Annotated in this window: 95 protein-coding genes (2 of these 95 cut by a window edge); 74 read left to right on the top strand and 21 right to left on the bottom strand. The window is 38.7% G+C overall.

The genetic code is table 11. The features are described from left to right. Positions 1-751, top strand: partial view of an MBL fold metallo-hydrolase gene (locus IEX29_RS01000; RefSeq protein ID WP_188732672.1) — the 3' portion only. 188 nt of this gene lie to the left of the window's left edge; the window shows 751 of its 939 coding nt (coding positions 189-939); its start codon lies off the left edge, out of view; the stop codon is at positions 749-751. 117 nt (positions 752-868) lie between these two features. Next, the gene (locus IEX29_RS00995; RefSeq protein ID WP_188732671.1) at positions 869-1693 is read left to right on the top strand and encodes an aldo/keto reductase; all 825 of its coding nucleotides are present in this window, start codon (positions 869-871) and stop codon (positions 1691-1693) included. A 420-nt stretch (positions 1694-2113) separates the two neighbouring features. Here the strand turns inward: IEX29_RS00995 and IEX29_RS00990 are convergent, their stop codons facing one another. Beyond that, positions 2114-4165 carry a catalase gene (locus IEX29_RS00990; RefSeq protein ID WP_188732670.1) on the bottom strand — a complete coding sequence of 684 codons (2052 nt, stop codon included), beginning with the start codon at positions 4163-4165 and terminating at the stop codon, positions 2114-2116. A 326-nt stretch (positions 4166-4491) separates the two neighbouring features. Continuing rightward, a complete protein-coding gene (locus IEX29_RS00985) occupies positions 4492-5289 on the bottom strand; it encodes a Cof-type HAD-IIB family hydrolase (protein WP_188732669.1) in 798 nt (265 codons plus the stop codon). Positions 5290-5460: 171 nt separating this feature from the next. Here IEX29_RS00985 and IEX29_RS00980 point away from each other — a divergent pair, with 171 nt between their 5' ends. The 4 genes from IEX29_RS00980 (at position 5461) to IEX29_RS00965 (ending at position 11240) form a co-directional block, all read left to right on the top strand. After that, complete coding sequence (locus IEX29_RS00980; RefSeq protein ID WP_188732668.1) at positions 5461-5901, top strand: hypothetical protein; 441 nt, start codon at positions 5461-5463, stop codon at positions 5899-5901. Between the two features lie 132 nt (positions 5902-6033). Further along, complete coding sequence (locus tag IEX29_RS00975; protein ID WP_188732667.1) at positions 6034-7929, top strand: PrkA family serine protein kinase; 1896 nt, start codon at positions 6034-6036, stop codon at positions 7927-7929. 236 nt (positions 7930-8165) lie between these two features. After that, positions 8166-9338, top strand: coding sequence for a sporulation protein YhbH (gene yhbH / locus IEX29_RS00970; RefSeq protein ID WP_188732666.1), 1173 nt, complete (start codon positions 8166-8168; stop codon positions 9336-9338). A gap of 483 nt (positions 9339-9821) precedes the next feature. Further along, a complete protein-coding gene (locus IEX29_RS00965) occupies positions 9822-11240 on the top strand; it encodes a SpoVR family protein (RefSeq protein ID WP_188733030.1) in 1419 nt (472 codons plus the stop codon). Between the two features lie 44 nt (positions 11241-11284). Here IEX29_RS00965 and IEX29_RS00960 read toward each other — a convergent pair whose 3' ends face one another. Further along, entirely contained in the window at positions 11285-12055 is a 771-nt protein-coding gene (locus tag IEX29_RS00960) for a class I SAM-dependent methyltransferase (protein ID WP_188732664.1), read from the bottom strand. Positions 12056-12169: 114 nt separating this feature from the next. On the opposite strand from IEX29_RS00960, the gene IEX29_RS00955 reads away from it, so the two are divergent. Further along, complete coding sequence (locus tag IEX29_RS00955; RefSeq protein WP_188732662.1) at positions 12170-12727, top strand: GNAT family N-acetyltransferase; 558 nt, start codon at positions 12170-12172, stop codon at positions 12725-12727. A 44-nt stretch (positions 12728-12771) separates the two neighbouring features. Here the strand turns inward: IEX29_RS00955 and IEX29_RS00950 are convergent, their stop codons facing one another. After that, complete coding sequence (locus tag IEX29_RS00950; protein ID WP_188732661.1) at positions 12772-13782, bottom strand: YcjF family protein; 1011 nt, start codon at positions 13780-13782, stop codon at positions 12772-12774. A gap of 211 nt (positions 13783-13993) precedes the next feature. Between IEX29_RS00950 and mbcS the strand changes: the two genes are divergently transcribed. Both mbcS and IEX29_RS00940 read left to right on the top strand, forming a co-directional pair. Then, positions 13994-15565, top strand: coding sequence for an acyl-CoA synthetase MbcS (gene mbcS, locus IEX29_RS00945; RefSeq protein WP_188732659.1), 1572 nt, complete (start codon positions 13994-13996; stop codon positions 15563-15565). Positions 15566-15590: 25 nt separating this feature from the next. Continuing rightward, positions 15591-16529 (top strand): dipeptidase, encoded by a 939-nt coding sequence (locus IEX29_RS00940; RefSeq protein ID WP_188732656.1) that lies wholly within the window; start codon positions 15591-15593, stop codon positions 16527-16529. Positions 16530-16601: 72 nt separating this feature from the next. Here the strand turns inward: IEX29_RS00940 and IEX29_RS00935 are convergent, their stop codons facing one another. Both IEX29_RS00935 and IEX29_RS00930 read right to left on the bottom strand, forming a co-directional pair. Next, positions 16602-17468 (bottom strand): YitT family protein, encoded by an 867-nt coding sequence (locus IEX29_RS00935; RefSeq protein WP_188732654.1) that lies wholly within the window; start codon positions 17466-17468, stop codon positions 16602-16604. A gap of 81 nt (positions 17469-17549) precedes the next feature. Then, on the bottom strand, positions 17550-18011 hold the full coding sequence (locus IEX29_RS00930) for an SRPBCC family protein (RefSeq protein ID WP_188732652.1): 462 nt from the start codon (positions 18009-18011) through the stop codon (positions 17550-17552). A 323-nt stretch (positions 18012-18334) separates the two neighbouring features. Here IEX29_RS00930 and IEX29_RS26485 point away from each other — a divergent pair, with 323 nt between their 5' ends. Both IEX29_RS26485 and IEX29_RS00920 read left to right on the top strand, forming a co-directional pair. Beyond that, the gene (locus IEX29_RS26485; RefSeq protein ID WP_077601849.1) at positions 18335-18535 is read left to right on the top strand and encodes an alpha/beta-type small acid-soluble spore protein; all 201 of its coding nucleotides are present in this window, start codon (positions 18335-18337) and stop codon (positions 18533-18535) included. A 521-nt stretch (positions 18536-19056) separates the two neighbouring features. After that, positions 19057-19974 (top strand): aldo/keto reductase, encoded by a 918-nt coding sequence (locus IEX29_RS00920; RefSeq protein ID WP_188732649.1) that lies wholly within the window; start codon positions 19057-19059, stop codon positions 19972-19974. 137 nt (positions 19975-20111) lie between these two features. Here IEX29_RS00920 and IEX29_RS00915 read toward each other — a convergent pair whose 3' ends face one another. Further along, the gene (locus tag IEX29_RS00915) at positions 20112-21206 is read right to left on the bottom strand and encodes a branched-chain amino acid aminotransferase (RefSeq protein ID WP_188732647.1); all 1095 of its coding nucleotides are present in this window, start codon (positions 21204-21206) and stop codon (positions 20112-20114) included. 139 nt (positions 21207-21345) lie between these two features. Between IEX29_RS00915 and IEX29_RS00910 the strand changes: the two genes are divergently transcribed. Together IEX29_RS00910 and IEX29_RS00905 are read left to right on the top strand one after the other, a co-directional pair. Further along, the gene (locus tag IEX29_RS00910) at positions 21346-22134 is read left to right on the top strand and encodes an HAD family hydrolase (RefSeq protein WP_188732646.1); all 789 of its coding nucleotides are present in this window, start codon (positions 21346-21348) and stop codon (positions 22132-22134) included. Between the two features lie 610 nt (positions 22135-22744). After that, on the top strand, positions 22745-23653 hold the full coding sequence (locus tag IEX29_RS00905; RefSeq protein WP_188732645.1) for an Rpn family recombination-promoting nuclease/putative transposase: 909 nt from the start codon (positions 22745-22747) through the stop codon (positions 23651-23653). 86 nt (positions 23654-23739) lie between these two features. On the opposite strand, the gene serA is transcribed toward IEX29_RS00905, so the two are convergent. Both serA and IEX29_RS00895 read right to left on the bottom strand, forming a co-directional pair. Further along, positions 23740-25326, bottom strand: coding sequence for a phosphoglycerate dehydrogenase (serA, locus tag IEX29_RS00900; protein ID WP_188732644.1), 1587 nt, complete (start codon positions 25324-25326; stop codon positions 23740-23742). Between the two features lie 3 nt (positions 25327-25329). Beyond that, on the bottom strand, positions 25330-26487 hold the full coding sequence (locus tag IEX29_RS00895) for a pyridoxal-phosphate-dependent aminotransferase family protein (protein WP_188732643.1): 1158 nt from the start codon (positions 26485-26487) through the stop codon (positions 25330-25332). Between the two features lie 517 nt (positions 26488-27004). On the opposite strand from IEX29_RS00895, the gene ilvD reads away from it, so the two are divergent. From ilvD to IEX29_RS00765, 26 genes are all read left to right on the top strand, one after another. Further along, entirely contained in the window at positions 27005-28690 is a 1686-nt protein-coding gene (gene ilvD, locus IEX29_RS00890) for a dihydroxy-acid dehydratase (RefSeq protein ID WP_188732642.1), read from the top strand. Positions 28691-29732: 1042 nt separating this feature from the next. After that, the gene (ilvB, locus tag IEX29_RS00885; protein ID WP_188732641.1) at positions 29733-31454 is read left to right on the top strand and encodes a biosynthetic-type acetolactate synthase large subunit; all 1722 of its coding nucleotides are present in this window, start codon (positions 29733-29735) and stop codon (positions 31452-31454) included. Further along, complete coding sequence (gene ilvN / locus IEX29_RS00880; RefSeq protein WP_188732640.1) at positions 31451-31978, top strand: acetolactate synthase small subunit; 528 nt, start codon at positions 31451-31453, stop codon at positions 31976-31978. The genes ilvB and ilvN overlap by 4 nt, the downstream gene beginning before the upstream one ends. Positions 31979-32082: 104 nt before the next feature. Continuing rightward, positions 32083-33120 (top strand): ketol-acid reductoisomerase, encoded by a 1038-nt coding sequence (ilvC, locus tag IEX29_RS00875; protein ID WP_188732639.1) that lies wholly within the window; start codon positions 32083-32085, stop codon positions 33118-33120. Between the two features lie 108 nt (positions 33121-33228). Continuing rightward, the gene (gene leuB, locus IEX29_RS00870; RefSeq protein ID WP_188732638.1) at positions 33229-34335 is read left to right on the top strand and encodes a 3-isopropylmalate dehydrogenase; all 1107 of its coding nucleotides are present in this window, start codon (positions 33229-33231) and stop codon (positions 34333-34335) included. 346 nt (positions 34336-34681) lie between these two features. Further along, a complete protein-coding gene (gene leuC / locus IEX29_RS00865) occupies positions 34682-36088 on the top strand; it encodes a 3-isopropylmalate dehydratase large subunit (protein WP_188732637.1) in 1407 nt (468 codons plus the stop codon). Positions 36089-36101: 13 nt separating this feature from the next. Further along, positions 36102-36683: a 3-isopropylmalate dehydratase small subunit gene (gene leuD, locus IEX29_RS00860; RefSeq protein ID WP_188732636.1), complete on the top strand. Its 582-nt coding sequence runs from the start codon at positions 36102-36104 to the stop codon at positions 36681-36683. Between the two features lie 73 nt (positions 36684-36756). Continuing rightward, positions 36757-37773, top strand: coding sequence for a threonine ammonia-lyase (ilvA, locus tag IEX29_RS00855; protein WP_188732635.1), 1017 nt, complete (start codon positions 36757-36759; stop codon positions 37771-37773). A 1021-nt stretch (positions 37774-38794) separates the two neighbouring features. Next, complete coding sequence (locus IEX29_RS00850; RefSeq protein WP_188732634.1) at positions 38795-39811, top strand: ABC transporter ATP-binding protein; 1017 nt, start codon at positions 38795-38797, stop codon at positions 39809-39811. Then, positions 39798-40730, top strand: a complete 933-nt coding sequence (locus IEX29_RS00845; RefSeq protein WP_188732633.1) for an ABC transporter ATP-binding protein — start codon at positions 39798-39800, stop codon at positions 40728-40730. The genes IEX29_RS00850 and IEX29_RS00845 overlap by 14 nt, the downstream gene beginning before the upstream one ends. A 7-nt stretch (positions 40731-40737) precedes the next feature. Beyond that, positions 40738-41700 (top strand): oligopeptide ABC transporter permease, encoded by a 963-nt coding sequence (opp4B, locus tag IEX29_RS00840; RefSeq protein ID WP_188732632.1) that lies wholly within the window; start codon positions 40738-40740, stop codon positions 41698-41700. A 30-nt stretch (positions 41701-41730) separates the two neighbouring features. Continuing rightward, positions 41731-42624 (top strand): ABC transporter permease, encoded by an 894-nt coding sequence (locus tag IEX29_RS00835; protein ID WP_188732631.1) that lies wholly within the window; start codon positions 41731-41733, stop codon positions 42622-42624. 111 nt (positions 42625-42735) lie between these two features. Continuing rightward, the gene (opp4A, locus tag IEX29_RS00830) at positions 42736-44586 is read left to right on the top strand and encodes an oligopeptide ABC transporter substrate-binding protein (protein ID WP_188732630.1); all 1851 of its coding nucleotides are present in this window, start codon (positions 42736-42738) and stop codon (positions 44584-44586) included. A 224-nt stretch (positions 44587-44810) separates the two neighbouring features. After that, a complete protein-coding gene (locus IEX29_RS00825; RefSeq protein WP_188732629.1) occupies positions 44811-46064 on the top strand; it encodes an MFS transporter in 1254 nt (417 codons plus the stop codon). Between the two features lie 92 nt (positions 46065-46156). Continuing rightward, entirely contained in the window at positions 46157-46837 is a 681-nt protein-coding gene (rpiA, locus tag IEX29_RS00820) for a ribose-5-phosphate isomerase RpiA (protein WP_188732628.1), read from the top strand. A 141-nt stretch (positions 46838-46978) separates the two neighbouring features. Beyond that, positions 46979-48823 (top strand): asparagine synthase (glutamine-hydrolyzing), encoded by a 1845-nt coding sequence (asnB, locus tag IEX29_RS00815; RefSeq protein ID WP_188732627.1) that lies wholly within the window; start codon positions 46979-46981, stop codon positions 48821-48823. Between the two features lie 280 nt (positions 48824-49103). Further along, positions 49104-50363, top strand: a complete 1260-nt coding sequence (locus IEX29_RS00810; RefSeq protein WP_188732626.1) for a M20/M25/M40 family metallo-hydrolase — start codon at positions 49104-49106, stop codon at positions 50361-50363. A 35-nt stretch (positions 50364-50398) separates the two neighbouring features. Beyond that, positions 50399-51190 carry a DUF3100 domain-containing protein gene (locus IEX29_RS00805; protein ID WP_188732625.1) on the top strand — a complete coding sequence of 264 codons (792 nt, stop codon included), beginning with the start codon at positions 50399-50401 and terminating at the stop codon, positions 51188-51190. Continuing rightward, the gene (locus IEX29_RS00800; RefSeq protein ID WP_188732624.1) at positions 51187-51672 is read left to right on the top strand and encodes a DUF751 domain-containing protein; all 486 of its coding nucleotides are present in this window, start codon (positions 51187-51189) and stop codon (positions 51670-51672) included. The genes IEX29_RS00805 and IEX29_RS00800 overlap by 4 nt, the downstream gene beginning before the upstream one ends. 217 nt (positions 51673-51889) lie before the next feature. After that, the gene (locus tag IEX29_RS00795) at positions 51890-53500 is read left to right on the top strand and encodes a gamma-glutamyltransferase family protein (RefSeq protein WP_188732623.1); all 1611 of its coding nucleotides are present in this window, start codon (positions 51890-51892) and stop codon (positions 53498-53500) included. Positions 53501-53535: 35 nt separating this feature from the next. Next, the gene (locus IEX29_RS00790; protein ID WP_188732622.1) at positions 53536-54099 is read left to right on the top strand and encodes a chromate transporter; all 564 of its coding nucleotides are present in this window, start codon (positions 53536-53538) and stop codon (positions 54097-54099) included. Continuing rightward, complete coding sequence (locus IEX29_RS00785) at positions 54096-54623, top strand: chromate transporter (RefSeq protein WP_188732621.1); 528 nt, start codon at positions 54096-54098, stop codon at positions 54621-54623. Before IEX29_RS00790 ends, IEX29_RS00785 begins: the two co-directional genes overlap by 4 nt. 318 nt (positions 54624-54941) lie before the next feature. Next, on the top strand, positions 54942-56378 hold the full coding sequence (locus IEX29_RS00780) for a PTS mannitol transporter subunit IIBC (protein WP_188732620.1): 1437 nt from the start codon (positions 54942-54944) through the stop codon (positions 56376-56378). 89 nt (positions 56379-56467) lie between these two features. Beyond that, positions 56468-58567, top strand: coding sequence for a BglG family transcription antiterminator (locus tag IEX29_RS00775; RefSeq protein WP_188732619.1), 2100 nt, complete (start codon positions 56468-56470; stop codon positions 58565-58567). A gap of 172 nt (positions 58568-58739) precedes the next feature. Next, positions 58740-59180: a PTS mannitol transporter subunit IIA gene (locus tag IEX29_RS00770; protein WP_188732618.1), complete on the top strand. Its 441-nt coding sequence runs from the start codon at positions 58740-58742 to the stop codon at positions 59178-59180. Further along, a complete protein-coding gene (locus tag IEX29_RS00765; protein ID WP_188732617.1) occupies positions 59180-60328 on the top strand; it encodes a mannitol-1-phosphate 5-dehydrogenase in 1149 nt (382 codons plus the stop codon). Before IEX29_RS00770 ends, IEX29_RS00765 begins: the two co-directional genes overlap by 1 nt. Positions 60329-60502: 174 nt before the next feature. Here IEX29_RS00765 and IEX29_RS00760 read toward each other — a convergent pair whose 3' ends face one another. From IEX29_RS00760 to IEX29_RS00745, 4 genes are all read right to left on the bottom strand, one after another. Continuing rightward, positions 60503-60694, bottom strand: coding sequence for a hypothetical protein (locus IEX29_RS00760; RefSeq protein ID WP_188732616.1), 192 nt, complete (start codon positions 60692-60694; stop codon positions 60503-60505). Positions 60695-60798: 104 nt separating this feature from the next. Then, a complete protein-coding gene (locus tag IEX29_RS00755; protein ID WP_188732615.1) occupies positions 60799-61584 on the bottom strand; it encodes a Cof-type HAD-IIB family hydrolase in 786 nt (261 codons plus the stop codon). Between the two features lie 128 nt (positions 61585-61712). After that, positions 61713-63410, bottom strand: coding sequence for a M3 family oligoendopeptidase (locus IEX29_RS00750; protein ID WP_188732614.1), 1698 nt, complete (start codon positions 63408-63410; stop codon positions 61713-61715). A gap of 164 nt (positions 63411-63574) precedes the next feature. Further along, positions 63575-64201 carry a DUF5694 domain-containing protein gene (locus IEX29_RS00745; protein WP_229720034.1) on the bottom strand — a complete coding sequence of 209 codons (627 nt, stop codon included), beginning with the start codon at positions 64199-64201 and terminating at the stop codon, positions 63575-63577. Between the two features lie 645 nt (positions 64202-64846). Between IEX29_RS00745 and IEX29_RS00740 the strand changes: the two genes are divergently transcribed. Next, the gene (locus IEX29_RS00740) at positions 64847-66715 is read left to right on the top strand and encodes a GTP-binding protein (protein ID WP_188732612.1); all 1869 of its coding nucleotides are present in this window, start codon (positions 64847-64849) and stop codon (positions 66713-66715) included. Positions 66716-66906: 191 nt separating this feature from the next. Then, positions 66907-67191 (top strand): hypothetical protein, encoded by a 285-nt coding sequence (locus tag IEX29_RS00735; protein ID WP_188732611.1) that lies wholly within the window; start codon positions 66907-66909, stop codon positions 67189-67191. Between the two features lie 443 nt (positions 67192-67634). Here IEX29_RS00735 and IEX29_RS00730 read toward each other — a convergent pair whose 3' ends face one another. Continuing rightward, positions 67635-68507 (bottom strand): CvfB family protein, encoded by an 873-nt coding sequence (locus IEX29_RS00730; RefSeq protein WP_188732610.1) that lies wholly within the window; start codon positions 68505-68507, stop codon positions 67635-67637. A gap of 204 nt (positions 68508-68711) precedes the next feature. Then, the gene (locus tag IEX29_RS26480; protein WP_229720033.1) at positions 68712-68870 is read right to left on the bottom strand and encodes a hypothetical protein; all 159 of its coding nucleotides are present in this window, start codon (positions 68868-68870) and stop codon (positions 68712-68714) included. Between the two features lie 179 nt (positions 68871-69049). Here IEX29_RS26480 and IEX29_RS00725 point away from each other — a divergent pair, with 179 nt between their 5' ends. The 8 genes from IEX29_RS00725 to IEX29_RS00690 all read left to right on the top strand — a co-directional run bounded on the left by IEX29_RS00725 (position 69050) and on the right by IEX29_RS00690 (position 77156). Next, positions 69050-69946, top strand: coding sequence for an AEC family transporter (locus IEX29_RS00725; RefSeq protein WP_188732609.1), 897 nt, complete (start codon positions 69050-69052; stop codon positions 69944-69946). Between the two features lie 340 nt (positions 69947-70286). After that, positions 70287-71177 carry a MurR/RpiR family transcriptional regulator gene (locus IEX29_RS00720; protein WP_188732608.1) on the top strand — a complete coding sequence of 297 codons (891 nt, stop codon included), beginning with the start codon at positions 70287-70289 and terminating at the stop codon, positions 71175-71177. A gap of 32 nt (positions 71178-71209) precedes the next feature. After that, positions 71210-71761 (top strand): GNAT family N-acetyltransferase, encoded by a 552-nt coding sequence (locus IEX29_RS00715; protein ID WP_188732607.1) that lies wholly within the window; start codon positions 71210-71212, stop codon positions 71759-71761. A 63-nt stretch (positions 71762-71824) separates the two neighbouring features. After that, the gene (locus IEX29_RS00710; protein ID WP_188732606.1) at positions 71825-72481 is read left to right on the top strand and encodes an HAD family hydrolase; all 657 of its coding nucleotides are present in this window, start codon (positions 71825-71827) and stop codon (positions 72479-72481) included. A gap of 91 nt (positions 72482-72572) precedes the next feature. Beyond that, positions 72573-73241 (top strand): N-acetylmannosamine-6-phosphate 2-epimerase, encoded by a 669-nt coding sequence (locus tag IEX29_RS00705; protein ID WP_188732605.1) that lies wholly within the window; start codon positions 72573-72575, stop codon positions 73239-73241. Continuing rightward, the gene (locus IEX29_RS00700; RefSeq protein ID WP_188732604.1) at positions 73238-74122 is read left to right on the top strand and encodes an ROK family protein; all 885 of its coding nucleotides are present in this window, start codon (positions 73238-73240) and stop codon (positions 74120-74122) included. The genes IEX29_RS00705 and IEX29_RS00700 overlap by 4 nt, the downstream gene beginning before the upstream one ends. Positions 74123-74234: 112 nt before the next feature. After that, a complete protein-coding gene (locus IEX29_RS00695) occupies positions 74235-75239 on the top strand; it encodes a Gfo/Idh/MocA family protein (protein WP_188732603.1) in 1005 nt (334 codons plus the stop codon). Between the two features lie 36 nt (positions 75240-75275). After that, positions 75276-77156 (top strand): PTS mannitol transporter subunit IICBA, encoded by a 1881-nt coding sequence (locus IEX29_RS00690; RefSeq protein WP_188732602.1) that lies wholly within the window; start codon positions 75276-75278, stop codon positions 77154-77156. A 107-nt stretch (positions 77157-77263) separates the two neighbouring features. Here the strand turns inward: IEX29_RS00690 and ytaF are convergent, their stop codons facing one another. Further along, complete coding sequence (ytaF, locus tag IEX29_RS00685) at positions 77264-77896, bottom strand: sporulation membrane protein YtaF (RefSeq protein ID WP_188732601.1); 633 nt, start codon at positions 77894-77896, stop codon at positions 77264-77266. Positions 77897-78084: 188 nt separating this feature from the next. Here ytaF and IEX29_RS00680 point away from each other — a divergent pair, with 188 nt between their 5' ends. The 4 genes from IEX29_RS00680 (at position 78085) to IEX29_RS00665 (ending at position 85038) form a co-directional block, all read left to right on the top strand. Continuing rightward, complete coding sequence (locus tag IEX29_RS00680; protein ID WP_188732600.1) at positions 78085-80253, top strand: DNA topoisomerase III; 2169 nt, start codon at positions 78085-78087, stop codon at positions 80251-80253. Between the two features lie 232 nt (positions 80254-80485). After that, positions 80486-81346, top strand: coding sequence for a glucose PTS transporter transcription antiterminator GlcT (gene glcT, locus IEX29_RS00675; protein ID WP_188732599.1), 861 nt, complete (start codon positions 80486-80488; stop codon positions 81344-81346). Positions 81347-82565: 1219 nt separating this feature from the next. Next, positions 82566-84605, top strand: a complete 2040-nt coding sequence (ptsG, locus tag IEX29_RS00670) for a glucose-specific PTS transporter subunit IIBC (protein WP_188732598.1) — start codon at positions 82566-82568, stop codon at positions 84603-84605. Between the two features lie 193 nt (positions 84606-84798). After that, positions 84799-85038, top strand: a complete 240-nt coding sequence (locus tag IEX29_RS00665; protein ID WP_077601899.1) for a ferredoxin family protein — start codon at positions 84799-84801, stop codon at positions 85036-85038. A gap of 89 nt (positions 85039-85127) precedes the next feature. Here the strand turns inward: IEX29_RS00665 and IEX29_RS00660 are convergent, their stop codons facing one another. Continuing rightward, positions 85128-85274: a hypothetical protein gene (locus IEX29_RS00660; protein WP_188732597.1), complete on the bottom strand. Its 147-nt coding sequence runs from the start codon at positions 85272-85274 to the stop codon at positions 85128-85130. Positions 85275-85406: 132 nt separating this feature from the next. Next, the gene (locus tag IEX29_RS00655; RefSeq protein WP_188732596.1) at positions 85407-87176 is read right to left on the bottom strand and encodes a glycoside hydrolase family 13 protein; all 1770 of its coding nucleotides are present in this window, start codon (positions 87174-87176) and stop codon (positions 85407-85409) included. Between the two features lie 258 nt (positions 87177-87434). Between IEX29_RS00655 and IEX29_RS00650 the strand changes: the two genes are divergently transcribed. From IEX29_RS00650 to IEX29_RS00560, 19 genes are all read left to right on the top strand, one after another. Continuing rightward, the gene (locus IEX29_RS00650) at positions 87435-88703 is read left to right on the top strand and encodes a sugar ABC transporter substrate-binding protein (protein WP_188732595.1); all 1269 of its coding nucleotides are present in this window, start codon (positions 87435-87437) and stop codon (positions 88701-88703) included. Between the two features lie 119 nt (positions 88704-88822). Beyond that, positions 88823-90130 (top strand): sugar ABC transporter permease, encoded by a 1308-nt coding sequence (locus IEX29_RS00645; RefSeq protein WP_188732594.1) that lies wholly within the window; start codon positions 88823-88825, stop codon positions 90128-90130. After that, positions 90130-90969: a sugar ABC transporter permease gene (locus tag IEX29_RS00640; RefSeq protein WP_188732593.1), complete on the top strand. Its 840-nt coding sequence runs from the start codon at positions 90130-90132 to the stop codon at positions 90967-90969. The genes IEX29_RS00645 and IEX29_RS00640 overlap by 1 nt, the downstream gene beginning before the upstream one ends. A 265-nt stretch (positions 90970-91234) precedes the next feature. Continuing rightward, positions 91235-92254, top strand: a complete 1020-nt coding sequence (locus tag IEX29_RS00635) for a LacI family DNA-binding transcriptional regulator (protein ID WP_188733029.1) — start codon at positions 91235-91237, stop codon at positions 92252-92254. Positions 92255-92510: 256 nt separating this feature from the next. Continuing rightward, positions 92511-93572, top strand: coding sequence for a LacI family DNA-binding transcriptional regulator (locus IEX29_RS00630; RefSeq protein WP_188732592.1), 1062 nt, complete (start codon positions 92511-92513; stop codon positions 93570-93572). A 25-nt stretch (positions 93573-93597) separates the two neighbouring features. Beyond that, a complete protein-coding gene (locus IEX29_RS00625; protein ID WP_188732591.1) occupies positions 93598-94305 on the top strand; it encodes a ThuA domain-containing protein in 708 nt (235 codons plus the stop codon). A 25-nt stretch (positions 94306-94330) separates the two neighbouring features. Next, positions 94331-95359, top strand: a complete 1029-nt coding sequence (locus tag IEX29_RS00620) for a Gfo/Idh/MocA family protein (protein ID WP_188732590.1) — start codon at positions 94331-94333, stop codon at positions 95357-95359. Between the two features lie 6 nt (positions 95360-95365). Next, positions 95366-96400 carry a Gfo/Idh/MocA family protein gene (locus tag IEX29_RS00615; protein WP_188732589.1) on the top strand — a complete coding sequence of 345 codons (1035 nt, stop codon included), beginning with the start codon at positions 95366-95368 and terminating at the stop codon, positions 96398-96400. Between the two features lie 177 nt (positions 96401-96577). Then, the gene (locus IEX29_RS00610; RefSeq protein ID WP_188732588.1) at positions 96578-97546 is read left to right on the top strand and encodes a sugar phosphate isomerase/epimerase family protein; all 969 of its coding nucleotides are present in this window, start codon (positions 96578-96580) and stop codon (positions 97544-97546) included. Between the two features lie 78 nt (positions 97547-97624). Then, the gene (locus IEX29_RS00605) at positions 97625-99280 is read left to right on the top strand and encodes a glycoside hydrolase family 13 protein (RefSeq protein WP_188732587.1); all 1656 of its coding nucleotides are present in this window, start codon (positions 97625-97627) and stop codon (positions 99278-99280) included. A gap of 164 nt (positions 99281-99444) precedes the next feature. Next, complete coding sequence (motA, locus tag IEX29_RS00600; RefSeq protein WP_188732586.1) at positions 99445-100230, top strand: flagellar motor stator protein MotA; 786 nt, start codon at positions 99445-99447, stop codon at positions 100228-100230. Further along, positions 100223-101035 carry a flagellar motor protein MotB gene (gene motB / locus IEX29_RS00595; RefSeq protein WP_188732585.1) on the top strand — a complete coding sequence of 271 codons (813 nt, stop codon included), beginning with the start codon at positions 100223-100225 and terminating at the stop codon, positions 101033-101035. The genes motA and motB overlap by 8 nt, the downstream gene beginning before the upstream one ends. A 27-nt stretch (positions 101036-101062) precedes the next feature. Further along, on the top strand, positions 101063-103150 hold the full coding sequence (locus tag IEX29_RS00590) for a chemotaxis protein CheA (protein ID WP_188732584.1): 2088 nt from the start codon (positions 101063-101065) through the stop codon (positions 103148-103150). A gap of 30 nt (positions 103151-103180) precedes the next feature. Beyond that, a complete protein-coding gene (locus IEX29_RS00585; RefSeq protein WP_188732583.1) occupies positions 103181-103645 on the top strand; it encodes a chemotaxis protein CheW in 465 nt (154 codons plus the stop codon). Between the two features lie 291 nt (positions 103646-103936). Continuing rightward, positions 103937-104683, top strand: a complete 747-nt coding sequence (locus IEX29_RS00580) for a Cof-type HAD-IIB family hydrolase (protein ID WP_229720032.1) — start codon at positions 103937-103939, stop codon at positions 104681-104683. A 909-nt stretch (positions 104684-105592) separates the two neighbouring features. Further along, on the top strand, positions 105593-105775 hold the full coding sequence (locus tag IEX29_RS00575) for a cold-shock protein (protein WP_188732582.1): 183 nt from the start codon (positions 105593-105595) through the stop codon (positions 105773-105775). Between the two features lie 371 nt (positions 105776-106146). Continuing rightward, entirely contained in the window at positions 106147-107667 is a 1521-nt protein-coding gene (gene adh / locus IEX29_RS00570) for an aldehyde dehydrogenase (protein ID WP_188732581.1), read from the top strand. A 126-nt stretch (positions 107668-107793) separates the two neighbouring features. Beyond that, positions 107794-108162: a DUF779 domain-containing protein gene (locus tag IEX29_RS00565; protein ID WP_188732580.1), complete on the top strand. Its 369-nt coding sequence runs from the start codon at positions 107794-107796 to the stop codon at positions 108160-108162. A gap of 268 nt (positions 108163-108430) precedes the next feature. After that, positions 108431-108883 (top strand): IDEAL domain-containing protein, encoded by a 453-nt coding sequence (locus IEX29_RS00560; protein WP_188732579.1) that lies wholly within the window; start codon positions 108431-108433, stop codon positions 108881-108883. Between the two features lie 118 nt (positions 108884-109001). Here IEX29_RS00560 and IEX29_RS00555 read toward each other — a convergent pair whose 3' ends face one another. Continuing rightward, positions 109002-110996: a penicillin-binding transpeptidase domain-containing protein gene (locus IEX29_RS00555; protein WP_188732578.1), complete on the bottom strand. Its 1995-nt coding sequence runs from the start codon at positions 110994-110996 to the stop codon at positions 109002-109004. Positions 110997-111250: 254 nt separating this feature from the next. Next, on the bottom strand, positions 111251-112204 hold the full coding sequence (locus IEX29_RS00550; RefSeq protein WP_188732577.1) for an LCP family glycopolymer transferase: 954 nt from the start codon (positions 112202-112204) through the stop codon (positions 111251-111253). Positions 112205-112594: 390 nt separating this feature from the next. Between IEX29_RS00550 and IEX29_RS00545 the strand changes: the two genes are divergently transcribed. Then, the gene (locus IEX29_RS00545; protein WP_188732576.1) at positions 112595-112750 is read left to right on the top strand and encodes a hypothetical protein; all 156 of its coding nucleotides are present in this window, start codon (positions 112595-112597) and stop codon (positions 112748-112750) included. A 582-nt stretch (positions 112751-113332) separates the two neighbouring features. Here IEX29_RS00545 and IEX29_RS00540 read toward each other — a convergent pair. Beyond that, on the bottom strand, positions 113333-113983 hold the full coding sequence (locus tag IEX29_RS00540; protein ID WP_188732575.1) for a YigZ family protein: 651 nt from the start codon (positions 113981-113983) through the stop codon (positions 113333-113335). A gap of 414 nt (positions 113984-114397) precedes the next feature. On the opposite strand from IEX29_RS00540, the gene IEX29_RS00535 reads away from it, so the two are divergent. After that, a protein-coding gene (locus IEX29_RS00535) for a sensor histidine kinase (RefSeq protein WP_308423609.1) crosses the window boundary here: on the top strand, positions 114398-115343 show its 5' portion. 194 nt of this gene lie beyond the right edge of the window; only the first 946 of its 1140 coding nucleotides appear in the window; its start codon is at positions 114398-114400; its stop codon lies beyond the right edge, outside the window.

Genomic DNA, 115343 nt, shown 5'->3' with positions numbered 1-115343 from the left:
ACACTATCATCCGGACCATTTCGGCTATACGGGAAAGCTGCAGGAAAAAACAGGTGCGAAAGCCTGGATGCCGGAAATTGATTTACAGATAGCTCTTCAGGCCTGGGAAAAGCCCTTTTTGGAAAACCTGCAGGAAAACTACCAGCGGTCAGGTATTCCAGAGGATATAAGCAGAGCACTGGCAGAAAATACAGCCTCATTTGCGCCGCTGGTGAAACCCTATCCAAAGGTGCAAAATTTATTAAAGGAAGGGGAAACGATTCAATTTGGAAAATTTGCCTATGAAGTTATACATACACCAGGTCACTCGGATGGTTTAGTCACCTTTTATAATCGGGAGAACAGTGTACTTTTATCAACAGATCATATTCTGCCAAAAATTACTCCAAATATCTCGTACTGGTTTCATGGTGCCCCCAATCCTTTAGAGAATTATCTGAAATCCCTGGAAAAGATAAAGAAGCTGAATGCAGAATGGGTAATTCCCTCTCATGGCAGTCCATTCCAAAATGCTTCGAAACGGATTTCTGAAATTAAAGCGCATCATGAAGAGCGATTAGACAGCCTGCAGGAAATGTTGAAAAACAGATTGACTATCTATGAAACAATGGAAAAGCTTTTTCCAAAAAAGCTGGCTGTTCATGATACGCGGTTTGCAGTTGGAGAAACAGCAGCTCACCTGGAATATTTACGTTTGGCGGGTGAATGTGAACGGGAATTAGTTGACGGTGTCTATATCTATCATAATTAGATCGTATATTCATTGATTGGACTTTTTGAACATCCTCTTACAGATTCCTTTTCCTTTCCTTTCTGGTACCAGTTATTATATGATGAAAGAAAAGCCGGGAAGGGAAGGTTATAAAATATGAGTGGACACTTGCAGGATACAGTTACATTGAATAATGGTGTGGATATGCCTAAATTTGGACTTGGTGTGTACAAGGTTGAGGAAGGGCAAATTGCAGTAGATGCGGTGAAAATTGCATTGGAGCATGGCTATCGCAGTATTGATACAGCTTCGTTTTACCAGAATGAGGCCAGCGTCGGACAGGGAATAAAGGAGTCTGGCGTACCAAGGAAAGATATTTTCCTGACATCAAAAGTATGGAATGATGAACAAGGCTATGAATCTACCTTGGAGGCATTTGAACAAAGCCTTAAAAAATTAGATACCGATTATCTTGATTTATATTTGATTCATTGGCCGGTGAAAGAAACATTTGTAGAAACCTGGAAAGCGTTAGAGAAGCTCTATCACGATGGACGTGTACGTGCAATCGGAGTCAGTAATTTTCATATTCAGCATTTAGAACGGCTGTTGCCGCAAGCAGAGGTTATCCCCGCAGTTAATCAGGTTGAATTCCATCCGCATTTAACACAGGAAGGATTACGTGCATTTTGTGAACAACAGGGAATCCATCTGGAAGCATGGTCTCCGTTAAAGCGTGGTCAGCTGTTAGATCACCCAACCCTTGTCTCTATTGCAGAAAAGCACGGGAAGAATGCAGCACAGGTTATTCTGCGCTGGGATGTTCAGCATAATGTGATTACCATCCCGAAATCAATTACGCCTGAACGGATTATCCAGAATGCAGCTATATTTGATTTTGCATTAACAGATGAAGAAATGAAGCAGATTGATGCTCTAAATGAAAATAGCCGTTCCGGATCTAATCCAGACGACTATTAATAAATAACCCAACTTTCGCGCCTTAAAAAGTAACTTCCTATCCATAGGAACAGGGGTTGATCATTTCTTTCATATATCTGTTGACAAAGATAGAAGGGAGAGTGTAAAGCGACCGCTACGGCGGACCGTTTTGCTTTCCTAGGGGCACGCTCTTCAGCTAACTTTTGCCAAGAAGATCACTTGGCAAAAGTTAGCTGAAGCCGTCCCCATGGAAAGCGTAGTGGTTGGCCGGAGCGGAAGCTATACACAATAACCTGTTCAAAAAATAAAAAGATGAGTTAACTAAAAGCAAGCATGTTAATAGAGACCATGTACATCCTGGAACAGTAAGGTATAGATGTTTATTCTCAGATGCGAAAGTTGAGTAAATAAAAATGCTCAGCACAGGAAACTTCCCGGTGCTGAGCATTTTTTCATTACCTACCGATCCCAAAAACGCTGTTTGGCCATTGCGTTAACAAAAGCTTTATAGAAGCCTTCATTTGGAGATTTACTTGTTAAAACACCGGGACGATCTTGAAGGTGAATTTCTTTTATCCATTCAGCCCCTTCATCAATACCTCCAATCGGTTTATAATGATTAAACTGATCCACAATAAATTGATTCGCCATAAAATGAAAATCTCTTGTAGCATAAGGACCGCCGACAACGAATAAACCGTCGTACAGCAGAGGGGATCCTGTTAAAAATGTATCATCAACGGAAATCGTATCTCCGCCTGTTCCTTTTAGTGTCCCAAGTTTACTGCTCACAAATACAGGCTCCAGCCCGGCTTTTTTCCATGACGCCCTGGCAGCTTCCAGGGCATTGCTATCATATTGCTCATCAATAATAACACCGACCTTTAAGGTATCCGGAGAAAAAATCGTGTTTTTCATACTTAGAGCCGGTGAGGAGGCAGTGACATCGGATTCCTGGATATCCTCCGGCGGGGCCGGTACGCCAACTTGTTCAGCAACCGAAACAGCCAGCGGTCTGCTGATATGAGCAATATTACGTATCACACGTTCACGGACTTCCGGGGTCTTCACTTTTCCAAGCTCAAAGCTGAATGCCTGGAGAATATGGCTCTTTTCAACATCACTCATGCTGTTCCAGAAAAGCTTTGCTTGTGAAAAGTGATCTTCAAAGCTGGGAGCTGTTTTACGCACCTTTTTCCCTTCAACAAGAGATGGGTAGGTGACAAATCCACCTTTATCACCCGGAACAGTATAAGGGGTGTTGTCAGCCAGATAATTTTGATGATAAGCAACCTGCCCTTTATCGATAACATAACGCGCGGCCCCATCACGATGATTATTATGTGCTGTGTGAATCGGACAATTAATTGGGATTTGCTTGAAATTTGAGCCAACACGATAAAATTGTGTATCTGCATAGGAGAACAATCTGCCCTGCAGAAGCGGATCATTGGTAAAATCAATCCCACGGACAATATTTCCCGGATGAAGCGCAACCTGTTCTGTCTCTGCGAAAACATTCTCGACATTTTTATTTAAGGTCATTTTCCCAATTTTTTTAAGCGGAATAAGCTCCTCAGGCCACAGTTTGGTAGCATCTAAAATATCAAAATCAAAATCAAACTCCTGGTCCTCGCGGATAACTTGAATGCCCAGCTCGTATTCCGGGAAATTTCCTTTTTCAATATTCTCCCATAAATCCCGCCGATGGAAATCCGGGTCTGCACCGCCGATTTTTTGGGATTCATCCCAAATAAGTGAGTGCATTCCCAAAGTTGGCCGCCAATGAAATTTACAAAAATGCGATACACCTTCTTTATTGACGAGGCGGAATGTATGCACACCAAAGCCCTGAATCATCCGGAAGCTGCGCGGGATGGTACGGTCGGACATAATCCACATCATCATCGCCGCCGATTCTTCATTACTGCCGATGAAATCCCAGAAAGTATCGTGCGCTGTCTGCCCTTGGGGAATTTCATTATTTGGTTCCGGTTTTAATGCGTGAATTAAATCTGGGAATTTAATGCCGTCCTGAATAAAAAAGATAGGAATGTTATTGCCGACTAAATCAAAATTCCCTTCCTCTGTATAAAACTTAGTTGCGAAGCCACGCACATCACGTAATGTCTCGTTGGCTCCCCTGGAACCGGCAACCTGTGAAAAGCGGACAAATGTAGGTGTTTTTCTGCCGGCTTCCTGTAAGAAATGAGCATCTGTTAAATCTGCTTGTGATTCATAGCATTCAAATATTCCATGCGCTCCGTAGCCGCGCGCATGGACATTTCTCTCTGGAATACGTTCTCTATCAAAATGTGAGAGCTTTTCACGGTAAATAAAATCCTCCAAAAGCTGTGGTCCGCGATCTCCGGCACTTAATGTATTCTCATCATCTGAAATTTTAACCGATTCATCCGTGGTCATCGGTTTTCCTTCATTTTCTCTATAAAATTTTTCCAGCTGTCTGATTTTTTTATTTTCCTCCGGTTCCCGGTTATTACTGTCTGTCATTTAATGTCCTCCCTTTAAACGAATTTCTTCACAGTAATAGGATTATATTCGCTTGAAAATGGATATATGACTGGGAGCAGAGAGGATAAACATCAATTTAGATTTGCATTATATTTAAAATGATTAGATAGCTTTTTTGTGTTCATATAATAATATTAGGAGTAAACAGATATCGAACAGGGAAGCTAAATGATTAAATGAATAATTTATGCTTTTCGTTAAACTGCATGACAACCGAAAAAATAAAGAGCCTTTCCATTTTGGATGGCTCTTTAATTTATATTTTAGAAAGATATAAATCTTTCAGATGAAGAGATTATACATGCTCAGTCTTTTGGCAGTAAACCAACCATCTGCAAGCCATATAAAATGCCATCATCGCTTACATCCTTCGTGACATAAGCAGCTGCTTCCTTCACCTCAGGCAAACCATTTCCCATAGCGACTCCATTAGGAATCATTTTAAGCATGTCCAAATCATTTAAAGCGTCTCCGAATGCGTATTGTCTTTCCGCAGGGAAATCAAGGTATTCAAGTAATTTTTTAATACCTAAGGCTTTAGAAACGCCTTTTGGAAGAACGTCTACAGATTTCGGGTGCCAGCGGATAAAATCAAAATCAGGAAATGTATCCTGATAAAGCTTCTCTTCTCCTTCCGTATTGAAGAGGAGCCCCTGATAAATTTTATTATGCTTTACAAAATCCTGCTCCTGGGACGGATAAGCAGCTACCTTTAATGTTGAAATGCTTTCCACGATATACGGATGGTCATTAGGTACATTTGTTGTCATTTTTTTATCATTCATATAAACAACAGGATGATTTTTATTTAAAGCAAATGCTGTTAACTCATCCAAAGCTTTTGGATTTATAGTATTTGCATAGATAACTTCTCCGCCAAACACAACATATTGCCCGTTGTAGCATATGTAAGTGTCAATATCTAATTCATTTCGTAAATCCTCAAATAAAAATTTAGCCCGGCCTGTTGCAATGGCAACTTCATGACCAAGCTCCTTTAACTTGAAAATCGCCTTTTTTGTTGATTCCGGCAGCGTTCTTTCCTCTTCCGTCAATAGTGTTCCATCAATATCGAAAAAAATAATGCTTTTATCTGATACCATCTAATCCCTCATTTCACCTTCATCATTCGCCTCCTATTATGATGGAACTTCTGTCGAGATTCAACTGAAGACCTTTATAGGTATAAATTCACCCCCCCCTGCGATAATTCTTCACAAACATATTCAAATCGCTTACAATCAGAATAGATAAAGAAATGAGGAGTTAATTATATGAAACGCCTAGTACTGCTAATTGTAATTTGTATTCCTATTTTTCTGGCCGGCTGCTTAAGTCCAAACAGTGCCAAGGTAGTAAATGATATGTATCAAGCTGCGCTTATGGAGGAGGAAGAAAATGTAGCTTCTTACTTTTCAGAGGAATATTTAGAGGCCCATCCGATAGAGGAATTAACGAATGAATCAGCAGAGGATGTCCGGACAATGTATGGGGTAAACATGATGAATATTACACTTATCCGTGACCGGGAGCTGCAGGATAACTACATAGAATCGATCGGCTTATCGGATGATCAGGATTTATATGTTATTACAGCGCAAACAGATGAGACGGAAGTGATGGTCTGGGTTGTGGAACGGGGAAAATCCCAGTATACGATTATTCAGGGAGAGAGGTACGACTTCGATACATATAATGAGAAAGTGCTTGATTAAAAGCCTGATATCCGTCATGTTTTTTCGTGTGAAAACAAGATAGATTGTTTTTCTAAAATATTTCCATAGAGCATGTTTTAAACTTCCACTGCATAGGATATAGAAATCGTTGCAAGATGGAGGGAGCCTGCGATGGATATTTTAAACAAAGTAAAAAATGATAGAGAAACAGAAAAGCAACTGGGATGGGAAGGAACGTTTGCGGAATACTTAGATTTGGTAAAAGAAAACCCCACAATTGCACAGACTGCTCATTCCCGTGTCTATAATATGATAAAGAATGCGGGAGTCAAAGAGAAGGATAATCAAAAAATGTATCAGTTCTTTGGTTCAGCTATTTTTGGATTAGAATCAGCAATTGAGAGCTTAGTAGAAGAATATTTTCATCCGGCAGCAAGAAGATTAGACGTCAGAAAACGAATTTTATTATTAATGGGGCCGGTCAGCGGAGGGAAATCCACGATTGTCAGCTTACTGAAACGTGGCCTGGAGCAATATTCGCGTACAGACGAAGGAGCAGTTTATGCAATCAAAAACTGTCCAATGCACGAAGATCCCCTGCACCTTATTCCACAGCATCTGCGGGAGGATTTCTATGAAGAGTATGGCATCCGGATTGAGGGCAGTTTATCACCGCTGAATACGATGCGTTTAGAAAAGGAGTATGGCGGAAGGATTGAAGATGTCAAGGTGCAGCGGATCTTTTTCTCCGAGGATAAAAGGGTGGGTATTGGAACCTTCAGTCCATCAGATCCGAAATCTCAGGATATTGCTGATTTAACTGGAAGTATTGATTTTTCAACGATTGCGGAATTTGGCTCAGAATCTGATCCGCGGGCTTACCGGTTTGACGGAGAATTAAATAAAGCGAACCGCGGGATGATGGAGTTTCAGGAAATTTTAAAAAGTGATGAAAAATTCTTATGGCACTTACTTTCTCTTACACAGGAAGGGAATTTTAAAGCAGGAAGATTTGCGTTAATTTCCGCTGATGAGCTAATTATCGCTCATACAAACGAATCGGAATATAAATCATTTATTTCCAATAAAAAGAATGAAGCGCTTCATTCCAGAATGATTGTCATGCCAATCCCATATAATTTGAAGGTCAGTGAAGAGGAACGGATCTATCAAAAAATGATTCAGGAAAGTGATATTGCAGATGTACATGTGGCTCCACATGCCTTGCGGGCAGCAGCGATATTCTCCATTTTGACCCGATTAAAGGAATCGAAAAAACAGACTGTCGATGTTGTGAAAAAGATGCGTCTCTATGATGGAGAAAGTGTAGAAGGATATAATCAAATTGATGTAGAGGATCTATTAAATGAGTATTCGGATGAGGGGATGGCAGGAATTGATCCAAGGTATGTCATCAACCGTATTTCCTCGACGATTATCCGTAAAGAAGTCCCATCGATTAATGCTTTGGATGTATTACGTTCGTTAAAAGAAGGATTAAATCAGCATCCGTCTATTTCAAAGGATGACTTAGAGAAATATTTAAATTATATTTCCATTGCCCGGAAAGAATATGATGAAATTGCGAAAAAAGAAGTGCAAAAAGCCTTTGTTTACTCGTATGAGGAATCTGCGAAGACTTTAATGGATAACTACCTTGATAATGTAGAGGCCTATTGTAATCAGAATAAACTACGTGATCCACTTACCGGAGAGGAAATGAATCCGGATGAAAAATTAATGCGTTCGATTGAGGAACAAATTGGTATATCTGAGAATGCGAAAAAAGGTTTCCGTGAAGAAATTCTAATCCGTTTATCTGCCTATGCACGCAAAGGCAAGCGATTTGATTATCAATCACATGAACGCCTGCGTGAAGCAATTCAAAAGAAATTATTTGCTGATTTAAAAGATGTTGTGAAAATTACTACATCATCGAAAACACCAAATGAATCACAGCTGAAGAAAATCAACGAGGTAATTGCCCGTCTTATTGATGAGCATGGATATAATTCGGTATCTGCGAATGAGCTGCTGCGTTACGTGGGAAGTCTATTGAACCGATAAAGCAGCAACTGTGTTCTGTACTCTAGAAAAAATAAAAAGTGGTATCCAGATGAAGATGGATGCCACTTTTTAACTTATCAGACTAAGAAAATAGGTTCTCTAAAAACCTCAAATTCTTTTAATCCGTCTGCAATAACTTATCCTCTCTTGCATACAATAGATAAAGCATGTTTCTAAAACTGTTTGTACCATAAACTGATGATTGGAAACAATTAAAATATAAGGAGAGGATTCAAGTGTCCAATGAGCAAGAGCATAATTTCGTCGTCTCCCAAGAAAACTGGTCTCTCCACCGAAAAGGCTATCAGGATCAACAGCGCCATAACGAGAAAATTAAAGATGCAATTAAGAAGAACCTGCCTGACCTGGTCAGTGAAGAAAATATCATTATGTCCAATGGAAAGGACATGGTGAAAATACCGATTCGTTCACTTGATGAATATAAAATCCGGTATAACTATGAAAAATCAAAGCATGTCGGTCAGGGAAACGGAGATTCAGAAGTTGGAGATGTTGTTGCCCGTGCACCAGGCAACGGTGATGGTCAGCAGGCCGGAGCTGGAAATGGAAAGAAGGCTGGAGATAAGCCGGGTCAGGATTATTATGAATCAGAAGTATCGATTGCGGAGATAGAAGAAGCATTATTCCAAGAGTTAGAGCTTCCTAATCTGCAGGAAAAAGAAAAATCAGAGATTATTACGGAAAAGGTCGAATTTAATGATGTTCGAAAAAAAGGATTAATGGGAAATGTCGATAAGAAACGGACGATACTGACAGCATTAAAACGGAATGCCCGGGATGGAAAAGCACAAATTACACCGATTTATAATGATGATCTGCGCTTTAAAACCTGGAATGAAGTTATCCGTCACGATTCTAAAGCTGTTGTCCTGGCAATGATGGATACGAGTGCTTCAATGGGAGCTTTTGAAAAGTATATTGCCCGCAGTTTCTTCTTTTGGATGAACCGGTTTTTAAAAACCAAATATGAAAGTGTGGAATTTGAATTTATTGCCCATCATACCGAGGCTAAAGTAGTTACGGAAGAAGCGTTTTTTTCAAAAGGGGAAAGCGGGGGAACTATTTGTTCATCTGCTTACTATAAAGCTTTGGAAGTAATTGAGGAAAAATATAACCCGTCCCGCTATAATATTTATCCATTTCATTTTTCAGACGGAGAGAATATCAGCTCAGATAACAAGACATGCATTGAATTAGTCCATCAGCTGATGGAGAAATCAAATATGTTTGGTTATGGAGAAGTAAACGGCTATAATCGTTATTCAACTTTAATGAATGCCTATAAAACTATCGAAGACCCTAAATTTAAGCATTATGTATTAAAAGAAAAGGCAGATGTATATCATGCCATGAAGAGCTTTTTTAAAAAGACCGCAGAGCATGTATAAAAAATTCAGCTCAAAGATTAGCACTGTTATTTCTTTGAGCTGTTTTATTGCAGCTGGATCGTATTGGAGGAGCCTGGTTAAAAAGAATTTCTATCTACAGGAATAGGGGTTGATCATTTCTTCCATCTAACTCTTGACAAAGCATAAACTCTATCGAGAAAGAAGGTAAGATGTAAGGCTACCGCTGCGACGGACCGTTTTGCTTTCGACGTACAACTCTTTTCGATGGGGCGAGTAATCGCAGTCCCAGGACGTTGGAAAGCGGAGTGGTTGGCCGGAGCGGAAGCTATACACAATACCCTGTTCAAAAAATAAATAGATGAGTTAACTAAAAGAAAGCATAAACTTTCTTACTGCATAAGTGTAACTAAGGCTGTTACCTAAAATCTTGGTGACAACCAAGTTTTCTAATATGAAAGAAATATAGGAAGGGCAAGATTTCTTTCCCATAACATAGACTAGTAGTAGCTGATTGAAGGGGGAATTTACTTGAGCGAAACAAAGGAGTTAACGAAAGCTATTGAAGAGATTACCGAGGTAGCCAAAGGGTTTGGGCTGGATTTTTATCCGATGCGCTATGAGATTTGTCCAGCAGATATTATTTATACATTTGGAGCTTATGGCATGCCGACGCGTTTTACTCATTGGAGCTTCGGAAAGCAATTTCATAAGATGAAGCTGCAATATGATTTAGGTTTAAGTCAAATTTATGAGCTGGTGATTAATTCCGATCCTTGTTATGCCTTTTTATTAAATACAAATAGTCTGATTCAAAATAAATTGATTATAGCCCATGTACTGGCTCATTGTGATTTCTTTAAAAATAATATCCGCTTCTCCAATACCCGCAAAGATATGGTGGAAAGTATGACTGCAACAGCTGAGCGCATTGCTCATTATGAAATGGTGCATGGGAAGGAAGAGGTAGAGAGCTTTTTGGATGCCATTTTATCGATTCAGGAGCATATTGATCCATCGATTGTCCGATTTAAACTGCCGCCCAAAACAGAAGACGACATTGCAGATGATGATAGCTATAAAAAAAGAGGAGAGTACGATGATCTGTGGAGCTTAGACTCAAGCGAGAAACAGTCACAGAAGAGAAAAATAAAAAAACAAAAGAAAATTCCTCCCTCTCCTGAAAAGGATTTATTATTATTTATCGAAGAATACAGCAGAGAGCTGGAGGATTGGCAGCGTGATGTATTAACAATGATGCGTGAGGAGATGCTTTACTTTTGGCCGCAACTGGAAACGAAAGTAATGAATGAGGGCTGGGCCTCCTATTGGCATCAGCGGATTATGCGCGAATTAGATTTAACAACTGCAGAGACGCTTGAATATGCTAAATTGAATGCTGGTGTGGTCCAGCCGTCCCGGACATCGATCAATCCTTATTACTTAGGGATAAAAATCTTTGAAGATATTGAAGAACGCTATAACAATCCAACGGAAGAAATGATAAGAAACGGCTGTGAACCAAATAAAGGAAGAGATAAAATCTTTGAAGTAAGGGAAATGGAATCAGATATTTCTTTTATCCGTAACTATTTGACGAAGGAATTAGTTGCTAAAGAGGATATGTACCTTTTTGAGAAGAAAGGAAGAGATTATCGGATTACAGAAAAGGATTATATGCAAATTCGCGATCAGCTTGTCTCCCAGCGGGTAAATGGAGGCTTTCCATACATCACAGTAGAAAATGGCGACTATCTCCGGAATGGAGAACTTTATTTACGCCACGGATTTGAGGATATTGAACTGGATATTAAATATTTGGAGCATGTTTTACCGTATATTCATCAGTTATGGGGAAGGTCTGTCCATTTAGAAACAGTTGTTGAAGGAAAAGAGACACTGTACACTTATGATGGAAAAGAAATGTATAAGCAGCGAATTTGAATAATTACTTAATCAGCTGACCATAAGCATGGTCAGCTGATTGCTTATAATTTGACTGCCAGGCTCGCATAAAATTGCGGGAAGTATTTAGATAGAATATAATTGTCTTCTGTCACTGCAAAATCTTCATAAAAATCCTTCAGCAAAAAGCCGGCATTTAATTGACCGCGTATTTGGCTTTCCATTGTATGGCTGAACTGCACTCCGTCATTTTTGATTAATTCTGACCGTTCATTCTCTGTAAAATCTTTTAACGGATTATAGGGGAGCGGATGAACAATCCGAATATCCTCCAGTTTTTCCGCATCATTAAATAAATAAATTTCTGGATTGGTAAAGCCTGATAACAAGCTGCCGCCTTTCTTCAATACGCGATAGCATTCCTGCCAAACTGGTGCAATATCTTCTACATACGTGTTGGAAACTGGATGAAAGATAAGGTCAAAAGCTTCATCTGGAAAAGGAAAGCGCTCTATCATATCCGCTTTAACAACTTTCATATCGTATCCTTCACGCTCAGAAACCATACGTTCTGATTCTAATTGCGCATTAGATAAATCCATAATCGTAACCTCCGCCCCTAAGGCAGCAAAAATTGGACCTTGCTGCCCTCCGCCTGAGGCTAAACCGAGCACCTTCCTGCCTTTTAAATTACCGAACCATGTTTTGGGAACAGGAATACTGGGAGTTAATAATACCTCCCAAATACCTTCTTTGGCTTTTTGAAATACTTCTGTGGAAATCGGCTGGGTCCAGCGATAGCCTTCTCTACTCCATTTATTCCAAATTGCTTCATTGATTTTTGTATAGGACATAAGATAGACCTCTTTCGTAATAGTATTTTTAACTTAAAAATGGATAGTACTTGGAAAAATTGATGTTTTTGTGTATAATTATCTTAATTTTTACATAAAAAAGGAGGAGAAGCAATGCAGGAGAGTCCATTTATTCCGTTTCCTGTACTGGAAACCGAAAGACTGCTTTTAAGAGAGATGAAGAAAGAAGATCTGCAGGATGTATATGACTATGCTTCCGATCCGGAGCTGACACCTTTTTTAACTTGGGAATCACATGAAACACTGGCGGATTCAGAAGCGTTTATGGAGTTTTTATTCGCTCAATATGAAAAAGGGGTAAGGGGAGCGTGGGCAATCGTCTGGAAGGAGGAAGATCGTGTAATAGGCACTATAGATTTGGCTTGGAACCCAAAACATTATTCTGCAGAGCTTGCATATGTTCTTTCCAGAGAATGCTGGAGGAAGGGCATCGGAACAGAAGCGGCAAAAGCTGTTCTTCGTTTTGGATTTGAAGAATTAAAGCTCGAACGAATCTATGCAAGATGTCATCCAGATAATATAGCTTCCTATAAATTAATGGAGAAATCCGGTATGACCTATGAAGGAACTTTAAGAAAATCAATGCAAAGAAAAGGGAAACAAGAGGACTTAAAAGTGTATTCCATCTTAAAAGAAGAATTTAATAGTTAATGAAAAAGTACATGCAGTTTTAAATCGCATGTACTTTTTCAATATTACTTATCTTCCTTCTGTTCTTCTTTCCCTCTTTTATAAAAATAGCTGTACAGGGACTTCAATGTTTCTGCATTCAAGTCAATATTATTTTCATAAGCATATTTTACAGCATACCCCATCGCAAGTGTCATACCGCCCGCAACACTGCCGCCGATAACGGAGCCTGCACCCGGTACAAATTTAGACACTTGGCGAAAGATAGTTTTGCCAATATTTCCGGTAATTGTTGCAATCGTTAATTCCTTTGCTTTCTTTTTAGATAGAGGTTTTTCATATAAGGTTGCCAGTTTAATCATTAATCCGACCTGAATACCTGTTAATGGAATAAAATCAGATCCGGGAAGAGGAGCCGCCCCGACGGCTGTCGCTGATCCGGAGGCTGCTAAAATCCATTTGTTCGCCGTGGATGATTTTTCCTTAATAAGCCGGGCGAATTGAATTTCCTTTTCTTTTTTTTTAAGAATTTCTAAAATCTCATTTCGTAATTTATCAATATTTTCTCCCGTCCGGGAAGAAATCGGGATAACCGGATAACGATTCGATGTATGCTGCTTCACATATTGGACAAGCGCCGGAATATCATCAGCTGCATCAATTTTATTTAAAACAAAAATGATATGTTTATTTTCTTTTTTGATTGTTTCAAATGATTTTCTTTCCCCTTCTGAAAAGACAGTTCCAGCGGCATTCAAGAAAAATAAAATAACATCCGCCCTGCGGTAAAACCGGAATGTTTCCTCAGAATTTGCTTGATTAATATCATCAAGTCCGGGCGTGTCCGCAAAAATAATCTTGTCGCGGTATACATATTTATCAATACCCATCGTTTCCCCGGGACGTGCGCCGACTTTAGCAACATCGTCACCAATAAGCTGATTAATCGTTGAGGATTTTCCAGTGTTGATATCACCGATCATTGCAAAAATAATGTCTTTATCTAATTGTTTATTAATTTTTTTTGTTTCTTTATCATAAGCTTTGTCAAAATCTTTCTCATTAAATGCTGACATTATCAACACTCCTTCATGTGTTACTATTCCCCTTTGAATATAATCATACACCATTATTTAAGTGAACATAAAATTTTAGCTATTTAAAGGCAGGGGAACAGAGGCAGGATAATTTTTCCTATCAGAAAATTTTAATCCTTTTGAAACTATTCTAATTTATTGATATAATTACTAGAATATAGTATGAGGTACTAATCTGAGGAGGAATACGATGAAGAAATCAGATCTAATTGCACCAGAATGGTATAACATTACTTCCGAGTTTGAAAAATATGCAGCAGATGAAGGAAGAAAAGCGATAATTCTAGAAGAGCAAAACGGGGACACGAAAGAAATTACCTATACGAATTTAATCAAGAATGCAAATAAGGCAGGAAATATTCTGTTAAAACATGGATTAAAACGCGGGGATAAAATAATGATTATGCTGCCGCGCTGTATCGAAGCTTATGAATTATATATTGCAGCTTTAAAATCAGGAATTATTATTATTCCAAGCTCAGAAATGCTGCGGACAAAGGATTTGCAATTCCGTATTTCACATGGAGAAATCAATGCTGTTGTTGCAACAAAAGCTTGTGTAGAGGAGTTTGAGAGAGTTACTGAATATGAACAGTTAATTAAATTCAGCATTGGCGAAGAGATAGAAGGCTGGATATCCATTGACAAGGAAAAGAACCAGGTATCTGATCAGCTGGAAACGGTAGAAACCACCAGAGATGATGTTGCGTTTTTATCTTATACATCTGGAACGACAGGCAACCCTAAGGCTGTTATTCATTCTCATGGCTGGGGATTTGCGCATATGTCCAGTGCACCGCGCAACTGGCTCAGTATTCAGGATGGAGATACAGTGTGGGCAACTGCTGCACCAGGATGGCAGAAATGGGTATGGAGTCCGTTTTTATCCATTATGGGAACCGGAGCAACTGCATTTGTTTATGATGGCAGATTTGATGCGGCTAAATATTTAGAGCTTTTGGAAAAGTATCAGATTAATGTGCTGTGCTGTACACCGACGGAGTATCGTTTAATGGCTAAGCTTTCCAACCTGGATGATTACAAATTAGATGCATTGCATAGTGCTGTTTCTGCCGGTGAGCCCTTAAATCGTGAAGTCATCGATAAATTCAGACAGCATTTTGACGTGACAGTCAGAGATGGATACGGTCAGACAGAAAATACATTACTATTAGGATTTTTAAAAGGAACGGAAGTACGACCGGGAGCAATGGGGAAACCGACTCCGGGGCATGATGTGGTTGTTATTGACGAAGATGGCCAGTTGACAGAGCCTGGGGTGGTAGGTGATATTGCTATTCCACTTGATACGCCTTCCTTGTTTAAAGGCTATTATAAAGACGAAGAAAGAACAGAAAGATCACATCGCGGGAATTATTATGTGACCGGAGACCAGGCCAGCATGGATGAAGACGGCTATTTCTGGTTTGAAGGCAGAAGTGACGATATTATTATCAGCTCCGGCTATACAATCGGACCATTTGAAGTAGAGGACACTCTGGTAAAGCATCCTGATGTAAAAGAATGTGCTGTCGTTGCCAGTCCGGACCCGATAAGAGGAAATGTAGTTAAGGCATTTGTTATTTTACAGGACAATATTATCGGGAACGATGAAGTGGTTGAAACACTGCAAAGTTATGTAAAACACGAGATCGCGCCTTATAAATATCCGCGGAAAATCGAGTTTGTTTCTGAATTGCCAAAAACAACATCAGGTAAAATTCGCCGTATAGAGCTTAGACAGCAAGAGTACAGTAATTAATTCATCGGAAACGGGGTAATAGGAAATGAAGGTAATTGATACACATTGTGATGCACTATTAAAGCTTCAGACAGCACGTCTGGAGCAAAGAAAGCTGGATTTTAAGAATGCACCGGAGATAGAAACAAACCTGAAACGGCTGGAAGAAGGTAATGTCAGTATCCAGTTTTTTGCGATTTTTGTGAATCCGGAAACAGTTACTACAACAGATCAATGGAAGCATGCAGAAGAACAAGCAACCCTTTTTCATGAAGAAATTGTTGAAAAGAACGAGAATGTAAAGTTTATTCGTGACTGGGAGGATATTCGCACACTTGCTCCAGGTGAAATTGGTGCTGTATTAACCTTAGAAGGAGCAGAAGCCATCGGCAATGATATCGAAAAGCTCCAAAAGCTTTATCAAATGGGCGTAAAATCCTTTGGTCTGACATGGAATCCTGCAAATCTATGTGCAGATGGAGCAGGGGAGCCAAGAGGGGCAGGACTTACAACACTGGGAAAAGAAGTTGTTCAGTTAAATAATGAAAATAAGGTTTTAACAGATGTATCTCATCTTTCCGTTAAAGCATTTTGGGATGTAATGGAGCTTGCTGATTATCCAATTGCATCGCATTCCAATGTCCGGGCCATTTGTGACCACCCAAGAAACTTATATGATGATCAGTTAAAAGCATTGATTGCCAAAAATGCACCGATACATTTTGCGCTCTATCCTGTTTTTCTGAAAAAAGATGCAAGAACGGCAACAGTAGCTGATCTTTGTGAGCATATTGACCACGTTTGTGCTCTTGGCGGAGAAAAAAATATCGGCTTCGGCTCTGATTTTGACGGGATAAGCTGTTATATTGATAATATTACCAATTCATCCGGCTACAGTTATTTGCTGAATGAATTACAAAAACATTATTCAGAGGAGCAGGTTAGAGGATTTGCTTATCAAAACTTTATGAATAAGCTTTCTTAGCCTCTGTATGTAAACGAAAAAAGCTGGAATTTCAGGGGAGTCCCGATATTCCAGTTTTTTTATATTTGTAGGTTAAAACTTTTGTCCATAATATTTATCAAGTGAGAAGCCTCTCCCGAGAATTTCGGAGGCGCTGATAAAAATAGTAAATGCTTCCGGAGTTTCTTCCTGAAGTAATTTTTTCAGCTTCACTGCTTCCGTTTGTTCCGCCACACATAAGATCATCGTTTTATCCAGCTTTGTGTAACCGCCGACAGACCGTATTTTTGTGAGACCCCGGTCAATGCCGTTCTGGATAAGCTGCTGTACCTTTTCTTCTTCATCTGTAATAATCATCACCAGTTTTGTTGCGGAGGTCCGTAATTGGACAATGTCTATTGCTTTACTGCTGATATAAATTGCCATTAACGCAAACAATGTAAGCTCAAAGCTGAAAACGAAAATGGAAGTAATAACAACGAGTCCATCTACAATAAATTGTGAATAACCGCTGGAAATCCCAGTGAATTTCTTCACAATTTGAGCAATGGCTGCTGTACCGCCGGTTGATCCGTTTCCTTTGTAGACGATACCCAGGCCGGCTCCCAGAATAAGTCCGCCATAAAGGGCACTTAAGAATGGATTGGTAACCGTAATTGGAATATCAGCTGACAAAAAGATAGCGAGCGGCACCCAAAAGGTTCCTACCAGCGTTTTGATACTGAAATCTTTCCCTAAAGCAATCCATCCGATAATGAAAACAGGGATATTAATCACGAGTTGACTGAGCGCAGGATTAATGGCGTACAGCTCGTAAAGAATGGTACTGATTCCTGATAGGCCGCCGGCAGCTAATCGTGCCGGCAGGAAGAAGATATTATATGCTAATCCGACAATGGTTGCTCCAATAATAATATAGGCATATTCTTTAAATACATTAGATTGTTTTGCTTGATCCATGTGCATATTTCCTTTCCCGACAATGATAATTAAACCTATATTAATGTATCATTGTTGGGAGAAAGAGTAAACTGCATGCTTTTAAAGCGATAAAGCAACAGAATCTGTCTCTTTTAAAGGCTTTATAATCCGAAGAACAAATTTTTCCAGTACCGTTGGAAGAAGAGAGCCGATAAATGGGGCACTGATTTTTCCAGTCAATCCTTTTAATTCAAGTTCCAATAAACAGGTCAGTTCGGAGGAACGGGAAGAGAGCCCGGAAAGCTTGAAGCAGCCATTTCCTAAACACCGGTTTTCAGAATCACGAACCCGAAATTGCACGATTGATGGAGACGCCATCTCCAGGATTCTGACATACAGCTTGAGGTCTTTAGTAATCGTGCCTACTTTCCCATGCAGCTCCCAAACAGAATCCGCTGCGGATACTTTCTTATGTGTTTGATAACCAGGTACCTGCTTTGCCCAATGAGACCAATCTTCTAAATAACTCCACACCTCTGATTGGGGCAGGTCAATGTTGACGCTATAATCTGCTTTTAACATCAAGTGTTCCTCCTTAAAAAATTCCTTTAGTTCGCGTTCAAAAAGTCCGCCGTGTCATTTTTATTGGACTTTTTGAGCATCCTCTTTTAGCTTTTGAATCACTTGATATACTTATGTACCTTTTAATCCACTTATGCAAAAACTTTTAATTTGTCTAAAATACTACACATATTCGCTTGATCAGGGCGATTCATTATTACACACTAAAAATAATGAACAGCTGCCAAAGAGGTAAAATTTTTGGGTATAGTTTATCGTGTTTTGCAAAAGATAATAGCAAGCAAGTATTGCACTTGCTTTCGAATAAAAGGGGAGGGTCTGAGGTGGCTGACAAACGAAGAAATGCGTTGTTAGTACCGCAAGCAGAACGTGCAGTAAATCAGATGAAAGAAGAAATCGCTGGTGAAATGCATGTGAATTTAGGAGCTGATACTACTGCTCGTGAAAACGGTGCAGTCGGTGGTGAGATGGTAAAACGAATGATTCAAATGGCTGAGGGCAGCATAGCGAATCAGAAAAAATAATCAACTCACAGCTTTAAAAATTTACCCCGATTTATTATGATAATAGAAAATCCTGTAGAGAGAACCAGTTTTTCTCTACAGGGTTTTCTTATTTTTTTTAAGTAAATCACTCAAATTTTGCACCTTAAAAAATAATTTGCTTATCATAGAGATTGGAGCTCTTTCGACGTACAACTCTTTTCGATGGGACTGCGATTACTCGCCCCATCAGAAACATTTGTGCATCGCAGGGCGAGCTGAAGATCCACTTGAAAAGCGGTTTTCTTTTCAAGTTAGCTGAAGCCGTCCCCATGGAAAGCGTAGTGGTTGGTTGCAGGCGCTATACACAATCTCGATTTCCATAGAAGGATAATTTAACAAAATACAAGCAGGATAATAAAGAACTTGTTCATCCTGGAATAGGAGGATATAGATTCTTATTCTCAGGTGCGAAAGTTGAGTAAATTAGAAATAAAAACAAATCCAGATTATTATCGGTATTGTCGAGCCTTGTGATAAAATGTAGGAGGGAGGTAGATATTATGAAACGTATACAATTAGGAAATAGCGAATTATCTGTTCCAGTCCTTTCTTTAGGCTGCATGGTTATGCATCAGAGTACGAAAGAGGAAGCGAATAAAGTGATTCATAACGCATTGGAGCATGGAATTGATTTTTTTGATCATGCTGATATTTATGGGAAGGGAAAATCAGAATCGGTATTTGCAGAGGCGATTGATATGAACCCATCTATCCGTGAAAAATTGATTATTCAGTCAAAAGCAGGCATCCGCAATGGGTTTTATGACTCTTCCAAAGAATATTTAATTTCATCTGTTGAAAATAGCCTAAAGCGATTGAAAACAGACTACTTAGATGTATTTCTTATTCACCGTCCGGATGCCCTTATGGAGCCGGAAGAAGTGGCAGAGGCGTTTTCAGAGCTGGAAAAGAGCGGTAAAGTACGGCATTTCGGTGTGAGTAATTCCCGGCCGCGTCAGATTGAACTGTTGAAAAGATATGTTGATCAGGAATTGGTAGCCAATCAATTGCAATTAAGTATCACTAATTCCGGTATGATTAATCAAGGATTGTATGCGAATACATCATTTGATCAGGCAATGGATTTTGACGGCGGGGTTATCGATTACAGTCAGATCAATAATATGACTATTCAGGCCTGGTCACCGCTTCGATATGGATTTTTCGGCGGTTTCATCATGGATCGGGACGCCTATCCAGAATTAAATAAGGAATTGGACAAGCTTGGAGAAAAATACGGTGTGGCCCGGGAGACGATCGCAATAGCATGGATTTTACGTCATCCGGCTAATATACAGACCATTATCGGTACAATGACACCAAAACGGCTGACTGAAATGGTGAAAGCTGCTGATATTACTCTGACGAGAGAAGAATGGTATCAGTTATGGCAGTCTGCCGGTAATAAATTATTATAAGTGAGTAATCAGAAATTCCATATACTCTACAAGTGATTTGGTTTTTTGAGGTTCTCAAGGTTTCAATACTTAATCGAGTAATCATATAAATTAATAAAAATCGGGCCGGGAATTAATTCATCCCGGCCCGACTTTTATTAATGTTTCACAGTGCTTTCTGTTTCAATGTTTTGCATCCAGTTAAAGGAGTCTTCTATATGACCATATTGGATGCCTGTAATTGTATCATAGACCTTTTTCGAAATCTCACCTGTTTTCCCATCATTGATAATCATCTGTTTATCTCCCCATTTTAATTCGCCGATTGGAGAGATAACTGCAGCGGTACCTGAACCGAATGCTTCTTCCAGCTGACCATTTTGGTAAGCTTCGTATAATTCTTCGATAGAAATGCGTCTCTCAATTACCGGAACGTCCCAGTGATTTAGTAATTCTATCACGCTCAAACGTGTAATTCCGGAAAGAATACTGCCATTTAATTTTGGTGTAACAACTTCTCCATTAATTTTGAAGAAAACATTCATGCTTCCGACTTCTTCAATATATTTCTTTTCAACACCATCTAACCAAAGAACCTGCGTATAACCGGTTTTTGCAACCATTTCCTGCGCTTTTAAGCTGGCTGCATAGTTACCGCCGGTTTTTGCTTCACCTGTACCGCCTTTTACAGTACGGACATAATCATTCTCTACAGCAATCTTAACCGGGTTAAGGCCTTCTTTGTAGTAAGCGCCTACTGGAGAAAGAATAACAATGAATTTATAATGTGCAGCTGCTGATACGCCGATGTAAGTTTCTGTAGAAATAATAAACGGACGAATATATAGCGATGTACCTTCTGTATGAGGGACCCAATCACGGTCAATTGAAACCAGTTGTTTAATTGCTTTTAAAGCAAACTCTTCGTCAATCGGAGGGATACATAAACGATCATTCGATCTGTTTAAACGTTCCATATTTTTCTCTGGACGAAATAATTCAATGCTTCCGTTATCCGTACGATAAGCCTTTAAACCTTCAAAAACAGATTGTGCATAGTGAAATACCATTGCAGAAGGTTCAATTTGTAGTGGTTGATATGGTACAATGCTCGCATTATGCCACCCTAGCGGTTCTGAATAATCCATCACAAACATATGGTCTGTGAAAATTTTACCAAAAACTAATTGATCATCCTGTGGCTTTTCTTTTTTTGTTTCACATCGTTGTACGCGAATAGTTTGTTCTTCCATATCAAAAGTCTCCTTGCCATTGATTAAATTTCTATATATCATAAGACATATGAAAGATTTTAGCAAGACTAAATTTTAAATTAATTTATTAAATTATGATTACGCGAACTAATTAAATGGCAAAGTGAGGATATAAATAATGAAAAAGATAGTATTATTTGATTTGGATGATACACTATTATGGGATAAGAAGAGTGTGCAGGATGCTTTCTCTTTAACCTGCCGGCTGGCAGAAAAGGAAGCAGGTGTTTCCCTGGAGCAATTAGAAAAAAATGTTCGTGATAAAGCGAGAGAGTTATATGCGTCTTATCCAACCTATACATATACACAAAAGATTGGAATTAATCCTTTTGAAGGACTGTGGGCAACCTTTGATGATCCGGGAGAGGAATTTCAGCAGCTCAGAGAAATTGCTCCGGTATATCAAAAAACAGCCTGGCAAGCAGGATTAGCAGACACAGGAGTAAATAACCCTGAACTGGCTGAAAAGCTGGCTAAAGCATTCCGGGATTACCGGATAGAGAGCCCTTGTTTATTTGAGGATGCACTTCTTGTACTCAAAGAGCTTAAGAAGGATTATCGTCTTGCATTAGTGACAAATGGCGCACCAAGCCTTCAAAATCTAAAGTTAGAGATTTCTCCTGAATTGCCGCCGTATTTTGAGAAAATATTTATTTCCGGAGATATTGGCATTGGAAAACCGGACCGGGAGATATTTGACTATGTTTTAAAAGCATTAAATATAAAAGCGGAAGCTGCAGTAATGGTAGGCGACAATCTGCATACAGATATTATTGGGGCGAATCGGACAGGTATTGATTCTATCTGGCTGAATCGATTCGATGCAGAAAATAAGAGTAATATCAAACCGGATTATGAAATAAAATCACTTAAAGAATTGAAGAGCATTCTGCAATCATACAATTAGAAATGCAGCAGGAGTATTACATGTTGTAAAAGAAAATCGAAAAGAAGGGGCTGTTGCACAATCAGGTAACTGAAAGTGCAACAGCCTCTTTTTAAAAGATAAGAAAGTATATAAAAATGCTGGAGTCAGCCGCTGCAACGGGTATCATGGGGTGAGTAATCGCAACCCCAGAAATACACTACGCTTTCCGTGGGCCCCGAGCTCATCTCCTCGAAAAAAAGAAGAGCACTTTTTTCCTGCGGGGTCTTCCAACTGGGACTGCGATTACTCGTCCCATCGAAAACCGTTGCTAAAATTAGTTTTATTTCTTTGTGAAAAAGTAAATAAAACTTATTTCTTCTTAGATGGGAGCGAAGGGAAGTCGACTCCTGCGGGAAAAGCAACAGGTGAAGACCCCGCAAGAAGTGGTCTTCTTCTGAGGAGGCTGAGGCGTTGCCCGCGGAAAGCGACTTCCCGCAGCGGACATCTCCTTGGCTAGAATACCTGTATTTTAAAGACCAAGTGATTTTCTTGGTTTTTCTTATTTAATAATATGACTTCATTTATTGTAGTGGATTTTTTGTGGAAGTATTGGTAAAATAAAAATAATTCAAAGAAAGGAAGTGTTTTATTGTTCACTGTACCAGTAATTTTAGAAGAAGAAGCAGACTACATGGAGCACGATCGGCTGACGAAAAAGCTGATAAAAGAGTTTTTCGAAGAGTTCATCGAAGCGTTTTTCCCCAATCTTCACCCTCACATTGATTTCTCCAAAGTGACCTTCCTCGAACAGGAAGTGTATCTCGACTATATCAAAGGCCGCAAGAAAGAAATTGACGTTCTCGCAGAAGTAAAGCTAAACCACCAGGACAAAATCCTGCATATCCACACCGAAGCCCAATCGACCCATGAAGCGGATTTCCCTGAAAGAATGTTTCTCTATTTTTCTTACCTCTACGCCAAACACCGCAAACCAATTCAACCTATCGCTGTTTTGAGTTATAATAGGGAAAAAGATGAACCAGCCCAATTCAAAATCGATTCACCCACACAAGAAGTACTTCAATTTAACTTTTTACAATTACACTTAATCAAGAAAAACTGGAGAGAATATATTGAATCAGACAACCCGGCCGCGGCGGCGTTGCTCAGTCAGATGGGGTATGAAGAGCATGAACGGGTTCAGGTGAAGATTGAATTTCTGCGTATGATTACCCGGATGAAAATCGATCCGGCCAAAATGGAGTTTCTGTATGGCTATTTCGAAACCTATTTAAAATTAAACAAAAAAGAGGAGGCACAAATGATGGAGAAAATGGAAAATCTGCCGGAGGAGGAAAAAGACATGGTGATGCAGCTGCCGAATTCTTATTTTGAGAGAGGGAAAGAGGAAGGGATAAAAAAAGGAAAGCAAGAAGGAAAACAAGAAGGAAAACAAGAAATAGCTTTAGAATTGATAGCAAGAGGAATGCCAATCGACCAAATAGCAGAAATCACAAAATTAAAAATAGAAGATATTGAAAAACTTGCTTCAGAATAACCAAAAATAATGGAATGAAAAAGGGGCTGTTGCACAATCAGGTTTCTGGTCGTGCAACAGCCCTCTCTTTTTGTAATGAAACGTTCTTATAAATCAATCGCAGTAACAGATTTAATCTCATCCAAAAGTGCAATTTCAGCAAGTGCTTCGTCTTCTAAATGACGGTCAATTGTCAGTAGCATAATTGCGCTGCCGCCTACATCGGACCGATCCACCTGCATGGTAGCGATATTAATATTATGCTCTGCAAAGGCACTTCCCATGCGGCCGATAACACCAGGCTGGTCAATATGCTGAATGACAACCATGTGGCCTTCCGGCGTAGCATCAACCTGATAGTCGTCTACACGGACAAGACGCGGCCCCAGACCGTTTAAAAGCGTACCGGCAACCTTTCTGCTTCCAGAAGCCCCAATCACTTCTATGGTAATCAGATTTGTAAATCCTTTTCGTGCAGATCTTTTACTTTCGCTGACAGTAATCCCTTTACGGTCAGCCAGGTATAATGCGTTAACATCATTTACACGGCTGCCCAGGTAACGTTTTAAAATCCCTTTTACTGCATTACGCGTGACAGGACCTGATTCTATTTCGCTTAAGTCTCCAGAATAACTGATACGGATTTCACTGATAACTTCATTCGCTAAATCAATAATAAACGTGCCGAGCTTTTCTGCTAAATAGAAATAAGGTTCAATTTGATGCATCGCTTCACTTGGAATAGAAGGAAGGTTGACAGGGTGACGTACGGCTTTTCCTTCTAAGAAGCGGATAACATCATGACTGACATCAACTGCTACAATTTCCTGGGCTTCTACTGTGCTCGCACCTAAATGTGGTGTAGCAACAACCTCTGGCAAAGTAAGCAGTTTATGCTCTGTAAAAGGCTCCTGTTCAAACACATCCAGTGCTGCACCGGCTACTTTTCCAGAAACGATGGCATCATATAAAGCATCTTCATCAATAATCCCGCCGCGGGCACAGTTAACAATCTGTACACCATCCTTCATCAATTCAAAAGCTACTGCATTAATCAAATGTCTTGTTTCTTTTAACAGTGGTGTATGAACCGTTATGAAATCCCCAGCTTGAAGCACTTCTTCCAGTGTGCCGCGCTTAATTCCCATCTGCTCTGCTTTTTCATCTGTCAGGAATGGATCATAAGCAATAACATTCATGCGTTGTCCTTTGGCACGTTTGGCTACCTCAACACCAATTCTTCCCAGGCCTACGATACCTAAGGTTTTCTGTTTTAATTCGATTCCGACAAAACGTTTTCGATCCCATTTCTTTTGTTTTAAAGCATGAAAAGCCTGCGGAATATTTCTGGATAGAGACATAATCATGGCAATCGTATGCTCCGCTGCAGAATTGGTATTTCCGTTTGGCGCATTCACTACAATAATTCCATTTTCAGTTGCGGCATCCAAGTCAATATTATCTACACCGACTCCTGCACGGCCAACAATTTTTAAACGAGTTGCTTTTTCCAGTAAAGGACGAGTTACCTGTGTCTGACTGCGGACTAATAAGGCGTCAAATTGATCGATATTCTCTAAAAGTTCTGCTTCATCCCAGCCCGGATTTTTAACGATTTCTATATTTTTTGTTTCTCTTAATGGTTTAATTCCTTCTTCACTTAACGGATCACTAATTAGTACACGATATGTCATGGTTTACTTTTCCTCCTGTTGCAAATAAATTTCTTGAGCTGCCTGAACACCTTTACCAAGCTGAATCTCTTTTCCTATTTTCACAAGGCCGATTTCGAGCAGGCTGATGGTTTGCAATACATCAGCAGGAGAGCAATATCCCATATGGCCAATTCGGAAAATAGAACCTTTCATATGCTGCTGACCGCCGGCTAAAGTCAGGTTGAATTGTTCTTTTACCACGGAACGCAGTGCTTCTGCATCAAAATCAGCCGGGCGGACAGCTGTTACTGTCGGGGAAGCATCTTCATCTGTTGTTAATAAAGGAATATCTAAAGCTTTAAAAGCAGCTCTTGTCATATCACGCATTAAGATATGACGGCGATATACATTTTCTAAACCTTCTTCTTCCATCAGATTCAGAACCTGTTCCAGGCCAAATAAAAGAGAAAGTGCCGGAGTATAAGGTGTGGAGACTTTTTCTAAGTTTTTCCGGTAGACACGCATATCTAAATAAAAACGCGGCTGCGGGTTTTCCTCGATTACCTTCCATGCCCGCTCGCTCGCTGCAATAAACATCAGACCAGCCGGCAGCATAAATGCTTTTTGCGATCCAGTTACATATATATCAACACCCCACTCATCCATGCTGGCTTCCACACCGCCAAGACAGGATACACCGTCAACAACGAGAAGCGCATCAGAAGATTCATGTACAGTTTTAGCCAGAATTTTGATTGGATTTAATACACCGGTAGAAGTCTCACAGTATGTAGCGAAGACGACCTTAATTTCCGGATGCTTTTGTAAATAATCTTGTATAGACTGGAGATTAATTGCATCTCCCCACTCTACATCAATCCGATGTAATTTTAATTGAAAAGCTTGACATATCTTTGCAAAACGATCGCCAAATGCTCCGCTGACGATAACAAGAACATCGTCTCCCGGATGTGCAGCATTGCTGACGGCCATTTCTAATCCTGCTGTACCGCTCCCGGCAACAGGAATAACATCCTGCTTCGTTCCAAATACTGATTTTAGCTTTGGAAGAATACGTTCTAATAATTCTTTTGTTTCTTTTCCGCGGTGACCTATCATCGTCTGGTTCATTGCGCGTCCGACACTTGGGGGAATAGGACTTGGTCCGGGTATTCTTAGGATGTGCTGATCTTTTAGCATGAATGGTAAGCTCCTTTGAAATAAATTTAATAATTAGATATCAATAAATACCAGACTGGCATTATTTGATATGATAGCAACTTTTTATGAATCTAATCCTTTATAAAAATAAGTGTAATACTCTTAGAATAAATCAATCGATTCATTTATTGGCAAACAATAAGTTATTTTTTATAAGAATGAGATACTTTTGTTGAGTTAAATACGGATGTTCATTGATGATTTATTAATAACATACGGGTATTTTAACATAAAAGTATTTAAAAATGCAGATTCATATGAAAAAGTATTTCTTTCCAATATAGCAACATCCAATGTATTGTCAATATAAAGTTTCGTATTGTTCGAGAACAACAGATAAAAGGTTTATATAGTAATAGAGAATATTATAAGATAAGAATTGCTTCCCTATAGTAGAGAAAACGCTTCCCATTATATCTATGCAAAAATAAAAACACTAAATAAATTGAACTATGAGAATATTATACCTATAATAGGCGAAAAGGAAGGTGTAAAAATGGGGAAAGATTTAAGAACAAAAAGTAAAGCATTTGACGGTACTATGCGTGCTCCAAACAGGGCAATGCTTCGGGCTGTCGGTATCACTGATGAAGATTTTAAAAAACCGATGATCGGGGTTGCCAGCACATGGGCTGAAGTAACACCATGTAATATACATCTGAATGATTTAGCTTTAATTGCTAAAAAAGGAGTAAAAAAAGTTGATGGTGTGCCGCTCATTTTTAATACGATTACGGTATCGGATGGTATCTCTATGGGAACGCAGGGAATGCGTTATTCCTTACCAAGCAGGGACCTTATCGCTGATTCAATTGAAGCAGTTGTCGGCGCCGAGAACATGGACGGACTTGTTGCAATTGGAGCCTGTGATAAAAATATACCCGGCTGTATGATTGCGATAGCTAACTCAGAAGTTCCATCCATTTTTGTATATGGCGGAACGATTGCACCGGGAAATCTTGACGGAAAAGATATTGATCTTGTTTCTGTATTTGAAGGCGTTGGGCAGCATAATGCAGGAAAAATTGATGATAAACAATTGAACCGTATAGAATGTCATGCCTGTCCGGGTGCAGGAGCATGCGGCGGGATGTATACTGCAAATACAATGGCTTCTGCAGCAGAAGCAATGGGATTAAGTTTACCAGGCAGTGCTTCCAATCCGGCGGAATCACAGGAAAAGCTGAAGGATGTTGAAGCTGCCGGAGAAGCAATTAGAACATTACTGGAAAAGGGTATTTATCCAAAAGATATTATGACAAAAGAAGCATTTGAAAATGCAATTACAGTTGTTATGGCGCTTGGCGGTTCTACCAATGCTATCCTTCATTTACTAGCAGTTGCTCATGCAGCAGAAGTAGATTTAACCATTGATGACTTTAACCGGATTCAGGCAAAAGTGCCTCATTTGGCAGACTTGAAGCCGAGCGGTCAATATGTATTTCAGGACCTTCACAATGTTGGGGGCGTCCAGGCAGTTATGAAGCTTCTTTATGAAAATGGCTATTTGCATGGAGATTGTATGACAGTAACAGGAAAAACAATCAAAGAGAATTTAGAAGATGCTCCGTCGTTAAAAGAAGGTCAAAAAGTAATTATGCCATTAGATGAACCGAAAAGAGAAGATGGTCCATTGATTGTTCTAAAAGGGAATCTTTCTCCAACAGGTGCGGTAGCAAAAGTGTCTGGTGTTAAAGTAACAAGACATACCGGTCCTGCACGAGTATTTGATACAGAAGCAGAAGCAACTAAAGCTGTGATGAATAACAGTATCAAAGACGGTGATGTCCTTGTTATCCGCTATGTAGGACCGAAAGGAGCGCCGGGAATGCCGGAAATGCTATCTATTTCCAGTATTCTGGTAGGTAAAGGAATGGGTGAGTCTGTTGCTTTATTAACAGATGGACGTTTTTCTGGCGGTACACATGGTTTAGTAGTTGGACATATTTCACCAGAAGCACAATCTGGCGGACCGATTGCACTTCTTGAAGAAGGAGACAGTGTTACCATTGATTCATCCACGAAAGAAATCTTTGTGGATCTTTCTGATGAAGAATTGGACAAACGCCGCCAAGCGTGGAAAGCACCAGAGTTATATAAAAAAGGTATCTTAGGCAAATACGCACATAATGTAAGATGTTCTTCTCTGGGTGCGATAACAGATTATTTGAACCGGGATTAAAAAAATAAGATTTTATAGAACAGAATGAAAAAACCCAATCAGGTAAGAAATTTTTGCCTGATTGGGTTTTTTGATATGTGCATGATGTTTAAGGATTCTGCTTCTCTCTGAATGGTTATAGGTAAAGATTGGTTATTTTTAAAATTACTCAACTTTCACACCAAAAAAATAACTTGTTTATCATAGAGACAGGAGTTGGTCGTTCCTTCCATCTATCTCTTGACAAAGCATAAACTCTATCCAAAAAGAAGGTAACATGTAAGGGCACCGCTGCGTTGGACCGTTTTGCTTTCCTAGGGTCATGCTCTTCAGCTGACCTTTGCCAAGAAGAGTACTTGGCAAAAGTGAATCTTCAGATGATGCTAATCCCTCTGGAGTCTCTGGATATAGGTATTAGAAAAGGATTTATATGATTTTTAAATAAATAACAAACTGTAATCTAATTTTAACAAAAAATCTGATTGCATTGCTTGCCAGCAATGAAAACGCATACATAAAATCAGACTAAATAGAATTATTAAAAAAATTACAAAATACTATTGACTATCATACGGAAACAAGATATGATTGTTCGCAATATAAGATATTTCTTAACAAAACAACTTTTAAAATAATGAGAAGTTGTTACTTCACAAAATATAATTAATACGTTGACGGGAAAAAAGGAAAAGATGAATAGCTTTTACAGAGATCTGGGGTTGCTGGAAGCCCAGAATTGCTACTTATTCCGACATCGTCCCCGAGTGTCACATGGAAAGGAACATTCCAATTATATGTGACCAGGTGCATGGTTAATCAATGTACCTGTTATCAAATATAGCTCTGGCAGCTATTGAGGCAAAGTTTGAAAGAACTTTGCAAAACTGGGTGGTACCGTGAAAAGCAGATCCTTTTCGCCCCATACATGATAGAAACACATGTACATGGGGGGAAAAGGGTCTTTTTTATTATTTTTTAATAAAAAATTCCAAACCCGCATTGCAGAAAATAGTTAGTTTAATCAAAAGGTTCAGTTTTTTAAGAAAAAAGGAGGGGCATTGTTGTGAAAGTTAATGCAAATCAAGAAGTAGAAGTGAAGAGTAATTTGGTCACAGGATCTGATTTGTTAGTTCAGGCATTAGAAAAAGCAGGTGTTGAAGTTGTATTTGGGTACCCGGGGGGTGCTGTTTTACCAATTTATGACGCGCTGCATCGAAATGATACATCCTTCAAGCATGTACTTTCGCGACATGAGCAAGGCTCCATACATGCAGCGGAAGGATATGCAAGAGTATCAGGCAAACCGGGCGTTGTGATAGCGACTTCAGGTCCGGGGGCAACGAACTTAATTACTGGCATAACAGATGCCATGATGGATTCGATTCCACTTGTTGTATTCACGGGGCAGGTTGCAGAGCAGGTCATTGGAACAGATGCTTTTCAGGAAGCAGATATGATAGGGATTACCACACCAGTTACGAAATATAATTACCAGGTTAATAACATTGCAGATTTACCGAGGATTGTGAATGAGGCATTTCACATCGCAACTACTGGCAGACCGGGTCCTGTTGTGATAGATATTCCTAAAAGTATTTCTGAAACAGTAACCATTAATGATTATGAGGATGACTTTTATTTACCCGGCTATCAGCCGACTGTTTATCCGAACCCGATGCAAATCTCAAAAATAACAGATGTACTGAGTAAAGCAGAAAGACCGGTATTGCTTGCGGGAGCAGGAATTCTGTTATCGGGGGCAACGGAAGAATTAAAGCAATTTGTTAATAACTGGGAGATTCCGGTTGTTACGACCTTGCTGGGACTGGGAAGCTATCCAGGCGGCGATAATCTGTCGCTCGGTATGGGCGGAATGCATGGGACATACACGGCGAACACAGCAATCTATGAAAGTGATTTGCTTATCAATATCGGAGCGCGCTTTGACGATCGTTTAACTGGAAACCTGCAGCACTTTGCTCCAAAAGCAAAAGTAGCTCATATCGATATTGATCCTGCTGAAATAGGAAAAAATGTGAAAACAGCTATTCCGATTGTGGCAGATGCAAAGCAGGCATTGAATGTATTGCTGCAGCAGGAAGTGAACCGCGGCGATTATACAAAATGGCTGGATAAATTAAAGAGCAATCAAAAGAAATATCCGCTTTGGTATGACCGTGGTGATGATCCAATCAGTCCGCAATGGCTGATAGAGCAGATCCATGAGAAGTCTAATGGAGAAGCAGTTGTAACAACAGATGTTGGACAGCATCAAATGTGGGCTGCTCAGTTCTATCCTTTTAAAAACCCTGATAATTGGGTAACATCTGGTGGACTTGGCACCATGGGATTTGGTTTCCCGGCTGCCATTGGCGCACAAATCGCTAAACCGGATCATTTGGTTATATCTTTAGTAGGTGATGGCGGCTTTCAAATGACGTTGCAGGAGCTGGCTATCTTAAAATCTCAAAATCTGCCGGTAAAAGTGGTAATTTTAAATAATGATGCACTTGGAATGGTAAGGCAATGGCAGGAAACTTTTTATGAGAAACGCTACTCTCACTCCTTATTTTCAGAAAACCCTGATTTTGTGAAACTGGCGGAAAGTTACGGAATTAAGGGCATGCGTGTATCAGATGAAAAAGATGTTCCAGGAGCTTTGGAAGAAGCTTTTTCACATGATGGTCCTGTGGTTATTGACTGCCGAATCGACAGAGAGACATGTGTATATCCGATGATCGCACCGGGTAAAGGAATGCACGAAATGATTGGGGTGACAAAATGAAACGCATAATCATTGCCACAGTACAAGATCGTGGCGGGGTGTTAAATAGAATAACCGGCATGCTGAACCGGCGCCAGTTCAATATTGAAAGTATTTCTGTCGGTGCTTCGGATGTCAGAGGCATTTCCAAAATGACATTTGTCGTTGAAGTTTCCGATAAGCAGAAGCTGGAGCAATTAACGAAACAACTGAACAAGCAAATTGATGTAATTAAAGTTTTAGATGTCACAGATAAAGCAATTGTGACAAGGGAGCTGGCCTTAGTAAAAGTTGTTGCAACCAATCAGACCAGAGCAGAAATTATGACATTAATCTCTGCATTCCGTGCAGATGTTATTGATATCAGCAAGGATAGTCTGACGATACAAGTTACCGGGAAACCGGAAAAGGTCGATGCATTAATTTCATTACTCAGACCATATGGAATTAAAGACTTAACGAAAACTGGATTAACAGCATTTCCAAGAGGTTATCAGCCTGAACAAGGTTTTAGTGAGTTAAATAGCATTTCAGCTCACGGATAATAGATAAGCAGGAGCTTCTGCTAAAAATGTCCAATGGACAATATAGAAGTCATCATATCCTGTGAAAATAAAAAAACAAACAAAGATGAGAGGGAGATTACATTATGGCAAAGGTATTATACAACAAGGATATTAATAAAGAGGTACTAAGAGATAAAAAAATCGCAATCATTGGATATGGTTCACAAGGTCATGCACACGCAATGAACTTAAGAGATTCAGGCTTTGAAGTAGTAGTAGGTTTACGTCCGGGGAAATCGCAGCAAAAAGCAGAGGCAGACGGTTTTAACGTATATTCTGTAGCAGAAGCAACAGCTCAGGCAGATTTAGTAATGGTATTGCTTCCAGATGAAATGCAGCCGCAAGTATATCAAGAGAGCATCAAAGATAATTTACAAGAAGGAAATGCACTTGCATTTGCTCACGGGTTTAATATTCATTTTACACAAATCGTACCACCTTCTAACGTAGACGTATTCTTAGCAGCACCAAAAGGACCTGGACACCTTGTACGACGTACATTTGAAGAAGGTGCCGGTGTACCGGGACTATACGGGATTGAACAAGACTATACTGGAAATGCAAAAGATATTGCACTTGCATATTCTTATGGTATTGGCGCAGCCAGAGCAGGTGTATTAGAAACAACCTTCCAGGAAGAAACAGAAACAGATCTATTTGGAGAGCAGGCTGTATTATGTGGTGGAGCTACAGCACTTGTAAAAGCAGGCTTTGAAACATTAACTGAAGCCGGGTACCAGCCGGAAGTTGCATACTTTGAGTGTTTACATGAATTGAAGCTGATTGTTGATCTGCTTTATGAAGGTGGATTAGAAAATATGCGTTATTCTATCTCTGATACAGCACAATGGGGAGACTTCGTATCTGGCCCGCGCGTTGTTGATGAAGGAACAAAAGAGCGCATGAAGGACATTCTATCTGATATCCAAACTGGTAAATTCGCGAAAGGCTGGATTTCTGAAAACCAGACTGGCCGTCCGCAGTTTAATGCAATTAATCGCCGTGAAAATCAACATCAAATCGAAGTTGTTGGAAGAGAGTTACGTGCTTTAATGCCTTTCATTAAAAATCCAATTAGCGCTGACGCAGACAAAGGTGAAAAAGCACACGCCAAAAATTAAATTTTAGATACAACACTTAGAGATGACGAACAGTCGCCGGGAGTTAATCGGAATAAAAAAACAATTATCAAACAACTCGTTCATGAGTGAAAAGAAGGAGAAATAATAATGGAAAAGAAAATCGTCCTGTTACCTGGAGATGGAATCGGTAAGGAAATTATGGAGTCAGCTAAAAAGGTGCTCGCAGCAATTGAAAGTGAATATCATCATGATTTTGTCCTCCAGGAGTGTGCTATTGGCGGAGATGCTCTTGACCGTTATGGTGTACCATTACCTGATGATACACTAAAAGCATGTGAAGAAGCGGATGCTGTACTTCTGGGCTCAGTTGGAGGTCCCAAATGGGATAACCAGCCGCCTGAATTCAGGCCGGAGAAAGGGCTGCTCAAAATTCGTAAAGGCTTAGGATTATTTGCTAATCTGCGCCCGGTTAAATCATTCCCATCCCTTCTGCATGCTTCTCCTTTAAAAGAAGAGATTGTCAAAGATTCAGACATGATGATTGTTCGTGAATTGACTGGCGGTTTGTATTTCGGTGAACCAAGGGAACGCAGAAACAACGGAGAAGATGTCGTAGATACGTTAGCCTATTCAAGACAAGAGATTGAAAGAATTGTAGAAAAAGGCTTCGAATCAGCGCAAATCCGGAATAAGCATTTAACTTCAGTGGATAAGGCAAATGTATTAGAGTCAAGCCGGATGTGGAGAGAAATTGTAAATGAGAAAGCAGCTGACTATCCAGATGTAAAAGTAGAGCATTTGCTGGTAGATGCAGCAGCAATGAAGCTTGTTACAAATCCAGGCGGCTTTGATGTTATTGTAACAGAGAACTTATTCGGCGATATCTTAAGTGATGAAGCTTCTGTTCTGACTGGATCACTCGGAATGCTTCCATCAGCAAGTATCCGTACAGATGGACTGGGCATCTATGAACCAGTTCATGGTTCAGCACCTGACATCGCTGGAAAAGGAATTGCAAATCCAATCGGAATGATCATGTCAACTGCATTAATGCTTGAATATTCTCTCGGAATGAAAGAAGAAGCAAAAGCAATTGAAACAGCAGTAATGGATTGTCTGGAGCAGGGCTATCACACATCAGACTTAAATATAAAAGATGGAAAACAAATGAACACAGAAGAAATAACAGAAGCGATTATCGAGAATTTAACTACGAAATGTATTTCCGATTCTATTTGTAGCTCTTATGTATAAGAAGTTCTGGTATTAGATAAGTTGAATTATTGAATTATATGTACTAGTCTTTTTCTCAATAAAATAATAATGCTTGAAGACTTTAAACTAGCAGAAGAAAAACACGGAGACTCCTACGGGAAAGCGCAAATGTCTTCGGTGGGGCGAGTAATCGCAAAAGCTTTTCGATGGGGCGAGTAATCGCAGTCCCAGTGGGAAGACCCCGGAGGGAAAAAGCGAACTTCTTTTTTTCGTGGAGGCTGAGCGCAAGCCCGTGGAAAGCGTAGTGTTTTTCTGAAGCGATCGCTATAAACCTTTAATTCAACTTATATAGAAAACAATATATATCGTTTCGGAGGTGTAGAAATTGGAAAAGGCTTTGACAGCATTTGAAAAAATTTGGAATAAGCATGTTGTAAAAGAAGAGGAAGGAAAGCCTGCTCTTTTATATATTGACCAGCATCTTGTTCATGAGGTAACGTCTCCGCAGGCGTTTGAAGGTTTAAGGTTGAATGGGCGGAAGGTTAGACGTCCAGATCTTACTTTCGCTACAATGGATCACAATGTACCTACTATTAATAGAGAGAATATGAAGGATGAAATCTCCATAAAACAAATGGAGGCTCTTAAGAAGAATTGTGCTGACTTTGGAGTGAAGCTGGCGGATATGTATCACCCGGATCAAGGTATCGTGCATATTATTGGACCACAATTAGGTCTAACGCAGCCAGGAAAAACGATCGTTTGTGGGGATAGCCATACATCAACACATGGAGCGTTTGGAGCATTTGCATTTGGAATTGGGACCAGTGAGGTAGAGCATGTTTTGGCAACACAAACTATCTGGCAGGATAAACCGAAAACATTGAATGTTCAAGTTGTTGGAGAGCTAGGCGTAGGTGTTACAGCAAAAGACTTGATTCTTGCGATTATTGCAAAGTTCGGCGTTCGTTTTGGAACAGGATATGTGATGGAATATACAGGAGAAGCTATTCGTAACTTAACCATGGAAGAAAGAATGACGATTTGTAATATGTCCATTGAAGCTGGAGCACGTGCCGGTTTAATCAGTCCAGATGAAACAACAGTAGAATTTTTGCGTGGACGTGAAATGGTTCCAGAAGGAGAAGCTTTTGAGGCATTGGCTGAAGATTGGCTGGCGCTGGCAACAGATGAAGGTGCAGAATATGATCATACAGTTACCATTCATGCGGATGAAATTGAACCACAGGTAACTTGGGGGACTAATCCTGGTATGGGCGTACCAGTCAGTGCTTCTACACCAACAATTGCGGATGCAGAATACCCAGATGAAGTAAAACGTGCTTTAGAGTATATGGATTTAGAAGAAAATCAGCCGATAACATCGATTCATGTCGATCATGTCTTTATTGGCTCTTGTACTAATTCCCGATTAAGTGACCTGAAAAAAGCGTCTAAAATTGTAGAAGGCAAGAAGGTAAAAGAAGGTATTAAAGCAATTGTGGTACCAGGTTCATTCCTGGTGAAGCAGCAGGCAGAAGAGATCGGCCTTGATAAAATTTTCATTGAAGCAGGCTTTGAGTGGAGAAATTCAGGCTGCAGTATGTGCCTTGGAATGAATGATGATATTGTTCCGGCCGGCGGCAGATGTGCATCTACGTCAAACCGGAACTTTGAAGGAAGACAAGGAAACGGAGCACGTACACACTTGGTAAGCCCGGAAATGGCAGCAGCAGCGGCGATTGAAGGACATTTTGTAGATGTAAGACAATTTGTTGGAGTACCAAGTTAGGAGGGAATTTGGAATGGAACCATTTAAAGAGCATAAAGGAATTGCTGCTCCGCTAAATCGCGGTAATGTGGATACAGATCAGATTATTCCAAAGCAATTTTTAAAACGTATTGAACGAACAGGATTTGGAGAATTTTTATTTTTCCACTGGCGTTTTGATGATGATGGAAAGCTGCGTGAAGACTTCGTTTTAAACCAGCCAAAATATGAAAATGCTACAATCCTGTTAGCTGGTGATAATTTCGGCTGCGGGTCATCCCGTGAACATGCTCCATGGGCATTGGAGGATTATGGGTTTAAAGTCATCATTGCTCCTGACTTTGCAGATATTTTTTATAATAATTCCTTGAAAAACGGCATATTAGTAATAAAAATGAATGAAGAGCAGGTCCGGCAATGGATGAAAAAAGCGGAGCAGGGATTAACATTAGATGTTGATTTAGAAAAACAGGAAATTACAGATGCAGATGGCACCGTCGTTTCATTTGATATCCCGCCTTACCATAAGGAGAAACTCCTTAACGGATGGGATGATATTGCACTGACGCTTTTAGAGGAAGATGCGATTCAGGCATTTGAAGAAAAACGTGCTTAAAAGTGATAAGTACAGAAAAATATGAGAAAATTATAAGATAGAAAACTATAAAGAATAAGAGGGTTGAAGGAGTGTGGATTTACTTGGGGATCGCTTAACTGGTGAAAAAGTATATCAAGCATGGAAGAAATTAAAGCCAATTGTTCATCAAACACCGCTGTTAACATCGCACACAACAGATGGTCTGGTAGGGAAGCATGTGTATTGTAAGATGGAAAATCAGCAAAAAACCGGGGCATTTAAGTTCCGGGGGGCAAGCTACAAGCTGATGCAAATGACAGATGAAGAGCTTGCAAGTGGTGTTATTACAGCATCTGCCGGAAATCATGCACAAGGAGTTGCGCATGCAGCATCAAAATTGGGTGTGAAGGCAACGATATTCATGTCAGAAGGAACACCGCTGGCTAAAGTAAATGCAACAAGAAATTATGGTGCAGACGTTATTTTGACAGGAGAAAGCTTTCAGGAAGCTTATCAGGCATCATTGGAGCATCAGCTGGAAACAGGTGCAACCTATATTCATCCATTTGATGATTATGATATTATGGCTGGACAAGGCACCATTGCAATGGAATTGCTGCGTCAGGAAGATCGCATAGATACCATTTTAGTGCCAATAGGCGGTGGCGGTTTAATTAGCGGAATTGCAGTAGCAGCGAAGCATATCAACCGGAATATCCGGGTGATTGGTGTGCAGGCTGAAGGAGCTGCGGCTATTTATGACAGCTATCATACCAAGCAGGTGAAAAAGCTGACGCAAGTGGATACGATTGCGGAAGGAATTGCTGTGAAAGAACCTGGAAAGCATACGTTGCCAATTATCCAAGAATATGTAGATGATATTGTAACAGTAAGTGATGAGCAAATTGCTGCAGCGATTATATATATGCTTGAACGGAATAAAACATTGATGGAGGGAGCTGGAGCAGCTGCTCTGGCAGCCTTATTCGCACATCATCATCAGCTTCGTTCTAGACATTGCGGAGTCATCGTGAGTGGTGGAAACCTCGATATCGGGAACATGCAGCGAATTCAAGAGTTATCCGAAAAGTATAAGCCAAAAAAAGTAAAATCGTATGTCGCTTTATAAATAACTTCATTCAATGAGGGTCGTTCTCATTGAATGAAGTTTTATTTATTAGGGTAGAAATTTTTAATATGTGAACAGGGATTAGTAAATACTCATTTTTCTATGAAAAATTGTCGTAAAACTCTCATGATGAAGCATTCTTTTTGTGGAAATCTATAAAAATACTTTCTTATTTCAGAACAAGAGTGTTTAATTGTGAAGCCAATTTTACCTTGTTTTTTGAATTTAATAAACACATAACACATATCATTATCCAATTTTATCCTGTTTCAAAAGTATTTTTGCCTTCTTTAAAACAGTTAATATATGGTAATTGTGACGATTTATAGATGATTTTTTTGATAAAACGACACAAAATTATGAGAAGAAAATTAAAAAAATTTTAATTAATTTTTTAGTAAATTATTGGAATAATCCCTTGATTTTAAAGGTTTTTAGTGACATACAGGAAAATATGTATACAGATGGTAATCTTATTTTTTGTCAAAACCTATTGATTTTAGCGAGGTTATAAACTATAATTTCAAAGTATATTAAGATTTGTTTACGAAAAGTTTTCGAATTCAAGTTTTTGAAATGAAATTGCAATATTTAAGAGGTAACAAAGATTAATAAAAATAGAATAGATTTTAGCCTGTTAAAGCGATAAATTTTCTAGTTTATTTACGGACAATTTTCAGAAAAATTACAACAATTATATTCTTTACATATTACATATCGTCCGCAAGATAGAAAAAATCGCTTTTTAGAGACACTAAATTTATATCATAGATTACTGCAGAGAGCAGAAAAATATAATTTAGTAGATGAGCCGAGCCGAGACCATGCCATGTTTGTTCAAAGATGTTTTAATTATCAAAAATTAAAAATGAATGATCGTGCATGGATTTTTTTATTCAGAAATTACTCAAATTTTCGTCATCTGATTATTTGGAAATTTGAAAAGGGGGATTTTCTGAAATTTTAAGCTGCTATAAAATACAGCATGAAAAAACAAACAATTTAGTAAGGGGGATGTAGGTTGAGTAATGAACTTTTAAAGATAAAAAACCTTTCAACATCTTTTCGTATTGGTGATGAATACTACGCAGCGGTGGATGATGTAACGCTTACTTTAAATAAAAACGAAGTATTGGGAATTGTTGGAGAGTCCGGTTCGGGAAAAAGTGCTCTGGCATTCTCGGTTATGCGTCTGCATACAAAAGCGAAAATTGAAGGGGAAGTCCTTCTAAATAATCAGGATATTGTCACAATGCCGAAATCAAAATTGGATAAAATTCGCGGAGACGAAATGGCGATGATTTTCCAGGATCCGTTGACTGCATTAAATCCATTAACGCCAATCGGCGGGCAAATAGAAGAAACCTTATTTTTGCATAATAGAAAATTGGGGCAGCAGGGCAGAAAAAAAAGAGCTGTTGAATTGCTTGATTTAGTTGGTATTCCAAATGCAGAACGGGTTTTTGAACAATTTCCTCATGAATTATCCGGTGGAATGAGACAGCGTGTCATTATTGCAATAGCAATTGCTAATGATCCAAAGCTATTAATTGCTGATGAACCGACAACTGCGTTAGATGTTACCATTCAAGCGCAAATTCTTGACTTAATACGTGAATTGAAAGAAAAGATACACGCCGGCATTATTTTAATTACGCATGATTTAGGGGTTGTTGCAGAAATGGCAGATCGTGTAGCTGTTATGTATGCAGGGCAGATTGTTGAAATTGCATCTGTGGAAAAGCTGTTTGAAAACCCTTTACATCCATATACTAGATCTTTGTTAAATTCAGTACCAGTTGAAGGTCAGGATACACTGCATGTTATTCAAGGTGTTGTACCATCCTTGAAAAATCTTCCAAGGGAAGGATGCCGATTTGCTGCGCGTATTCCGTGGGTGGATGCTTCTGCGCATGAAGAAAATCCAACGATGCATGAGGTGGAATCGGGACATTTTGTCAGATGTACATGTCATGAGCATTTTTACATCCCTGATCAGAATGAGGAGAAAGGGGAGCAGTCAAATGGCATTTCTTGAGGTAAAAGATTTACAAGTATACTTTCCAATCAAGGGAGGAATTTTAAACCGCACAGTTGAGTATACACGAGCGGTCGATGGTGTATCGTTTGAATTGGAGCAAGGAAAGACATATGGGCTGGTCGGAGAATCTGGTTCTGGAAAATCGACAACAGGACGGGCGATTATTGGACTGGAAGACATTACTTCTGGACAAGTTTTATTTGAGGGAAAAGATATTACAGATAAAAAAGCTAAGAATAAAAATTTCCGGAAAGATGTACAAATGATTTTCCAGGATCCTTATTCCTCATTAAATCCCAGGAAACGGGTGCTTGATATTGTTGCAGAACCACTTCGGAATTATGAAAAACTATCTAAACAAGAAGAACGGAAACGTGTTCAAGAGTTATTAGATATTGTGAATGTAAGCCCGGATAGTATATTTAAATACCCACATGAATTCTCTGGAGGACAAAGGCAGCGTATTGGAGTAGCTAGAGCAATTGCGTTAAAACCGAAATTAATTATTGCAGATGAGCCTGTTTCTGCGCTGGATGTTTCTGTACAGGCACAGGTTCTGAATTTTCTTCAGGAAATTCAGAAGGAACTGAATCTTACCTACCTTTTCATCAGTCATGATTTAGGTGTGGTAAAGCATATGTGCGATAATATCTCGATTATGTATAAAGGAAGATATGTGGAGCAGGGAAGTACAAAAGATATTTTTGAAAATCCACAGCATATTTATACAAAGCGTTTAATTGCAGCAATTCCGGATATTGATCCTAGAAATCGTGAAAAGCAATTTGAATTTCGTAAAGAAGTGACCAAAGAATATCGGGAGTCCTTTAATAATTACTTCGATAGTAATGGATTAGCTTTCGGTTTACAGTCTATTTCTGATACACATAAAGTTGCTTTACCAGAGAAAGGTTGATTCGTCTATGTGGAAATTTATTGTTCGAAGACTATTGGTTACATTTCCTCAAATTGTGTTTTTAAGTGTGCTTGTCTTCGTGATGGCACAATTTATGCCGGGTGATGCTTTGACAGGTTTAATTGATCCGAATATTAGTCCGGAAGCGTTAGAAATTCAGCGTGAACGTTTAGGACTGAACAACCCCTGGTATGTGCAATATGTGGATTGGTTAGGCGGTTTAGTGCAAGGTGATTTGGGACAGTCGTTTCGTTTTAAAATGGACGTTACTGCGCTAATTTCGGAACGGGTTATGAATACGATACTGCTTTCACTCGTTTCACTGATATTTACATACCTTATTGCAATTCCTTTGGGGATAATTAGCGGACGTTATAATGATTCACCTTTAGATTCAGCTATTACAGGCTATAGCTACCTTGGTTTTGCAACACCTATATTTATTTTCGCACTTGTCGTGCTTTGGGTATTTGGATTTATGCTGGGATGGTTCCCGACAAGCGGAAGTGTAGCCCCCGGCTTAGATGCAGGATCGATGGAATATTATATAAGTAAGCTATATCATGCATTGCTGCCTGGTTTGTCGATTGCCTTAATATCCGTGGTTTCTACCATTCAATATCTACGAAGCGAAATCGTTGATACAAAACAAAAAGATTTTATTATTACGGCAAGAGCCAAGGGTGCTTCCGAAAATCGTGTATATAATAAACATATTTTTCGGAATTCTTTGTTACCGATAGCAGCTTTCTTCGGCTGGGAGATTACAAGTTTAATTTCGGGAACGGTCTTTGTAGAAAGGGTTTTCTCCTATCCTGGTATGGGTCTTCTATTTTTAGAGTCCGTTACGGGGCGTGACTTCAGTGTTGTAACTGCACTTGTTTTATTGTTTGGAATCGCCAGTATTTTAGGTGCCCTTTTATCAGACATTATCTTGAGTATTGTCGATCCAAGAATTCGTATTAAATAGAGACATGACAGAAATTGAGGTGACTATTGTATGGAAGCTGATATAGCAAAAATGAAAGAACAAAAAAGCCCTTCAGCGATAAACATTCTTTTAAGAGAATTATTTCGGGACAAGCTGGCACTTGTTTCACTTATATTTCTTATATTAATTACTGCTTTTGTATTTGGAATATCCATTTTTTTAGATAAAAACGAGATTGTATCCGTAGATTTATTTGCAATTAATACACCGCCATCAGATCAATTTATTTTAGGAACTGATTATGGAGGGCGGGATGTATTTGGACAATTGATTATTGGGACACGTAATTCCCTGGCAATTGGAATTTTAGTTACATTAATTAGTGGAGTTTTTGGAATAGCCTATGGGGTCATATCAGGTTATTTTGGAGGTCAAATAGATAATGTACTTATGCGTGTAATTGATTTCTTTATGGTTTTACCGTTTTTAATGATTATTATTGTTTTTGTATCGATGACCCGGGACTATAGTGTTGTCACCTTCTCGCTGATTATGGCAGCTTTTTCGTGGATGGGAATCGCCAGATTAATACGTTCAAAAGCGCTGCAGGAGAAGGAGCTCGATTATGCCCAGGCATCAAAAACATTAGGAACATCCAATTTTAATATTATTTTCAAACAGGTGTTACCAAATATTACATCTTTAATTATTGTAACGATGACATTAAATCTGGCAGCAAATATTGGACTGGAATCAGGGTTGTCCTTCCTTGGATTCGGTTTTCCGGAAGATACACCAAGCTTGGGCACATTGTTATCTTATGCCACTAATCCGCAAACATTGGAATTTCGCTGGTGGATTTGGGCTCCGGCAGCAATATTGATCTTACTATTGATGCTTGCGGTGAGAAATGTCGGGGAGGCATTAAGAAGAGCTGCTGATGCCCGGCAGCGCCGCGGGTAATTCTTAGCTTATTACTTTCATCGGCTCCTAATACAGAGTTAGATGTTGAGTATATATTTACTGGTAGTCCTTGCCAGTTAGAAAAACATATTATAAGGGGAGGTTACAAGGATGAGAAAAGCAACGATTAGCAAGGCTTTATTTATCATGATGCTGATGATGTTTCTTGTGTTGGCAGCATGTAGCAGTGGATCTGATGATGCTGATGACAGCAGCAGTGATGAAGGAAATGGAGAAAGTGAAGATACTGGATCTGATTCCGAAGATACAGATGGAAAGGTATATGATATAGCAGATTTCAGCCCGATAAAAGAGGGAGAACCGATGGACGGCGGGAATCTGAATTTTGGTCTTGTAGCAGATTCGGTTTTTGCAGGAACATTAAATTATAATTTTTATTCGGATGCCTATGATTCCGAAATAATTGATTGGTTCGATGAGGGACTTTTAAGTGTAGATGACACTTTCAATTATACTCAAGATGGTGCAGCTACTTGGGAAGTGAATGATGAGGGAAATGAATTTACTTTTACAATTCGAGATGAAGTTAATTGGCATGATGGAGAGCCGGTAACTGCAGAGGATTGGGAATTTGCCATTGAGGTATTGGCTGACCCGGACTATGATGGCCCACGTTATGGTGATGTAACGAGCATTGTTGGGGCGGAAGAATACCATGATGGAGAAGCAGATAGTATTGAAGGGCTAGAGGTTATTGATGATAAGACATTGAAAATGACCTTTAAGCATGCAACACCTTCCTTATTATCAGGAGGAATATGGGGATACGCATTACCGAAGCATATCTTTGAAGACATTCCGGTAGCAGATATGTCTTCATCGGATGAAGTGCGCGTTAATCCAATTGGAATGGGACCTTTCAAAGTAGAATCTATTACTCCTGGAGAGTCTGTAACTTTTTCAAAAAATGAAGATTACTGGAAAGGGGAGCCAAACCTGGATACAGTAACATTGAAAGTAATTGCTCCTGAAACAGTGACACAGGCGCTTGAAACAGGTGAAGTAGATATGGTCGATTCTTTTCCTACAGATCAGTATCCTGATGTGGAAGAGTCGCTTACCAACGTTGAGTTTTTAGGAACTCTCGACAGATCTTATTCATATGTCGGATTTAAAATGGGTACATGGGATAAAGAGAATGGCAAGGTAGCAATGGATTTAGAAAATTCAAAAGTCGGTGATGTGGAATTACGCCGGGCAATGTGGTATGCATTGGATAATAATGCAGTTGGAGAACGTTTTTATAACGGATTACGCTGGAATGCAACTACATTAATGCCTTCTTTCTATGAAAATTATCATGATGACTCTATTGAAACACCAACTTATGATCCAGATAAAGCAAATCAAATTTTAGATGATGCCGGTTATGAAGATGTAGATGGGGATGGCTTCCGTGAAAATCCAGATGGAGAAGAGCTCGTGCTTAATTATGCTTCTATGGAAGGCGGAGATACAGCAGAACCATTAACAAACTACTATATTCAATCCTGGGAACAGATTGGAATTAAGGTAGAAAAAACTGATGGACGTTTATTAGAATTTAATGACTTCTATGATCGAATTGGACAGCAAGGTAATGATGATCCGGATATTGATATTTATTCTGCTGCCTGGAGCGTAGGAACAGATGTAGACCCGACCGGTTTATGGGGACCAAATGTAATCTATAATTTCACTCGCTGGGAAGATGAAGAAAATACCCGTTTACTAGAAGAAGGGGTTTCCGAAGAGGCGATGGATTTAGAATATCGAGAAGATGTATATAAGGAATGGCAGGAATATATGGTAGACCAAGTTCCTGTATTCCCGACGGTTTATCGTGCCAAATTAGCTCCGGTTAACGAACGTGTCGTAAACTGGGATATTCGGGACGAAGCTACCGAATTAGAACGCTATGAAGTTGGGGTCACTCAAGATGAACCAGTAGTGGCTGAATAAAAACAATAGAAAAGACTCGCAGTTTGTGAGTCTTTTCTTTTACTATATTTAAATGAAATGGATGAATATTTGTTCGTTTATGAAAAACTAAAACTGTTAAACTTCCAGGAGGGATTTTATTTTGGATAAAATTAGAAATCGAACTGAAGTTAGTAATGTCATTTATGCTTCCAACATGAGCACTCCTACATACATGGAAAGTAAATAGTTAGGTTAAAAAAATAATGTTAAAAAAACTTTTTAAATCGAACCTTTTAAATACATTATCCAACCAAAACTTTTTCAGGTTTTGGTTAGGACAGTCTGTTTCTGTTTTTGGAGCTTCTATGTATCAGGCAGCATTGCCCTTTTTAGTCTTCCATATAAATGGCGGAGCTGCTGAGCTGAGTCTTGCTAATACATTTTATATAGCCCCCCAGGCAATTGTGTTAATATTTGGAGGGGTTTTTACTGACCGCTGGAATCGAAAATATACATTAGTAATCACTGATTTAATCAAAACTTTAAGCGTTTTCCTTATTTTTCTGCTTTTGTTATTTGGTGAATTAAAAATGTTTCATGTTTATGGGCTGACCGCATCTCTTGGAATTGTAAGCACATTTTCCCGGCCGACAACAAGAGGTATTATTCCACAATTAGTGCGGAAAGATCAACTGGTTAACGCAAACTCCTTAAGAGCTATCTCAAGGCAAGTCAGTCAAATGCTTGCACCTGTGGCAGGAGGATTCTTAATTTCAGCTGTTGGTATATTTGTTGTATTTGGCATTAATACTTTTACTTTTTTATTTTCAGCATTATTTATATCAACTATCCATCTATATCATAAAACAGCTAAAACAAGTGACGAGAAAGACAATAAGCAAAGCTATTGGAAAGACTTAGCAGATGGTTTTAAAACAGTTAAATCGATCAACTGGTTATTTATCGGTATTCTTGTTTCTTCTATTAACAATATTTTCGTCGCATCTTTTGATGTTATTGCCCTCCCAATCTATATTAGAGAAACCTTTCAAACTGCTGAACTTTCAGGAGCTGAAGTCTACGGATTTACTTTATCTTCCATGGCCATTGGAGCTTTATTAAGTGCTTTTTGGATGGGGCGGCAGAAAAACCTCCCTTCCCGGGGGATTCTATACTATACTTTAATAGGCTTTACAGGAATCGCTGTATTTTTATTGACATTAAGTCATTCCATAATTATTACACTGTTTATTACTACAATTATTGGATTTTTAATGACCACATTTATCATTGTGTGGGAGAGTTTACTGCAGGATCTTATTGATAATGATAAATTAGGTCGGATAACAAGCATTGATATGTTTGGAGGACTTGTTTTGCTTCCTGTCGGTTATTGGATTTTTGGTTTTCTAATTGAGGCTACCAATGCGGCACTTGTTATTAAAATAACAGGTTTAGGTATTATTCTTATGGCCGGTATTCCAATGCTGTTTTCATCTGTGCGAAAGCTTAAGTAAATATCCGATAATCGTCCATTTCTAAAAACTCTCATATACGCTATAATGGATACGGATACATAAAACGAGACTTCATTCAGGAGGAATTCATCGTGAACACACAAGATCAACTAAAAAAAGCTGTCGGCGAAAAAGCCGCATCATTAGTAAAGGACGGTATGAAAGTAGGTATAGGGTTCGGATCAACAGTATATTGGTTTGTACGTGCTTTAGGTGAAAGAGTAAAGCAGGAAGGTTTAGAGATAGAAGGAATTCCATCCTCTATTATGACAGGGGAATGGGCCAAAGAATTTGGAGTCCCTTTGACAGATTTTGAAACCACAAAAGAGTTGGATATAACGATTGACGGATCAGATGAGGTAGATCCGGATTTTCAGTTAATCAAGGGCGGCGGAGCAGCATTATTCAGGGAAAAAATTATTGCACAGGCAGCGAAGAAATTAATTATTATTGTGGATGAGTCAAAGATGGTAGATCATTTAGGAGCATTTGCATTGCCGGTAGAAATTCTGCCGTTTGCCTGGGAACGTACAGCCTATGAAATAGAGAAGCTGGGATGCACTCCCGTACTTCGATTGAAGGATGGAGAGACGCTTATCACAGACAATGGAAATTATATCGTGGACTGCCCGTTTGAAAAGATTAAGGATCCGGCAGGTTTAGACCGGAAATTACAGTCCATAGTCGGAGTTGTTGAAACAGGATTATTTATTGATATGGCTGACACTGTTATTATCGGCGGTTCAGAGGGTATCTCTATTAAGGAAAAGTAAAGCACAAATAAAAAGGATTAACTTTGGTATTGCATAAGTGCAACGTTTTTTTCAAAAAATCCTCCTGTTTGTTCACGAACACGCCCAAAAGAGCATAAGCTAATGAGGAGCTGGACAGTTTGCCAGAGAGGATGATGAGATTTGTGTGGAATTACCGGATTTATCAGCTGGGATAAACGGGCAAGTGACGAGCGTGAAATACTAGAAAAGATGACAAATACATTATCTTTGCGCGGTCCAGATGCAACGGGTTATTGGCTGGAAGGTCATGTTGGATTCGGGCATAAACGTCTTTCTGTTATAGATTTAGAAGGCGGGAAGCAGCCAATGCAGAAAGAGTCGGAACATAAGAAATATGTTATCTGTTATAATGGAGAGCTTTATAATACAGAAGCATTACGTAAAAGTTTGATGCAGCGGGGGTATACTTTTACTACATCCTCCGATACAGAGGTGCTGTTAACCAGCTATATGGAGTGGAAGGAAGACTGTGTAGACCATTTGAATGGAATTTTTGCGTTTGCTATTTGGGATGATGCGGCAGAGAAACTGTTTATTGCACGGGATCGCTTAGGGGTAAAACCGCTTTTTTATAGTGAGAAGGGAAAAACGTTTATATATGGCTCGGAAATAAAGGCACTACTTGCCCACCCGCAGGTAACAACCAATATTGACCGTACCGGTCTTTCTGAAATTTTTGGCCTAGGACCGTCAAGAACACCTGGACATGGGCTCTTTAAAGATATTGATGAATTAAGAGCCGGGCATGCGATGACCGTGACCAGAGCAGGAAAAAAGGTTTGGCGTTACTGGAACCTGGAAAGTAAAGAGCATAAGGATTCTTTGGAGGAGACAACAGAAAAAGTACGGACTCTATTCATTGATTCAGTGGAGCAGCAGCTGGTATCAGATGTTCCGGTAGCAATTTTCTTGTCAGGCGGTTTAGATTCCAGTGCTATTACAGCTATCGCTGCAAAACATTACAAAGAAAACGGGCTGGGCGCTTTATCTACCTTCTCATTAGATTATCAGGGAAATAATAAGTATTTCCAGGCGAGTAAGTTTCAGCCCTCCAGTGATCAAAAATGGATTGAAAAAATGGTGGAGACTTTCTCAACAGATCATCATGAAGAAGTAATTACTGGGCTGGAGCTTGCATCCTTATTAAAAGAAGCGGTAGAGGTGAGAGATCAGCCGGGGCAGGCAGATATTGATTCTTCCTTATTATGGTTCTGCCGTCAAATGAAGGAGCATACAACAGTAGCTTTATCAGGAGAGTGTGCAGATGAAGTATTCGGCGGGTATCCCTGGTTCCATGATCCAACCGCAGCGGGAGACAGCTTTCCGTGGATACGTTCATTAGACGGAAGAATTGGTTTACTGCATGATGATTGGCAAAGTAAATTACAGATTGCAGACTATGTGCAGGACAGATATCAAGCAACGATAGATGAGACCCCGCGTCTGGATGGCGAAAGCAAGGCCGATGCCAGACGGAGAGAATTGTTTTATTTAAATATGCAGTGGTTTATGTCTCAGCTGTTGGATAGAAAAGACCGGATGAGCATGGGAGCAGGGCTGGAGGTACGTGTTCCATATGCAGATCATCATCTGGTCGAGTATGTCTGGAATATTCCCTGGGAAATGAAGATGGCAAATGGACGGGAGAAAGGTATTTTGCGGAAGGCAATGGAAGGAATTTTGCCACAGGAGGTTCTTTATCGGAAGAAGAGTCCTTATCCAAGAACCTTCCAGCCGGAATATACAGAGCAAGTGTCCCAGTGGATGCGGAAAATCTTAACCGATTCAGAAGCAAGAATCTTTGAATTTTTAAAGAAAGACAAGGTCGAAAGAATTGTAGAAAGCGCCGGGGCAGAGTTTAAAGATCCCTGGTACGGTCAACTGATGCGCGGTCCGCAATTGATCGCACATCTCTGCCAGATTGATTATTGGCTGAGAAAATATGATATAGAGGTTAGTGAGTAGAGTGACTGTTTAATAGATTGAAAAAGGAAGCGTATGATGTCAAAGGTAATTTATAAACTGATATCATACGTTTTGTTTTGCTTTAAACACTTATACAGTGTTTGCTGCGGCTGTGATTATTCAATCTGTGAAACTCATTAGAACAATAGCAGCTACATTTAATTCAACAAATATCTAAAAACTTAGAAAAAGCTGTATTGACGTGAAATTTGTCGAATGGTAAGATATTATCATGCTTTAACACTTTAATAGGCTGAAAAAGGAGCGTTCAGAATTTATTATGTTTTTTAAAGAACAGTATCAGCAGATAAAAGACTTTGCAGAGGACATTTATCATCATCCGGAACTGGGTTATAAAGAGCAGCGGACAAAAGAAAATATTATCCGCTTTTTGAAGGAAGTTAATCCCAATATTGAGATTGAGCATTTCAGTACCACGGGCTTCAAGACCACATTAGGTCCAGAAGACGGGGATACTCATATTGCTTTTATTGCCGAGCTGGATGCAGTGTATGCTCCATCACATATGTATGCAGATAAAGAAACAGGGGCGGCTCATAACTGCGGCCATTATACGCAGGTGGCCATTGCACTTGCTGTTTACCGTTATTATGTGAAAACGAATGCCAGCAGAAATTGGAAAAATAAAATAACTTTTGTCTTTGTTCCGGCGGAAGAATATTTAGATTTAGTTTACCGGGACGAATTAATCGAACAGGGAACCATCACACATTATGGCGGGAAGCCGGAGGCGATGAAGCTTGGTGTGTTTGATGATATTGATTTAGCTATTTGCGTCCATGCCATTGGTGGGGAATTTGATAATAGAACAGTGAATGTGAATTGTGATTTAGCCGGTTTTCTTTATAAGAAATATACCTTTAAAGGAAAAGCAACACATGCCGGGTTTGATCCATTTTCCAGCAAGAACGCATACAGCATGTCAACAGTTTTTAATACAGCAGTCGGTCTAATGAGACAGCAGCTGGATGAGAAGGAACACGTCCGTATTAATCCAATTGTGATGGGATCAGATATGTCTACTAATGTTATTCCGAATGAAATTACGGTTGGTACAGATCTTCGGACCAAAACAGTTGATTATTTAAAAGAAGCAGCAGTAAAGCTGGATGATGCAGCCAGAGGCAGTGCCATTGCCTTGCAGGGAGAAGTAGCGACACAGACACAAATGGGGTACCTGCCTTTTATCCAGGACAGATATCTATCAACCTTTGCGCAGTCTGTATTTAATAATTTTTCAGAAATTGACGAAATCGATAATGAAAGCTTTATTAGTGCGGCTGGAGATATTGGTGATTTGTCCTATATGATTCCATGTATTCAAATTGGATACAGCGGCTTTACTGGAACAATTCATGGAGATGATTTTATTGATGTGGATCCAGAATTTATCTATCGTATCTTTCCGGAATTTGTTGCGGAGGTATTAGAAAATATCGATAAAAATGTAGATAAGAAAAAATTGTACAAGCGTTCTTATTCGGAATACCTTTCCGTCATTAACCAAATTGTTGATTAATCCAACTAATTACATTTAGGAATTGAGGAATATATATGGTTAAAAACTTTATTTACTTTTTAGTTTTTGTACTAGCGATCATTGCTGCGGCTGAGCTGATTGGGATTCAGGCCATTTCGATAGGCTCCATGACCATCTCTATGCTCCCCTTAGTATTTGCGATTGCAATTGCTATGATTCTTGCTTTGCCGTTCTTAAGGAAAGGTATTCTGAAAAAGATTTATAGTAAGAAGAATGTTGATTTTGCCAGTAAATACTTAATTTTTATTATGCTGCCTTTGATGGCCAGATATGGATCAGATGTGGCACCGCAGATTCGGGAAATCTTACAGGTTGGCTGGGTGTTTATCATTCAGGAAATTGGTAACCTTGGTACGGTTCTTATCGGGCTGCCGATAGCTATATTAATCGGTTTGCGCCGTGAAGCAATTGGAGCAACATTAGGAATAGGCAGAGAAGGGGAACTTGCTTATATCTCTGAAAAATATACGCTGGAATCTCCTGAAGGGCGGGGAGTTATCTCGCTCTATGTTATTGGTACGTTGTTTGGAACGATATTCTTTAGTATTTTTGCACCTATTTTACTTGATTTCGGATTTCGGGTCGAAGCGCTGGCAATGGCGTCCGGGGTAGGATCAGGAAGTATGATGAGTGCAGCGTCTGCAACACTGGTTGCGAGAGTTCCAGAAATGGAGAGTACGATTTTAGCTTATGCTTCAGCCAGCCAGCTGTTAACAAGTTTTATAGGAACCTTTACCATGGTATTTCTTGCGGCCCCGTTACAGCAGTTTATGTATAAGTATTTAGTTAGAGGTGACAAAAAATGAGTCCGACAATGCGCCGTTATGTCCGTTATGCTTTAGTACTGTTATTAAGTGTAGCATTAATTTTATTTGCACAGGAAATTAAGTTAATCAAAAATCCGGACTCTACACCAATTACATCCATGACCTTTGTCGGTTTAGGCATCCTTTGGTTATTTTCTTTTATCGGCGTTATTATTGCCGATTTAATGAAATTGGTTCCGATTAAGGTTATTCGTGATTTCCCGATTTTAGGCTGGGTGTCTATCACATCCCTAACCATGTGTCTGGTCTCAGACTTTTTTGTTGAAGCAATTCAGGCTGTTGATTTTCTGGCTATTACAACACCGATTCTGACTGTTGCCGGAATTTCTGTAGCGAACCGCCTTGTTGATTTGCGAAAAACATCTTGGAAAGTCGCAATTGTAGCTGTATTTGTTTTCGCAGGTACTTATGTATGCAGTGCCTTATTAGCACAGCTTGGACTTTTCCTCGCTGGTAATTAGAGTATTCCAAAAGGCTTTTCCTATTACAAAGGTAGGAAGGGTCTTTTTTTATACAATTAACAGAAGAAGAAATGTACGGTCTGGCAAGAACACATACAGATTCAAGAACAAATATGATAGACTAGAAAGATAATAGAATAAAGCATATTCCATGTATATTTGCCGGAATATACTGTTTCTCCGCAAAAAATAGAAATACCTCTGAAAGGATGAGCAGATGGAGCATATACATAATAAATTTAATCCTTATGCAATTGCAAGAGAATCTGTATACGCAAAAAAAGGAATGGTTGCCACAACACAGCCTTTGGCGGCAGAAGCAGGTTTGGAAATCCTGAAAAAAGGAGGTAATGCCATTGATGCTGCTATTGCGACAGCGGCTTGCTTAACAGTTGTAGAGCCTACTTCAAACGGAATTGGCGGAGATGCCTTTGCGCTTGTATGGACAAAGGGAAAATTACACGGATTAAATGGCAGCGGAAGATCCCCGGAGAATATTTCCATAGAAGCAGTAAAAGAAAAAGGATATGATGCTATTCCAAAATTCGGATGGATTCCTGTTACGGTACCGGGTGTGCCTAAAGCATGGGCTGAATTATCCGGACGTTTCGGCAAGTTATCGTTGAAAGAAACCCTGCAGCCGGCTATCCGTTATGCCCGTGAAGGATTCCCGGTTTCACCGATACTGGCCCGCTTTTGGAAAAGAGCGTATCAGATGTATAAAAAGGAAGAGGGACATGATTTTACAGCATGGTTTGAAACCTTCGCACCAAATGACAGGGCTCCAAAAGTAGGGGGAATCTGGAAATCAGCTGATCATGCGGCTACGTTAGAAGAAATTGCAGGAACCAATGCAAAATCATTTTACGAAGGAAATCTGGCTGAAAAAATAGCACAGGCTTCTAAAGAAGCAGGTGGATTTTTAACGAAGGCAGATTTAAAAAAATGTGAAGCAGAATGGGTAGATCCGATAAAAGTAAATTATCGAGGCTATGATATTTGGGAGATCCCTCCGAATGGGCAGGGGATTATTGCACTGGAGGCATTGAATATTCTGCAAGGACTTGAATTTACAACAAAAGAATCCGTGGATACATATCATAAACAAATGGAAGCGATCAAGCTGGCTTTTGAAGATGGGAAAAAGCATATTACCGAGGAACCGAAGATGCGCTATACGACGGAGCAGCTGCTGAGTGATCAATATACAGCTCAAAGAAGAGCCCTTATTGGTGAGGAAGCGATTCTTCCTGAAGCGGGCGAGCCTTCTGGCAGTGGAACAGTCTATTTAGCCACAGCTGATGAGGAAGGAAATATGGTTTCCTTTATTCAAAGTAATTATATGGGGTTTGGTTCAGGTATCGTTATCCCGGGGACAGGTATTGCTATGCAAAATCGTGGTTTCGATTTTTCAATGGATAAGACGCATATCAATGTATTAGAAGGCGGAAAAAAGACCTTTCATACAATTATCCCAGGTTTTGTTACTAAGGATAATGAAGCTGTTGGCCCGTTTAGCATCATGGGCGGTTTTATGCAGCCTCAGGGTCATGTACAGATTGTAATGAATACGATTGATTTTGGGCTTCACCCGCAAGCCGCTTTGGATGCACCAAGATGGCAATGGATGAAAGAGAAAAAGATAGAGGTAGAGAATCGATTTTCTTATACAATTGCTCAAGAATTACGGCAAAAAGGGCATGATATTCAAATACAGCTGGAGCCGAACAGTTTTGGGCGCGGGCAGATTATCTGGCGTGACCCGAAAACAGGCGTGCTTGCCGGAGGGACAGAGTCACGTGCAGATGGACATATTGCTGTATGGTAGGTAAATGAAAAATGGTGTAGAGAAGGGTTATATTCATGAAAAAGCAATGGGATATTTTTATTGCTTTCTTCCGGGTAGGAATGTTGGGCTTCGGCGGCGGGCCGGCCTCCATTCCGTTAATGCGGAAGGAAGCAGTTGAGAAGTATAAATGGATGGATGAGGACGAATTTATTGATATGCTGTCGATCAGTAATACTTTGCCGGGACCAATAGCCACAAAATTGGCAGGTTATATCGGCTATCGTGTATCAGGCTGGGTAGGAATGCTGAATGCGTTAATTGCTTCTGTTGTTCCAACCGTTTTATTGATTATTATTTTATTAAGAACATTATCAGAGGTTCGTGAATTTGATTGGGTCAAAGGCATGACAGCTGCTGTTGTGGCTGTTGTCGGTATGATGATGGCTGTCCTTACCTGGCAATTTTTATATAAAGCGGGAAAAGGGTTGGGCTGGTTGACGGCTTTCATTATGCTTGCTATTATTTTTGTTGTTTTAAATATCCTGCATATTCATCCGGGAATCGTGATTGGTATCCTCTTAATTATCGCATTTGCTCTTCCGGTAAAGAAGAAAGAGGAAGAGGGTGAACGCTCATGATTTTTTGGGATATTTTTGTTGCCTTCTTTCTTCCTGGTGTTCTTGGATATGGAGGTGGACCAGCGTCTATATCCTTAGTGGAGAATGAAGTGGTACGTAATTATGGATGGATGTCTGTGCAGGAGTTTGGAGAAGTACTGGCATTTGCTAATTCCTTGCCGGGACCAATTGCTACAAAAATGGCGGGGTATGTCGGTTATGAACTGGGCGGTGTGCTTGGTTCCTTTATTGGGATTTTTGCTACGGTTGCTCCTTCTTTAATTTTAATGATTGTACTGGGAGGAATTTTACTTAAATATAAAAAGTCCAAACGAGTACATAGACTGACTGTGTTTGTACAGCCTGTCATTGCTGTACTGCTGGGAGTGATTGCATGGAATTTTTGGACGGAAGCGTATGTCAGTATTGGCTTATTGCAGACTGCAATCATTATTCTAATCAGCTTTTATTTGATAGAAATTAAACAGGTTCACCCGGCTTTTGTTATAGCGGGGGCAATGCTGTATGGGGGCTTTTTCCTGTGAAATGAATGAAAATAAAATATTGCAGAGAGCTAGAGACATTTTGTTGGAGAAGATGAGACTTCTTTATCTGACAGATGTCTTTTCGCATTGATAAATAACATTTTTTACCTTGATTTTAGGGTGTTGAGTTATGAAAAAACAAATTTATGGAAGCGTCAGGGCTGCTTATCCCGCATTCAGAAAAGATTCTAAAAAGCTAATAGTATTTTGGCAACAAGCACGTGACAAAGTTGCATTTTGATTAGGTTGTTTTCCCTATATAACAGAGAATAAAATAAAGATAAGAACACAAACCAAAAAATGAAAGGGGTTAACAACATGTCAAAACAAAATAGCGGCATACGTGCAAAGGTACAAAAGTTTGGCAGCAACCTCAGCGGAATGGTTATGCCAAATATCGGCGCATTTATTGCGTGGGGACTTATTACTGCATTATTTATTCCGGATGGCTGGATTCCAAATGAAAATATGGCATCATTAGTGGATCCAATGATCAAATATTTATTACCATTATTGATTGGTTTCACAGGCGGTCGTATGGTCTATGATATCCGGGGAGGAGTTGTCGGTGCTACTGCGACAATGGGGGTTATTGTCGGAGCTGACCAGCCGATGTTCCTTGGAGCAATGATAATGGGACCGCTGGCCGGTTACCTGATGAAAAAAGTTGATGATTTATTCCAGGCGAAAATTCGTCAGGGCTTTGAAATGTTATATAATAATTTCTCAGCAGGGATTTTAGCCGCTATTCTTGCTATGATAGCTGTAGCAGGAATTGGACCATTAGTATCTGGCTTGACAAATGCTTTAGCAAAAGGCGTGGAAGCTATTGTTAACGCAGGTTTATTGCCATTAACCAGTATCATTTTAGAACCTGCCAAGACACTGTTTTTAAATAATGCCATTAACCATGGTATACTGACACCGCTTGGTACAGAACAATCATTAGAAACAGGAAAATCTATTCTGTTCCTTCTTGAAGCAAACCCTGGTCCAGGGCTGGGAATTTTACTTGCTTTTGCTTTCTTTGGAAAAGGCGTATCAAAAGCATCTGCACCAGGAGCAGCAATTATTCAATTCTTAGGCGGTATTCATGAAATTTATTTCCCTTATATCTTAATGAAGCCTACGTTGATTGTTGCAGCCATTTTCGGTGGTATGTCAGGGATATTTACACTTCAATTATTTGATGCAGGATTGAGAGCTGCTGCTTCACCAGGTAGTATTTTCGCAGTTATAGCAATGACGCCAGGTAATCTTAATAGCTATATAGGAGTAATTTTAAGTGTCCTGATAGCAGCTGCAGTTTCCTTTGCTATTGCGTCCTTTATTCTAAAGACCTCCAAAGGCGGGGAAGAGGACCTTTCTGCTTCCACTGAAAAAATGGAAGCTATGAAAGGGAAGAAGAGCAGTGTCAGCAGTTCATTGACAGGGGATAAAGAAGCTGATAATGGAGAAACTCCTGTTAAGGAAGCAGCGGAAGTGAACAAAATTATCTTTGCATGTGATGCCGGAATGGGCTCCAGTGCAATGGGAGCTTCCCTGTTAAAGAATAAATTCAAGAAGAGCGGTATCGACATTGATGTAACGAATAAAGCAATTAATGAAATTCCGGAAGACGCTGACATTATTATTACACAAAAAACACTGACAGATCGCGCAAAGGCAAAACGTCCGGATGCAGAGCATATTTCTGTAGATAATTTCTTAAACAGCCCGCGTTATGATGAACTGGTTGAACGATTAAAAGACTAATACATCCAGAGCAGTTATAATATAATAATAGCCTTCTCTTTTTGATATCCTAAAAGAGAGGGCTATTGGCAGAAGGGAGGTGAATGGGGATGTATCTAACTAGTCGTGAACGGAATATCCTCACCTTTTTATTAGCATCTGAAGAAGAAAAAACAGTAAAGCAAGTAGCTGATAAACTGAACGTCAGTACCAGAACCATTCACCGTGAACTAAAAAGACTGGAAGATGTATTAGCAGCGTATCAGCTGACATTTCATAAGAAATCAGGTTCAGGTGTAACGATTAATGGGGATGTGCAAAAGAAGCAGCAGTTAAGAGATAAGGTTGCACAAATGGATGGGGTAGAATTATCCGAAGAGGAAAGACAATCCATTTTGTTAAATACATTAATACAGGTACATGAACCAATTAAATTATTTACTCTGTCCAGTGAATTAAATGTCACTATTGCAACCATTTCACAGGATTTGGATGACATGGAAGAGCGTATGAAAGCCTTTGACCTGAAGCTTGTCCGTAAAAAAGGATATGGCGTAGAGGTTCAGGGCAGTGAGGTGAAAAAACGGGCGATATTGAGTAATTTAATCTCCCGCCATATAGATTTATTTGAATTTGTAGAGAAAATAAAAACAAAAACAAAAGAAGAAAAAGCAAAGGGAGAAACAATTTCTGATCGTTTATTAGGGCTTGTTGATCCGAAGAAATTAGAAATAATAGAGGAACAGGTCCAGGAAATTGGCAAGGAGCTTCCTTATCATCTGGCTGATAGTGCTTATGTCGGGCTTGTTGTTCATTTAGCGCTTGCTATTGAAAGACTGCAAAAAGGTGATACCATCCATTTTGACGAAGTGTATAAACAGGAGATTCAGGGTAAACAGGAGTATCAGATTGCAGCTAAACTGATTGATAGGCTTAGTGAATCATTTTCAATAGATATCCCAGAGGATGAGATTGGCTATATTACGATGCATTTAATGGGAGCAAAGCTCAGAGAGAATCAATCCTATCTGCTGGAAGAGACAAGTATAGATCTGGCACATCGGGCAAAAGAGCTTATTCGTAAAGCAGGAGAACAGCTGCATATCGATTTATCAGGGAATAACCGATTTTTAAATGATTTAACAACACATTTAAAACCGGCTGTTTACCGTATCAAGCAGCAAATGAATATTCATAATCCGATGCTGGATGAGATTAAGCGGGATTATCTGGAGCTGTTTGAAGTAATTGAAGAGTGTGTCACATCTGTTTTTCCAGATTTAAAGATTCCAGAGGAAGAGATTGCATATATTGTATTGCATTTTGCGGCTACTATGCTGCAGACGGAGCGGCATAAGAATGTTCGTGTGCTTGTTATCTGTTCAACAGGAATTGGCACATCAAAAATGCTGGCTTCCAAATTGGAGCGTAAATTTCCAGAAATAGAGATAGCGAAGCATCAATCTATTTTTGATTTGAATCAGGCAGAGCTTTTAGAATATGATGTCATTGTCTCAACCGTTCTTTTGGAAAATCTGGGTCAGAGCTATGTGCATATTTCACCGATGCTGACAGATAACGAAGCAGCAAAAGTAAAAACAGCTCTAAGAAAAGCTGCTTTAACAGGACGGCCGAAACCATCTGTTAAAACGAATAAGATTATGGAGGGGGATTTTCTAGTTAACCTCCAGGAAATGCATCGTTATTCAGATGTGATTTTACGGGTCTTAAATCAATTTAAATTATTTCATTTGAAGGATAATAACACAGCCTTTTTAGAATTAATTTGTAATCAATTACAGCATTACGGTATCATTGAGAATGAAGATGTGCTGCATGGAAAACTTATCAGGCGGGAAGCACAAGGCGGGCTTGGTATTCCAAATTCACAGCTTGCTTTGTTCCATACAAGATCAAATACAGTCAATGGTCCGGGCTTCTTTATTTTTCAATTGCCAAAAGAAATAGAGCTTTTAGGAATGGACGGGGTGAATATGAAAGTATCACGTATTTTAATGATGCTTGCCCCAACGTCCACGCACAAAGAGGCATTAGATATTTTAAGCTATCTCAGCGGATTAATCGTCCAGGATGATCATTATGTACAGCTGCTCCAGGAAGCAGAAGAAAAAGAAATCAGTCAATTTTTAACAAATCAGTTTCAACTATTTATTCAGGAAAAATTTTATCATGAGGAAAAACGTTCATAAAATGCTGATTAAGACATCAATAGAAAAAAGATACTGTATAAGTTGAATTATTGAATCTATTTTTTGTATCTAACAAAATTAACTATTTCCGGAACGAGTGCAAGAAAGCAAAATTTTTATTTCAATTTATATATAGATACTACATCCAAGTTTTACAAAGGAGTGCATATCCATGGCAAAAGAAATTTTAAGCACAGAGAATATTGAATTAGGTGTACAAGTCTCATCTAAGGAGGAAGCAGTTCGCTATGCCGGCAGTATTTTATTAAATAATGGCTATGTGAAAGAAAATTATATTGATAAAATGCTGGAGCGTGAAGAAATTGCAACAACCTTTATGGGGAATTCTCTAGCAATTCCGCATGGTACAGAGGATGCGAAAAAAGAGGTTTTAGCAACAGGACTCTCCGTTGTAACTGTTCCAGACGGTGTTGATTTTGGCGATGGAAACATTGTGAAGCTTTTGATCGGTATTGCTGGAAAAGGAGATGAGCATTTAGAAATCCTCTCGCAAATTGCTATTATTTGCTCGGAGGAAGAGAATGTTGAGAAATTGATACAAGCATCCTCCAAGGAGGAAATCATTTCACTCCTAAATGAGGTGAATGAATAATGAAGGCAGTTCATTTTGGGGCCGGGAATATCGGCAGAGGCTTTATTGGACTTTTACTGGACCAGTCAGGGTATGAGGTTACCTTTGTAGATGTTAATGATGAGGTAATCACAGCAATTAATCAGGATAAATCATATCAGGTTCATTTTGCTGATGACACAAGTGAATCCAGCACTGTCCGGCATATATCTGGCATAAATAGCATGAAAGACCCTAAAGCTGTAACGAACGCAATTATAGAAGCTGACATTGTAACAACAGCAGTTGGACCGAACATCCTGCCAATTATCGCCAAAGCTGTTGCGAAAGGGCTTGGCGAAAGAATAGATATTCACCGGAAGCCGCTAGCGGTTATTGCCTGTGAAAATATGATTGGCGGGAGTACTTTATTAAAGAAATATGTCTATCAGGAGATTGAGGAAATGGACAGGGAAGGCTTCGATGATTTATTTAGTTTCCCGGATGCTGCTGTCGATAGAATTGTGCCAAATCAAACGAATGAGAATTTATTAGACGTTACGGTAGAACCCTATTATGAATGGGTTGTAGAAAAAGCATTTATTCAAGGTGAATTGCCTGAAATTAAAGGGATTACCTATGTGGATGAACTTGGGCCATATATTGAACGGAAGCTATTCACTGTAAATACCGGGCATGCAGCAACAGCATATTTAGGAAGTTATCTTGGGCATACCACCATTTTTGAAGCTTTACAGGATAAAACCATTCTTGATATGTTAAACGGAGCATTACAGGAGTCAGGCCAGGCTTTAATAGAAGCATATGGGTTCGATGTGAAAACACATGAAGCTTATATCCAAAAAATCATCAGCAGATTCCAAAACCCGCATATTTCTGATGAGGTAAATCGGGTTGCCAGAGGGCCGCTTCGTAAGCTTGGTCCAAAAGACCGCTTTGTAAGACCGGCAAGTATGTATTTGGAATTTACTTCTGACGCTCCAAAATATCTGTCTAAAGCAATGGCGGCAGCTTTACTATTTCATAATCAGGCAGATGAAGAAGCTGTACAGCTGCAGAAAATGATTGAGGAAAAAGGGGTGAAGACAGCTTTCACTGAGGTGAGCGGGTTAGAGCAAGATCATCCTATTACGCAGGCTGTTATTTCAGAATATGAAAAAATGAATTGAGTATATAAAAAATAGTTCTAAAAATGTAGGGGTGAGCTAGATGCTCGCCTCTATTTTTCGTGCTAAGGTTGCTAATGATTCCACCATATATTTTAGAGCTTATAAAAAAAGAAGCACCAGCTTTAATGCGGATACTCCAATTTGTATATTAACTAACATTTTAATTAAAAAAGCTTAAGGTAAGTGCTTTTTTAACTTTTTGTCCCATCCTGTAAACACCATAATAGCTGTTATTGGCAAACCTGATAGTAAAACGAAGGGAAGCGATGTATTATCATTAGGCCCGGCAATTAGGTAAATAAGCAACATTATTATTACTAAACCAATGTAACTTTTTAAAAATGAAAATAACAAATCTTTTTTCATCAGTGATACCTCCAAGCTTATTTTACGATGCTTTTACTTGCCTTGAACAGGATATGTGATAGTTCTGGTAATTCGTTCATATTTTTATTTTACCTGAATGTCTTTTATTTCACCAGACCCAGTTTTTTCAAACCATTAAAAATACCTGAATCTGTGACAGGCGTTGTTTGAAAATCTGCGTATTCAACTAGTCTTGGATCTGCATTTCCCATGGCAATACCAGTGCCGACAAATTTGAGCATTTCCCTGTCATTCATCCCGTCTCCAAAAGCAACTGCTTCAGAAGGTGAGATATCCAGATGGTTCAGCATTTGTGCAATAGCTACTCCTTTATTGACAGAGGTGCGCAGCACATCATAAGACTCACTGGCATGCTCTACATTTACTTTGGTCAGATGAAAATCATCTGTAACTTCAAAGTCTTTTACCTGATCCTTTGAAACATTAATTGCGGAGGCAGAGATAATTTTATCAGCAACCTCTGAAGTAAATAGTTTATTTTGATACAGCTGGAAGACTCTATTAAAACTCTCAACATGTGGACTAGTTAATGAAGTAAAGTAATTATTTTCTGTCGTGTAGAGAACAAGCTCGCTTTCACTCTGGCCGGCAACAGATACCATTTTTTCCACATCTTCCTTATTCATTGGTGCGTTAAAAATAACATCTCCCTGGTAAAGGGCATAGGCACCGTTATAGGTAACAGAGGATGTGATTCCAAAATCAACGGTTAAATTTTGAATATCAACGAATGGTCTGCCTGTACATAAAAAAACTTCCATCCCTGCTTCTTTTACTTGCTGAATTGCTTCCAGGGTGGACGGTGCATAGGTATGGTCCGGCTGCAAAATAGTTCCATCAATATCTAAAAATAGTGCTCGATAGGTCATTGTAATCTCCTTTTCAACTTAAAACTATGATTATTTTATCATATTGTTAAAGGAATGCCTAGTAGGCAGCCGTCAGTACGAATAAAAATGAGATGCCGATTTTTATCAGCATCTCACCATATTCATTATTACAGCTTTTGATCATCAATATTATCAAGCCAATCTTCAATGAAGGAAACAGCTGCTTCTACTGTTCCTTCTTCAAATGGAGATTTCAGATTAGCAGATTGAACAAGCTCTAAAAATGGCTTTGAACCACCTAATTTACATAGGTCGATATAGTCCTGCCAAGCTTTCCCACGATTTTCCTGTGATTTCTTCAGGAATTGAAATGCACAAACCTGTGCGAGCGTGTAGTCAATATAATAGAATGGATCCTCATAGATATGTCCCTGCTTTTGCCAGAAGGCTCCCGATTCTAAGCTTTCAATGCCATCATAATCCCGATGCGGCAGATATTTCTTTTCTAGATTACGCCAAGCCTGATTACGTTCTTCTGGTGTCCAGTCAGGATTTTCGTAAACCAGATGCTGAAACTCATCTACAGCAACACCGTATGGCAGAAATTGAATAGCATCAGATATATGTGTATATTTATACTTTTCTACTTTCTCTTTAAAGAAATTTTCCATCCACGGATACGCAAAGAATTCCATGCTCATGGAGTGAATTTCTGCAGATTCACTTGTTGGGAAGTAATACTCCGGTACAGAAAAATTGCGGCTGGAATAAACCTGAAAGGCATGCCCTGCCTCATGAGTCAACACATCAATATCTCCGGATGTTCCATTGAAATTAGAGAAAATAAATGGAGATTGATAGTCTTCAATATAGGTGCAATAGCCGCCGCTTTCTTTTCCTTTTTTTGCTTCTAAATCAAGCAGCTCACGATCCAGCATATACTGGAAGAATTCGCTTGTTTCCTCCGATAATTCATCATACATTTTCTTTCCATTTTCAATAATCCATTCTGGTGTGCCTTTTGGAGTAGCATTGCCAGAGGAAAAAGCAAAGGACTCATCATAGAATTTCAGAGAGTCTACACCAATTCGCTTCGCCTGTTTTTCATAAAGCTTTGTTGCAATTGGTACAATGACCTCTTCTACCTGCTTGCGGAAGCGCTCAACCATTTCAGCATTATAATCAATACGCTGCATGCGGAGGTAGCCAACCTCGACAAAATTTTTATAGCCCAGCTTCTCAGCTATTTGCTGGCGTGTTTTTACTAAATTATCATAGATGGAATCCAGCTTTTCTTTATTCTCAGCGAAGAAGCTTTGACGGGCCTCCAGCGCTTCTTTACGAGTTTCACGGTCTGGATCCTCTGAAAAAGGTCCAAGCTGTGCAAGTGTGTACGATTCCCCTCTGAAGTTAATGTCAGCAGATGCAATCAATTTTGAGTAATCAGATGTCAGCTTATTTTCTGCCTGCAGCAAAGGAATGATTTCTTTTGAGAAAGCCTTTATTTGGCATTCCGCCAGGTCGAATAATTGTGAACCATACTTGTCCCGGAGCTGCGGTTCAAAAGAAGACTTCAGGAGCTCTTTATAAAAAGCTGTATCTAATTCCTGAATTTCCGGTAAATGTTCATCAAAAAAATCTCTTTCGTTGTGATAAAATTCATTGCGTGTATCAATGGAAGCACGAATAAACCCAAGATTATACATAGTTGAGAGATGATTTCTAATAGCATTAAGTTCATCAATAGCATCAATCGCTGCATCGAGAGAAGCGGCATTTTGGAACTGCTCCAGCCTTTGATAAAAACCCTCTTTTACTTTCGGAATATTCGGTCGTTCATAAGTATAATTTGCGAACGTTTGCATTTGTACTCCTCCTTCTATTTATATTGAAGAAATAAAACATATCTTTTTAATTATACCTCTATTTGGAAAAAATGTATGCTTTTTTTAGATGGAAAAGAGATAGACTGATGGAACAGATTAAAATATATACTCAGTCAGAAAATAAGATAGCAGAGTTGTTTGCTTTATAAATATTGTTGAGCAAATTCTATCTCAAACAGTCCGCTTTCTTCTATAAAGTTATTAAGAATTTCAACATGCGCACTTCCGACGATAAATAAAATACGGTCATCTGCAGAGGTCGCCAAACTTTCCAAATTTGAAAATAAAATCAGGTTTCTTTGATACCACCATATCAGCCATTCCATTCCAATATAATCTGTTAATTGCTTGATTCTAGCAATATGAAGATTAGATCGGTGCAGCTCTTTTACAAATTCTTTATTATTTACGTGTTGATACATTTCTAAAATAGTTTCGTATTTCGTCTGCCGATTATTTTCTTCGTCTTCGATATAGCCGAATATATCTTTAAATAATACCGGCTGATTTTCTTTTGTCCAATGATAGACTTCATCTATTGATTTCGTAGCGGCACCTTTTTCCATCCAGTCAATGCAGTAAACTGCTTTATGCTGCATTTCTTTGGCAATTCGAAATCCGAGCTGATAAATTTCATTTAATTTCAGGTTAAAGAAGCCGGAAAGATAATTTTGATAGTTTTTATTGATAATCTCTTCATTCTTTTTCTCTACTTCTAAAGCCAGTTTGGTCGGTTTGAAAGCAGCTATTTGCTTAACCACTTCCTTCATTTCCGCTTGTCTGTGGTCAGAAAGGAGGTTATCCGTTTTTGTTTTTACTAAATCGGAGGTTCTCCCATATGAAAGGTTCCTAATATTAAAATGGTCGGTTTCTTTGTATTCATTTTATCACCTGCTTCATTAGTTAATTGAAAAACCCTTAGAAAATCTTGCATTTACAAACTAGAATGTTTCTGATTCATTAATCGAAATTTTGGGACATTTCAGCATCTCACAACTTGGATATTTTTTAGCTATAGAGACTTTAGGCTGCCTATTACTTGTATATTCTACTTCCATTGTTTCACATTACGCAAAGAAATGATATGAACGATTATTAAAAAAATATAAAATAACTTTATGGAGTGGAAAGTATATTTTTTTATACACAGTAAAGTCTGCGATGAGCTTTCATTGTCACCATGAAGGATTGACAGATGAAGAAAAATTCGGTAAAGTTGATTTATCAATGAAAAGCGAGTGATCAGTATGCGGCGAGGTATTTCTTTATAAGTAAACTAAAAAAACATGGATTTTAATGTTTATTTGGTGTGCTTTTATAGAAATACTCTTGAACTCTCTAATGAAGGACTGATCAAAGACTTCTATGGTATGACAAGAGTGTTTTTTTGGCAAAACCATAGAAGTCTTTTTTTTATGAAAAAAATTATTAATGTTGGAATTGTCGCCCATGTTGACGCTGGGAAGACATCTTTAACGGAATCAATATATAGTCTGGCACATCCGGATTATCAAAAAGGAAGTATTAAAAAGGAAAATATGCTGACCGACGCATTAGATATAGAAAAAGAGCGCGGGATTACCATTAAGACTAATTCTATTTCTGTAGATTGGCAAGGTACAAAAATTAATATCTTAGATATGCCGGGGCATATTGAATTTTTTGGAGAAGTCATTCGTTCTTTATCCGTTGTTGATATTGCTATTCTTTTGGTATCGGGTAATGATGTATTACAGCCTCAAACAAGACGAATATTTGATGTATTGACTGAAGCCGGTATTCCAACAGTTATATTTGTGAATAAAGTAGATTTATTAACAGCGAATTCTAAAAAAATAATAAAAGAGATGTCTGAAAAGCTTTCTGATCAGCTGGTAGAAATGGACAAAATGGAAGAAACAGAAACGAAAGAAAGAATCATTGAGAACAGTGAATCTTTGTTGGCGCAATATCTTGCTGATCAGAAAATAAAAACGGGTAAGATAGCAGAAACGTTAAGGTATCAATTTCTTGAGCGCAGCAAATATCCCGTTTTTAAAGGATCTGCCATTAACGATTTGGGGGTAAGAGAGTTACTCGACTTTCTCGGTGAGACATCTGCTGTGATGGATGAAACAAGTGATGTACAGTCTGCTACTGTCTATAAAATAGAATTTGTTAAGGGGCGGAAACAAACTTATCTGAATTTACTTTCTGGAGAGCTGTGCCGGGGAGAGTATGTAAAAATAAACGCAGAGACGAAATTAAAAATTAGTAACTTATTGTGTTTAAAGGACAACCAATTTGTGGAGGCACCAAAGGTAAATAGCGGAGACATTTTTATGCTGCCCGATGTAGAGGACCTTGAAATTGGAGATTTTATAAATACCTTGGAAGAAAAGACGATTCCAATTCAGCTGCCGACTTTAAAAACAACTTTTCATATTGAAGAGCACGAGCGTTTTATTTTATTAAACCAGTTAAGTAACCTTTGTTTAGAAGATCCGTTATTAAATTTGCAAATTGAATCAACAACAAATGAAATCAGTATGATGACCTATGGCAAGGTTCAACAAGAATTCATTGAAGATACCTTAAGACAAATATATCCATTTAAAACATTGTCTCTATCCTTACCACAAGTATTATATAAGGAAAAAGTGAAAAAAATGGGGAGGGCACGAATAGAAATAGAGGAGCCCATTAATTCATATTGGGCGGAAATCATGCTGAAAGTGGAGGAAAATGAAGGCTTAGGTGTACGGTATAAAAGTTTAGTAACTACAGGTTATCTAAAACAAGCTTTTCAGCGGGCAATTGAACAAGGAATTAACCAGGGAATAAAGAAAGGATTATATGGCCGGGCTTTAATCGATATAGATATTACATTGGAAGATGCTTTATTCTACAGCCCTGTAAGCACACCATCTGATTTCCGGAAATTAGCTCCTTATGTTCTCTATAAAGCTTTACTGGAGGTTGGCACCACTATAATGGAACCTAATATTTCTTTTGAATTGTTTATTCCAACAATATTTTTGGGAAAAGCGGTTAGTGAAATAGGACGGGAAGATGCCGAAATTCAAGACATTAAAGAATTAAAAGATGAATCCGTTATTAAAGGGGAAATGAATCAGTCCAACTTTTTAAAATTAGAAAGCCATATAGATGAATTATTTAGTGGAAAAGGATATTTAAGATATCAAGTAAGCGGATATCGGGCAACGATGGAAAAATCCGTATATCAACAGGATGAAGTGGATCAAATGAAAGCACTGCTGTTAAAAGAGCATAAAAAATTGTAAGCAGCAAATGCACAGTAGTAAGATGCTTTAATAGAAAAGAAGTACTTCGTAAACATGGGTACTTCTTTTTTACTCATATGGAAAATAAAAAGTTTACGCTTTAATAACGTACGGCTGTAGTGTATATTGACTTTCCTAAAGTTCAATTGTAAACTGAAAGTAGTGTAATTAAATAATGGCGGGGTGAAGAAATGGTAGAAACAGTCATCACATTCGGAGCTATTTTAACAGCGATTACAGCACTTATCAGTATTTTTCTAGTTAAAATGACTTCTAAAGAATCCCATGCTGGCTACTATCCAAACGTATTCTTGGCATTGGTGGGAATTTTATTGATTCTTGTAGCATCAATCGCACCGAAAGTCGATTTTGCAGGAGCAGGATTTGGTGGAATTGGAATCGCTTGTATATTTGCAGGTGCAATCGGATTAATTATTTCAGCAGTTATGGACTCTTACAAAAATGTAGAAGCATAAAAAAAGCAATGTCTGTGGAGAAATGCAGACATTGCTTTTTTTATGATAATACCAATCTATTTTAATTGGGCGAGAGGATTCCCAACCTCAAGGAATGTGCAGGGTGAAACCCAATGAGTAGGTGGGAAGTGAATCGTTTATTATGTTTACGAACTTAAGTTCGTATGGTGTAATTTTGTTGAAAGACGCTCATTGAAAACTGAACATAGCAGGTTGTGGCGAGAATCGTTGCTTTGCCATGTAAAATGTTCAAGCCAAACATGTAAGCCAAGGTACACAAACGTGTGAAACTCATATAGGCTGAAAAGTAGTCCCAAAGGCAGGGCCAATGGGATAGCGGGGTTGGGTGTTTTTAGCACACCGACGTGTCAACTCCACTGGCGGTTAATCGTCATCTTGAAAGTCGACACCCCAGAAACCCTCACTTCAAATTTCAATAGAAATTAAGTGGCGGGAGTATTCATTTTAACAATTTGTTCATTTTCCTGTTTTATTTGTCCCTGCTTTAATAAAGTTCCTACAGCGCGTTTGAAGGCGGATTTACTGATTTGAAAGGTTGCCCAGATTTCTTCGGGGTCACTTTTATCATGAAAAGGGATAACGCCGTTGTTTGCTTCCAGATGCTTTAAAATGACATCGGCATCATCGGATAAGCTATCCTGCTTTAATGGGCGCAGTGTCACATTAATGGAACCATCTTCTTTTACAGCAATCACTCTTCCTTCAACCACCTGCCCGACACGGGGCTCTTCTTTTCTCTCAGTACGATGGATAAAACCGCGATAGCCTTCACTCGTGATTAAGGCTGCACCTTCTTTATTTGTATAATAAATCGTGCCGATCACGGTTTGCTGATTCAGCTGTTCAGGCGCTTCAAAGACATTCGAAGCAATAATATTTTCAGAAGCAGGAACTCCTAATAAACGGTCTTTTTTATCCAGCTGCAAGGTAATATACAGGCGATCGCCGGAGCGTGGCCAGCTCTCTTGGAATAAAGGAAGGGAATCTTTGGAGACAAGGATATCCTTTGAGGTGCCAATGTTGACGAAAACACCCAAACGGGGGACAACACCTACAACCTCCGCCCAATCATATAATCCAAGCGTAACGGATGGTAAATATGTAGTGGCATTTACTTGTCCTTTTTTATTTAAATAGAGGAAAACATCCACAGACTGTTCCACTTCTAAAGCTGACTCTGTTTCATTATGATGCAGGAGAACTTCTTCTCCGTAGGCAGATAAAACATATCCAGTATCTATTTTTCGTAACACAGTCATTGCGATGATTGAACCAATTGGTAAATCTGTCGGCATATAAATACTCCTTTCAGTACATTTGTAATTTAGAAAAGGGATACTCTCTTAAAAGAGTACCCCTTTATGATTAAAGTAACACGTGATATCAAAATTAAATTTAATATGAGTTTAAAAAGTTTCGGCTAATGTCCCTCTTTAAACATAATATTTAATTGAGAATATATAAATTCTCTTCTAATTTATTAGCTTATTTTAAATTGATCAGCCAGATATGCTGACCATCTGATCCGTATAACGCTTACGGAATTGTCCGCGGTAAAATTCTAAAATAATCTTTTCTAACTTAAGCAATGCAGCCCCAAACCTTCTGCTGCATCCTTGCGGCCCCTTAGCCGCGCCAGTGTGAATAAGCATTTTCAAAAAGCATTGCAGAATGCCAAATCACAGCTGTTACTTATTAACTTTCTTATTATGTACGTTTTTGGCCGGTTTGTCAACTTTTTGTATTAAAAATGGTTTTTTAGGCAATTGAATGACAAAATACGGTTGACCGGATATGGTAGACTTGAATTAATTGAAAAAAGCGTGGAGAGATACATATGTTATTATTTATTGAAGTTATTTTACCGATTATGGCTGTATTTGCAGCTGGATTCATTCTGCAGCGTATTCGCGTGTTAGATGTGCGGTCGGTGTCTGCTGTTTGCCTGTATATTCTTTCACCTGCACTTGTTTTTGTGACATTATATGATGCGGAATTCGATTCAGGATTTTTAGTGATTGTAATTTTTATGTTCCTATTATTTTATGTGATGGTATTTATAAATAAAATGCTGGGGAAAATTTTTGGCTGGGATGGAAATAAAGAGAGTGCTGCCATCCTTTCTACAGGCTTTATGAACTCTGGAAACTATGGTCTGCCTGTTGTATTGTATAGTGTCGGAAATGCTGCGCTGCCATATGCGATTTTTATCATGGTAATTCAAGCATTGCAGAATAATTTCTTTGGTATTTATTATGCTTCCAGGAGTACCAGTGGAATGCGGAGAGCATTGGAAAATATAATAAAAATGCCGACAACTTATGCAGCGATTTTAGCATTTTTCTTTTCAATGCAGTCGATTACAATACCAGACTATATTCATTCTACATTAGAAATGGTCGGAAATGCAGCTATCCCTGTGATGATGGTTATGCTCGGTATGCAATTGGGCTCGTTAACAGCATTAAAAATAGATTGGCAGATTGTTCTTTCTTCTGTTACCTTGAAAATGATTGCTGCACCCATATTGACAACCATCTTTGTGTGGCTCGTTCCGATGAACCCTTTGATTGGAACTGTTTTAATTATCATTTCTGCCATGCCGCCAGCGGCAACTACAACGATGTATGCCATTGAATTTGATACAGAACCGGAGCTGGTATCCACAATTACGTTTATTTCAACAGTGGTCAGTGTAGTTACAATTACGGTATTATTGAATATTATTACGTAGCAGCAGAAAAAGCTAGAAGGGTTTGGTTGTATATATAAATGAGCGTTTGGCTGGCTATAATTGAACCAGACAGACGCCATTTTTTTATCGATTGAAGGCATTTAATTAAATAGAAATTAAGGAGTGAAAATTAGAAAAAGAGGAAATGTCCATTTTAATTTTAAAAAATAGTGGAAATATTCATTTTTGTTGTTATAATAATTTTATAACCTACCATAACATATAAATTCATTTTTCTCTTTGTATGAATTTCGATATACTATATATGCAAGGGAACAGCAGATTAGATATATTTCATCAGTATTGTATCATTTTGAAGATATCGAAGAAGGGAGAGAAGATGAAATTGAACAAACTGAAAGAATTTCATGATGAGGTTCAATTTATAGCTAAAATATCGAGCTATCAGAATACATTTACGAAATCGGAAAAAAAAGTATCAGATTTTGTGCAGGCGAATATGGAATCAACGATATATATGACTGTAACAGAATTAGCAGAGCGTATTGGGGTAGGAGAAACAACTGTACTGCGTTTCTGCAGAAAAATGGGGTTTAAAGGATATCAGTCTTTTAAAATGGCTGTTACAAAAGAAGTGGCAAAATCTACTCCTGATGTATTTGATGAAACAAAAAAAGAAGGTTTTAATGAAACAGATGAAATGCATTCTATTGTTCAAAAAGCACTGGCTAATAATGTGCAGGCTCTAAAAGAAACAGCAAGTATTATAGATACAAATGAATTAGAAAAAGCGATCCATTACATTATTTCAAGTAAGCGAATCGTCTTTTATGGAGTTGGTGTATCAGGAAATACAGCAGCGGATGCCAGAGATAAATTTATACGGATTGGGCGTTCTACAGAAGCATTTATTGATTCGCACATGCAGGCGATGTCTGCAACAACCTTGACAGAGGAAGATCTGGCTGTAGGTATTTCTGTAAGCGGTAGCACAAAGGATACAGTTGATGCTTTAAAAATTGCCAAGGAGAATGGAGCTAAAATTTTATCTATTACACATTTTACGCGATCGCCAATTACAAAGATATCAGATGTCGTTCTGTTGACTGGCGGAAGAGAAACAGCACTTCAGGGTGGATCAATGTCTGCAAAGATTGCACAATTATTTGTGATTGATATGCTATGTAATGGAGTTGCGGGCCAATTAAAAGATAAAGCACTTCAGTTTAAAGAGGCGACTGCAAAGGCAGTAGCTGATAAAGCTTATTAATATAGAATGTACGGAGAAAGGAGCTGTAAAAAATGAAATATATCCCGCTGGCCATGGTAAAAAATAATTTATCAGATATTCCTCAATTCATGCTGCCTGAAGGATATCGCATCCGGTTCTATGAAAGAGGGGATGAATCTCATTGGGCAAAAATTGAAACAAGTGTAGAAGAGTTTAAAAATGAAGCCGCAGCATTAGAGCATTTCAAGAAGGAATTTAGTCCGTTTACAGAAGAAATGACGAAGCGCTGCCTGTTTATTGAAACGGAAACCGGAGAAAAAATCGCAACAACTACTGCCTGGTACGGTGAATTAAATGGTAATGAAGAAATAACAGGCAGAATTCATTGGGTAGGCGTTACTCCGGCATATCAAGGTAGAAAGCTTGCCAAGCCTTTAATGACTGCAGCAATGAACACCTTAGCTGAATACCATTTGAAGGCATATCTCACCACACAGACTACAAGCTTTCAGGCTATTAATATGTATTTAAATTTTGGATTTGAGCCGTATCTTACGGAACCAGCCTGTGAGGAAGGCTGGAGATTAATGGAGCAGACGCTGAAACGAAAAATTTTAACATGAAGTGAAAGAGATATTCAAAAAAGACATTAATCGATTTGAACATGTATTTAGAGGAGGAAGAAAATGATTAAGGCAGCTATTTTTGATTTTGACGGGTTGATTCTGGATACTGAAACTGCTTGGTTTGATGCTTATAAAGAGGTTCTCCGGAGTCAATTTCAATTTGATTTACCGCTTGGGGAATTTGTGAAATGTGTTGGATCAGATGATACGATTCTTTTTTCATATTTACAGAATAAATTGAACAGCCAGCTGAATGTACAGTCTATCCGTGATGAGGCCAGAAAACTGCACAGTCAATTTGTACGTGATGCAAAAGCTAGAGAAGGCGTGACAGATTATCTGAAGGATGCAAAGGATGAAGGTTTGACAGTTGCTCTGGCAACGAGCTCAACAACGGAATGGGCAACCACACATTTAACGAATTTAAATTTGCTTTCTTATTTTGATTTTCTGGTCACCCAGGACATGGTAGAAAGAGTGAAGCCGGCACCGGATATCTTTTTAAAAACACTTGAAAAGTTAGATTTAGAGGCTCGGGAAGCAGTAGTTTTTGAAGATTCTTTAAATGGTTTAATTGCTGCACAGGAAGTAGATCTCCCGACTGTTATTATTCCAAACCCGGTTACTGCTGCATTACCTTTTGAAAATTATCATTTAAAACTAAATTCGATGACAGATATGCCCCTGCATGAAATTTTAAAAACATTGAACAGATAAAACGAAACGTCTTTAAAGGAGAGTTTTGCTTCTGTGTTATGAATTTTAAATACGTATGGTGTACAAATGAATAGAAGGTCAGGTGGAAAAAATGTTAAAAGAATTAGAAGGCGGATTAGTGGTATCCTGCCAGGCTTTAGAGGGTGAGCCGATGCATGGCTCATCTCATATGGCTTCGATGGCTCTGGCTGCAAAAGAAGGCGGAGCTGCAGGTATTCGGGCGAATGGGCCGGATGACATTAAGGCAATTAAGAAGAAGGTTGATTTACCGGTTATCGGTATTTTAAAAAAGGAATATCCAGGCTTTCAGGCTTTTATTACGACAACACAAGCAGATGCAAAACTAATTGCAGAGGCTGGAGCCGATATCATAGCTATTGATGCCAGAAATGGCACAAGGGTAGAAGAATTGCCACAATTAATTGCGTATATAAAAAAGGATCTAAATAAGCTGGTGATGGCAGATGTAGCAACACTTCAAGAGGGTGTACAGGCAGAAGCCCTGGGTTGCGATATGGTAGGGACTACGCTATCTGGATATACAGAGAATACAAAAGAGAGGCCCAGACCGGATTTTGAGTTAATGGAAAGTCTAGTAAATACATTGAAGGTGCCTGTAATAGCTGAAGGAAATGTTGATTCCCCGGAAAAAGCAAAAAAGGCCCTTGATATTGGTGCAGCATTTGTTGTCGTTGGAGGAGCAATTACAAGACCGCAATTAATTACCAGAAAATTTGCAGAAAGGCTGAAAGGAAAATGAGAAATGCAATAGGAATTGATATTGGCGGCACTAAGATAGCGATGGGATTGGTTCAAGAGGATGGATTGGTTTTAAAAAAGGAGGAATTTACCACCCTTAAACATGAAAAAGGAGAGGAAATCCTTCAATCGATTGTAAAAAAGTTACCTTCCTTCTATGACGAAAATACGACAGGTATTGGTGTTGGATCAGCTGGACAGATTGGACTTGCCGGCACAGTGCTTTCAGCGACAGATACATTCAGCGATTGGGAGGGTCTTCCGATTCAAACATGGCTTGAAAAAGCAACAGGACAGCAAGTTGCGGTTGTTAATGATGTACAGGCAATGGGATTGGGAGAGCAGTTCTTTGGCGCAGGGAAGGGCATAAATAATTTTCTTTGTGTAGCGATAGGAACAGGGATTGGAGGAGCAATTATAGCAGATGGTAAACTGCAGCGCGGCCATTCTGGAGCTGCGGGAGAGGTTGGACACATGGTCCTTTACCCGAATGGGAGGGAATGTCCTTGCGGAAATAAGGGCTGCTTTGAGGCATATGCTTCCGGCACAGCGTTAGAGGAAATATATGCTGAAGCTTTTAAGGAGGTGAAGAAAGGACAGAACATTTTTAGAGAAGCTTTAGCTGGTAATGAAAGCGCTATATTTATAATTAATCAGTATGTAGAAAATGTAGCAATTGGATTGACAACGCTGACAAATATGTTTAACCCGGAAAAAATCATTCTGGGAGGCGGAGTATCTGGCTCGTTGTCACCGTTTCTCACAGATATCCGTGAACAGGTTCAAAGCAATGTAAATAAAATCAATAAGGATGTAAAGATTGAATTATCATCACTTGGCGGAAATGCCATGATAATAGGTGCAGCAAGCCTGGCACTGTAAAAGGATGTTCAAAAAGTCCTCAAATGATAAACGGTGAAAGCTAGAAAGTAAAATCTTTATTTTAACTTATATAGCACTGTAATTAAATCTATTAAATATAAAGGAGATGGGTATGTTGAATAAATTAAATGTAGCTGTAATTGGTATGGGAGTTATGGGGCAATCACATGCAAGAATTTATTCGGAGCTGCCTTATGTAAATTTAGTAGCAGTTCACGACATTAATCAGGAGCATGCAAAAAATATGGCGGAACAATTTCAGACCACTGCTGTTCATGATTTAGAAGCGTTGTTGAAAGACGATAATGTGCATGCAGTCAGTATCTGTACATCAGATGATCAGCACTTTGACGTTGCCTGCAAGGCCTGTGACTATCATAAGCATATTCTGATTGAAAAGCCATTGGCTGATAATGTAGAAGACGCACAGGGGATTATTGATAAAGTAAAAGAAACTGGCGTAAAAATGATGGTTGGCCACACATTACGCTGGGACCCAAGATATTATCATGCAAAACAGGCAGTTGCAGCGGGGAAAATCGGAGAACCGGTCCATCTGCATTCCCGGCGTAACAATTCCTATCAGAATGGAAGAAGATTAAAAGGAAGAACATCTGTCGTAATGTTTTTAGGTGTTCATGATCTAGATGCTATTGAATGGATTACCGGAGATAAGATTGTGGAAGTTTCTGCAGTTGAAGTAAGAAAGCGCTTAAAAGAATTTGATACTGCTGATGCAATTATCACCACACTAAAATTTGAATCTGGAACAATCGGAAGCTATGAAACAAGCTGGGTTTTACCAGATAACCATGTAGAGCTGGATGCTAAGCTTGATATCACTGGAACAGGCGGTGTTATCAATATTGATATTCTCGATCAATCGATCCGTGTATTTGAAAAAAACCATAAGATCACATTCCCGGATACCATGTATGGAGTGGATTTATATGGTACACAGACCGGAATAATGAAAGAAGAACTGAGCACTTTTGTGAATAATGTTTTAAATGACAAAGAATTTCCTATTTCTGTGGAAGAAGCATTAAGGGCAGTCAAAGTTGTCAGAAGTATTGAAAAATCACTTGAAACCGGTCAGCCGGTAAAAGTGAATTGATAAAAAGCTGGTCATAACAAAAGGGGGCTGTAACGAATGAGTGGGCAAAAGAAGAGTATTCGTTCAAGGATTCAAACGTATGGCAGTAATTTAAGCAGTATGATTATACCTAACCTTGGAGCTTTTATCGCCTGGGGGATTTTAACAGCAATCGCTGTACCGACACAGATGGAGCTTTTCACTAATTTCATCAGTCCGATGCTGAATTATCTGCTTCCATTACTGATTGGTTTTACCGGTGGACGTCTGCTCCATGATTTTCGCGGAGGGGTTGTAGGAGCTGTTGCAACAATGGGGGTCATTGTTGCAGCAGATATACCGATGTTTATTGGGGCAATGATTATGGGTCCGCTGGGCGGATTAGCTATCAAAAAATTCGACCAGATCTTTGAAGGTAAAATTAAGTCTGGATTTGAACTGCTGGTTAATAATTTTTCAGCAGGAATTATCGGTGCAATACTGGCCTTATTTGGATCAATCGCTATTGGACCATTGGTAAGTGCGTTTACTAAAGTGCTGGGAGCAGGTGTAGACTTTTTGGTAAGCCATGGTCTTCTTCCACTCGTCAGTATCTTTATTGAACCGGGGAAAGTAATGTTTCTCAACAATGCGATTAACCAGGGGATTCTAAATCCGATCGCAAGCAGTCAGATAGAAGAAACCGGGAAATCTATTCTTTACTTACTCGAAGCAAACCCTGGGCCCGGTTTAGGTATATTACTGGCATTTATGCTTTTTGGCAAAGGAGCAACGAAAGCCTCTGCCTATGGAGCTGGAATTATTCATTTTATCGGGGGAATTCACGAAATTTATTTTCCGTATGTATTAATGAAACCGCTATTAATTGTTGCCGCTATTTTAGGCGGAATGACAGGTATATTTACGTTAACCATTTTTGATGCCGGTTTAGTGAGTGTGGCTTCTCCGGGAAGTATTATCTCTATTCTGTTAATGACAGCTTCTGATAGTTATATCGGCGTTATTTTAAGCGTTCTGTTTGCAACAGCGGTCTCCTTTGCTGTTGCATCAGTTATTCTTAAGTTTGATAAAAAAGGCGACAACGAAGATCTTGCAGAAGCAAGTAAAAAAATGGAAGCGATTAAAGGGAAGAAGAGCAGTGTTGTTTCCGGACTGAGTAATTCTGGTCAAATTGAAAATAATAATGCAGCAATGGATTTTGGAAATGTAAAGCATATTATATTTGCTTGTGATGCAGGTCTTGGATCAAGTGCTATGGGAGCTTCATTGGTTAAAAAGAAACTGAAGGCTGCAGGACATGGGGAGATTACTGTTAAAAATATTGCCATTAGTAATTTGCCGACCGAAGCAGATATTATTTTCACACACAAAGAGCTGACAGACCGTGCAAAAGCGAAGCAGCCAGATGCTTATCATGTTTCTATTGATAACTTCCTGAACAGTCCATCCTATGATGAAGTTGTAGAAAAAATCAAGAATGCCGGAAGCTCTGATAGTGAGCATAAAATAAATGAAATATTGACAGAAGATAATATCAAGCTGTCTGGAGAAGCCAGGGATAAAGAGCAGGCAATCGCTGAAGCAGGTCGAATTCTTGTGGAGCGCGGTTATGTTTCCGAGGATTATGTGGAGAAAATGTTCGAAAGAGAGAAAACTGTATCAACGTATATGGGAAATCTCTTAGCTATTCCTCATGGTACAGATAATGCGAAAGAAGAAGTCTACAAATCTGGCTTGGCCATTGTAATTTATGATGATCCAATTGATTGGGATGGAAATGAAGTAAGATTAGTTATTGGTATTGCCGGAAAAGGAAATGAACATCTTGAGTTACTATCTTCCATAGCTACCAGCTGTTCTGAATTAGAAAATGTGGAGCAATTAATGAAGATAAAAAATAAAAAAGATGTTATAGCATTCTTTTCTGAGGAAGAATAGTAGTATTTAAGAATAATTAATAAATCACCGTATCCAGTTTATTTGATACGGTGATTTTGTCTGTTTCCAAGGGGATTTAATATGCAGAAACAAATTTGAAATGAAATCTAGCCGCTGAATACATTCCAGCATCCTAAGGTAATAAGAAAAACGGACGGTAAAAAGGACAGGCGCTGTAAGGCAGGTATTCTCCATAAATAACTTCCAAACATAATCCCGCTATATAAAAATAATCCACTCATGCCGGCTGTTAATAAAGCTGTGATAAAAGGAGAGTATCCAAGCATGGCAGCTCCAATACCCGCTCCAAATGCATCAAGAGCTAAAGCAAATCCCAACAGAATGGATTCATTAAGAGAGATAATACCAGACTTATCTAAATCAGCTTCTTTCGGGCGGCTGAGCACTGTTCTCACATTTCCCAATTTAACATTGGTGGAAGACTGTTCCTTGTTTTCTGTTGTTTCTACTTCTCTTGAACGAAACATGGAAATAAGAGAGAAGAAGCCTAAAAAAATAAGAATACCGCCTCCAAGCATACTTGCTCCTTGAGGAGAGATAAAGGAGCGCAGGAAATCACCGACCTCCATTGACAGATAGACAATCATTCCTGAGCAGAACATAATAACCAATAATGAGAGTAAAGGCACTTTAATTTTCCGCATACCATAGGTTATTCCTACACTAAATCCATCCAGACTTACTGCAATAACAAGTAAAAGCATACCTGTATATATCATATAAAACATCCTCTTTCTAATAAGTACAAGTAAAAGCTTCCAAGAATAGCATGAAGCCATGTCGTTTTCATAATTTTTGTGTACGATATTCTATGTTTTCGGGTACAATGTGTGCCTTTGATGAACGTATTGTAAGGAAATATGTTAAAGTAGTAACAGAATAGAAACCGATAAAAAGAGGGATATAAATGAGTAAGACAGTAGTATTAGCAGAAAAACCATCTGTAGGTAAAGATATAGCAAGGGTCCTTGGTTGTAATAAAAAAGGAAATGGATATCAGGAAGGGACAAAGTACATTGTGACCTGGGCGTTAGGACATTTAGTTACCCTGGCAGATCCGGAAGCCTATGATGTGAAATATAAAACATGGAATATGGAAGATTTACCAATGCTTCCTGATCATTTGAAATTAGTGGTGATGAAGAAGACCGGCAAGCAATTCCAAACTGTAAAACAGCAGTTATCGCGTCAAGATGTAGGCGATATTGTTATTGCAACAGATGCTGGAAGAGAAGGAGAGCTTGTTGCCAGATGGATTTTGGAAAAAGCTCATGTCAAGAAGCCGGTTCAGCGGCTCTGGATCAGCTCAGTTACTGATAAAGCAATAAAAGACGGATTCCGGAATTTAAAGCCTGGCAATCAGTATTGGAATCTGTATCAATCAGCTGTAGCGCGTTCAGAAGCGGACTGGTATGTTGGTTTAAATGCAACAAGAGCCTTAACAACAAAGCATAATGCTTCCTTATCCAGCGGCCGTGTACAGACACCAACACTTGAAATGATTTCCATGCGTGAACAGGAAATTAACCAATTTAAGCCAAAGACATACTATCAGCTTCAGGGAAAAACAAAGGGCGGATTTGCTGTCACATGGAAGGATAAAAAGAACCAATCCCGTATTTTCTCCAAGGAAGCAGCGGATAAATTAAAAGCAAAAGTATCGAAAGAAAAAGCAATTATTTCACATGTCGATAAAAAGCATAAGAAAAAACATGCGCCGACATTATATGATTTAACCGATTTACAGAGGGATGCCAACCGGATTTATCAATTTTCCGCGAAACAGACATTATCTGTTTTGCAGAAATTATATGAACAGCATAAGCTTGTCACGTACCCAAGAACAGATTCCAGGCATTTATCTTCAGATATGGTATCAACATTAAAGGAACGTGTTAAAGCCTGCGGGTCAGACGAATATGCGAAAGCTGCGGGCAAGATTTTGAGAGAGGATTTACGGATCAGCAAAGCTATTGTAGATAATAGCAAAGTTACCGATCACCATGCGATTATCCCGACGGAAGAGCCGGTGGATTATAGTGCACTGTCTAATCAGGAACGGAAAATCTACCAGTTAATTGTGCAGCGTTTCTTAGGTGCTCTTTCCAAGCCGTATGAATATGAGCAAACAAGCATTACTATTGAAGCAGCTGAAGAAATTTTCGAGGCAAAGGGAAACAGGATTGTTGCTTTAGGCTGGAAGGAAATTTACCAGCATCAGGCTGATGATGAAGAAGAAATTCGTTCCAGTGTTCCTCAGGTAACGAAAGGGGAAGAAATGGCTCTTACTTATACAATTAAGGAAGGGCAGACAACACCGCCGGAACGCTTTACAGAAGGAAGTCTGCTGCAGGCAATGGAAAACCCGACAAAATATATGGAAACGAAAAAACAGGAGCTTGTCAAAACAATGAAGCAGACAGGCGGTATTGGAACGGTTGCCACCCGTGCAGATATTATTGAAAAGCTGTTCAATAATCAATACATGGAGTTGAAAGGGAAATATATTTATCTGACTTCGACAGGAAGACAGCTGCTGGAATTAGCCCCTGAAAAGCTCCGTTCTCCAATTTTAACAGCAGAATGGGAGCAAAAATTAGGGCAAATTGCTGATGGCAAGCTAAAGAAAGAAGCCTTCTTAAAAGAGATCAAAACATATACCAAGCAGGCTGTTCAAGAAATAAAAGCAAGTGAGGAAAAGTTCAAGCATGATAATATGACTGGGACAAAATGCCCGAAATGCGGCAAGCTGATGCTGGAAGTTAAAAACAAGCATGGTAAAAGACTGGTCTGCCAGGATCGCAACTGCGGCGGTAAAAAGAATATCGCAAAATATACAAATGCGCGTTGTCCTAAGTGCCATAAGCGTTTAGAGCTCCGCGGTGAGGGCGAGGGTCAAATGTTTATGTGCTCCTGCGGCCATCGTGAAAAGCTATCTACCTTCCAAGCCAGGAAAGAAAAGGAAAAGAATCAGAAGGTATCTAAAAAAGATGTCAATAAGTATATGAAAAAGCAGGATGATTTTAAAAACAATGCTCTTGCAGATGCACTGGCGAAGTTAAAAGATCGCTCCTAAGTCAATAGAATGGTAAAGTCTCCACGATAAAAAATGGGGACTTTTTTATCCAAAGAAACTAAGAACAAGGATATAAAAAGTGATTTTTTAAGTAGATATTTGTTGAGATCAGAAGTATATCATTTCAACACTAGCAGACTTTATTCCCTAAAAAAATCCATAATTTGCAGTTTAATTGAAGTGATATATAATAGGAAGAAGAGAGAGTTAATACGTAGAGGGGATGATTGATATGGATGCCTTTTCTGTAATCAAATCACTCAATAATAATGTTCTTATCGCCGAAGATACGGATCAAAATGAAGTCATCCTTATCGGGAAGGGCATCGGATTTGCTAAAAAGAAGCATGATCTTATTGAATCCAAAACCGTAGAGAAGCTGTTTGTTCTCCGAAATAAAGCAGAACAAGAAAATTATAAGAAGATCATCCACAATATTGATGAAAAAACATTACAAAGCATTGTGGATTCTATAGAAATAATCAAAAAACGTGTCAATACATTTACGGATGAACATGCACTTGTTGCATTGACAGATCATATTATTTTTGCAATTGCCCGTTTGCAGAAAGGATTAGAAATTCGTAACCCTTTTTTGTCAGAAACAAAAGTGCTTTATCCATTTGAATATGAAATTGCGTCCGAAATTGTAGAATATATGAACCAATTTTTACCGGTCCATTTGCCAGAGGGAGAGATTGGATTTATTGCCTTGCATATTCATAGTGCAATGGAGGGTACAGCATTAAATGACATTAACCGGTATTCACAGCTAGTTTCTAATTTAATCAAGGTGATCGAAGACCAGCTCAGTATAACGTTAGATAGAGATGGTATGGATTATGCTCGTTTTGTCAGGCATCTCCGATATACAATAGAGCGTGTGTTAATTGAAGATAAGGTAGAGGAGCCGAAAAAAATGGCAGCCTTATTGAAAGAAGAGTATCCAGTATTCTATAATTTATCCTGGAAGCTGATTAAAATCATGCAGCAGGCTTTAAAGAAACCAATCTTTGATGCTGAATCTGTCTATTTGACAATTCATTTGCAGCGTTTATATGAGAGTATTCAATTAAAAACAAAGACGAAATAATTATTAACTCAACTTTTGCACCCTAAAAAGTAACTTTCTTATCATAGTGATAGGCGTTGATCGTTCCTTCCATCTATCTCTTGATAAAGCATAAACTCTACCGAACAAAGAAGGTAACGTGTAAGGCACCGCTGCGGCGGACCGTTTTGCTTTCGACGTACAACTCTTTTCGATGGGGCGAGTAATCGCAGTCCCAGGACGTACTAATGCAGGCGTTGCAACAACTCTTTTCGATGGGGTGAGTAATCGCAACCCCAGGACGTTGCGACCTTAGCCTGCCTAGGGGCACGCTCTTCAGCTAACTTTTGCCAAGAAGAACGCTTGGCAAAAGTGGATCTTCAGATGGTGCTGAAACGGTCCGCCTCCGCTAGAAAGGGGTTCTATACAGGTTGAAACAGCTGACTAAATAAAAGTTAAATCAGATAAAACATTTTTCCTGATTCACGATAAAATATTCTTTATTCTCTATTTATGAAAGCAATTCCTGATATTTACTATCCATCCTGGGTCATCATTTAAATTGCCAAATCAATCATTTGCAACACTAAAATGATCTTTTCAACAAGCAAAAAGCAATAATTTCATCCAACTTCATTAGGATATGATTCCTTTCATTCGCTGTAGAAGCCTAACTGAGCGCAGACCAGCCACGAAGACTCCTATGGGAACAGGGCGAGCTGAAGATCCACTTGAAAAGCGGTTTTCTTTTCAAGTTAGCTGAAGCCGTCCCCATGGAAAGCGTAGTGATTGGTCGGAGCGGCGCTATACACAACCTTCATTTCAATAAAAGGATGATTTAACAACATGCAGACAGGATAATGTAGAACATGCCCATCCTGGAATAGGAAGCTATAGATGCTTATTCTCAGGTGCGAAAGTTGAGTTATTAAGTTCTTATAAGGGATGTTCAAAAAGTCCAATAAAAATAGCACGGCGGAGTAATGATGTTTTACTAAAATCGCTGTTTCGTGTGGCTGTGCAGAAGCCGCTGTATCCTGAGAAAGTCGTTCGTAAAAAAACACGTCACCTTGATCTTCAAGACCTAGTTCGAACTCTTTTGAACATGCACTTATATGTGCGGCTGATTCGATCAGGCATAAGTAGAAATACTTAGATAGTGAGAGGTACAGTAATTTAGTATCCATAGGCACTATCTTTGTATTTTTGCTTATGTCTTTTTTTATTGTCAAAGTCAGATTAAAGGGAAGGAGGGATACATATGTTCAAAAAAGCGTTTGGAATTCTTCAAATGGTTGGTAAGGCACTTATGCTTCCGGTAGCTCTTTTGCCGGCAGCAGGTCTTATGCTTGGATTTGGAAATGCTGCTCAACAGGATACCATGCTTGGACATCTTCCGTTTCTTGAAGCGGACTGGATTCAATTAACTGCAACAGTAATGGAAGATGCGGGGGGAGTTATCTTTGATAATTTGCCGCTTCTATTTGCAATTGGTGTTGCAATAGGACTGGCAAGTGACGGGGCAGCAGGGCTTGCTGCGCTGGTAGGCTATCTGGTTATGAATCAGGTAATGGGTTCATTTATGCAGGTAACTCCAGAAATGATTACGGAAGATCCTGGTTTTGCGAGTGTACTTGGGATAGGAACACTGCAGACTGGGGTATTTGGAGGGATTATCGCCGGATTGATAGCTGCGTACTGCTTTAACAGGTTCCATAAAATGGAGATGCCGTCCTTCTTAGGCTTTTTTGCAGGAAAACGCTTTGTTCCGATTGTGACAGCAGGAGTTTCTTTTCTCGCTGGAATTTTATTAATGTTTATTTGGCCGACGATTCAAAATGTGATGAACAGTGCTTCTTATTGGCTGATTGAAGAAGGTACATATATAGCAGTGTTTATGTTTGGATTTATTAAACGTCTATTAATTCCATTTGGGCTGCATCATATTTTCCATTCTCCCTTTTGGTACGAATTTGGTACATATACAAACCTCGCCGGTGAAATGATTCGTGGAGATATGACAATTTTCTTTGCGCAATTAAGAGATGGTGTAGAAATTACTGCGGGGAATTTTATGGCAGGAGAATTTCCAATTATGATGTTTGGGCTGCCTGCTGCAGCACTTGCAATGTATCACACTGCACGTCCGGAAAGAAAAAAGCTTGTCGCCGGGCTGCTTGTTTCAGGGGCATTAACGTCCTTCTTAACAGGGATTACAGAACCGATTGAGTTCTTATTCTTATTTGTATCGCCATTCTTATTTTTTGTTCATGCCGTTCTGGATGGGCTATCCTATGTATTGATGACATGGTTCAGTGTCAATGTCGGTTATACCTTCTCGGGAGGAGCTATAGACTTCGTATTGTTCGGAGTATTGCCGAATCAGGAGCCCTGGTGGATTACGATTATACTTGGACTTTTCTTTGCAGTGCTTTATTACTCCTTATTCCGCTTCTTTATTAAGAAGTTTAACCTGATGACGCCGGGACGTGAAGAAACCGTTGAAGAAGAAAATAATAGTGGAAAAAGAACATCTGCTGATTTAGCCTATCATGTATTAGAAGCAATAGGCGGCCAGGAAAATATTACTCATCTGGATGCTTGTATTACGCGATTACGTGTGTCTGTGAATTCGATTAAAGAGGTTGATAAAAATAAATTGAAACTGCTTGGAGCATCAGAGGTACAGGAGGTTGGAGATAATATTCAGGCTATTTTTGGACCACGTTCAGAAATTATTAAAGGACAGATACAGGATATTATATCTGGCAGGACACCTGGACCTGAGCCGGAAAATCTGGAGCTTTACACTGCGGAAGAAATAAATGAACTAGAACAGCATTCAAGCTCCGTCGAAGATATTGCTTCTCCGCTAAGCGGAAAACTTATTCCGATTACAGAGGTTCCTGATCAATTATTTGCCGGCAGAATGATGGGAGATGGCTTTGCAGTGAAGCCGTCGGATGGTTTAGTCGTTTCTCCGGTAAATGGGAAAGTCACGAATGTTTTTCCTACGAAGCATGCGATTGGTCTGGAATCAGAAACAGGAAAAGAAATCTTGATTCATATTGGAATTAATACAGTAAATCTTAAAGGGAAAGGGTTTGAAATTTTTGTAGAAGAAGATGAAGAAGTGAAAGCAGGCCAAACATTATTAAAAGCTGACTTAGACTATATTGGTGAACATGCTAAATCAACTATTAGCCCAATCATCTTTACAAATCTGGAAGCAGGTCAGCAAATTGAGTTGCTGAAAACAGATGTGGATGCTGGGGAAAACAGCATTATTGAAATTAGATAGGATAAAACGGATAGCTGGACAGCTCGATTCATGTCACCTAATTTCAGCAGAAAAAATGCAAATATGCTTAATAAAGCCTCGTTTTTTTCACAGAAAATACACATAAACAAAGGTGAAACAGTTTACTTCATCCCGTAAAACCCTTATCATTTAGGATGAATCATGATAATCATGTAAGGAGGGTTTTCTTTCCATGGCTTTTGTTATTCTTGATCCATGCAGAGGTGAAAAAGCGGGAGAATGCGTCAGCGTTTGTCCTGTTGATTGTATAGAAGAAGGCATCAAGCAATTTTATATTGATCCTGATATTTGCATTGATTGCGGCGCGTGCAAGGCAGTTTGTCCTGTGTCTGCAATCGAAGAGGAGTATGATCTAACTCCCGATCAAGAGAAGTATTTAGAAGAAGCAGAAGAATTTTTTGCAAACAGGTAAATACTTTTCTTTATAGAATTCCGATAGAAACAGCCCGTCTTTTTCCAAACTGTAGACGGGCTGTTTCTAACGTTAAATTATACCTTTATTTACTCATCTTCTGAGTTCTCCAGTACTTCCTCAGCAAGCCTGCTGGAAACCCAGCGCTCAGCTGTTTCTTCATCAATTTCGTATTCCTTCCCGGCACGTAATAAATTACCGTGATAGGCAGTTTGAACATTCATTTTTACTTTCATAAGGATGCTCCTTCTAACGGGTTGTTTACCCTTATAATAACATACTAAAAATATTATTTGCTTGTATGTTGTTGTGATTAAAGTAAAAATCAGTGAAGGGGGCTGGCATAGCTGCACCTTCACTGATTTAGGTTACTTACTGGAATTGCTCTGCTTGATAATTACAAAATCATTGGCAGGCAACTCAACATTTAATTTCTTTTCTTTGGTTTTTAGTTCTTTTTGATTCCATAAATCAAAAGCATGATCTGCAGAATCACAGTCCAATGAGACCTTTTTTTGATGGTTTGATACATTCAAAAAGAAATGAACCGTGGTATCTTTGAAAGTTCTTACAAAGTGAAAACAATCATTTTCTTTATCCGGTTCGATAATGGACAGCTTTCCTTTTGTAAATGCTTCTTCAGTAAGCCGCAAGTGAATAAACTGTTTAACAAAGTTTTTCAGAACGGTATTTTGGTCCTCCTCATCCCAGACCATACATTTTCTGCACTCGGGATCCTCTCCTCCTGTCATGCCGATTTCATCTCCATAATACACACAAGGTGTACCAGGGAAAGAAAACAACAGGGTGTACAATAAACGAACCTTTTTAATATCCTCGTCGCATTCTGTCAGAACTCTCGGTGTGTCATGACTGCCGAGCAGGTTAAAAGCCGCTTCATTACTGTTTTCTGTATAAGAAGCATAGGATTTAGATAACTGGTTAGCAAATTGAATGGTATCAATTTTTTCTTTTGCAATATAATCCAGTCCAGCTAAAGTGAGAGGATAGTTCATGACTGCATCAAACTGGTCTCCTTCCAGCCAAGGGAGTGCATCATGCCATATTTCTCCAAGAATATATAAGTCTGGTTTAATCGATTTAACCCTTTTACGAAATGCTTTCCAAAAGGAATGATCTACTTCATTTGCCACATCCAGCCGCCAGCCGTCAATATCAAATTCTTCAATCCAATAAGCGGCAACGTCTAAGAAATAAGAGCGTACTTCCGGATTCTCCGTGTTTAGTTTTGGCATCGATTCAACATACCCGAATGTATCATAGTTAGGTGGATAGACATCCTTTACCGGAAATTCATGCAGATGGAACCAGTCTTTGTACTTTGATTTCTCCTGATTTTTCAGGACATCCTGGAAAGGGCCAAAATACAGACCACTATGATTAAACACAGCGTCCAGCATTACACGGATTCCTCTTTGATGACATGCATCGACTAGTTTTTTAAACGTTTCTTTGTCTCCGAATTGCGGATCAATTTCCATATAGTCAATAGTGTCATATTTGTGATTGGAATATGCTTTAAAAATAGGTGTCAGATAAATGCCGTTGATACCTAAATCTGTTAAATAATCCAGGTTCTTTATAATACCCTCAAAATCGCCGCCGAAAAAGTTATTTAAGGCAGGTGCTTCACTAGCCCAGGGCAGGACCTTCTCTGGATCATTTTTCTTATTTCCATTCGCAAACCGATCTGGGAAAATTTGATACCAGACGGTCTCTTTAACCCACTCAGGCACTTTAAAAATATCAATAGGATTGATAAATGGAAAGCAGAAATAATAGGATATATCGTCCCTTTCTATTTGAGAATAAAATCCTTTTTCTGTATAAATCAATGTATCATTTCCATCGCCTATTTCAAAACCGTACCGCAGACGCCGTGTGGGTACATCGAGTTCAATAAACCAGTAATCAAATAAATCATCGGAAGCTGCAACAGTCATCGGTTTTTTCTTATAAGTCCATTTTTTCTTTTTCCAATCATAAGGATCGCCGTAAATTAAATTTACATTTTTAGCATCTTTTTTCTTCGTCTTTAACCGGATATGAAGTGTTTCTTCTTTGTAAGCATAAGCAAAATTTCCTTTTGGTCTGTGGTGTATTGCTTCTTTTAACATGAGATTCCTCCTTAAAAATAAACAACCCCTGTTTTCAGATTAAGAAAACAGGGGTTGTTGTCATGACAAAGCATTGCCCTCAAATTGTATGTGAAACATAGTAATTAAATCTATTATTTACAGAATAACCTTCATAAGTCAAGAGAAAAAATAAAATAATGAAACCCCTTGCAAAAATAGATTAAATAGATTAGAATGATTTTTGTAGCTGTTGTGCAAACGTTTGCGCAACTAAAAAATATAAGAGGAGTTGGGGAAATGAAAGGGAAAGTTCGTTTCTTGGCGTTAATTTCTTTACTATTTATTCTGGTTTTAGGAGCATGTGCACCTGATAGAGAAGAACCAGGAGAGGAAAGTACTGGCGGTGAATCTGAGAAGCCGGAAGAATTAGTGATTTGGATGAATGATCAGGATGAACAGATGGATGCAATTAATGAAATTGTGGAGAAATACGAAGAACAAGAAGGTATTTCAGTCAAAGTGGAAGGACGACCAATGGTTGATCAATTACAGCAATTATCATTAGCTGGACCTGAAGGGAATGGTCCGGATTTATTCTATCAACCCCACGACCAGATTGGAAATATTGTTGCGCAAGGATTAGCGGAGCCTCTAGATGTTACTGATGATGAATTAAATAGATATGTAGATGCGGCAGTAGATGCTGTTACTTATACTTATGATGATGAAACAAATATATATGGCTTACCTGCAGTTATTGAAACATATGGTCTTTTTTATAACAAAAGTATTGTAGATGAAGCACCGGAAACAATGGAAGATGTTTTAGGATTACTGGAAGATCATACAGATGCTTCTAATGATGAATATGGCTTTTTAATGCGGCCGAATGATTTCTATTTTTCTTACCCATTCTTAGTTAATTACGGCGGATATATATTTGGCGGAGACGTTGGTGACTATGATGTTACTGATGTCGGTTTAGCGAATGATGGTGCGATTGAAGGCGGAGAATTTTATCAAGAATTTTTTGGTCCAGGTAAAATCCCGGCTGCTACTACTGCAGATGTAATTGACGGCTTGTTCACAGAAGGAAAAATAGGTGCAGTTATTAATGGACCTTGGAGTATCCCTGTTTATGAAAGCGCTTTGGGGGATGATTTAGCCTTTGCACCGTTTCCTCAGATTAATGGGGAACCAAGTTCTACATTCGTAGGTGTTAAATCCTGGATGGTATCTTATTACTCAGAAAATAAAGATTGGGCACAAGATTTAGCTATGTTTATTACAAATGAAGAGAATCAGCAGACTTATTATGATATTGCCGGAGAGCTTCCTCCAAATGAAGAAGCTTTAAATAATATTGAAGATCCAATGTATGCTGACTTTGCTGAGCAAATTCAATTTGGTGTTCCAATGCCTAGTGCTCCTGAAATGGCCCAAGTCTGGGAACCGATGCAAAATGCCTTACAGTTTTTAACTGAGGGTGAAGATGCCAGAGAAGTATTAGAAGAAGCTGTAGATCAGATCAATACAAACATACAAGCGGGCGGCGGAGGAAATTAATTAAAATGAGGAGGCTATCTCCTCTTTTTAATTTATGGGTTCTGAAGGGAATAGGCAATTTAAGAAATAATCTCGATTATTTCTTATACAGCTAAGTTAAAGTTAAAGGAGGGGTAAGATTGACTACTCCAAAAAAGCAGTCAAAAAAGAATTATCATAAACACAACCCGAAAACAGCTACAATTTTGTCAATATTATTTGCCGGGTTAGGTCAGTTATATAACCGTAGATTTTTAAAAGGAAGTATATTTATTTTTATCGAAGGAGCTTTTCTTCTAGCGTTTTTAGATGCATTAAATTATGGGCTCTGGGGATTGCGCACATTAGGAACTATTCCAGGAACAGATCACTCTATACGATTACTTGTACTGGGTGTACTGTCTTTAATTGTTTCAGTAATAGCGATCACACTGTATGTATTTAATGTACTCGATGCAAGAAAACAGGCAAAAAAAATAAAAAAAGGATGGGTACCTTTAAGTTTTAAGCAGGTTCTTAAAGAGTTATATGATTATTCATTTCCATATATAATTACTTTCCCTGGTCTATTCTTAATGATCTTTGTCGTTATTTTTCCATTGCTGTTTTCTTTACTATTAGCATTTACCAATTATGATTTATACCACTCTCCTCCCCGTAATTTAGTAGATTGGGTAGGTTTGGATAATTTCAAGAGTTTATTTACAGTGCCTATTTGGCAGGAAACCTTTCTTAGTGTATTTGTTTGGACAATTGTCTGGACAGTAGTAGCTACAACATTACAGATTGCTCTCGGTTTCTTTCTGGCAGTTCTGGTAAATGATGAAAGAGTAAGATTTAAAAAATTAATCAGAACAATTTTGATTTTACCATGGGCCGTTCCGGCATTTGTAACTATTCTGGTATTTGCGGCAATGTTTAACGATGATTTTGGAGCAATTAACAGAGATATTATCGTTCCTTTATTCGGAGGGGATGGAATATCATGGCTAAGTGATCCATTCTATAGCCGTATAGCAATTATTATGATACAAACATGGCTTGGATTTCCTTTTATCTTTGCTTTGTTTACCGGAATATTGCAAAGTATTTCAAAAGATTGGTATGAAGCTGCTGACATGGATGGGGCATCCCGGATTCAAAAATTCAAAAGTATTACATTTCCCCATGTTATGTTTGCAACAGCACCATTACTAATCATGCAGTACGCTTCAAACTTTAATAATTTTAATGTCATTTATCTATTTAATGAAGGCGGACCTGCAGTCCGTGGACAGAATGCAGGTGGTACAGATATTCTGATATCCTGGGTATATAAATTGACATTCGATACAAATAACTATTCGATGGCAGCTGTTATTTCAATCATCATGGGATTAATTGTATCTGGCTTTGCATTTTACCAATTCCGAAAAACAAGATCCTTTAAAGAAGAAGGTGAAATTTAATGAGCTCGAAAACGAAATCAAAATTAGAAATAACGGCGATTTATCTAATACTGGCAATTGTTTCAGTCATTATTTTCTATCCACTGCTTTGGACAATAGGCATGTCACTCAATCAGGGGACAAGTTTATACTCTTCCAGTATTATCCCGGATAATTTTTCATTGGAACACTATAAATGGCTGTTCAGTCCGCAAAGTGATTATTTATTATGGTATAAAAATTCATTGATTGTTGCTTTTGCAAATGCCATTGGTAGCGTGGTGTTGACAGCATTTGTTGCTTATGCCTTTTCAAGATTTAAATTTGTAGGACGTAAGAATGGGTTGTATATCTTTTTACTTTTACAAATGTTCCCTGTAATGATGGCGATGGTTGCGTTGTATATCTTCTTAAATATGATTGGGTTATTAGATTCGTTAACAGGTTTAATATTGATTTATTTAGGCGGCCAAATTCCGTTTAACGCTTGGCTGGTAAAAGGATATTTTGACACGATTCCGAAAGAGCTGGATGAAGCAGCTAAGATTGATGGAGCCGGTCCTATCAGAATTTTTTGGAGCGTTCTTCTTCCGCTGGCAAAACCTATTCTGGCAGTAGTTGCTTTATTTAATTTTATGGCACCATTATTTGATTTTTTACTCCCTTCCATTGTAATTTCAAGTGAAGAAAATTATACTTTGGCTTTGGGGCTATACAATTTTATTAACGATCAGTTTGCAAATAATTTTACAAGATTTGCAGCAGGCTCTGTATTAATTGCTGTTCCAATTGCAACGATTTATTTATTCCTGCAAAGATACTTAATTTCCGGTTTAGCATCGGGTGGTACAAAAGGTTAAAATGTTGTATGCTAAATGAAATAGTTCTATAAAACTTGTTAAAAAGTCCTATAAAAAGATGAAAGAGACAGAGGATTTTTTCGATATTATTTATTTTCTGCATGGTAAGCATTCCTGGGGGCTATGTTACTTTGTGAATTTCCGCCGATATACAATTAATTTTAAGTGAAATAGCTATGCAGCTTCAGGGGGAGTTTTGCTGGTCAGCTCTGTTTCTCTACCTTATTGAACTATCATGAATATGCTGACTTAGAGGGTGATGAAAATAGTTACAATCAAAGATATAGCAAAGGTGACCGGTTTTTCTCCATCTACAATATCCCGAGTAATTGCTAATAACTCGAGGATAAGTGAAGAGACGAAACAAAAAGTTAGAGCAGTAATGGATGAATTAGGATATCACCCTAATCTGACTGCCAGAAATTTAGTTGTACAGTCGACAAAAACGATTGGCGTGATTATGCCGTCTTCAGCAGATAAGTCTTTGCAGAATCCATTCTTTACGGAAGTTTTAAGAGGGATAGGATCATATTTTCACCAAAAGCAATTTTCAATGCTTCTTTCGTCTGGGCAAACAGAGGAAGAAAAGTTTAAAGAAATCGAAAGAATGGTCCTGGGTAAATATGTTGACGGGATAATTTTACTTTATTCACGCTTGAATGATTCCGTAGTGGATTTTTTAAAGGAAAAGAATTTCCCTTTTGTTATGGTGGGAAAACCCTCAGAATATAAAGACGAAATAGTTCATGTAGACAATGATAATATAAAAGCGGGGAAAGATATTACTGAGCATTTGCTAGAAAATGGACATAAACGGATTTCGTTTATCGGAGGAGCCGCAGATCTGGTTGTAACCATCGACCGGCAAAAAGGCTATGAAACAGCATTAAAAGAAGCCGGCATTCCTGTATCAGAGGAGTATATCATCCATACAGAGTTTCTAAAGTCCGGCGGAAGGGAAGCTGTTGAACAAATTTTAGAACTTAAAGTAAAGCCGGATGCAATTGTTGTAAGCGATGACTTAATTAGTGTAGGAGTTATCAGCATGTTGGAGGAATATGGGCTGAAGGTTCCTGAACATATATCTTTAGTCAGCTTCAATAATATTTATTTCTCAGAAATTATACATCCTGCACTTACAACAGTGGATATCCAAATCTATCGGCTGGGGGTAGAATCAGCAAAAGCAATTATTCAAATTTGTACGAATCAGGTACTAAATGAAAAGCGGATTATTATTCCTCATTGTATCGCTTACCGGAACTCTGTTAAAGTAATAAAATGAAAAAATTGCTGGTAACCTGTTATCAGTAATTTTTCAGAAAGACTAATAGATTCTTTGGTTTTATGCAAACGTTTCCGTAAATATGATTAAAAATCAAAAGGTGTTCTAAATAGAATAAATCTTATAATCTTGCATAACAATAAAATGAGTGCTAATATTGAATCAAATTTTCATGCAAACGTTTGCTTTAGAGTGAAAGTAATTAAAAAGCTTTCATATAAGAACCTTTTTAATGAAAATTTTAAGGGGGGTTCAAATGGCAATAACTATTAAAGATGTAGCTAAAGCAGCGAATGTTGCCCCTTCTACCGTCTCCCGAGTAATTTCGGACAGCCGACATATCAGTGAAAAAACAAAAAAGAAGGTTCGGAAGGTGATGGATGAGCTTGGATATCATACCAATCTGAATGCTAGAGGTCTTGTTCAACAATCTACGAAGACATTAGGTGTTGTATTGAAGTATTCGGAAAGCGATGTATGGAAATTAGGAAATCTGTTTGTCTCAGAGGTTTTACAAGGAATAAGCGCACATTGCCATCAATATGGATACAGTATCATGATTACCACTGGAAGCACTGAGGATGAAATTTATGGTGATGTTGTCCGAATGGTACAAGGAAAACAAGTAGACGGAATGATTGTCCTGTATGCTAAAAAAAATGATAAAGTAGTTCCTTTCCTATTAGATAAAGCAATTCCTTTTTCTGTTGTCGGAAAACCATTAGAGAGAATGAATGAGATCATGTTCGTGGATAATGACAATATGCAGGCAGCTAAAGATGCTACTGATTTTTTAATCCAAAGAAATCATAGACAAATAGGTTTTATAGGAGATAATCCTACGTTTCAAGTAATTCAAGATCGTGTAGAAGGTTATTATAAAGCCTTTGAAGAACATGGCCTTCAAAGAGATGCAAGCTATGTGAAATTTGTACATACTCCAGAAGAGGAAGGAGCAGTAGTAGAAGAATTTTTAATAATGGAAGCGAAACCAACAGCGCTTGTAATATCTACCCCTCTTCAAGGAGTTGGTGTATTGAAGGCACTGCATAAAAGAGGAATTCGTGTACCTGATGAGATAAGCTTAATTGTTTTTAACAAAACATTGATAACAGAAATGTCTATACCTGTGCTGACAACCATAGACACAGAAGCATTTCAGCTCGGCTATGAAGCTTCAAAAGGAGTAATTGAATTAATTAATAATCCAAATACTTTTAAAAGGAGCGTAATTATCCCTACAAAAATTGAACCGGGAGAGTCTCATAGAAAATTAACCGAAGATAACAATTCTGTTATCGATGTAACGATAGAATAAAAGAAAAAAATAAGGAGTGTCACCAATGAATATAACAGTATGGAATGAAAATCGTCACGAAAAAACAAATGAAACAGTTGCTTCTATTTATCCGAAGGGGATTCATGGAGCTATTGCCGGTTTTTTAACAGAAGCGGGTCATGATGTAACCACGGCGACATTAGATGAGCCGGAGCATGGGTTGCCGGAGGATTTATTAGAGAAAACAGATGTACTGGTCTGGTGGGGCCATATGGCGCATGATGAAGTACAGGATGATATTGTAGAAAGAGTGAAGAAACGTGTGTTGGATGGCATGGGTTTAATTGTTCTTCATTCAGGACACTTCTCGAAAATCTTTAAATCTCTCATGGGTACCGGCTGCGATTTGAAATGGCGTGAATCGGATGACACAGAACGGGTTTGGAATGTAGACCCATCTCATCCAATTGCCAAAGGAATCGGTGAGTACTTTGAAATTGAAAAAGAAGAAATGTATGGAGAGCATTTTGATATTCCAGCACCGGATGAACTGGTTTTTGTCAGCTGGTTTACCGGCGGAGAAGTTTTCCGAAGTGGAGCTACCTTTAAACGCGGCAGAGGGAAAATATTCTATTTCCGCCCAGGTCATGAAACCTATCCAACCTATCATCAGGCAGAGGTTCAGCAGGTCATTAAAAATGCTGTAGAATGGGCTGAAAATCAAAATACACCGAAGCATACATACGGCAATTTTCAGCCGATTGAAAAATAAAACATTGTAGAGAGGAAGATAAGAGATGAGCTTAAAAGTAGCAGTTATCGGATGCGGCAGTATTGCAACACATCGGCATCTGCCTGAATATGCTGCGAATGAGAATGTAGAAATCACAGCGGTTTGTGACATTGTCGGCGAGCGGGCAGAAGAAGCAGCAGTAAAATATCATGCTAAAGCGTATACAGATTATAAAACACTGTTGAAAGAGGAGGACATCGATGCTGTCAGTGTTTGTCTGCCAAACTATTTACATGCTCCTGTCAGCATTGATGCACTGAATGCCGGTGCGCATGTACTTTGTGAAAAACCGATGGCAACTTCTCTGGAAGAAGCGGATAAAATGATTGAAGCAGCGGAACGGAACGGCAGGAAATTAATGATTGGGCATAATCAGCGTTTTGTTGCTTCACATCAAAAAGCCAAAGAGCTGATTGAATCTGGAGCGGTTGGAAAGGTTTACAGCTTCCGTACAGCATTTGGTCATGGCGGTCCAGAAGGCTGGAGTGCTGACGGAAAAGAGAGCTGGTTCTTTAAAAAGGACGAAGCATTTATCGGAGCAATGGGTGATCTGGGAGTACATAAAGCAGATTTAGCCCGGTATGTATTACAGGATGAGTTTGTAGAAGTAGGAGCATTTGTGGAAACAAGTGCAAAAGAAAATACGGATGTAGATGATAATGCAACGCTGATTCTTAAATCAGAAAAAGGCACAATTGGTACGTTGGCGGCAAGCTGGGCATATACGGCAAAAGAAGATAACTCAACAGTTATTTATGGAGAAAAAGCTACACTTCGTTTAGAAGATGATCCGACATATTCGCTGGTGGCTCAATATGCAAATGGAGAGACAGTAAAGTACGAGCTTGGTGCGATTCAGTCCAATGACGAAGGCGGGCAGACAACAACCCATGTTATTAATCATTTTGTGGAATCCATTCAAAATGACACTGTTCCGCTCATTAACGGGATAGAAGGCAAGAAATCTCTTGCCATTATTTTGGGTGCTTTAGAATCCGTCAAAACCAAAAGAATCTATTCATTGGAGAAGTGATTAAGTATGAAAAGGTTGAAGATGGGACTGATTGGTGCTGGGGGAATAGCGGAGAACCGTCATATTCCAGCCTATCAGTCATTAAATGAGGATGTAGAAATAACTGGCGTACAGGATGTTAATCTTGTCCGCGCCAAAGAAGTAGCAGAAAAATACGCTATTCCGCATGTGTATGAAGACTATCTGGAAATGTTAAAGCATGTTGATGCTGTAACGATTTGTACACCAAATAAATTTCACGAATCAATAGCAGTTGCAGCCTTGAACCAGGGCATTCACGTTTTATGCGAGAAACCGATGGCAATGAACGCGGCTGAAGGAAAACGGATGGTAGATGCTGCGGAAAAAAATAATCGTATATTAATGATTGGCTACCATTACAGATTTATGGATGCCGTTGCTTTGGCAAAGCAGTCCATGGCTGATGTAGGAAATCCTATTGTTACTCGTGTTCAGGCTTTACGTCAAAGAAAGGTTCCGGGCTGGGGAGTATTTATCAACAAACAGCTTCAGGGCGGAGGAAGTTTAATCGATTGGGGCTGTCATTTACTTGATACAGCACTCTGGCTTGTTTCTCCTTCCAAACCGGTGGAAGTCAATGCGCAGACCTATCAGCGCTTAAGCAAGCAGCCCAATCAGGTTAATGATTGGGGAAGTTATGATCATGAAGCCATTGACGTCGATGATCATGTGAGCGCTTATATACGCTTTGATGATCAGAGCACGTTGTTGTTTGAATGCTCATGGGCGGCAAATATAAAAGAAGATAAAACGCATGTCTCGATATCAGGAGAAAATGGTGGACTTAGCGTTTTTCCATTTGAACTTTATCAGCCTAAGCATAATCGAATGATGGAAACACATACGAATACAACAGAAGATCAACAGCAGGCCGGTCTTTTGCAGGCGAAGAATTTTATTGATGCCTGCTCAGGAAAAGCTCAATTAAGAAGCAGTCCGCAGGAAGCGCTGCAGGTAAGCAAAGTGATTGATGCAATTTATGAAAGCAGTAATCAGGGGAAAAGTGTTTTTATAAACTAAAGGAGGATGCTCAAAAAGTCCAATAAAAATGACACGGCGAATTTCTGCGTTGACGAGTTTTTTCCAATACTCACGTATTATAAAGCATACGCTCCGTTTGAAAAAAACTCGTCGCCTTGAACTTCTTGGTCCTATTTACCGGACTTTTTGAACATACATTTAAAGGAGGCGCTAATAATGAAACTGGGTGTATTTACTGTTTTATTTGCAGAAAAAAAGTTGGAAGACATGCTGGATTATGTGAAAGATGCCGGATTGGATGCTGTGGAAATCGGAACAGGTGGAAACCCTGGTACGGCACATTGTCAAATTGATGAGCTGCTGGAAAACAGCGAGAAGCGGAAGGAATTCAAGGATAAGGTGGAATCACGAGGGTTAACTATCAGTGCATTCAGCTGCCATGATAATCCTGTGTCACCGAATAAAGCACATGCCAAAGCCAGTCATGACGCATTTGTAAAAACAGTTCGTCTGGCAGAAATGATGGATGTTCCTGTTGTGAATACATTTTCTGGCACTCCAGGTTCAAATGAAGATTCCAAGTATCCCAATTGGCCGGTAACGCCATGGCCGACAGAGTACTCCGATATTTTAAAATGGCAATGGGAAGAAAAGCTGATTCCATATTGGAAGGAGCAGGGACAATTTGCAGAAGATCATGGTGTCAAGGTCGGGCTGGAGCTGCACGCCGGCTTCCTTGTCCATACACCATATACGCTGCTGAAGCTTCGTGAAGCAACTAATAATGCTATCGGGGCAAATCTTGATCCAAGTCACTTATGGTGGCAGGGAATTGATCCAGTTGCAGCTATTAAAATTTTAGGGAAAGCTGGAGCTATTCACCATTTTCATGCCAAAGACACATATATCGATCAGGATAATGTCAACATGTACGGGCTGACTGACATGCAGCCTTATGGAGAAGTACAGACAAGGGCCTGGAGCTTCCGTTCAGTAGGGTACGGTCACAGCATTCAGGAATGGTCCAATATTGTGAGTGCACTTCGAACATATGGTTATGATTATGTAATCAGCATCGAGCATGAAGATCCGATTATGTCTATAGAGGAAGGCTTTCAAGCGGCGGTGAAGAATTTAAAACAGGTAAATATAACAGAATCGCCAGCCACAATGTGGTGGGCTTAAGCTAAATTGAACTGGATTATATGCTCTGGGAACAAGAGTATATTTCCAGTTCCGTTATTTAAGAAAGGAAGTCAGCGTATGAAAAAAATATGGTGGAAAGAAGCAATAGCCTATCAAATTTATCCCAGAAGCTTTATGGATTCTAACGGGGACGGAATTGGCGATATACAAGGTATTATTTCAAAATTAGATTATTTAAAGGATTTAGGGATAGATGTTATTTGGGTCAGTCCTGTCTATCAATCTCCTAATGATGATAATGGCTATGATATAAGCGACTATCAGGCGATTGCAGAAGAATTTGGAACGATGGCAGACTTTGACGAATTGCTTGAAAAAGTACATCAAAAAGGTATGCGTCTGATTATGGACCTGGTTATTAATCATACTTCTGATGAGCACCCCTGGTTTGTTGAGTCTAAGTCATCCAAAGACAATCCATACCGCGATTATTATATTTGGCATCCCGGGAAGAAAAACGGGAAAGCACCGAATAATTGGGAGTCTATTTTTGGAGGTTCAGCATGGAAATATGATGAACAGACAAAAGAATACTTTATGCATATTTTTTCTGAAAAACAACCGGACTTAAATTGGGAAAATGAAGCAGTGCGCAAAGATTTATATAAAATGGTAAACTGGTGGCTGGATAAAGGGATTGACGGTTTTCGTGTCGATGCAATCTCGCATATAAAGAAGAAGCCCGGGTTTCCTGATTTACCTAACCCGAAAAAGAAAAAATATGTTCCTTCTTTCAAAGGACATATGAATCAGGATGGTATCCATGAATTTCTGCAGGAATTTAAAAAAGAAACGCTGGATCATTATGACATTATGGCAGTCGGAGAAGCCAATGGTGTGGAACTGTCACAGGCAGATGACTGGGTTGGTGAAAAGCATGGTGTATTTGATATGATTTTTCAATTTGATCACTTAAATCTTTGGGGGCGTGAAACAGGTGAAGGACTTGATTTAGAAGAATTGAAGGATGTATTCACCACTTGGCAGAAAGGACTGGAGAAAGTCGGATGGAACGCATTATTTTTAGAAAATCATGATCAGCCGCGCTCCGTTTCCAGCTGGGGAGATCCGGAGAATTATCATGCAGCCTCGGCAAAAGCCTTCGCTGTATTATATTTTATGATGCAGGGAACACCGTTTATTTACCAGGGCCAGGAAATCGGAATGACGAATGCTCCATTTGCATCAATTGAGGAATATGATGCCGTTGATGCGAAGAATTTTTATAAGGAGCAGCTGGAAAAAAGAGTGCCGGAAGATGAGATATTAGCGGCATTAGCGAAGACGAGCAGGGATCATTCACGTACTCCAATGCAGTGGAACGATAAAGCGAATGCCGGTTTTACAACAGGCACACCCTGGATGAAAGTGAGTCCAAATTATACATCCATCAATGTCGAAGAGCAGCAAAACCATGCCGATTCTATTTTGAACTTTTATAAACAGCTGATTGCATTAAGAAAACAAGAGCAGGGACTCATTTATGGGAATTACGATCTTGTGATAGAGAGCCATCCAGAGGTATATGCCTATACACGGACATATAAAGAAGAGAAGTGGCTTATCCTGGTAAATGTTTTTGGAAAAGAAACGGAATATGAATTACCGGAAAAATTAAAAGATAAATCATTGAAATTACTAATTAATAATTATGAAGAAGCTTCACTGGGGAAACTCAAACCTTATCAAGCTGTCATTTATCAGGTTAATTGATGAAAACAGGCTCGTGCAGATTGCACAGCCTGTTTTTTATTATATAGATTAATCATTTGTAAAATACTTGTCGATTAATAAGAAATTTACCTTGCAAGGGACTTCATAATTTATGAATTTTACCGATATTAAAAGTAGGTACAATGGAAAACGGGAGGATATATATGGATAAAACATCAGTCATAGGATTAATATTAGGGCTAATTGCTGTCGGTGTCGGGATGGTATTAAAAGGTGCACAATTAAGTGCATTGTTAGAGCCTGCAGCATTTCTTATCATTCTGCTGGGAACCGTAGCAGCAGTTACAATTGCTTTTCCGGGAAGTGTTTTAAAAAAAGTTCCGGCATTATTTAAAAAATTATTTTTTGAAGAGAGACAAACAGATTCTAAAGAGCTTATTGTTTTATTTATGGATTGGGCAGACCAAACTCGTAAAGAGGGTCTTCTTTCTTTAGAAAATCAAATGAGTGAAGTGAATGATTCCTTTCTTTCATCGGGCCTGCAATTAGCAATTGACGGGCAATCGCCCGATTTTATTAAGGATGTCATGATTGAAAAAATAGAAGCAATGGAGCAGCGGCATGAGGAAGGTGCTGCTATTTTCACGCAGGCCGGTACATATGCTCCGACACTGGGGGTACTTGGTGCTGTAATCGGATTGATCGCAGCGCTGTCTGATATGTCTGATATTGATGCTTTGGGACATGCTATTTCTGCAGCGTTTGTAGCTACATTGTTAGGGATTTTTACAGGCTATGTGCTATGGCATCCATTTGCGAATAAACTGCGTGAGAAGTCAAAAAGGGAAATAATGCAAAAAGAATTAATTGTGGAAGGCGTTTTGTCCATTACCACAGGCGATTCCAGATTAATTGTGCAGGAGAAATTGGGGTCTTTACTTTCATCTAAAGAGTTAGCAGAACTGCAGAAGAGGGATAGCGATGGCTAGAAGAAGGAGAAAGAAAAAGCAATCGCATATAAATGAGTCCTGGCTGCTTCCTTATTCTGATTTATTAACATTGTTAGTAGCATTATTTATTGTATTGTTTGCTTCAAGTGATATCAATGTAGAAAAATATTTCCAGATTGCCAACGTTTTTCGTGATGAGTTATCGGCTGGATCAGGTAAGGGCCTCTTAGATTATGATTCCGAACCGATTCCTCCAAGTATGAAAGAAGGCCGTGATGATGGCGATTATATGGAAGAGGGCGAGGATGACGAGGAAGGATTGAATGAAGAGGATATAGAAGGCCAAAGGGAGCTGATGAAGCTTCAGGGGATTCAGAGAGAAATCAATGATTATATTGAAGAAGCAGGTCTTACGAAAGAGTTTGGAACTGAGCTGACCGGAGAGGGGCTGCTGATTACGATGCGAAATGATATTCTGTTCGATTCGGGCAGCGCGGTGGTAAAACCGGAAGGAAGACAGGTAGCAGAGGATGTTTCCCAAATTCTGTATACGGAACCTCCTCATCAGGTTGTTATCAGCGGTCATGCCGATGATGTTCCTATTCACAATGCGGAATTTGATTCAAACTGGCAGCTCAGTGTGACCCGGGCTATGGATTTTATGCAGATTATTCTTGAAAATAACAATCTGGACCCGACCATGTTCAGCGTAAAAGGACATGGAGAATTTGATCCGGCTTATCCAAATGATACAGATGAAAACAGGGCAAGGAACCGGCGCGTAGAGGTATTGGTTTTACCTAATTATGAAATTAATGTACCAGATGAAACAGGGGAGCAATAGAATGTAGATAGAATAGAGGGGAATCATATGGATACGCAACAATATTTAGATATTTTCTTAGATGAAAGCCAGGAGCATTTACAGTCAATTAATGACTTTTTATTGAAATTGGAAGAAGACTCTTCTAATTTGGAGTATGTACATGAGATATTCCGCTCCGCACATACATTAAAAGGAATGGCTGCAACAATGGAGTATGAAGATATTGCCTCACTCACACATAAAATGGAAAATGTACTGGATCTGATTCGTAATGAGGAATTAGTGACGAATACTAAAATAATAGACACTTTATTTATTGCCATTGATGATTTGGAAGATATGGTTGACTCTATTCGAAATGGCGGAGATGGAAAGAAAGATGTCAGCGAGCATGTCAAAAAGCTGGAAGCGATTGAAAAAGGAGAAGAGATTTCAGAATCAGCTGCGGCAGTTGCAGTTGAAAAGTCTTCAGATACAGTCAATCATTTCAAGACTTCTGATTTAGACGAATTCCAGCTCACTGTTGTTCAGCAGGCAAAAGAACAAGGGATGGTTCCTTATGATTTAACAGTCACTTTTGAAGCAAGCTGTATTTTAAAAGGTGCACGAGCATTTATGGTTTTCGAAGTATTAGAGAATTTGGGAGAAATTATCCGTACTTTTCCAACTGTTGAAGAAATTGAAGAAGGGACATTTGATTCTGGATTTACTTTATTATTTCTGACAGATCAGGAGCCTGAAAAATTGATTGAAGCGGTCAAAAATATATCAGAAGTTGAAGCTGTTGAAGCACATGTTATTCAGACGGATGAAGAATCGTCAACTAATAATCAGAATCAAACAGAGAATACACAGGCAGATACTGTACAAACAGATGAAAAATCTGCTCAGGAAAAGGCAAATGAAGTACATGCAGAAGTGCCCGGGTCAAAGCCGCAAGCACCTCAAAAAAATAATACAGCACAAAATAACGGAAAGAAAACAGCTTCTAAAAATATTCGGGTAAATCTTGATAAAATTGATGACCTCTTAAATTTATTTGAAGAGGTTGTCATTGACAGAAGCCGTTTAGAAGTACTAGTTTCATCTATAGATAATAGTGATTTAAGGGAAACTGTCGAACATTTAAGCAGGGTAAGCTCTGATATGCAATCTTTGATCCTTGCAATGCGGATGGTTCCGATAGAACAGGTATTTAATCGTTTTCCAAGAATGATACGTCAATTATCCAAAGATTTGAATAAAAAAATTGCCTTGGAAATAAAGGGTGCTGAAACAGAAGTCGATCGTACAGTAATCGATGAAATTGGCGATCCGCTTGTCCATTTGATCCGTAACTCCTGTGATCATGGAATTGAGCATCCGGAAGAGCGTATTGCGAATAATAAACCGGAGGAAGGTAAGCTGATTCTGCGTGCTTTCCACAGCGGGAATTATGTTTTTGTGGAAATTGAAGACGATGGCGCAGGAATTAATAGAGAAAAAGTATCTCAAAAAGCGATTGAAAATAATATTATTACTCCACAGCAGGCTAAAGAATTAACGGATGACCAGGTTGCTGCGTTAATTATGAGCTCCGGCTTCAGTACAGCTGATACTATTTCCGATGTATCCGGGCGCGGTGTAGGATTAGATGTTGTAAAGAATAAAATAGAAGCTTTAGGCGGTAAAATTTCTGTGACAACAGCTTCAGGTAAAGGCAGTATTTTTTCTATCCAGCTTCCATTGACCCTATCGATTATTACAACAATGCTGGTGCATATTAAAAAAGAAACATTCGCAATTCCATTAACTTCCATTTTAGAAACAATTATGTTGCCTAAAGAGAAGATTATGGATGCACATGGTGCAGATGTAATTGATTATCGCGGTAAAATTATACCTGTCCTTTCTTTAGGAAAGGTGCTGCAAGTTCCTGATTGCGAGACAGAAGCAGATCGTTATTCTACCGTTATTATTAAAAAGGGTGAAAAGCTGATAGGATTGATCGTTGATGAATTGATTGGTCAGCAGGAGGTTGTACTAAAATCCCTTGGGAATTATCTTGGGGAAGTATTTGCTGTGTCAGGAGCAACCATCTTAGGTGATGGCGAGGTTGCACTCATTATTGATCCCAACGCATTAATTGATTAAATTAAAAAATCCCAAAAAGGAGATAAGGCAATGGATACAGATAAACATATCTTATTTAAATTAAAAGATCAGACTTTTGCTGTGCATGTACAACAAATTGTTTCAATAGAGCGCGAATTATCTTTAACAAAAGTTCCTCGTACACCTGATTTTATGATGGGTGTTACAGAAATGCGCGGGATTATGACACCAATGATCGATTTACGTGAAAGATTGAATCTTGGCGGTGTTGAAATAACTGACCAGACCAGAACGCTTGTTGTTCAAGTAGATGATATGCAAATTGGTATGCTGGTTGATCAGGCGACAGAGGTAAAGGATATTCCGGCTTCATTCATAAAACCTGCACCAAAGCTTGTAGGTGAAATAAAAGATACCTTTTTATTAGGGGTAGCTACAATTGATGATGAACTTATTTTATTATTAGATTTAGAGCAGATTATTCAATTTACCGAAAAAAATCAGCTTCAGGAAGTAATGGATGAATTGGATTAATCCTTAGTAAATAATCTTTTAAAGGATAACACTTAATTAGGAAGTATCTGATTAAGTGTTTTTCTTTGAGTAAAGAAAGAGTATTTCCTGGGAAATATTATAGAATAATTTGTTGAAATAGCTGATATTTTGGTGGGTGAACAATTTCTACAGGGCTGAGATGAAAAGAAATGACTCGTCTGGAAGCCAGGTGATTTTGTCTCAGTCTTTTTATGAGGAGAATTATCGTTTTAGTAGTAAAAGTTGGAGCATTTCTATTATACTTAAAGCAGGATAAAAGAGAAATGAGGAATGGATGATATGACAAAACCAATTAAGTTGATTGCCTTGGATATGGATGGAACATTATTAACTCCAGAACTTGAGGTATCAAAACGGAACAAAGAAGCAATCCAGGAAGCATTAAACCAAGGAATTCAAGTTATTTTAAGTACTGGACGGGGATTCCATGGCTGTTATCCATACGCAAAAGAATTAAATTTACAGACATTCTTGATTACCGCGAATGGTGGTGAGGTTTGGACGATTGAAAAAGAGTTACTCCGCCGGAAACTGCTTGCTAACAATATAGTGGAGAAGTTATATGCAGTAACAGAAGAGATAGGCATACGTAAATGGATGATTTCTACTGAAAAAGTATTTTATGATGATGAAATTGTAAATATACATGATTATCAATGGTTGAAATTTGGCTGTGCTTCGGAGGACCAAGGAAAATTAAATGAAGTTAAAAGAAGACTGGCTGGATTTAGCGGTCTGGAGTTAACGAATTCTTTGCCGACAAACATTGAAATTAATCCCGAAGGAGTAAGCAAAGCAAACGCATTAGATTTTCTTTGTGAGCGTACGGGTATCTCCATGAAAGAAGTTATGGCAGTTGGCGATAGCTTGAATGATGTAAAAATGATTCAAGAGGCAGCTGTTGGTATTGCTATGGGCAATGCTCAAGAAAAGATAAAAGAGGTTGCAGATGCAATTACCTCCAGTAATACGGAAGATGGAGTCGGAAAAGCAATTGAAAAATTTGCATTGAGGTAATCAATAGGAAGAGCAGTTAAAAGTTTAGATAATAAAAAAGGAATCGGACAGTTTTAATCATTCTGTCCGATTTTTTAGCATTTTTTTAACAGTAGGAACAAATTTATATAACTCAACATTCGCACCTAAAAAATTACTTTCATATCATAGTCATAGCTGTTGATCATTACTTCCATCTATCCTCTTGACAGAACATAAAAAGCCGCTGCGGCGGACCGTTTTGCTTTTCTAGGGGCATACTCTTCAGCTAACTTTGCCAAGAAGAGCACTTGGCAAAAGTGGATCTTCAGATGATGCTAAATTGCCCAATCAACCATTTGAAACACTAAAATGATCTTTTCATCAAGTAAAAAGCAATTATTTCATCCAACTCCATCAGGATATGATTTCTTTGATTCGCTGTAGAAGCCTAATTGAGCGCAGACCAACCACGCAGACTCCTATGGGAACAGGGCGATCTGAAGATCCACTTGAAAAGCGGTTTTCTTTTCAAGTTAGCTGAAGCCGTCCCCCATGGAAAGCGTAGTGGTTGGTCGGAGCGGAGCTATACACAATTTTCATTTCAATAGAAGGATGATTTAACAACATGCAAGCAGGATAATGTAGAACATGTTCATTCTGGAATAGGAAGGTATAGATGCTTATTCTCAGGTACGAAAGTTGAGTTATATAATGAAATCGTGATATTTTATCATGAATATCAAATCAGCACATAAAATAAAGAAGGGGCAATCGGCTTCTGGAGTATAGAGAATAGAAAAATAGTACAAGCTATGAGAGAGATAAAAGAATTAATTTAACAAAAACAGGTAATTAATGCTTGAAAAAAGTAAGAAAAGTTGTTATGCTCAAAAGTTTCACTCTTTCAAGAAATAGCGTATACTGTATATTAGGAAGGGAGATGCTATAATGTCTTTTTCTCGTGGACCCAAAGAACCGGTGCCAGAGGTTGAAACGAGCGTCTGGTCATGTACTAAAGAAGATTGTCAAGGATGGATGAGAGAATCATTTAGTTTTGAAGATGAACCGAGCTGTCCTTTATGTCAGTCCGAAATGACAAAGGAAGTTCGTGTGATTCCTGAATTGAAGTAAATAGTATCTCTAGTATTTATTGCTGAAAAAGCAAAGCATGGCTCAACGGGTTTGTTTTTCCCGCTGAGCCAAGTTTAGTTAATCACTAAAAGAAGTATCTGTTTTTCCCTGATTATATTTAATACTTCTGCTTGATGCAATAAAATGAAGATGGGAATTATGGATACTGTATGCTATTTAATGAAGCTTCTGCATATTAATTGCGGAGGCTTTTTTTCTTTGTTCAATAAGGATTTACAAGTATGAAAAAATGTTAAAAAATAAATAGTTGAAATTATTGTAAAAGTAGAATAATATTTGCTATACTGAAATCACAAATTAATATTTCATTAACACAATATTGTAATCGCTTACACTAAGGAGGAGTTTAAATGAGGTATACTAATCCGAATACAGAAGGCGCTATTGTAAACTATGAAAAACGCTATGATAATTACATTGGGGGAGAGTACAGGCCACCGGTAAAAGGAAACTACTTTGAGAATACGACACCGATCACAGGTGAAGTATTTTGTGAACTGGCCCGTTCAACAAAGGAAGATGTTGATGCAGCAATTGATGCAGCTCATGAAGCGAAGGATGCTTGGGGGAAAACTTCCGTTACAGAGCGTGCAGTTATTTTAAATCGCATTGCTGATCGGATGGAAGAGAATTTAGAAAAATTAGCTGTAGCGGAAAGCTGGGAGAATGGAAAAGCCGTCCGTGAGACATTAGCAGCAGATATTCCATTGGCAATTGATCATTTCCGTTATTTTGCAGGGGCTATCCGGGCACAGGAAGGAACTTTGAGCCAAATTGATAATGATACGGTTGCTTATCATTTTCATGAGCCGTTAGGCGTAGTTGGCCAAATCATCCCTTGGAATTTCCCGATACTGATGGCAACATGGAAGCTCGCACCTGCATTGGCTGCGGGGAATTGTGTTGTACTGAAGCCTGCTGAGCAAACACCAGCATCTATTCATGTTCTTCTTGATTTAATTAAAGACTTATTGCCGGCCGGTGTATTGAATATTGTAAATGGCTTTGGAGTAGAAGCAGGAAAACCGCTTGCAGCAAACAGCCGTATTTCAAAAATTGCATTTACCGGTGAGACAACCACAGGCCGTCTTATTATGCAATACGCGTCGGAAAATATTATCCCGGTAACACTTGAGCTGGGCGGGAAATCTCCAAATATTTTCTTTGAAGATATTTTGGATAAGGATGATAGTTTTGTAGATAAAGCAATTGAAGGAATGGTTATGTTTGCCTTGAATCAGGGAGAGGTTTGTACATGTCCGTCCCGTGCGCTCGTTCATGAATCTATTTATGACCGCTTTATGGAAAAAGCAATTGAACGTGTTAATCAAATTAAAATCGGTCATCCGCTTGATACAGATACAATGATGGGGGCACAGGCCTCAGAAGAGCAGCACGAAAAAATAAAATCTTATCTGGATATAGGAAAGCAGGAAGGCGCAGAGGTTCTTGTCGGCGGGGATGTAAATCAGCTTGATGGGGAGCTGGCTTCAGGATATTACGTACAGCCGACCATTTTCAAAGGTAATAATAAGATGCGGATTTTCCAGGAAGAAATTTTTGGGCCGGTATTATCCGTAACTACTTTTAAGGATAAAGAAGAAGCACTGGAAATTGCGAATGATACACTTTATGGCTTAGGTGCGGGCATTTGGACGCGTGATATGAATACAGCCTATCGTTTTGGGCGGGGTATTCAGGCCGGACGTGTGTGGACAAACTGTTATCATCAATATCCGGCACACGCAGCATTTGGCGGATATAAGAAATCTGGAATCGGAAGAGAAAATCATTTAATGATGCTGGATCATTACCAGCAGACAAAGAACCTTTTGGTCAGCTACAGTGATGGCCCAACCGGTTTATTCTAAGAGAAAGATATAAGTAAATATCAGAGAAACTGTATCGGCAGGCATATGATTACTCGTATGTCTGCTCTGAAATTATAAGCAGGTAAATTCTCTTTCTGCAGTTATTCAAATAGGGAGGTATTTTCCATGGTAGACAGAGTTATTACAACACAGGAAGCGCAGGAGCTGATGGAGAAGTTGAAAGATATTCACGGCCCGCTGATGTTCCATCAATCAGGAGGCTGCTGTGATGGAAGTTCGCCAATGTGCTACCCGCTTGGAGAATTTAGAACAGGTGATTCTGATATCTTATTGGGAAAATTGCCAGGAGATATTCCGTTTTATATTTCCAAGGATCAATATGAGTATTGGAAGCATACACAGCTTATTATTGATGTTGTTAATGGAAGAGGGGGGATGTTTTCATTGGAAGGACCAGAAGGAAAACGGTTTTTAACCCGTTCCAGAGTGTTTTCAGATGAGGAAAGAGAAGAATTAGATTCCAGCGTAATATAAGAGGATGCTCAAAAAGTCCAATAAAAATGACACGGCGAATTTCTGCGTTGACGAGTTTTTTTCCGATACTCACGTATTATAAAGCATACGCTCCGTTCGTAAAAAGCTAGTCGCCTTGAACTTCTTGGTCCTTTTTTCCAGACTTTTTGAACTTGTAATATAAAATAATTTTTTGACAATTGAAATTTTTACTTGAATTTTCTCACTATATTCGATAAAATTAATTAACAGAAAATTTAGATGTATGTTTTAAACAGGGAGGGATACGATGGTTACTGTTAAAATGTTAAAGCCTTACTATGTAAAGACGGAAGAAAAGTATATCCGAATTATTTTAGCGTATCAGTACTTCTCAATTATTATGAATAAGAAAGTATATCAATTTATCCCTGTTAAATCGACGGAAGTACGCATTAACCGCAAGACGAAGAAAATTGAGAATATCGATGATGTCTTTGCTTTTCAAAAAGGGAAAGAAGTACTCACTATTTCCATGTCCCAGTTGGTTTCTATTCCAGGATTTTTAGAGATGCTGCATCGAATTGCAGAATCTTATTATTTACCAGAAGATACTGAGACTGTTTCAGATCAGCAGCGAGTTTTGGATCAGTTAATAGCAGAGCTGGAGCATGAAAATGTTAGAAGATTAATTGATAGAGCAATTGACAATGGTGACAAAGAAGCATTTTTAGAATTAACAAATACACTAAATGATAAGTAAAATCACAGATAATTTAACCTTAGTCATATGGCAGATACGCTTTCTGTCATATGGCTTTTTTCTGCGGAAAATAAAAGAGGTTGAGCATTTATAATTGCTCAACCTCTTAATAACAGCTTTAATCTTTGATATCTATTAAAATTTCTGTTGCTTTCTCAACTCCAGAGCTGCGATCATGATTTTTGGTTCCTTCCACCATGATGGCGATCATTAAATCCTGATCATCCGTCGGGTAGCCGACAAACCAGCTATTTTCATCACCGCTGTCTTCACCAGTTAATTTTAATTCCGCTGTTCCTGTTTTTCCTGAGATAGGGAAATCAGCTTCCTTAGCAGCTTTACCAGTTCCTTCTGTAATAACCTTACGCAGAGAGTCTTGAATTTCATCAGCCTGTTCTTCTGTAATCAAGCCTTCTTTCCAAAACTGACCAGTTTCTTCTTCTGTTAATAAAGTTGGCTGAATCATGTCCCCTTTATTCAAAAATGTTGAATAGGCGGTTGCCAGATGCAGAGCACTCATTTCAATTTCACCTTGTCCATAGCTTGTGTGTGCCAGCAGATGCGTATCATCTAAGTCTCCCGAATTGGAAATAGTAGAATCTGAAACCGGATAGGTGTATGGAAATTCTTCCCCGACTCCGAATTCATGCAGGCCGTCAACAAAAGCATCTCCGCCCATTTCCACAGCTTTCATAGCAAAATAAATATTATCTGAACGAATCAAGGCATCATCCAGATCGACCGGTCCATTAGAAGTTGATACGCGCGTTACGTTATAATCTTCCCACTTCAGTCCTTCAATTTCAATGCCTTCATCGTATACAATAGTACCGTTTTTTAATCCGATTGCACCAGTGAGTGGTTTAATAACAGAACCTGGTGCAAAGGTGGAAGAGAAGCGGTTCTGCATTGGCTGTAGTTCATTCTCTTCCATTTCGCTCCAATAGTCGGAAGATGTCCCATAAAGAATATCATTTGGATCAAATGATGGACTGCTTACTAAAGCCAATGTTTCTCCTGTTTTTGGATCAATAACCGCAGCATTGCCGGGTTCTTCGTCAAATCCCTGGAAAACTTTATCCTGAACATTAATATCAATTGTTACCGTAATGTTTTGTCCGTCTTCTGCTTCTTTTTCAGCTAAAGTAATATTATCTGCACCGTCTTTTACAATTTGGATCGTTGCTCCCTTTTTACCGCGAAGCTCTTCTTCAAATAAACTTTCCAGCCCACGCGCACCAATTTTGTCGGAAGAACTATATTCTGTTGAATCAAGCTCTTCTAAATCTTCGGCATTGACTGAGCGGAGATAACCTACCAGATGGGCAGCTATTTCTCCCTCTGGGTAAACCCTTCCAGTAGTTTCCTGATAAGAAACCCCTTCGATGGCATTTAACTGCTGGACAGTGTCCGAATTATCGGGAAGAATACTTTTCAATGGTACAAATAAATCGTCCTTGACCCATGCTGCTTCAAGATTTGAATTGATAGAGTCAACAGACATTCCAAGTAAACGGGCGATTTCTTCACGCTTTGCTTCACTGTCTCCCAGTTCACTAGGAATAACTCCAAATTCATAGACAGTATCATTAATTGCAAGCGGGATTTGGTTTTTATCTAGAATTTCACCTCTGACTGGATCATCAGGAGAAATATTAATTTCCCCGCCATCAGCAAGTTCCGGGAAGATAAAGCCGGGATCCCAATTAATTAACCAGCTGTCTTCTTCATCTTCTTTTTCGACTAAGGTCAATTCAGCCTGATAATCAAATGAAATTTCACCAGCTGCCGTATTCATTTTAACAGTGAAGGGGATGGTTGCTATACCATCATCGTAGGCATTGGCAATCTCCCTTTCTTCTAATTCCTGTGCATTTATTTCAATATCTGAAGCAGAAATATCAGCATATAGTTTCTCCAGGCGGATAAATGAATCATCTTCACCATATGTATCTTTCGTTTCTTGAGAAAATAGATTATATAGTGATTCATAGTCTCCTTCTTCTACTGATTCTGCATATTGATTAAACGTATTCATCGGGTCGGCTTGTTCTTCAGAGCACCCGGCTAACAGGGCGATAAAAAGAATCAGCCATAAACTTTTTTTCCACATTTTCTAACCCCCATTAAAAAATATCTCTTTACGTAAAATTATACCATGTTCTACATTTTTTTTAGAATAATAGATAGTAAGTCATAAAAATTTTAAAAAATACATATTCAAACTCTATAAGAGGATGTTCTATAAGTATAGAATTTATCCAATTAGAAAATAGAAAGAGATTGTGTGAAAAAACGTCACGCTGTATATATACCAGGTGACGTTTTTTTCTAATCGGATTAAGTAGTCTGTTTATTGAAGTCCAGTCATGACAATTTTCTTTGTTCCATATGCTCAGTAATCGTTGAATTGATACGATTGATTTCTTCATCAGGTACAATATAGTACCAAACGCCGTTAATGGTTTGACCATCTCCGGAAATTTCCATGGTTTCTACGTTCTTTCTGGTCCCGCTGTAATCCTTGAATAATGTCTGCAGCCGCTTCATATCCAAATCGGTTTGGACATTATTTCCTAGAATATCAAGGATATTACTGGCTTTGGTAATACTTGAGAAGCTGGCTGCTTCATCCATTGCAGCAACAATTACATCACGCTGACGTTCATTTCTTCCCATATCTCCGCGGCTGTCTTGTTTTCTCATGCGGATATAAGAAAGAGCTTCTTCCCCGTTTAAATTAACATTTCCTTCATTGAAATTATGTCCATCCTGGGAAAATGCTGTGCTGTTTTGAACAGTAACGCCGCCTAATGCATCAATACCTTGTTCAAATCCTTCCATATTTACACGAATATAAGAGTGAACCGGTAAATCAAATGTCTGTTCCACTGTTTCTACAGATAACTGTGTCCCGCCAAAGGCGTACGCGTGATTGATTTTATCCATTCCCCGATCAGGAATATTTACGTAAGTATCACGGGGAATACTTAACATAACCATAGAATCGGTTTTAGGATTTAAGGAAAGCAAGATCATCGTGTCAGAACGGCCGGCATCTCCATCGCGTTCATCCACACCCAGAAGCAGAATATTAACAGCATCTGAATCTTTATACAAACGGTTAATTTCATCTGTACGCCCAGGGTCACTATCTCTTTCTAATGGATTATGCATTGATTCTACTACTTTACCAACCTGACTCCAGACAAAGAAAGCCCCGCCGCCAATAACTAATACAAAAAATAGGATTATTCCACCAACAATAAATGGCCATTTTTTTCTCTTTTTGCGAATTTTATTATCTACTCTAGATACCAAAATATTCTCCTCTATTCTTTCCTTGATTTTTAAAATTTTTAGTAATTGTCAGGAAAAATAAATCTGTAATAGATTATATCGAAATTTAGATTAATCGTCTATGTTTTAAACAAATATTGTAGGTAATTTTTCTCTATGATTCAGAATGAGAAAATAGTAATTAATAGAATATATTACATTTACTGCTTAAAAAAACATGAAATAAAAAATAAATTGACCGTTAATCTATTAAAATTAAAAAAATTATCAAAAAAAGTAGACAATATGCTTTTTTTTTTATAGAATTACGTTTAATGAGAAAATTCATCTTAGAACACAGCATTCGACATTTACATATTTATAGTAAAGGTTGAGAATTTTAAAGAAAAATTATTCAAAGGCGGTAGATGAATGGGCAGGGAGCAAGAACAGTATCAAGAGATTCTAAAAAGAGTCATTCATGATACGGAAAATCAAAAATTAAATTCAATGGATGAAATAGTTCAATTACTTGTTAAAGAACTGTCATTAAACACAAACGTAAAGAAATCTATTAAATCTTTTTAATTTAAAAGGCTCTGTCAGATCACCGTAATCTGACAGAGCCTCTTTGTATCCCGGACTGGAAAATGATAGATAGAATCAGTCCTTTGCGGATAACTGGTTACTCAACTTTCGCACTTTAAAAAGCAACTTCCTACCCATGGGAACAGGGGTTGATCATTTCTTCCATATATCTGTTGCCAAAGATAGAAGGTAAAGTATAATGCGACCGCTACGGCGGACCGTTTTGCTTTCCTAGGGGCACGCTCTTCAGCTAACTTTTGCCAAGAAGATCACTTGGCAAAAGTGGATCTTCAGATGGTGCTAATCCCTCAGGAGTCAAAACGGTCCGCCTCCGCTAGCAGGGTATTCTATACTGAAATAACTGAACAAATAAAAGGCAGATCTGACAGAACAAATTTTTCGTGTTGCATGGTAAAGATGCTCAGTAATCCTTATTTTGGGTGCATGAAAGCTATTATCGATATGATTTATTCATGTTGTCATGATTTGAACTGCTAAAAACCGTTTGAAACACCAGCATGATTGTTTATTCTTAGGTGCGAAAGTTGAGTGGTTATTAATAAATGCCGTACTGCCCCTTGTTTAAGAAGGAGTATCATTCACATCTGCTTCGACATATTTTTGATCCAGTAATTCAATCGTTGCCTGTGCATTTGTCATTTCGACAATCCAATTTGTAAAAGCATCTGTTTCTTCTGTTTTCACATAAATAATAAATGCTACATTCTCAAGGTAATGAATGTTTTCTAAAATATATTTTGATTGCTGACGGACCTCGTTTTCCAGCTTGCCCAGCATGGGATATTCGACAGTTACCGAAACTCCCTGCATCAGTTCACGGCGGACGATTCCAGTCGTCTGGATACCCTGGGTAGTTGCTGAACCGTAAGCGCGGATAAGACCGCCTGCTCCAAGCTTTATACCTCCAAAATATCTTGTCACGACAACAGCAGTATCCTTCAGACCCTTTTTCTTTAATACTTCCAAAATAGGCACACCGGCAGTTCCGCTTGGTTCTCCGTCATCATTTGCTTTTTGTATATGATCTGTTTCACCTATCATATATGCAGAACAATTATGTGTAGCATCACGGTGTTCTTTTTTGATGGATTGGATAAATTCCTGAGCCTCTTCCTCTGACTCGACACGTTTAACATTTGCGATAAAACGTGACTTTTGAATGGTTATTTCGTCTGTACCATGTGGTTTTACAGTATAATAAGCTGATAGCATTATCATTTTCACCTCAATAAAATAAAAAATTCGCCAAAATCTATCATGGACAGGTTAATCACTGTGATGGGGGAAGTTAGGACAGTAATCTTAAGACCCGGAAAAACACTGCGCTTTTTATAAGCTTGAACACAGTCTGAAAGAGGAAGTTTCCTTTTCATTGCCAATTAGTCCTGTTACCATATTAATTCATTCATATCAACCATTGATTTTGGAGTTGATCCTTATAAAATAATTCATATAATTAGATTTTATAGTGTTTATTACCTACGTCATTCACTCTCAGTTTACAATAATATGTGACATAAGTAAAAAACTGTATTATTACAAGCGTTTTTTATTAATTTTTTGAAAATATCCTTATAAAATCAAGGAAAGTTACGAATAATTATAACATAGGTTGGTGAGTTACTGATGACAATAAGATTAAATAACCAGGCAATAGATCAAATTGTAGAGAATATGATACAGATGGTTGATCAAAGTAAACATCAGGTATTTGAAATTACCGAAGAAGGAAGAAAAGAGTATGAATATCTATCTAAGGAATTGGAGTCAACCAAAAAAAAAGTAAAAGAGTATATTAAAAAAGGGGACCACCTGGAGAAAGATGTGAAAAAATATCGTCAACAGCTCGCCTTGGTAAGTAAGGACTTTAACAAATACTCTGAGAATGAAGTGCGTAAAGTTTATGAAAAAACGCATGATTTTCAAACAAAATTAATCATTATGCGTGAAGAAGAGAAACTGCTGCGGCAGCGGCGTGATGAAATAGAAATCAGATTGACAAGTCTTACACATATACTGGAACGTGGAGAAGAGCTTGTTGCTAAAATTGCGGTAATCTTTAATTTTCTGCAGGATGATTTTAAACAGGTCAATGAAATGATTGAAGATGCCAGAGAAAAACAAGAGTTTGGTTTGAAAATTATTGAAGCACAAGAAGAGGAAAGAAAAAAACTCTCAAGAGAAATTCATGATGGACCAGCTCAAATGCTGGCTAATGTGTTATTACGTTCAGATATTCTTGACTATGTTGTGAAAAAAGGATCACCGGAAGAAATATCTGAAGAGATTAAGTCATTGCGGAAAAATGTCCGTGTTTCTCTGCAGGAGGTCCGGAGAATTATATATGATTTGCGGCCGATGGCACTGGATGATTTAGGGGTAGTTCCGACAATCCGAAAATATGTAGATCGATTGACCGAATATCACAATATTCATGTAGAATTTATTGTTTTTGGTGAAGAAAAAAGATTAAATAATAAATATGAGGTTGCTTTATTCCGGCTGATGCAGGAGGCAGCGCAAAACGCTATTAAACACAGTGAAGCAACAGAAATTAAGGTCAAATTAGAAA

Origin of the sequence: Oceanobacillus neutriphilus, assembly GCF_014645515.1 — a bacterium.
In the GTDB taxonomy this organism is placed as follows: domain Bacteria; phylum Bacillota; class Bacilli; order Bacillales; family Amphibacillaceae; genus Oceanobacillus; species Oceanobacillus neutriphilus.
Note: the sequence above shows the minus strand (reverse complement) of the source record. Positions and strands in the feature narration are given on the sequence as shown.

What these genes read in the sequence shown, in the direction of transcription:
- IEX29_RS00990 (WP_188732670.1), bottom strand. Translation starts at nt 4,165, where the DNA reads ATGACAGACAGTAATAACCGGGAACCGGAGGAAAATAAAAAAATCAGA.
- IEX29_RS00810 (WP_188732626.1), top strand. Translation starts at nt 49,104, where the DNA reads ATGTTTTTTAAAGAACAGTATCAGCAGATAAAAGACTTTGCAGAGGAC.
- IEX29_RS00665 (WP_077601899.1), top strand. Translation starts at nt 84,799, where the DNA reads ATGGCTTTTGTTATTCTTGATCCATGCAGAGGTGAAAAAGCGGGAGAA.
- IEX29_RS00735 (WP_188732611.1), top strand. Translation starts at nt 66,907, where the DNA reads ATGGTAGAAACAGTCATCACATTCGGAGCTATTTTAACAGCGATTACA.
- IEX29_RS00695 (WP_188732603.1), top strand. Translation starts at nt 74,235, where the DNA reads ATGTTGAATAAATTAAATGTAGCTGTAATTGGTATGGGAGTTATGGGG.
- IEX29_RS00660 (WP_188732597.1), bottom strand. Translation starts at nt 85,274, where the DNA reads ATGAAAGTAAAAATGAATGTTCAAACTGCCTATCACGGTAATTTATTA.
- IEX29_RS00910 (WP_188732646.1), top strand. Translation starts at nt 21,346, where the DNA reads ATGAAAAAGATAGTATTATTTGATTTGGATGATACACTATTATGGGAT.
- IEX29_RS00700 (WP_188732604.1), top strand. Translation starts at nt 73,238, where the DNA reads ATGAGAAATGCAATAGGAATTGATATTGGCGGCACTAAGATAGCGATG.
- ptsG (WP_188732598.1), top strand. Translation starts at nt 82,566, where the DNA reads ATGTTCAAAAAAGCGTTTGGAATTCTTCAAATGGTTGGTAAGGCACTT.
- IEX29_RS00785 (WP_188732621.1), top strand. Translation starts at nt 54,096, where the DNA reads ATGATTTTTTGGGATATTTTTGTTGCCTTCTTTCTTCCTGGTGTTCTT.
- leuD (WP_188732636.1), top strand. Translation starts at nt 36,102, where the DNA reads ATGGAACCATTTAAAGAGCATAAAGGAATTGCTGCTCCGCTAAATCGC.
- IEX29_RS00980 (WP_188732668.1), top strand. Translation starts at nt 5,461, where the DNA reads ATGAAACGCCTAGTACTGCTAATTGTAATTTGTATTCCTATTTTTCTG.
- IEX29_RS00935 (WP_188732654.1), bottom strand. Translation starts at nt 17,468, where the DNA reads ATGGATCAAGCAAAACAATCTAATGTATTTAAAGAATATGCCTATATT.
- IEX29_RS00975 (WP_188732667.1), top strand. Translation starts at nt 6,034, where the DNA reads ATGGATATTTTAAACAAAGTAAAAAATGATAGAGAAACAGAAAAGCAA.
- IEX29_RS00560 (WP_188732579.1), top strand. Translation starts at nt 108,431, where the DNA reads ATGGTTACTGTTAAAATGTTAAAGCCTTACTATGTAAAGACGGAAGAA.
- opp4A (WP_188732630.1), top strand. Translation starts at nt 42,736, where the DNA reads ATGAGAAAAGCAACGATTAGCAAGGCTTTATTTATCATGATGCTGATG.
- motA (WP_188732586.1), top strand. Translation starts at nt 99,445, where the DNA reads ATGGATAAAACATCAGTCATAGGATTAATATTAGGGCTAATTGCTGTC.
- IEX29_RS00805 (WP_188732625.1), top strand. Translation starts at nt 50,399, where the DNA reads ATGGTTAAAAACTTTATTTACTTTTTAGTTTTTGTACTAGCGATCATT.
- motB (WP_188732585.1), top strand. Translation starts at nt 100,223, where the DNA reads ATGGCTAGAAGAAGGAGAAAGAAAAAGCAATCGCATATAAATGAGTCC.
- IEX29_RS00620 (WP_188732590.1), top strand. Translation starts at nt 94,331, where the DNA reads ATGAGCTTAAAAGTAGCAGTTATCGGATGCGGCAGTATTGCAACACAT.
- leuB (WP_188732638.1), top strand. Translation starts at nt 33,229, where the DNA reads ATGGAAAAGAAAATCGTCCTGTTACCTGGAGATGGAATCGGTAAGGAA.
- IEX29_RS00605 (WP_188732587.1), top strand. Translation starts at nt 97,625, where the DNA reads ATGAAAAAAATATGGTGGAAAGAAGCAATAGCCTATCAAATTTATCCC.
- IEX29_RS00630 (WP_188732592.1), top strand. Translation starts at nt 92,511, where the DNA reads ATGGCAATAACTATTAAAGATGTAGCTAAAGCAGCGAATGTTGCCCCT.
- IEX29_RS00730 (WP_188732610.1), bottom strand. Translation starts at nt 68,507, where the DNA reads ATGCCGACAGATTTACCAATTGGTTCAATCATCGCAATGACTGTGTTA.
- IEX29_RS00725 (WP_188732609.1), top strand. Translation starts at nt 69,050, where the DNA reads ATGTTATTATTTATTGAAGTTATTTTACCGATTATGGCTGTATTTGCA.
- IEX29_RS00690 (WP_188732602.1), top strand. Translation starts at nt 75,276, where the DNA reads ATGAGTGGGCAAAAGAAGAGTATTCGTTCAAGGATTCAAACGTATGGC.
- IEX29_RS00625 (WP_188732591.1), top strand. Translation starts at nt 93,598, where the DNA reads ATGAATATAACAGTATGGAATGAAAATCGTCACGAAAAAACAAATGAA.
- IEX29_RS00775 (WP_188732619.1), top strand. Translation starts at nt 56,468, where the DNA reads ATGTATCTAACTAGTCGTGAACGGAATATCCTCACCTTTTTATTAGCA.
- adh (WP_188732581.1), top strand. Translation starts at nt 106,147, where the DNA reads ATGAGGTATACTAATCCGAATACAGAAGGCGCTATTGTAAACTATGAA.
- IEX29_RS00790 (WP_188732622.1), top strand. Translation starts at nt 53,536, where the DNA reads ATGAAAAAGCAATGGGATATTTTTATTGCTTTCTTCCGGGTAGGAATG.
- mbcS (WP_188732659.1), top strand. Translation starts at nt 13,994, where the DNA reads ATGAAGAAATCAGATCTAATTGCACCAGAATGGTATAACATTACTTCC.
- IEX29_RS00555 (WP_188732578.1), bottom strand. Translation starts at nt 110,996, where the DNA reads ATGTGGAAAAAAAGTTTATGGCTGATTCTTTTTATCGCCCTGTTAGCC.
- IEX29_RS00995 (WP_188732671.1), top strand. Translation starts at nt 869, where the DNA reads ATGAGTGGACACTTGCAGGATACAGTTACATTGAATAATGGTGTGGAT.
- IEX29_RS00650 (WP_188732595.1), top strand. Translation starts at nt 87,435, where the DNA reads ATGAAAGGGAAAGTTCGTTTCTTGGCGTTAATTTCTTTACTATTTATT.
- IEX29_RS00985 (WP_188732669.1), bottom strand. Translation starts at nt 5,289, where the DNA reads ATGGTATCAGATAAAAGCATTATTTTTTTCGATATTGATGGAACACTA.
- IEX29_RS00780 (WP_188732620.1), top strand. Translation starts at nt 54,942, where the DNA reads ATGTCAAAACAAAATAGCGGCATACGTGCAAAGGTACAAAAGTTTGGC.
- IEX29_RS00930 (WP_188732652.1), bottom strand. Translation starts at nt 18,011, where the DNA reads ATGTTAAAAGCAGATTATAGCGTCAACATTGACCTGCCCCAATCAGAG.
- IEX29_RS00565 (WP_188732580.1), top strand. Translation starts at nt 107,794, where the DNA reads ATGGTAGACAGAGTTATTACAACACAGGAAGCGCAGGAGCTGATGGAG.
- IEX29_RS00960 (WP_188732664.1), bottom strand. Translation starts at nt 12,055, where the DNA reads ATGTCCTATACAAAAATCAATGAAGCAATTTGGAATAAATGGAGTAGA.
- ytaF (WP_188732601.1), bottom strand. Translation starts at nt 77,896, where the DNA reads ATGATATATACAGGTATGCTTTTACTTGTTATTGCAGTAAGTCTGGAT.
- IEX29_RS00540 (WP_188732575.1), bottom strand. Translation starts at nt 113,983, where the DNA reads ATGCTATCAGCTTATTATACTGTAAAACCACATGGTACAGACGAAATA.
- IEX29_RS00755 (WP_188732615.1), bottom strand. Translation starts at nt 61,584, where the DNA reads ATGACCTATCGAGCACTATTTTTAGATATTGATGGAACTATTTTGCAG.
- IEX29_RS00955 (WP_188732662.1), top strand. Translation starts at nt 12,170, where the DNA reads ATGCAGGAGAGTCCATTTATTCCGTTTCCTGTACTGGAAACCGAAAGA.
- IEX29_RS00760 (WP_188732616.1), bottom strand. Translation starts at nt 60,694, where the DNA reads ATGAAAAAAGATTTGTTATTTTCATTTTTAAAAAGTTACATTGGTTTA.
- IEX29_RS00795 (WP_188732623.1), top strand. Translation starts at nt 51,890, where the DNA reads ATGGAGCATATACATAATAAATTTAATCCTTATGCAATTGCAAGAGAA.
- IEX29_RS00610 (WP_188732588.1), top strand. Translation starts at nt 96,578, where the DNA reads ATGAAACTGGGTGTATTTACTGTTTTATTTGCAGAAAAAAAGTTGGAA.
- IEX29_RS00845 (WP_188732633.1), top strand. Translation starts at nt 39,798, where the DNA reads ATGGCATTTCTTGAGGTAAAAGATTTACAAGTATACTTTCCAATCAAG.
- IEX29_RS00575 (WP_188732582.1), top strand. Translation starts at nt 105,593, where the DNA reads ATGTCTTTTTCTCGTGGACCCAAAGAACCGGTGCCAGAGGTTGAAACG.
- IEX29_RS00825 (WP_188732629.1), top strand. Translation starts at nt 44,811, where the DNA reads ATGTTAAAAAAACTTTTTAAATCGAACCTTTTAAATACATTATCCAAC.
- IEX29_RS00640 (WP_188732593.1), top strand. Translation starts at nt 90,130, where the DNA reads ATGAGCTCGAAAACGAAATCAAAATTAGAAATAACGGCGATTTATCTA.
- IEX29_RS00710 (WP_188732606.1), top strand. Translation starts at nt 71,825, where the DNA reads ATGATTAAGGCAGCTATTTTTGATTTTGACGGGTTGATTCTGGATACT.
- IEX29_RS00680 (WP_188732600.1), top strand. Translation starts at nt 78,085, where the DNA reads ATGAGTAAGACAGTAGTATTAGCAGAAAAACCATCTGTAGGTAAAGAT.
- IEX29_RS00835 (WP_188732631.1), top strand. Translation starts at nt 41,731, where the DNA reads ATGGAAGCTGATATAGCAAAAATGAAAGAACAAAAAAGCCCTTCAGCG.
- IEX29_RS00585 (WP_188732583.1), top strand. Translation starts at nt 103,181, where the DNA reads ATGGATACAGATAAACATATCTTATTTAAATTAAAAGATCAGACTTTT.
- IEX29_RS00745 (WP_229720034.1), bottom strand. Translation starts at nt 64,201, where the DNA reads ATGAAGGAAGTGGTTAAGCAAATAGCTGCTTTCAAACCGACCAAACTG.
- IEX29_RS00545 (WP_188732576.1), top strand. Translation starts at nt 112,595, where the DNA reads ATGGGCAGGGAGCAAGAACAGTATCAAGAGATTCTAAAAAGAGTCATT.
- IEX29_RS00580 (WP_229720032.1), top strand. Translation starts at nt 103,937, where the DNA reads ATGGATGATATGACAAAACCAATTAAGTTGATTGCCTTGGATATGGAT.
- ilvD (WP_188732642.1), top strand. Translation starts at nt 27,005, where the DNA reads ATGGGGAAAGATTTAAGAACAAAAAGTAAAGCATTTGACGGTACTATG.
- IEX29_RS00615 (WP_188732589.1), top strand. Translation starts at nt 95,366, where the DNA reads ATGAAAAGGTTGAAGATGGGACTGATTGGTGCTGGGGGAATAGCGGAG.
- IEX29_RS00800 (WP_188732624.1), top strand. Translation starts at nt 51,187, where the DNA reads ATGAGTCCGACAATGCGCCGTTATGTCCGTTATGCTTTAGTACTGTTA.
- opp4B (WP_188732632.1), top strand. Translation starts at nt 40,738, where the DNA reads ATGTGGAAATTTATTGTTCGAAGACTATTGGTTACATTTCCTCAAATT.
- IEX29_RS00920 (WP_188732649.1), top strand. Translation starts at nt 19,057, where the DNA reads ATGAAACGTATACAATTAGGAAATAGCGAATTATCTGTTCCAGTCCTT.
- IEX29_RS00770 (WP_188732618.1), top strand. Translation starts at nt 58,740, where the DNA reads ATGGCAAAAGAAATTTTAAGCACAGAGAATATTGAATTAGGTGTACAA.
- IEX29_RS00765 (WP_188732617.1), top strand. Translation starts at nt 59,180, where the DNA reads ATGAAGGCAGTTCATTTTGGGGCCGGGAATATCGGCAGAGGCTTTATT.
- IEX29_RS00705 (WP_188732605.1), top strand. Translation starts at nt 72,573, where the DNA reads ATGTTAAAAGAATTAGAAGGCGGATTAGTGGTATCCTGCCAGGCTTTA.
- ilvC (WP_188732639.1), top strand. Translation starts at nt 32,083, where the DNA reads ATGGCAAAGGTATTATACAACAAGGATATTAATAAAGAGGTACTAAGA.
- IEX29_RS00895 (WP_188732643.1), bottom strand. Translation starts at nt 26,487, where the DNA reads ATGCTAAAAGATCAGCACATCCTAAGAATACCCGGACCAAGTCCTATT.
- ilvN (WP_188732640.1), top strand. Translation starts at nt 31,451, where the DNA reads ATGAAACGCATAATCATTGCCACAGTACAAGATCGTGGCGGGGTGTTA.
- IEX29_RS00655 (WP_188732596.1), bottom strand. Translation starts at nt 87,176, where the DNA reads ATGTTAAAAGAAGCAATACACCACAGACCAAAAGGAAATTTTGCTTAT.
- IEX29_RS00915 (WP_188732647.1), bottom strand. Translation starts at nt 21,206, where the DNA reads ATGGAAGAACAAACTATTCGCGTACAACGATGTGAAACAAAAAAAGAA.
- IEX29_RS00740 (WP_188732612.1), top strand. Translation starts at nt 64,847, where the DNA reads ATGAAAAAAATTATTAATGTTGGAATTGTCGCCCATGTTGACGCTGGG.
- IEX29_RS00750 (WP_188732614.1), bottom strand. Translation starts at nt 63,410, where the DNA reads ATGCAAACGTTCGCAAATTATACTTATGAACGACCGAATATTCCGAAA.
- IEX29_RS00590 (WP_188732584.1), top strand. Translation starts at nt 101,063, where the DNA reads ATGGATACGCAACAATATTTAGATATTTTCTTAGATGAAAGCCAGGAG.
- IEX29_RS00950 (WP_188732661.1), bottom strand. Translation starts at nt 13,782, where the DNA reads ATGTCAGCATTTAATGAGAAAGATTTTGACAAAGCTTATGATAAAGAA.
- glcT (WP_188732599.1), top strand. Translation starts at nt 80,486, where the DNA reads ATGGATGCCTTTTCTGTAATCAAATCACTCAATAATAATGTTCTTATC.
- IEX29_RS00940 (WP_188732656.1), top strand. Translation starts at nt 15,591, where the DNA reads ATGAAGGTAATTGATACACATTGTGATGCACTATTAAAGCTTCAGACA.
- IEX29_RS00720 (WP_188732608.1), top strand. Translation starts at nt 70,287, where the DNA reads ATGAAATTGAACAAACTGAAAGAATTTCATGATGAGGTTCAATTTATA.
- IEX29_RS00715 (WP_188732607.1), top strand. Translation starts at nt 71,210, where the DNA reads ATGAAATATATCCCGCTGGCCATGGTAAAAAATAATTTATCAGATATT.
- serA (WP_188732644.1), bottom strand. Translation starts at nt 25,326, where the DNA reads ATGACATATCGTGTACTAATTAGTGATCCGTTAAGTGAAGAAGGAATT.